Origin of the sequence: Ideonella sp., assembly GCF_041914305.1 — a bacterium.
In the GTDB taxonomy this organism is placed as follows: domain Bacteria; phylum Pseudomonadota; class Gammaproteobacteria; order Burkholderiales; family Burkholderiaceae_C; genus Ideonella.
In genome coordinates this window covers 1-113,293 of record NZ_JAYSDQ010000017.1, presented here as the reverse complement: position 1 = coordinate 113,293, position 113,293 = coordinate 1, and the positions used below count along the sequence as shown (strand labels likewise).

General features: G+C 68.8%; 102 protein-coding genes, 1 tRNA gene and 1 riboswitch (1 of these 104 cut by a window edge). Of the genes, 50 read left to right on the top strand and 53 right to left on the bottom strand.

What is annotated here, in order from left to right; translation table 11 throughout:
* Positions 1-5,136: the 3' portion of an Ig-like domain-containing protein gene (locus tag ACE3SG_RS21340; protein ID WP_374568230.1), read on the top strand. The gene continues 9,750 nt to the left of window position 1, outside the view; only the last 5,136 of its 14,886 coding nucleotides appear in the window; its start codon lies off the left edge, out of view; its stop codon occupies positions 5,134-5,136.
* Between the two features lie 78 nt (positions 5,137-5,214).
* Here ACE3SG_RS21340 and ACE3SG_RS21335 read toward each other — a convergent pair whose 3' ends face one another.
* The gene (locus ACE3SG_RS21335) at positions 5,215-6,174 is read right to left on the bottom strand and encodes an alpha/beta fold hydrolase (protein ID WP_374568229.1); all 960 of its coding nucleotides are present in this window, start codon (positions 6,172-6,174) and stop codon (positions 5,215-5,217) included.
* 123 nt (positions 6,175-6,297) lie between these two features.
* On the opposite strand from ACE3SG_RS21335, the gene ACE3SG_RS21330 reads away from it, so the two are divergent.
* Complete coding sequence (locus ACE3SG_RS21330; protein ID WP_374568228.1) at positions 6,298-7,158, top strand: cupin domain-containing protein; 861 nt, start codon at positions 6,298-6,300, stop codon at positions 7,156-7,158.
* Between the two features lie 32 nt (positions 7,159-7,190).
* Here the strand turns inward: ACE3SG_RS21330 and ACE3SG_RS21325 are convergent, their stop codons facing one another.
* Both ACE3SG_RS21325 and ACE3SG_RS21320 read right to left on the bottom strand, forming a co-directional pair.
* Entirely contained in the window at positions 7,191-9,095 is a 1,905-nt protein-coding gene (locus tag ACE3SG_RS21325; protein ID WP_374568227.1) for a LapD/MoxY N-terminal periplasmic domain-containing protein, read from the bottom strand.
* A 43-nt stretch (positions 9,096-9,138) separates the two neighbouring features.
* Complete coding sequence (locus tag ACE3SG_RS21320) at positions 9,139-9,879, bottom strand: transglutaminase-like cysteine peptidase (RefSeq protein WP_374568226.1); 741 nt, start codon at positions 9,877-9,879, stop codon at positions 9,139-9,141.
* A gap of 231 nt (positions 9,880-10,110) precedes the next feature.
* On the opposite strand from ACE3SG_RS21320, the gene ACE3SG_RS21315 reads away from it, so the two are divergent.
* The 4 genes from ACE3SG_RS21315 to ACE3SG_RS21300 all read left to right on the top strand — a co-directional run bounded on the left by ACE3SG_RS21315 (position 10,111) and on the right by ACE3SG_RS21300 (position 15,362).
* Positions 10,111-11,976: a TolC family outer membrane protein gene (locus tag ACE3SG_RS21315; RefSeq protein ID WP_374568225.1), complete on the top strand. Its 1,866-nt coding sequence runs from the start codon at positions 10,111-10,113 to the stop codon at positions 11,974-11,976.
* 144 nt (positions 11,977-12,120) lie between these two features.
* Positions 12,121-13,365 (top strand): tetratricopeptide repeat protein, encoded by a 1,245-nt coding sequence (locus ACE3SG_RS21310; protein ID WP_374568224.1) that lies wholly within the window; start codon positions 12,121-12,123, stop codon positions 13,363-13,365.
* Positions 13,365-14,705, top strand: coding sequence for a murein L,D-transpeptidase family protein (locus ACE3SG_RS21305; RefSeq protein WP_374568223.1), 1,341 nt, complete (start codon positions 13,365-13,367; stop codon positions 14,703-14,705). Before ACE3SG_RS21310 ends, ACE3SG_RS21305 begins: the two co-directional genes overlap by 1 nt.
* Positions 14,706-14,810: 105 nt before the next feature.
* Entirely contained in the window at positions 14,811-15,362 is a 552-nt protein-coding gene (locus ACE3SG_RS21300; protein WP_374568222.1) for a LuxR C-terminal-related transcriptional regulator, read from the top strand.
* A 41-nt stretch (positions 15,363-15,403) separates the two neighbouring features.
* Here ACE3SG_RS21300 and ACE3SG_RS21295 read toward each other — a convergent pair whose 3' ends face one another.
* The 7 genes from ACE3SG_RS21295 to aceE all read right to left on the bottom strand — a co-directional run bounded on the left by ACE3SG_RS21295 (position 15,404) and on the right by aceE (position 27,820).
* Positions 15,404-17,614 (bottom strand): 3-hydroxybutyrate oligomer hydrolase family protein, encoded by a 2,211-nt coding sequence (locus ACE3SG_RS21295; protein ID WP_374568221.1) that lies wholly within the window; start codon positions 17,612-17,614, stop codon positions 15,404-15,406.
* Positions 17,615-17,752: 138 nt separating this feature from the next.
* Positions 17,753-18,565: an SDR family NAD(P)-dependent oxidoreductase gene (locus ACE3SG_RS21290; protein ID WP_374568220.1), complete on the bottom strand. Its 813-nt coding sequence runs from the start codon at positions 18,563-18,565 to the stop codon at positions 17,753-17,755.
* Between the two features lie 18 nt (positions 18,566-18,583).
* Positions 18,584-20,128: an AMP-binding protein gene (locus ACE3SG_RS21285; RefSeq protein WP_374568219.1), complete on the bottom strand. Its 1,545-nt coding sequence runs from the start codon at positions 20,126-20,128 to the stop codon at positions 18,584-18,586.
* 70 nt (positions 20,129-20,198) lie between these two features.
* On the bottom strand, positions 20,199-21,368 hold the full coding sequence (locus tag ACE3SG_RS21280) for an acetyl-CoA acetyltransferase (RefSeq protein WP_374568218.1): 1,170 nt from the start codon (positions 21,366-21,368) through the stop codon (positions 20,199-20,201).
* 123 nt (positions 21,369-21,491) lie between these two features.
* Complete coding sequence (gene lpdA / locus ACE3SG_RS21275) at positions 21,492-23,288, bottom strand: dihydrolipoyl dehydrogenase (RefSeq protein ID WP_374568217.1); 1,797 nt, start codon at positions 23,286-23,288, stop codon at positions 21,492-21,494.
* 115 nt (positions 23,289-23,403) lie between these two features.
* The gene (gene aceF, locus ACE3SG_RS21270; protein ID WP_374568216.1) at positions 23,404-25,095 is read right to left on the bottom strand and encodes a dihydrolipoyllysine-residue acetyltransferase; all 1,692 of its coding nucleotides are present in this window, start codon (positions 25,093-25,095) and stop codon (positions 23,404-23,406) included.
* A gap of 19 nt (positions 25,096-25,114) precedes the next feature.
* Positions 25,115-27,820, bottom strand: coding sequence for a pyruvate dehydrogenase (acetyl-transferring), homodimeric type (gene aceE / locus ACE3SG_RS21265; protein WP_374568215.1), 2,706 nt, complete (start codon positions 27,818-27,820; stop codon positions 25,115-25,117).
* Positions 27,821-28,017: 197 nt separating this feature from the next.
* Between aceE and ACE3SG_RS21260 the strand changes: the two genes are divergently transcribed.
* The 5 genes from ACE3SG_RS21260 (at position 28,018) to ACE3SG_RS21240 (ending at position 34,891) form a co-directional block, all read left to right on the top strand.
* Entirely contained in the window at positions 28,018-30,588 is a 2,571-nt protein-coding gene (locus ACE3SG_RS21260) for a PAS domain S-box protein (RefSeq protein ID WP_374568214.1), read from the top strand.
* Positions 30,585-31,208, top strand: a complete 624-nt coding sequence (locus ACE3SG_RS21255) for a response regulator transcription factor (protein ID WP_329716619.1) — start codon at positions 30,585-30,587, stop codon at positions 31,206-31,208. Before ACE3SG_RS21260 ends, ACE3SG_RS21255 begins: the two co-directional genes overlap by 4 nt.
* An 82-nt stretch (positions 31,209-31,290) precedes the next feature.
* The gene (folD, locus tag ACE3SG_RS21250; RefSeq protein WP_374568213.1) at positions 31,291-32,145 is read left to right on the top strand and encodes a bifunctional methylenetetrahydrofolate dehydrogenase/methenyltetrahydrofolate cyclohydrolase FolD; all 855 of its coding nucleotides are present in this window, start codon (positions 31,291-31,293) and stop codon (positions 32,143-32,145) included.
* Between the two features lie 37 nt (positions 32,146-32,182).
* The gene (locus ACE3SG_RS21245; protein ID WP_374568276.1) at positions 32,183-34,207 is read left to right on the top strand and encodes a M3 family metallopeptidase; all 2,025 of its coding nucleotides are present in this window, start codon (positions 32,183-32,185) and stop codon (positions 34,205-34,207) included.
* A gap of 45 nt (positions 34,208-34,252) precedes the next feature.
* Positions 34,253-34,891 (top strand): glutaredoxin domain-containing protein, encoded by a 639-nt coding sequence (locus tag ACE3SG_RS21240; protein ID WP_374568212.1) that lies wholly within the window; start codon positions 34,253-34,255, stop codon positions 34,889-34,891.
* A gap of 11 nt (positions 34,892-34,902) precedes the next feature.
* Here the strand turns inward: ACE3SG_RS21240 and ACE3SG_RS21235 are convergent, their stop codons facing one another.
* The 7 genes from ACE3SG_RS21235 to ACE3SG_RS21205 form a co-directional block, all read right to left on the bottom strand.
* A complete protein-coding gene (locus ACE3SG_RS21235; protein ID WP_374568211.1) occupies positions 34,903-36,096 on the bottom strand; it encodes an MFS transporter in 1,194 nt (397 codons plus the stop codon).
* Positions 36,093-37,454: a DNA recombination protein RmuC gene (gene rmuC / locus ACE3SG_RS21230; RefSeq protein ID WP_374568210.1), complete on the bottom strand. Its 1,362-nt coding sequence runs from the start codon at positions 37,452-37,454 to the stop codon at positions 36,093-36,095. Before rmuC ends, ACE3SG_RS21235 begins: the two co-directional genes overlap by 4 nt.
* 40 nt (positions 37,455-37,494) lie before the next feature.
* The gene (locus ACE3SG_RS21225; protein ID WP_374568209.1) at positions 37,495-39,513 is read right to left on the bottom strand and encodes a methyl-accepting chemotaxis protein; all 2,019 of its coding nucleotides are present in this window, start codon (positions 39,511-39,513) and stop codon (positions 37,495-37,497) included.
* Between the two features lie 72 nt (positions 39,514-39,585).
* Positions 39,586-40,572 carry a 2-hydroxyacid dehydrogenase gene (locus ACE3SG_RS21220; protein WP_374568208.1) on the bottom strand — a complete coding sequence of 329 codons (987 nt, stop codon included), beginning with the start codon at positions 40,570-40,572 and terminating at the stop codon, positions 39,586-39,588.
* 161 nt (positions 40,573-40,733) lie between these two features.
* The gene (locus ACE3SG_RS21215) at positions 40,734-41,435 is read right to left on the bottom strand and encodes a nitroreductase (RefSeq protein ID WP_374568207.1); all 702 of its coding nucleotides are present in this window, start codon (positions 41,433-41,435) and stop codon (positions 40,734-40,736) included.
* A 5-nt stretch (positions 41,436-41,440) separates the two neighbouring features.
* Complete coding sequence (locus ACE3SG_RS21210; protein ID WP_374568206.1) at positions 41,441-41,896, bottom strand: acyl-CoA thioesterase; 456 nt, start codon at positions 41,894-41,896, stop codon at positions 41,441-41,443.
* A complete protein-coding gene (locus ACE3SG_RS21205) occupies positions 41,893-42,858 on the bottom strand; it encodes a histone deacetylase (protein ID WP_374568205.1) in 966 nt (321 codons plus the stop codon). Before ACE3SG_RS21205 ends, ACE3SG_RS21210 begins: the two co-directional genes overlap by 4 nt.
* A 253-nt stretch (positions 42,859-43,111) precedes the next feature.
* Here ACE3SG_RS21205 and ACE3SG_RS21200 point away from each other — a divergent pair, with 253 nt between their 5' ends.
* A complete protein-coding gene (locus ACE3SG_RS21200) occupies positions 43,112-43,672 on the top strand; it encodes a phasin family protein (RefSeq protein ID WP_374568204.1) in 561 nt (186 codons plus the stop codon).
* Between the two features lie 276 nt (positions 43,673-43,948).
* Here ACE3SG_RS21200 and ACE3SG_RS21195 read toward each other — a convergent pair whose 3' ends face one another.
* Positions 43,949-44,848, bottom strand: a complete 900-nt coding sequence (locus ACE3SG_RS21195; protein ID WP_374568203.1) for a patatin-like phospholipase family protein — start codon at positions 44,846-44,848, stop codon at positions 43,949-43,951.
* 161 nt (positions 44,849-45,009) lie between these two features.
* On the opposite strand from ACE3SG_RS21195, the gene ACE3SG_RS21190 reads away from it, so the two are divergent.
* The 7 genes from ACE3SG_RS21190 (at position 45,010) to ACE3SG_RS21160 (ending at position 51,815) form a co-directional block, all read left to right on the top strand.
* Positions 45,010-46,755, top strand: coding sequence for a nitrite/sulfite reductase (locus ACE3SG_RS21190; RefSeq protein WP_374568202.1), 1,746 nt, complete (start codon positions 45,010-45,012; stop codon positions 46,753-46,755).
* Complete coding sequence (locus tag ACE3SG_RS21185; RefSeq protein ID WP_374568201.1) at positions 46,755-47,261, top strand: DUF934 domain-containing protein; 507 nt, start codon at positions 46,755-46,757, stop codon at positions 47,259-47,261. The genes ACE3SG_RS21190 and ACE3SG_RS21185 overlap by 1 nt, the downstream gene beginning before the upstream one ends.
* Positions 47,258-48,079 (top strand): phosphoadenylyl-sulfate reductase, encoded by an 822-nt coding sequence (locus ACE3SG_RS21180; protein WP_374568200.1) that lies wholly within the window; start codon positions 47,258-47,260, stop codon positions 48,077-48,079. The genes ACE3SG_RS21185 and ACE3SG_RS21180 overlap by 4 nt, the downstream gene beginning before the upstream one ends.
* A gap of 2 nt (positions 48,080-48,081) precedes the next feature.
* The gene (gene cobA / locus ACE3SG_RS21175; RefSeq protein ID WP_374568199.1) at positions 48,082-48,858 is read left to right on the top strand and encodes a uroporphyrinogen-III C-methyltransferase; all 777 of its coding nucleotides are present in this window, start codon (positions 48,082-48,084) and stop codon (positions 48,856-48,858) included.
* Between the two features lie 117 nt (positions 48,859-48,975).
* Positions 48,976-49,299 (top strand): ferredoxin FdxA, encoded by a 324-nt coding sequence (fdxA, locus tag ACE3SG_RS21170; RefSeq protein ID WP_374568198.1) that lies wholly within the window; start codon positions 48,976-48,978, stop codon positions 49,297-49,299.
* A 117-nt stretch (positions 49,300-49,416) separates the two neighbouring features.
* A riboswitch (TPP riboswitch) is annotated at positions 49,417-49,524 on the top strand.
* Between the two features lie 63 nt (positions 49,525-49,587).
* Positions 49,588-51,702 carry a TonB-dependent siderophore receptor gene (locus ACE3SG_RS21165; protein ID WP_374568197.1) on the top strand — a complete coding sequence of 705 codons (2,115 nt, stop codon included), beginning with the start codon at positions 49,588-49,590 and terminating at the stop codon, positions 51,700-51,702.
* A gap of 37 nt (positions 51,703-51,739) precedes the next feature.
* Positions 51,740-51,815 (top strand) — tRNA-Asn (locus ACE3SG_RS21160).
* 122 nt (positions 51,816-51,937) lie between these two features.
* On the opposite strand, the gene ACE3SG_RS21155 is transcribed toward ACE3SG_RS21160, so the two are convergent.
* Positions 51,938-52,576 (bottom strand): hypothetical protein, encoded by a 639-nt coding sequence (locus ACE3SG_RS21155; protein ID WP_374568196.1) that lies wholly within the window; start codon positions 52,574-52,576, stop codon positions 51,938-51,940.
* A 278-nt stretch (positions 52,577-52,854) separates the two neighbouring features.
* On the opposite strand from ACE3SG_RS21155, the gene ACE3SG_RS21150 reads away from it, so the two are divergent.
* Positions 52,855-53,412 carry a hypothetical protein gene (locus tag ACE3SG_RS21150; RefSeq protein WP_374568195.1) on the top strand — a complete coding sequence of 186 codons (558 nt, stop codon included), beginning with the start codon at positions 52,855-52,857 and terminating at the stop codon, positions 53,410-53,412.
* Positions 53,413-53,463: 51 nt separating this feature from the next.
* Here ACE3SG_RS21150 and ACE3SG_RS21145 read toward each other — a convergent pair whose 3' ends face one another.
* Together ACE3SG_RS21145 and ACE3SG_RS21140 are read right to left on the bottom strand one after the other, a co-directional pair.
* Entirely contained in the window at positions 53,464-54,150 is a 687-nt protein-coding gene (locus ACE3SG_RS21145) for a hypothetical protein (protein ID WP_374568194.1), read from the bottom strand.
* A 24-nt stretch (positions 54,151-54,174) separates the two neighbouring features.
* On the bottom strand, positions 54,175-55,632 hold the full coding sequence (locus ACE3SG_RS21140; RefSeq protein WP_374568193.1) for a helix-turn-helix transcriptional regulator: 1,458 nt from the start codon (positions 55,630-55,632) through the stop codon (positions 54,175-54,177).
* A 237-nt stretch (positions 55,633-55,869) separates the two neighbouring features.
* Between ACE3SG_RS21140 and sctU the strand changes: the two genes are divergently transcribed.
* Genes sctU through ACE3SG_RS21100 form a run of 8 tightly spaced genes read left to right on the top strand, consistent with a single transcriptional unit; the run spans position 55,870 to position 62,858 of the window.
* Positions 55,870-56,952 carry a type III secretion system export apparatus subunit SctU gene (gene sctU / locus ACE3SG_RS21135; protein ID WP_374568192.1) on the top strand — a complete coding sequence of 361 codons (1,083 nt, stop codon included), beginning with the start codon at positions 55,870-55,872 and terminating at the stop codon, positions 56,950-56,952.
* A 13-nt stretch (positions 56,953-56,965) separates the two neighbouring features.
* Positions 56,966-59,029 (top strand): type III secretion system export apparatus subunit SctV, encoded by a 2,064-nt coding sequence (gene sctV, locus ACE3SG_RS21130; RefSeq protein WP_374568191.1) that lies wholly within the window; start codon positions 56,966-56,968, stop codon positions 59,027-59,029.
* Between the two features lie 13 nt (positions 59,030-59,042).
* On the top strand, positions 59,043-59,681 hold the full coding sequence (locus tag ACE3SG_RS21125; protein WP_374568190.1) for a type III secretion HpaP family protein: 639 nt from the start codon (positions 59,043-59,045) through the stop codon (positions 59,679-59,681).
* A complete protein-coding gene (locus ACE3SG_RS21120; RefSeq protein WP_374568189.1) occupies positions 59,678-60,676 on the top strand; it encodes a FliM/FliN family flagellar motor switch protein in 999 nt (332 codons plus the stop codon). The genes ACE3SG_RS21125 and ACE3SG_RS21120 overlap by 4 nt, the downstream gene beginning before the upstream one ends.
* Entirely contained in the window at positions 60,654-61,307 is a 654-nt protein-coding gene (gene sctR / locus ACE3SG_RS21115) for a type III secretion system export apparatus subunit SctR (protein ID WP_374568188.1), read from the top strand. The genes ACE3SG_RS21120 and sctR overlap by 23 nt, the downstream gene beginning before the upstream one ends.
* An 11-nt stretch (positions 61,308-61,318) precedes the next feature.
* A complete protein-coding gene (gene sctS / locus ACE3SG_RS21110) occupies positions 61,319-61,582 on the top strand; it encodes a type III secretion system export apparatus subunit SctS (RefSeq protein ID WP_374568187.1) in 264 nt (87 codons plus the stop codon).
* Entirely contained in the window at positions 61,579-62,406 is an 828-nt protein-coding gene (locus tag ACE3SG_RS21105) for a hypothetical protein (protein WP_374568186.1), read from the top strand. Before sctS ends, ACE3SG_RS21105 begins: the two co-directional genes overlap by 4 nt.
* Positions 62,403-62,858 carry a CesT family type III secretion system chaperone gene (locus ACE3SG_RS21100; protein ID WP_374568185.1) on the top strand — a complete coding sequence of 152 codons (456 nt, stop codon included), beginning with the start codon at positions 62,403-62,405 and terminating at the stop codon, positions 62,856-62,858. Before ACE3SG_RS21105 ends, ACE3SG_RS21100 begins: the two co-directional genes overlap by 4 nt.
* A gap of 61 nt (positions 62,859-62,919) precedes the next feature.
* On the opposite strand, the gene sctT is transcribed toward ACE3SG_RS21100, so the two are convergent.
* The 16 genes from sctT to ACE3SG_RS21020 form a co-directional block, all read right to left on the bottom strand.
* Positions 62,920-63,798 carry a type III secretion system export apparatus subunit SctT gene (gene sctT, locus ACE3SG_RS21095; protein ID WP_374568184.1) on the bottom strand — a complete coding sequence of 293 codons (879 nt, stop codon included), beginning with the start codon at positions 63,796-63,798 and terminating at the stop codon, positions 62,920-62,922.
* Positions 63,799-63,802: 4 nt separating this feature from the next.
* Positions 63,803-64,309 carry a hypothetical protein gene (locus tag ACE3SG_RS21090; RefSeq protein WP_374568183.1) on the bottom strand — a complete coding sequence of 169 codons (507 nt, stop codon included), beginning with the start codon at positions 64,307-64,309 and terminating at the stop codon, positions 63,803-63,805.
* Positions 64,306-65,628, bottom strand: a complete 1,323-nt coding sequence (gene sctN, locus ACE3SG_RS21085) for a type III secretion system ATPase SctN (RefSeq protein WP_374568182.1) — start codon at positions 65,626-65,628, stop codon at positions 64,306-64,308. The genes ACE3SG_RS21090 and sctN overlap by 4 nt, the downstream gene beginning before the upstream one ends.
* A complete protein-coding gene (sctL, locus tag ACE3SG_RS21080; protein ID WP_374568181.1) occupies positions 65,625-66,314 on the bottom strand; it encodes a type III secretion system stator protein SctL in 690 nt (229 codons plus the stop codon). The genes sctN and sctL overlap by 4 nt, the downstream gene beginning before the upstream one ends.
* Entirely contained in the window at positions 66,308-66,949 is a 642-nt protein-coding gene (locus ACE3SG_RS21075) for a hypothetical protein (protein ID WP_374568180.1), read from the bottom strand. The genes sctL and ACE3SG_RS21075 overlap by 7 nt, the downstream gene beginning before the upstream one ends.
* Positions 66,949-67,710: a type III secretion system inner membrane ring lipoprotein SctJ gene (gene sctJ / locus ACE3SG_RS21070; protein ID WP_374568179.1), complete on the bottom strand. Its 762-nt coding sequence runs from the start codon at positions 67,708-67,710 to the stop codon at positions 66,949-66,951. The genes ACE3SG_RS21075 and sctJ overlap by 1 nt, the downstream gene beginning before the upstream one ends.
* 1 nt (position 67,711) lies before the next feature.
* Positions 67,712-68,101, bottom strand: a complete 390-nt coding sequence (locus ACE3SG_RS21065; protein ID WP_374568178.1) for a hypothetical protein — start codon at positions 68,099-68,101, stop codon at positions 67,712-67,714.
* A 53-nt stretch (positions 68,102-68,154) separates the two neighbouring features.
* Entirely contained in the window at positions 68,155-68,610 is a 456-nt protein-coding gene (locus tag ACE3SG_RS21060) for an HrpB1 family type III secretion system apparatus protein (protein ID WP_374568177.1), read from the bottom strand.
* A gap of 71 nt (positions 68,611-68,681) precedes the next feature.
* On the bottom strand, positions 68,682-69,854 hold the full coding sequence (locus ACE3SG_RS21055) for a hypothetical protein (RefSeq protein ID WP_374568176.1): 1,173 nt from the start codon (positions 69,852-69,854) through the stop codon (positions 68,682-68,684).
* A gap of 73 nt (positions 69,855-69,927) precedes the next feature.
* Entirely contained in the window at positions 69,928-70,137 is a 210-nt protein-coding gene (locus tag ACE3SG_RS21050; protein WP_374568175.1) for a hypothetical protein, read from the bottom strand.
* An 88-nt stretch (positions 70,138-70,225) separates the two neighbouring features.
* Positions 70,226-70,432 carry a hypothetical protein gene (locus tag ACE3SG_RS21045; protein WP_374568174.1) on the bottom strand — a complete coding sequence of 69 codons (207 nt, stop codon included), beginning with the start codon at positions 70,430-70,432 and terminating at the stop codon, positions 70,226-70,228.
* Between the two features lie 105 nt (positions 70,433-70,537).
* Positions 70,538-70,939, bottom strand: coding sequence for a hypothetical protein (locus tag ACE3SG_RS21040; RefSeq protein ID WP_374568173.1), 402 nt, complete (start codon positions 70,937-70,939; stop codon positions 70,538-70,540).
* Positions 70,940-70,961: 22 nt separating this feature from the next.
* Positions 70,962-71,225: a hypothetical protein gene (locus tag ACE3SG_RS21035; RefSeq protein WP_374568172.1), complete on the bottom strand. Its 264-nt coding sequence runs from the start codon at positions 71,223-71,225 to the stop codon at positions 70,962-70,964.
* Positions 71,191-72,231 (bottom strand): hypothetical protein, encoded by a 1,041-nt coding sequence (locus ACE3SG_RS21030; protein ID WP_374568170.1) that lies wholly within the window; start codon positions 72,229-72,231, stop codon positions 71,191-71,193. The genes ACE3SG_RS21035 and ACE3SG_RS21030 overlap by 35 nt, the downstream gene beginning before the upstream one ends.
* Positions 72,232-72,241: 10 nt before the next feature.
* Entirely contained in the window at positions 72,242-74,053 is a 1,812-nt protein-coding gene (gene sctC / locus ACE3SG_RS21025; RefSeq protein WP_374568169.1) for a type III secretion system outer membrane ring subunit SctC, read from the bottom strand.
* A gap of 20 nt (positions 74,054-74,073) precedes the next feature.
* Positions 74,074-74,271 carry a hypothetical protein gene (locus ACE3SG_RS21020; protein WP_374568168.1) on the bottom strand — a complete coding sequence of 66 codons (198 nt, stop codon included), beginning with the start codon at positions 74,269-74,271 and terminating at the stop codon, positions 74,074-74,076.
* A gap of 236 nt (positions 74,272-74,507) precedes the next feature.
* On the opposite strand from ACE3SG_RS21020, the gene ACE3SG_RS21015 reads away from it, so the two are divergent.
* Together ACE3SG_RS21015 and ACE3SG_RS21010 are read left to right on the top strand one after the other, a co-directional pair.
* Positions 74,508-75,239 (top strand): lytic transglycosylase domain-containing protein, encoded by a 732-nt coding sequence (locus tag ACE3SG_RS21015; protein WP_374568167.1) that lies wholly within the window; start codon positions 74,508-74,510, stop codon positions 75,237-75,239.
* A gap of 171 nt (positions 75,240-75,410) precedes the next feature.
* Positions 75,411-76,088, top strand: a complete 678-nt coding sequence (locus tag ACE3SG_RS21010) for a winged-helix domain-containing protein (protein ID WP_374568166.1) — start codon at positions 75,411-75,413, stop codon at positions 76,086-76,088.
* Between the two features lie 15 nt (positions 76,089-76,103).
* On the opposite strand, the gene ACE3SG_RS21005 is transcribed toward ACE3SG_RS21010, so the two are convergent.
* The 4 genes from ACE3SG_RS21005 to ACE3SG_RS20990 all read right to left on the bottom strand — a co-directional run bounded on the left by ACE3SG_RS21005 (position 76,104) and on the right by ACE3SG_RS20990 (position 81,019).
* Positions 76,104-76,529: a hypothetical protein gene (locus ACE3SG_RS21005; RefSeq protein WP_374568165.1), complete on the bottom strand. Its 426-nt coding sequence runs from the start codon at positions 76,527-76,529 to the stop codon at positions 76,104-76,106.
* Positions 76,530-76,543: 14 nt separating this feature from the next.
* Entirely contained in the window at positions 76,544-77,992 is a 1,449-nt protein-coding gene (locus ACE3SG_RS21000; protein WP_374568164.1) for a hypothetical protein, read from the bottom strand.
* A gap of 91 nt (positions 77,993-78,083) precedes the next feature.
* Positions 78,084-79,757, bottom strand: coding sequence for a winged helix-turn-helix domain-containing protein (locus tag ACE3SG_RS20995; RefSeq protein ID WP_374568163.1), 1,674 nt, complete (start codon positions 79,755-79,757; stop codon positions 78,084-78,086).
* Positions 79,758-80,080: 323 nt separating this feature from the next.
* Complete coding sequence (locus ACE3SG_RS20990; protein WP_374568161.1) at positions 80,081-81,019, bottom strand: hypothetical protein; 939 nt, start codon at positions 81,017-81,019, stop codon at positions 80,081-80,083.
* Between the two features lie 504 nt (positions 81,020-81,523).
* Here ACE3SG_RS20990 and ACE3SG_RS20985 point away from each other — a divergent pair.
* Together ACE3SG_RS20985 and ACE3SG_RS20980 are read left to right on the top strand one after the other, a co-directional pair.
* Positions 81,524-81,958 (top strand): response regulator, encoded by a 435-nt coding sequence (locus ACE3SG_RS20985; protein WP_374568160.1) that lies wholly within the window; start codon positions 81,524-81,526, stop codon positions 81,956-81,958.
* Positions 81,959-82,010: 52 nt separating this feature from the next.
* Positions 82,011-82,553, top strand: coding sequence for a low affinity iron permease family protein (locus ACE3SG_RS20980; protein ID WP_374568159.1), 543 nt, complete (start codon positions 82,011-82,013; stop codon positions 82,551-82,553).
* A gap of 58 nt (positions 82,554-82,611) precedes the next feature.
* Here the strand turns inward: ACE3SG_RS20980 and ACE3SG_RS20975 are convergent, their stop codons facing one another.
* Both ACE3SG_RS20975 and ACE3SG_RS20970 read right to left on the bottom strand, forming a co-directional pair.
* Positions 82,612-84,318 (bottom strand): cation:proton antiporter, encoded by a 1,707-nt coding sequence (locus ACE3SG_RS20975; protein WP_374568158.1) that lies wholly within the window; start codon positions 84,316-84,318, stop codon positions 82,612-82,614.
* A 155-nt stretch (positions 84,319-84,473) separates the two neighbouring features.
* Positions 84,474-85,460 carry a sodium:calcium antiporter gene (locus ACE3SG_RS20970; protein WP_374568157.1) on the bottom strand — a complete coding sequence of 329 codons (987 nt, stop codon included), beginning with the start codon at positions 85,458-85,460 and terminating at the stop codon, positions 84,474-84,476.
* Between the two features lie 116 nt (positions 85,461-85,576).
* On the opposite strand from ACE3SG_RS20970, the gene ACE3SG_RS20965 reads away from it, so the two are divergent.
* The 4 genes from ACE3SG_RS20965 to otsB all read left to right on the top strand — a co-directional run bounded on the left by ACE3SG_RS20965 (position 85,577) and on the right by otsB (position 90,270).
* On the top strand, positions 85,577-86,836 hold the full coding sequence (locus ACE3SG_RS20965; protein WP_374568156.1) for a cation:proton antiporter: 1,260 nt from the start codon (positions 85,577-85,579) through the stop codon (positions 86,834-86,836).
* Between the two features lie 119 nt (positions 86,837-86,955).
* Complete coding sequence (locus ACE3SG_RS20960) at positions 86,956-87,099, top strand: hypothetical protein (RefSeq protein ID WP_374568155.1); 144 nt, start codon at positions 86,956-86,958, stop codon at positions 87,097-87,099.
* 182 nt (positions 87,100-87,281) lie between these two features.
* The gene (locus ACE3SG_RS20955) at positions 87,282-89,537 is read left to right on the top strand and encodes a trehalose-6-phosphate synthase (RefSeq protein WP_374568153.1); all 2,256 of its coding nucleotides are present in this window, start codon (positions 87,282-87,284) and stop codon (positions 89,535-89,537) included.
* Entirely contained in the window at positions 89,509-90,270 is a 762-nt protein-coding gene (gene otsB, locus ACE3SG_RS20950; protein WP_374568152.1) for a trehalose-phosphatase, read from the top strand. The genes ACE3SG_RS20955 and otsB overlap by 29 nt, the downstream gene beginning before the upstream one ends.
* Before the next feature lie 55 nt (positions 90,271-90,325).
* Here the strand turns inward: otsB and ACE3SG_RS20945 are convergent, their stop codons facing one another.
* Positions 90,326-91,678: a chloride channel protein gene (locus ACE3SG_RS20945; RefSeq protein WP_374568151.1), complete on the bottom strand. Its 1,353-nt coding sequence runs from the start codon at positions 91,676-91,678 to the stop codon at positions 90,326-90,328.
* Positions 91,679-91,716: 38 nt separating this feature from the next.
* Between ACE3SG_RS20945 and ACE3SG_RS20940 the strand changes: the two genes are divergently transcribed.
* The 4 genes from ACE3SG_RS20940 (at position 91,717) to ACE3SG_RS20925 (ending at position 93,239) form a co-directional block, all read left to right on the top strand.
* Positions 91,717-92,229, top strand: coding sequence for a MarR family winged helix-turn-helix transcriptional regulator (locus ACE3SG_RS20940; protein ID WP_374568150.1), 513 nt, complete (start codon positions 91,717-91,719; stop codon positions 92,227-92,229).
* Between the two features lie 98 nt (positions 92,230-92,327).
* Positions 92,328-92,708 (top strand): hypothetical protein, encoded by a 381-nt coding sequence (locus ACE3SG_RS20935; RefSeq protein ID WP_374568149.1) that lies wholly within the window; start codon positions 92,328-92,330, stop codon positions 92,706-92,708.
* A gap of 1 nt (position 92,709) precedes the next feature.
* Complete coding sequence (locus tag ACE3SG_RS20930; RefSeq protein ID WP_374568148.1) at positions 92,710-92,970, top strand: DUF5985 family protein; 261 nt, start codon at positions 92,710-92,712, stop codon at positions 92,968-92,970.
* Positions 92,967-93,239: a DUF5985 family protein gene (locus ACE3SG_RS20925; RefSeq protein WP_374568147.1), complete on the top strand. Its 273-nt coding sequence runs from the start codon at positions 92,967-92,969 to the stop codon at positions 93,237-93,239. The genes ACE3SG_RS20930 and ACE3SG_RS20925 overlap by 4 nt, the downstream gene beginning before the upstream one ends.
* 37 nt (positions 93,240-93,276) lie before the next feature.
* Here ACE3SG_RS20925 and ACE3SG_RS20920 read toward each other — a convergent pair whose 3' ends face one another.
* The 3 genes from ACE3SG_RS20920 to ftsH all read right to left on the bottom strand — a co-directional run bounded on the left by ACE3SG_RS20920 (position 93,277) and on the right by ftsH (position 96,983).
* On the bottom strand, positions 93,277-93,729 hold the full coding sequence (locus ACE3SG_RS20920) for a LapA family protein (RefSeq protein ID WP_374568146.1): 453 nt from the start codon (positions 93,727-93,729) through the stop codon (positions 93,277-93,279).
* 51 nt (positions 93,730-93,780) lie between these two features.
* The gene (locus ACE3SG_RS20915) at positions 93,781-94,974 is read right to left on the bottom strand and encodes an AI-2E family transporter (protein ID WP_374568145.1); all 1,194 of its coding nucleotides are present in this window, start codon (positions 94,972-94,974) and stop codon (positions 93,781-93,783) included.
* A 134-nt stretch (positions 94,975-95,108) separates the two neighbouring features.
* Positions 95,109-96,983 carry an ATP-dependent zinc metalloprotease FtsH gene (gene ftsH, locus ACE3SG_RS20910; RefSeq protein WP_374568144.1) on the bottom strand — a complete coding sequence of 625 codons (1,875 nt, stop codon included), beginning with the start codon at positions 96,981-96,983 and terminating at the stop codon, positions 95,109-95,111.
* A 113-nt stretch (positions 96,984-97,096) separates the two neighbouring features.
* Between ftsH and ACE3SG_RS20905 the strand changes: the two genes are divergently transcribed.
* Positions 97,097-98,089 (top strand): CBASS cGAMP-activated phospholipase, encoded by a 993-nt coding sequence (locus ACE3SG_RS20905; RefSeq protein WP_374568143.1) that lies wholly within the window; start codon positions 97,097-97,099, stop codon positions 98,087-98,089.
* A 13-nt stretch (positions 98,090-98,102) separates the two neighbouring features.
* On the opposite strand, the gene ACE3SG_RS20900 is transcribed toward ACE3SG_RS20905, so the two are convergent.
* Genes ACE3SG_RS20900 through ACE3SG_RS20890 form a run of 3 tightly spaced genes read right to left on the bottom strand, consistent with a single transcriptional unit; the run spans position 98,103 to position 101,892 of the window.
* Positions 98,103-99,008: a ribose-phosphate diphosphokinase gene (locus ACE3SG_RS20900; protein WP_374568142.1), complete on the bottom strand. Its 906-nt coding sequence runs from the start codon at positions 99,006-99,008 to the stop codon at positions 98,103-98,105.
* Positions 99,005-100,531 carry a thymidine phosphorylase family protein gene (locus tag ACE3SG_RS20895; RefSeq protein WP_374568141.1) on the bottom strand — a complete coding sequence of 509 codons (1,527 nt, stop codon included), beginning with the start codon at positions 100,529-100,531 and terminating at the stop codon, positions 99,005-99,007. Before ACE3SG_RS20895 ends, ACE3SG_RS20900 begins: the two co-directional genes overlap by 4 nt.
* Positions 100,532-100,536: 5 nt before the next feature.
* Positions 100,537-101,892 carry an MBL fold metallo-hydrolase RNA specificity domain-containing protein gene (locus ACE3SG_RS20890; RefSeq protein WP_374568140.1) on the bottom strand — a complete coding sequence of 452 codons (1,356 nt, stop codon included), beginning with the start codon at positions 101,890-101,892 and terminating at the stop codon, positions 100,537-100,539.
* A gap of 145 nt (positions 101,893-102,037) precedes the next feature.
* On the opposite strand from ACE3SG_RS20890, the gene ACE3SG_RS20885 reads away from it, so the two are divergent.
* The 3 genes from ACE3SG_RS20885 to arcA all read left to right on the top strand — a co-directional run bounded on the left by ACE3SG_RS20885 (position 102,038) and on the right by arcA (position 105,007).
* On the top strand, positions 102,038-102,691 hold the full coding sequence (locus ACE3SG_RS20885) for a BON domain-containing protein (protein ID WP_374568139.1): 654 nt from the start codon (positions 102,038-102,040) through the stop codon (positions 102,689-102,691).
* Positions 102,692-102,785: 94 nt separating this feature from the next.
* On the top strand, positions 102,786-103,784 hold the full coding sequence (gene argF, locus ACE3SG_RS20880) for an ornithine carbamoyltransferase (RefSeq protein ID WP_374568138.1): 999 nt from the start codon (positions 102,786-102,788) through the stop codon (positions 103,782-103,784).
* Positions 103,785-103,789: 5 nt separating this feature from the next.
* On the top strand, positions 103,790-105,007 hold the full coding sequence (gene arcA / locus ACE3SG_RS20875; protein ID WP_374568136.1) for an arginine deiminase: 1,218 nt from the start codon (positions 103,790-103,792) through the stop codon (positions 105,005-105,007).
* A 13-nt stretch (positions 105,008-105,020) separates the two neighbouring features.
* On the opposite strand, the gene ACE3SG_RS20870 is transcribed toward arcA, so the two are convergent.
* Together ACE3SG_RS20870 and ACE3SG_RS20865 are read right to left on the bottom strand one after the other, a co-directional pair.
* Positions 105,021-105,512, bottom strand: a complete 492-nt coding sequence (locus ACE3SG_RS20870; RefSeq protein WP_374568135.1) for an SRPBCC family protein — start codon at positions 105,510-105,512, stop codon at positions 105,021-105,023.
* Entirely contained in the window at positions 105,496-105,852 is a 357-nt protein-coding gene (locus ACE3SG_RS20865; protein ID WP_374568134.1) for an ArsR/SmtB family transcription factor, read from the bottom strand. Before ACE3SG_RS20865 ends, ACE3SG_RS20870 begins: the two co-directional genes overlap by 17 nt.
* Before the next feature lie 643 nt (positions 105,853-106,495).
* On the opposite strand from ACE3SG_RS20865, the gene ACE3SG_RS20860 reads away from it, so the two are divergent.
* The 3 genes from ACE3SG_RS20860 (at position 106,496) to ACE3SG_RS20850 (ending at position 109,601) form a co-directional block, all read left to right on the top strand.
* Entirely contained in the window at positions 106,496-107,005 is a 510-nt protein-coding gene (locus ACE3SG_RS20860) for a hypothetical protein (protein WP_374568133.1), read from the top strand.
* A 1,005-nt stretch (positions 107,006-108,010) separates the two neighbouring features.
* Positions 108,011-109,246, top strand: a complete 1,236-nt coding sequence (locus ACE3SG_RS20855) for a molybdopterin-dependent oxidoreductase (RefSeq protein ID WP_374568275.1) — start codon at positions 108,011-108,013, stop codon at positions 109,244-109,246.
* Positions 109,247-109,256: 10 nt separating this feature from the next.
* Entirely contained in the window at positions 109,257-109,601 is a 345-nt protein-coding gene (locus tag ACE3SG_RS20850) for a cytochrome c, class I (protein WP_374568132.1), read from the top strand.
* Between the two features lie 130 nt (positions 109,602-109,731).
* Here ACE3SG_RS20850 and ACE3SG_RS20845 read toward each other — a convergent pair whose 3' ends face one another.
* Positions 109,732-110,901 (bottom strand): rhodanese-like domain-containing protein, encoded by a 1,170-nt coding sequence (locus ACE3SG_RS20845; protein ID WP_374568130.1) that lies wholly within the window; start codon positions 110,899-110,901, stop codon positions 109,732-109,734.
* A gap of 346 nt (positions 110,902-111,247) precedes the next feature.
* Here ACE3SG_RS20845 and ACE3SG_RS20840 point away from each other — a divergent pair, with 346 nt between their 5' ends.
* Genes ACE3SG_RS20840 through ACE3SG_RS20830 form a run of 3 tightly spaced genes read left to right on the top strand, consistent with a single transcriptional unit; the run spans position 111,248 to position 113,171 of the window.
* The gene (locus ACE3SG_RS20840) at positions 111,248-111,724 is read left to right on the top strand and encodes an Lrp/AsnC family transcriptional regulator (protein ID WP_374568129.1); all 477 of its coding nucleotides are present in this window, start codon (positions 111,248-111,250) and stop codon (positions 111,722-111,724) included.
* 8 nt (positions 111,725-111,732) lie between these two features.
* Positions 111,733-112,338 (top strand): LysE family translocator, encoded by a 606-nt coding sequence (locus ACE3SG_RS20835; RefSeq protein ID WP_374568128.1) that lies wholly within the window; start codon positions 111,733-111,735, stop codon positions 112,336-112,338.
* 47 nt (positions 112,339-112,385) lie between these two features.
* The gene (locus ACE3SG_RS20830; protein WP_374568274.1) at positions 112,386-113,171 is read left to right on the top strand and encodes a hypothetical protein; all 786 of its coding nucleotides are present in this window, start codon (positions 112,386-112,388) and stop codon (positions 113,169-113,171) included.
* Positions 113,172-113,293 lie beyond the last annotated feature (122 nt).

The following is a 113,293-nucleotide window of genomic DNA, read 5'->3' as shown; positions in this document are numbered from 1 at the left end:
AACGCCGACGGCACGTTCACGTACACCCTGGCTGCGAACTACAACGGCCCGGACAGCTTCACCTACACGCTAACCGATGCGGACGGCGATGTGTCGACCGCCACCGTCACGCTGAATGTCGGCTCCGTCGACGACCTGCCGACCGCCAAGAACGACACCTTCGCCGCTACCGAAGACACCGTCCTCAACGGCTCGGTGGCTGGCAACGACACGCTGTCTGGCGACGGCGGCAATGTCTTCTCGCTGGGCACTGGTGCCGCTCACGGCACCGTCGTCGTCAATGCCGACGGTACCTTCACCTACACCCCGGCCGCCAACTACAACGGCCCCGACTCGTTCACCTACACCCTGACTGATGCAGACGGCGACGTCTCGACCGCCACGGTCACGCTGAACATCGCCTCCGTGGACGACCTGCCCGTCGCCAAGAACGACACCTTTGCCGCTACCGAAGACACCGTCCTCAACGGTTCGGTCGCCGGCAACGACACCCTGTCTGGCGACGGCGGCAATGTCTTCGCCATCGGCACGGGCGCTGCGCACGGCACCGTCGTCGTCAACGCCGACGGTACGTTCACGTACACGCCTGCCGCGAACTACAACGGTACGGATTCGTTCACCTACACACTGACCGATGCCGACGGTGATGTCTCGACGGCCACGGTCACGTTGAACGTCGGTGCTGTCGACGACCTGCCGGTTGCCAAGGCTGATACCTTTGCCGCCACCGAAGACACCGTCCTGAACGGCTCGGTCGCCGGAAACGACACGCTGTCCGGCGACGGTGGCAACGTCTTCTCTCTGGACACAGGCGCCGCGCACGGGACCGTCGTTGTCAACGCCGACGGCACTTTCACGTATACCCCGGCCGCCAACTACAACGGCCCGGACAGCTTCACCTACACGCTGACCGACGCCGACGGCGATGTGTCGACCGCAACCGTCACGCTGAACGTCGCTTCGGTCGTCGATCTGCCGACCGCCAAGAACGACACCTTCGCTGCCACGGAAGACACCGTGCTCAAAGGCTCGGTCGCTGGCAACGACACGTTGTCCGGCGACGGTGGCAACACCTTCGCCCTCGGCACCGGCGCCGCTCACGGCACTGTTGTAGTCAACGCCAACGGCACGTTCACGTACACCCCTGCCGCCAACCACAACGGCCCGGACAGCTTCACCTACACGCTGACCGACGCCGATGGCGATGTGTCTACCGCAACCGTCACGCTGAACGTCGCTTCGGTCGACGATCTGCCGACCGCCAAGAACGACACCTTCGCCGCCACGGAGGACACGGTCCTCAACGGCAACGTCGCCGCCAACGACACCCTCTCCGGCGACGGCGGCAACGTCTTTACCCTCGGCACCAACGCCGCCCACGGCACCGTCGTCGTCAACGCCGATGGCACGTTCACCTACACGCCGGCCGCAAACTACAACGGCCCGGACAGCTTCACCTACACGCTGACCGATGCCGATGGCGACGTCTCGACCGCCACCGTCACGCTGAACGTCGCTTCGGTCGACGATCTGCCGGTTGCGAAGGCCGACACGTTTGTAGCCACCGAAGACACCGTCCTCAACGGCAACGTCGCCGCCAACGACACCCTCTCCGGCGACGGCGGCAACGCCTTCGCCCTCGGCACCAACGCTGCCCACGGCACCGTCATCGTCAACGCCGACGGCACCTTCACCTACACGCCCGCTGCCAACTACAACGGCCCCGACAGCTTTACCTACACGCTGACCGACGCCGACGGCGACGTCTCTACCGCCACGGTGAATTTGAACGTCGCAGCAGTGGACGACCCCAGCGTCCTGACGCCGGACAGCAAGATCGTCGCCGAAGACACTGCCGCCACTGGCGACGTGCTGAGCAACGACTCCGATGTCGACAGCTCACTCACCGTCACCACCTTCACGGTGGCCGGTGTCGCCAGCAGCTTCAACGCCGGCCAGACGGCCAACATCGCGGGCGTGGGGACCTTCGCCGTTGCCGCCAACGGCAACTACACCTTCACGCCGGTCGCCAACTGGAACGGCGCTGTCCCGCAGCTCACCTACAACACCAACACCGGCTCGTCGTCGACGCTGAACGTCACCGTCACGGCCGTGGACGACGCGAGTGTGCTGGCCGCGGACACCAAGACCGTGGCTGAAGACACCGCAGCCACCGGCAACGTGCTGTCGAACGACACGGACATCGACAGCGCCCTCACCGTCGCCAGCTTCACCGTCACCGGTGTCGCGGGCACGTTCAACGCGGGCCAGACCGCCACCATCGCCGGTGTCGGCACCCTCGCGTTGAACGCCAACGGCGACTACACCTTCACCCCGGTGGCCGACTGGAACGGCGCCGTGCCGCAGGTCACGTACACGACCAACACCGGCTCCAGCAGCACGCTGAACGTGACGGTGACGTCGGTCAACGATGCGCCCGCGTCGGCAGGCGGCGCCGTCATCGGCACCGAAGACGCCAACCTGGTCTTCAGCTGGGCCCAGTTCAACGTCAGCGACGTCGACAGCGCCACCAGCAGCCTCGGTGTGCAGATCACCACGCTGCCCACCGACGGCACGCTGCAGTTCTTCAATGGCAGCAGCTGGGTCGCCGTCACGCTGAACCAGACGATCACGCAGGCCGCCATCGCCGCGGGCAACCTGCGCTTCGTGCCGGACGCGAACGAGAGTGGTGCCGACGCCTTCAACTCGGCCGGCACCGGCAACCTGAAGAACGACTACGCACAGTTCAACTTCAAACCGACCGACGGCGGCACCACCGGTTCGACCGCCAGCATGCGGATCGACATCAACCCGGTGGCCGACGCGCCGACGCTGACGACGAAGAACCACGACGTGACGCTCGTCACCACCAGCTTCGAAGCCGCCGACACGGGGCTGACCCAATCGCAGCTGAACCCGAACACCACCTCGACCAGCACGCTCACGCAGACCACGCTGGGCGGCTGGACGCGTGTGGACACGCCCGACGCCTACGCCGGCGGCACCAACGTGTGGGAGCTGTGGAGCAACGGCGACACGATGGCCAACCAGGCCAACACGCAGATCGGTGTGGCCGCTGGCACCGGCAACGGCCAGAACTGGCTGGAACTGAACAACGCCGACAACAACGGCGCGCTGGTGCAGACCCTGGGCCTGAGCCGCAGTGTCACCACCACGGCAGGTTATGTGTACGACCTGTCGTTCGACTATGCGGGCCGCCTGGGCTTCAGCCAGGACTTCACCAAGATCACCGTGCTGGTGGACGGCGTGAAGGTGGCCAGCTACGCGGGCACCAGCGGCCAGAACGCGCTGAACTGGGAGAACCTGCACTTCAGCTTCGTCGGCAACGGCGGTGCGCAGACCGTCACCATCATCACCGACGCGGCGCAGTTCAACACGAACGGCCGCGGCGCGATGATCGACGACATCAAGCTGACCGAGTCGCAGGGCGCGCAAGCCGGCAATGCCGGCGGGGGCAGCAAGACCGAGATCGCGCTGTCGGGCTACATCACCTCAGCCCTGACCGATGCGGACAACTCCGAATCGCTGTCGCTGACGATCGGTGGGCTGCCCGCCAACGCCACCGTGGTGACCGCCAGCCACCCGAGCGGCTACACGGTGGTCAACGGCGCAGTCACCATACCGGCCAGCGAGCTGGCCTCGGCCAAGCTGCAGCTCAGCTCGAGCTACCTCGGCAACGTGGCGCTCACGGTGACCAGCACCACCACCGAGCCCAATGGCAGCACCGCCAGCACCAACGCCTCGCTGAACTTCAAGATCGTGGTCGGCGCCGGCGACGTGGGCACCGAGGGCAGCACGCACATGCTGATGTCCAGCACCGCCGCGGTCAGCGCCACCGGCCTGCACGGCGAGTACTTCGGCTACAACGAGACGGCCAACCAGGGCCAGTTCTACAACGTGCAGACCGGCGATGGCACGGTCGGCAACCTCGACAGCATCGCCGACATCACCAGCATCATCAACCTGCGCCAGGGCAGCAGCATCGTCGGCACCTCGGCCTCGGCCAGCAATGCAGCGATGGATGCGTCGTTCAACGCCAGCAACCTGTCGTATGGCCAGTCGGTGGCAGTCACCAACAGCCTGGGCAGCAACTCGCCCACCGCGGTGGGCAACAGCATCACCACCGGCTCGCTCTACAACTTTCTCGGCGCAGCCAACGCCGGCAACAACACCGGAACGCTCAAGGCCACCAGCAGCTTCGGCCAGACGACCGACGCGATCGTGCGGATGGTCGGCTCGGCCTACTTCAGCGCCGGCACTTACGACTTCCAGGTGCGCGCCGACGACGGCTACAGCATCCGCATCGACGGCCAGGTGGTGATGCAGTACGACGCCAACCAAGCGGCCACCACCCGGGCGACGACGACGCCGGTGGCCATTGGCGAAGGCCCGCACACGGTCGAGATCGTCTACTGGGAGCAAGGCACCAACGCCGAGCTGCTGGTGCAGTACAAGCCGTCCGGCGCGGCCACCTACCAGACGCTGAGCCTGGACAACCTGGCGCTGTTCCAGACCGAAAACGCGCCGACGCTGACCGAGCTGCAGGACATCATCGAGAACCCGTCGGTCAATGGGCAGTACCTGATCCGCACCGGGCAAGAGGCCTACGGCGGCACCGGCGCCGACAGCATCACCGGCAGCGATGGCCGCGATGTGATCCACGGTGGTGCGGGCAGCGACTCGATCAACGGCGGTGGCGCGGCCGACCGCATCGAAGGGGGCGCGGGCAACGACACGCTCACCGGCGGCCTGGGCGCCGACACCTTCCGCTGGGAGCTGGCCGACCACGGCAGCAACGGCACGCCGGCGATCGACACGATCACCGATTTCGACACCCGCGGCTATACCTCGGGCGGCGACCGGCTGGACCTGCGCGACCTGCTGGTCGGCGAAAGCCAGGCCGGCGGCAACCTGGGCAGCTTCATCAGCTTCGAGAAGGTCGGCAGCAACACGGTGGTGCACATCTCCAGCTCGGGTGGTTTCGGCGGCGGGTACACGGCCTCGGCCGAAGACCAGACCATCGTGCTGCAGAACGTGGACCTGACCAACGGCTTCACAACCAACGCGCAGATCATTCAAGACCTGCTGGACAAGGGCAAGATCGTCACCGATTGATGTGGGGGGACCACCGACGCCGGCCCCCAACGATGGGGCCGGCTCGGCCGGTCGGTCTGTCAATCGCAAGACGCGCGGTCAACCCTTCAAGAACGCCAGCAGGTCGGCGTTCAGGCGGTCCTTGTGGGTCTCGGGGATGCCGTGGGGGCCGCCGGCGTACACGATCAGCTTCGCGCCTTTGACGAGCTTGACCGTGGCCTTGGCCGTGGTCTCGATCGGCACGATCTGGTCGTCACCGCCATGGATGACCAGTGTGGGCACGTCGAACTTCTTCAGGTCGTCGACGAAGTTGCTCTCGGAGAAGGCCTTGATCGAGTCGAAGGTGGCCTTGTGCCCGGCTTGCAGGCCCTGCTGCCAGAACGAGTCGATCAGCCCTTGCGACGCCTTCGCGCCCGGCCGGTTGAAGCCGAAGAACGGGCCGCTGGCGATGTCGTGGTACAGCTGGGCACGGTTGCTCTGCGACCCGCTGCGCAGGCCGTCGAACACGTCCATCGGCACGCCGTCGGGGTTGGCTGGCGTCTTGACCATGATCGGCGTAAAGGCGCCTACCAGCACCGCCTTGGCGACCCGGCCGGTGCCGTGGCGGCCGATGTAGCGCGCCACCTCGCCGCCCCCGGTCGAGAAGCCGACCAGCGTCGCGTTCTTCAGGCCCAGCGCCTCGATCACCGACGCCAGGTCGTCGGCGTATTGGTCCATGGTGTTGCCGGCCCAGGGCTGGCCCGATCGGCCGTGGCCGCGGCGGTCATGGGCGACCACGCGGTAGCCCTGGTCGGCCAGAAAAAGCATCTGCGATTCCCAGCTGTCCGAGTTGAGCGGCCAGCCGTGGCTGAAGACGACGACCTGGCCATTCTTCGGGCCCCAGTCCTTGTAGTAGAGCGGCGTTCCGTCGTTGGCCGCCACGTAGCTCGAGGCCAACGCGGCCACGCTGCGCGCGGTCTGCGTGGCCTGAATAGAGGCCGGCGCGGCGGCTTGCGCCTGAACGGCCAGCGAGGCCAGGGCCACGGAAGAGGCGGCAAGAAGCTTGGCGAAGGTGTACATGGTGAGGCTCCGGGGTTGGGGTTGAACGGCGACAGGTTGTTCTGTCGGCGAAACGAACTTTGCCCGGCAAGGCCGTACGATACGCATCATTCAGTACGCAATACTTGATCAGGAGTACAAGCCTTGCAGGACGATCCCGGAGACCGCCTGGCCGCGCTGCTGGACCATTTCTCGGTCCGCGCCCACACCTTTCACGCTGGGGCGCTGTGCGGCATCAACGCGCTGGAAGCAGAAGAGCCCTTCGGCCAGTTGCACCTGATCCAGAGCGGCGAGGTCGAGGTGCGCCACGGTGCCGTGCGCGCCCTGCGGATCACCCGGCCCAGCCTGCTGCTCTACCCGCGCCCGATGGGCCACCGGTTCATCACCGACCAGCAGCACGGCGCGCACTTCGTCTGCGCCCACGTGCAGTTCGATGGCGGCACGGCCAACCCCATTGCCGCGGCGCTGCCAGACGTGGTGTGCCTGCCGCTCGAGCGGCTGCAGAGTTGCCAGTCGGTGCTGGCGCTTCTGTTTGCCGAAGCCGAATCAAAGAACTGCGGCCGCCAGGCCATGCTCGACCGGCTGTTCGAGGTCGTGTTGATCCACATCCTGCGCGAGCTGATGGAGCAAGGCGACATCAAGGCCGGCATGCTGGCCGGCCTGGCGCACGGGCAACTGCGCCGCGCGCTGGTGGCGATGCACGAGTCGCCGCAGCGCGACTGGTCGCTCGAAGACCTGGCGCGCGAAGCCGGCATGTCGCGCACCGTGTTTGCCAACACCTTCCGCAACACCCTCGGCTGCACGCCGGGCAGTTACCTGCAAGGCTGGCGCATCGGGCTGGCGCAGAAGCTGTTGCGCCGCGGCCAGTCGTTGAAGCTGATTGCCGCCGAGGTGGGCTACGGCAGCGAAGCCGCGTTGTCGCGCGCGTTCAGCGCGCAGACCGGCGTCTCACCTCGAGATTGGAGAAAGGCGCAGGGGGCACAGGGCGCGCCGGGCCAGCCTTGATGCCGTGGGGCCGGCGCACCGGCCCCACGCACTCACACCGCCGGCACGACCGGCCCGGTCAGGCCGTCCAGCCCGCAGGTGGTCAGTGCAGTGGCATCGTCAGACGAAGCCACCCCTTCGGCATACACCTTCAGCCCGATGCCGTGCAGCATGCGCACCGCGCCGGCCACGTGCTCGCGCCGTGCATGGTCGCCCGACAGGCCTTCGACGAAGCTGGCGTCGAGCTTGACGAAATCGAGCCCCACCTCCAGCAGCCCGGTGGCCTCGGTCAGGCGCTCGCCGGCATGCTCGAGGCCCACGCGGGCACCGCAGCCGTGCATCTGCGTCACCATCTCGCGCACCAGCTCGATGTGGCGCAGCGCGCCGTCCTCGGCCACTTCGAGCCACAGGCCCGGTGCTTCGCCGGCAAAGGCCGACAGCATCGCCCGCAGGTTGGGCACGAAGCTGCTGTCCATCAATGAGCCGGGGCTGATGTTCACCGCGCGGGCCATGCCGTCGGCGGCGATCGCGGCCAGCGCGAGCTTCACCGCCAGCAGGTCGATGCGCGAGGTCAGCTGCGTGCGGCGGGCCATCGGCAGCCACTGCGCCGCCGGCACCATCTCGCCGTCCTCTTCCAGCTGCAGGCGCAGCGGGCACTCGCGGTGCACCACCGCGCCGTGCATGTCCACCAGCGGGAACTCGACGAGCTTGGCGCGCTGGTTGTTCACCGCGCCCTGCAGCCGCTCGCGCCAGGCGTCTTCGCCCAGCACCAGGCCGTCGCCGGTGTCGTCCAGCTCCACCGCGTAGGCACCGCGGCCTTCGGCGCGAGCCAGCGCCTGGTCGGCCGCGGCCAGCAGCGACGACATCGGCGCGCCGTGCCACCAGCGCACCGCGCCCACCACCGCGTTGGCGGCGGGGTCGTGGGCGCGCAGCAGGTTGCGCAGGCGCGCCGCCACGTCGACCGCCGGCTCGCGCAGCGAGCCCACGTCAGGCAGCACCATCGCGAAGTCAGAGCCGTTCAAGCGGCCCACCTCGAACGAGCCGGCGCGGCGCGCCGATTCGACGATGGCGGCGGCGGATTCTTGCAGCAGCCGGTCGGTCGTCGCGTGGCCCAGCTTGCGGTTCAGGCCCTGCAGATCGGCCAGGCGCACCAGCACGATCGCGCCGCCGGAGCTGCCGTCTTCGCTGTTCAGCATCACCTTCAACCGGCCCATGAAGTGCGAGCGGTTGGACAAGCCGGTCAGCGTGTCGCAATTGGCCTGGCGGCGCAGCTGCTCGACCTGCGCGGCCTGCTCGTCGAACATGCCTTTCAGGCGAGCGACCATCGTGTTCATCGCCCGCGTCACCTCGCGCAGCTCGGGCACCACCGGCTCGCTGATCGTGATGAAGCGACGCTCGGTCAGCGCGGTGGCCTGCTGCACCGTCGCCTGCAGCGGCAGGCGGATGCGGCGCACGGCCACGGCCGCCAGCCCCCCCAGTGCCAGCGCCAGCAGCGCCAGGATGCTGGCGGTGGACAAGGTGTTGCGCCACAGCTGGTCGTCGGCAAAGCTCGAGTGGCTGCGCACCTCGAGCCTGCCCAGCAGCTTCCAGCCGTCGCTCACCTGAGCCGTGCCGGCCGTGGGCGAGATGCCGAGCAGGCTGACGAACCAGCGCGGCGCGGCGCTGGCCTTCGGGTCGGCCCGGCGCTCTTGCACCACCTTGCCGTCGGTGCCGGTCAGGCGGATCAGCTCGTAGTAGCCGGTATCGAACTGGCTGGCGATCACCAGTTCCATCGCCGTGGCATCGCCCTTCTGCTGCGACAGCGTCAGGGCGAGAAACTGGGCGGTGTCGTTGTTCTTCAGCCCCAGCTGCGTTTCGAGGTATTGGCGCGCCGAATGCACCGTGATACCGAATGCAGCGGCAAACGCCAGCACCAGTGTCAGCGCAAGCAACAACCAAACCTGGCGAATCAGTGACATGGTCCCTCCTGGGGCATGCTTATACCTCGTTCATGCCGGTGAATTACTGGAAAAAACCGTCCTGGCGCGCCTTGGCCAGCGCGTCGCGCCAGCGCGAGAGCCGCTCGGACGGGCCGGCACCACCAACTGCCACCGGGCCCACGCCTTCCCACAAACCCTCGGCATTGAAGCTGAAGACGGGGGACAGGTCGGGCCGGCGGCTGGCATGGCGCAGCTCGGTGATCAGGTTGTCCAGCACGAAGGGGTCGGCCTCCGGGCTGGGGTAGTAGGCCAGCACCATGTGGGGCTGCACCGGCCCGCCCGGCCCGCCCATCGCGGCGCGCACATAGACCAGGCGCAGCTTGCGGTGCGGCACCCCCATCGCGGTGAGGGTGAAGTACTTGGCGATCGCGTAGTCCTCGCAGTCGGCCATGCCTTTTTGCAGTGACTCGAGCGGGCTGGCCCAGTAGTCCACCTGGCCCCAGATGTCGATGTCGTCGCGGTACTGCAGGCGCCGGTTGTAGAACTCGTTGACCGCCGCCAGCTGGCTCGGCTCGTCCTGCGACTGCACGCTGGCCATCGCCTGGCGCAGGGCCTGGGCGCCCTGCAACGCCTGTTCCCCGCGGCGGGCGGCCGCCTGCACGATGCGTTCAGGGTCCCAGGCCTGAACGCCCAGCGACAAGGTGGCCAGCAGCAACGCCGCCCAGCGCAGGCTCGCCAGGCCGCGCCGCACTGCCGCCCCCACGCCCGCCCCCCAGGGCTCGGATCGGAAGGCAGCGGCTGCAGCAGCGTTGAAGACGGGCATCGAAGGGTTGTTGTCGGCCGGCCAGGGCACGACTTGAGCGGCGCCGACAGCAGTCTGACATCAACCACCCAGGCCTGTCGCTGGCCGGCCACAGGCAACAGGGATAACTAACGCCTGCTCGAGATACTTGCCACCGGCCCGCCGGCGACCGAGGGGAAAACAAGGCCGCTCCAGTACATTGAATGGGTTTGCCAGGCTGGATGGCGAACCATTGCAAAGGGAACGGCAAGCATGAAGAAGAACACCCTGCTCGGGTTCAGCCTGGTGGCGCTGGCCTGCAGTGCCGCGCTGGCGCAAGGGGCGCAGACCGTGTCGGTCGCGGCCCAGAGGGCGATCCAGACCAACCCGGAGGTGGCCGCCAAGTTCAATGCGCTGCGCGCGGCGGTCGAAGAGGTCGATGCCGCCTCGGCCGGCTACCTGCCCCGCGTCGACCTGACCGCCGAGGCCGGCCGCACCGACGACCGCATCACCAGCCGCACGCCGGCGAACCAGAACCTGGACCGCAGCGGCGTGGCGCTGAACATCACCCAGGTCTTGTGGGACGGCTTCGCCACCCGCAGCGAGGTGAGCCGCCTGTCGCACGCCCGCATGGCGCGTTACTTCGAGTTCCTCGACGCCACCGAGCAGACCGCGCTCGAGGCCGCCCGCGCCCACCACGACGTGCTGCGCTACCGCAAGCTGGTGGCGCTGGCCGAAGACAACTATGTCCAGCACAAGTACGCGTTCGACCAGATCCAGAGCCGCGTGCGCGCCGGCGTGGCCCGCGGAGTCGACCTGGAGCAGTCCGGCGCCCGCCTGGCGCTGGCCGAATCCAACCTGGTGACCGAAAAAGCCAACCTGCACGACGTGACCGAACGCTACCGCCGCATCGTCGGCGAACTGCCGCCTGAGGCCGGCGACCCCGGCAACGCGCTGGCGCAAGGCCTGCCGACCAGCGGCGTGGACGCGCTCGAAACCACCGCGCGCCGCAGCCCGGTGATCGCCGGCGCGGTAGAAAACCTGCGCGCCGTGCGGGCCCAGTCCGAGGTCCGCCGCAGCAGCTTCCAGCCGCGTGTCGAGGCCCGCCTGCGCTCGGGTGGCGGCCACAACTTCGACGGCATCGAAGACCAGAAGCGCGACACCTCGGCCACCCTCGCACTGACCTGGAACCTGTTCAACGGCGGCGCCGACGACGCCCGCCAGCGCCAGCAGGTGCACCTGCTGAACCAGGCTGCCGACCTGCGCGACAAGGCCTGCCGCGACGTGCGCCAGACCGCGGCCATCGCCTTCAACGACGTGCGCCGCCTCGACGAGCAGCTGGTCTACCTGGACCGCAACACGATCGCGATCGAGAAGGCCCGCGACGCCTACCGGCAGCAGTTCGACATCGGCCAGCGCAGCCTGCTGGACCTGCTGAACGCCGAGAACGAGCTCTACACCGCCAAGCGCTCATACGCGCTGGCCGTGGCCGACCGCGACATCGCCGTGGTGCGCACCCATGCCGCCATGGGCACGCTGGTGGCCGCGCTGGGGCTGGCCAAGGCCGACACCCAGGCCCTGGCCCCGGACAGCGAAGGCTGGGCCGCCGGCGAAGATGCCGCCGGCCGCTGCCCGCTGGCACCCACCGAGCTGGCCAGCATGAGCAAGGCCGACCTCGACGCCAAGGCCCGCGCGATGGTGACGGCCAGTGCCCCGGTCGCGATGGCTCCGCCCACTGCCGCGATCGCACCGCCCGCCACCGCAGCGCCGGTGCCGCCGGCCTCATCGGCCGCGGCCACGGCCCCGGTCGAGCAGCGCTTGCGCGACTGGGCGGCGGCATGGATGTCGAAAGACCTTGCCCGCTACACCGCCTTCTACAGCGCCGACTTCGCCGCCTTCAAGGGCGACCAGGCCGCCAAGGCCAAATGGCAGGCCGAGCGCCAGCGCGCGCTGGGCAAGCCCGGCGAGATCAGCGTGCAGCTCAGCCATGTGCAGGCGCGGGCCTTGTCGCCCACGCGCATCGAGACCTCGTTCGAGCAGGCTTACCGCTCGTCGAACTACAGCGACACGGTGAACAAGACGCTGACCTGGGAGCTTCAGGGTGGCGTCTGGCTGATCGTTGCCGAATCGAAGCGCTGAGCGGCTCGACGACCCTCGGCTTTCTGGCCACACCCGCCCCGCCGGGAGGCCGCTTGCAGGCTGAATTTCGATAGACTGCCGGGGCCCGCAACGACGGGTGCTTTGCCGCGAAAAAAAGCCCTCCACATGCCCGTCCGCCCTTCGATGCTGCCCCTTTCCCCGCTCGGCCTGGTGGCCACCGCCCTGGTGCTGGGTTTCGGATGGGCAGGCCCGCTGGCGGCGCAGCAGCCGGCGGCACCGGTGGCGTCCGGCAGCGTCGCGTCGCCCGAGACGAGCGAGATCCAGCGCCTGACCCGCGACGGCCAGCACGCGCAGGCCCTGAAGCTCATCGACGACGCGCTGAGCAAGAACCCGAAAGACGCGCAGATGCGGTTTCGCCGGGGCGTGGCCCTGTCGATGCTGGACCGCAAGACCGAAGCGCTCGCCGTGTTCCAGAAGCTGGTCGACGACCACCCGGACATGCCGGCGCCCTACAACAACATGGCCGTGATCTACGGCGCCCAGGGCGACTACGAAAAAGCCCGCCAGGCGCTGGAACGGGCGATCCACACCAATCCGGCGTACGCCACCGCGTACCAGAACCTGGGCGACGTGTACGCCCAGCTCGCGAGTCAGGCCTACACCAAGGCCTTGCAGCTGGACAAGGCCGACGCCAGCGTGCAGCCCAAGCTCGCCCTGCTGCGAGAGCTGACCGCCAGCCCCAACACCGCGCCGCCGCCCGCCGCGCCTGCGGTGGCAGCCAAGCCGGTGGGTCGGCCCGCGGCACCGCCGCCCAACCCCGCGCCTGCTGTCGTGGCCGCAGCGCCCGCAGCCAAGCCCATCGCCCCGCCCCCTGCGCCCGCACCGGCGGCTGCCGTGGCGCCCAGCAAGCCCACGGTCGTGGCCGCCGCGCCTGTGCCCGCGCCCAAGCCCATCGCCCCGCCCCCGCCCGCGCCGGCCCCCGCCGTTGTGGCCAGCAAGCCCGCGGCGACCGCCTCGGTGCCGACGGCCACCGCCCCGCCGGCCGTCAAGCCGGTGGCACCGCCGCCGCCCGCCCCGCCCGTGGCCAGCGGCGCCAACGGCGAGGTCGAGGCGGCCGTGCGCGCCTGGGCCGCGGCCTGGGCCCAGCGCAACATGGCCGACTACTACGCCGCCTACACGCCCGACTTCAGCGGCCAAGCCGGCTCCCGCAAGGCCTGGGAACAAGACCGCCGCGACCGCATCGCGCCGCGCAAGCAGATCAAGGTCGAACTGGTCGACCTGCGTGTCAGCGTCGAGGGTGACCAGGCGACCGCCAAGTTCAAGCAGGTCTACAGCTCGGACGCGCTGTCGGCCAACAGCCGCAAGACGCTGCAGCTGGTTCGCAGCAACGGTCGCTGGTTGATCAAGCAAGAATCTGTCGGCGGCTGATGCCCGTGGGTTTGCGCATGGCCACGCCGATGAAACGCGAGTCGCCTCACAACCCCCGCAAGCGCCGTGGTGCAGTGCTGCTCGGCACCGTCGGGCTGCTGAGCGCCGGGCTGCTGTCGGCCACCGATTCGCGCGGGCTCGGCTGGTGGTCGAGCGACGCGCATGCACACGCGCTGCCGTCGGTCGCCTCGTCTTCATTGCCCATCCGGTTGGCCGATGACACGCCCGCCTTGCGCCAGCCCGACCCCGGCGCGGCGCTGCAAGGCAGCCCCGAAGCGCGGCTGATCGCGATCTACCGCCTGGTCGGCCAGCACCGGCTCGACGATGCCTTGGCCGCCAACACCGCCTTGCTGCAGCAGTTGCCCAACTTCCGCCTGGCGCTGTTGCTGCAGGCCGATTTGCTGGCCGCCCACGCCGCGCCGCTGCAAGACTGGGGCGGCGGCGTGACAGGCCATGGCGACGTGGCGCCGCTGCGCGAAGAGGCGCTGCAACGGCTGGCCGCGCTGCGCGAGCGCCCGCCGGCCGGCGCCGTGCCGGCAGAGTTCGTGCAGTTGCCGCCGACCCAGCCGTATGCGATTGCGGTCGATGCCTCACGCAGCCGGCTGTACCTGTTCGAAAACAGCGAGCAGGGCCTGAAGCTGGTCGACGATTTCTACGTGTCGGTGGGCAAACAAGGGGTCGACAAGCTGGTCGAAGGCGACCAGAAGACCCCGCTGGGCCTGTACTTCACGACCGGCCAGATCGACCGCCACGCGCTCGAAGACCGTTTCGGTGCCGGTGCGCTGCCGCTGAACTACCCCAACGCCTACGACCGCACCCGCGGCCGCACCGGCAAGGGCATCCTGCTGCACGGCGTGCCTGCGGCCACCTACTCTCGCCCGCCGCAAGACAGCGACGGCTGCGTGGTGCTCGCCAACGAAGACCTGCTGGGTTTGTCGGCCCGGCTGCCGCAGCGCGACACCCCGGTGCTGATCAGCCGGCAGATCGAATGGCGCGCCCCCGAAGCGGCCCGCGCGTCCGCCCGGCCCGAGTTCTTGCACGCCTTCGAGCGCTGGCGCGAAGCCCGCCTGGCCGCCGACGGCGACGCCATGGCCTCGTTCTACCCGAGCAGCACCGCGGCAGACGGCAGCACCCTCGCCCGCCTGCGCCAGCGCGCCGCCGTGCCGCCCGCCGGCATCGACGACACCAGCATGATCACCTGGCGCGACGACCGCGAGCTGATGGTCGTGACCTTCCGCGAACAGGCCGCGAACGACCAGCAAACCGACCACGTGATGCGCCAGTACTGGGGCCGCGACGGCGCCGATTGGCGCATCGTGGCCGAGGGCCAGGTGCACTGAGCGTCTGGCACTGCAGCGCGCTGCGCCTTCAGGGTTCACGGCGATGTGCCCCGGCGGGGCCGCGCGTAAGCTCGCGCCCCGCCCTTTGCATGGACTCGCTCTGCCTTGCTTTCCGACGACGATCTGCTGCTCGCATTCGACCTTGCGCCGGTGGGTCTGTGCGTGTCGCGCGAGCGCGTGATCCAGCGCTGCAATGAGACCTTCGCCTCGATGTTCGGCTACACCGCCGGCGAGCTGACCGGGCGTTCGTTGTCGATGCTGTATCCGTCAAGCGACGAGTTCGAGCACATCGGCGAGCGCGGCCTGGTCATCATGCGCGACAGCGGCCGCTACACCGACGAACGCATCATGAGACATCGCGACGGTCATCTGTTCTGGTGCCACGTCGCCGGCCGCTCGCTAGACCGTGACAACCCCTTCGGTTGCGCGGTGTGCATGTTCGAGGACATCTCCGCCCGCCGTCCAGTGACCACGCCGCTGACCACACGCGAGCGCGAGATCGCGCAATTGCTGGTCGACGGCAAAACCAGCAAGCAGGTCGCCCGCCTGCTGGGCATCAGCCCGCGCACGGTGGATGCCCACCGCGCGCGGTTGCTGCGCAAGCTCAAGGTCAATACCCCCACCGAGCTGGTTGCTCGCCTGGCCGGGTTGACCTGAAGGGCCGCGGGCTCACCCCGCGGCCTCTGCCCCGGCCCCCGTCAGTTCGGCACAGCCAGCGTGTTGCCGCCAACGATGTCGATGCGGTCACCGGCGGCCGGCGTGGCCGCGAAAGCGGGCACGTTGGCCGCGCTGATCGCCGGCGCGGCGCCCGGTGTGCCCCCGCGCGGCGTGGTGCGCACCACCTGGCTTGGCGGCAGCGCGGTGCCGCCCTTCAGCCTGGCCCACATCGCATCCATCGCCCGGTTGTAGTACGGGTGCAGCGGCACGAAGCGGGTGTCGAAGCCCGACAGCGGCAGGAAAGTGTCGAAGTGCTGGGCGTTGAACACCTCGATGTAGCTCAACTGGCTGGCCGCCCCCTCGACACGGCGATTGACGGCGACGTAGGCGCGCTCGGAGTGGTTGACCGGTATCACGTTGTCGCTGCGGCCGGCGACGATCAGCGTCGGCTTGGCCCGCAGGTTGCCTGTCAGCTGCACTTCACCGATGCCGGCGCGTACCGCCTCGCTCTGCGCCGAGGTGGGCCAGCTGGCCGCGGTGAGCGCCGCGCCGGTGACGCTGTCCACACCGGTGACCAAGGCGCGCTGGCACAACGCCGCGTCGAGCGCGAAGTCGGCCAGGCCGGTGGACGGCGATACGGCCCACTGCCAGGACCTGGCACCGCCCACCGAGTCGTTGTAGACCGGTGTTGCGGGCACGCCGTTGGCGGTGCCATTGCCCGAAGCGAAGCTTTGCGCCTTCACCGTCGCCGACACCGGGACCACGCTGCCGCTCGCGTCCACTTGCGCCAGGCTCATACCGCACACGTTGTCGATCATCGAGAAGCGGCCATAGCCGGTGGGGTACATCATCGCGATCACGGGCGACGCGAGCGCGAAGTGGCTGTTGTGCATCGTGTCGTTGTCGGCGGTGTAGCCGTAGGCCCGCAGCTTGGCCAGCGCGTCGGCGGCCTGCTCGGCGGTGGTCGCGCCGCTGACCAGCCCCTTGGCGGCCAGCGCGGTGCAGCGGTTGACGCCGCGCGAGTTCATGCCGGTCAGGCCCATGTAGTTGTAGACCGACACCTCGGCCAGTGCCGCGCCAGCGGCCTGCGCCGCACAGGGCTGGTAGAGGTTGGCATAGGTGAAATAGTCCGCCAAGGGCTTGCCGAACGTGTTCACCGCGGTGCCGCCGACAGTGATGCCGACTCCGCTCGCATCGGCAGGCTGGGCACTGGGCTCGGTTGCCACCACGCCGTCGATCAGTCCGACGCTGTCTTGCTCGGCCGCTTGCAGCACCGCAGCGCCACCGTTGGAGACCGAGCCGGCAATGACCAGGGTGTTGTCGGCGGTGAAGCTGATGCCGTGGCTGGTGCCGGAGTTGATCGGCGCGTACTCCTCGTTGAGCGCGTACATCGCGTACTCGATCGCCTTCAGCGTGTCGCTGCCGAAGTCCTTCTCGGGGTTCATCTGCGAGTGCACCTGCTTGAGCGCCAGCCGGTTGGGGAAAGCGACGTTGAACAGGGTGCGCACGTTGTCGGCGATGTTGGCCGCGAAGTGCGACAGCGCACCCGCCACGGTGCGGGTGGTGCGCGTGCCGTCGATCTGGTTCACGCTGTCGTCCATCGGGTCGTACAGGCCCATGCCCTTGCCGGCATCGGTCAACGCGACGGCGCAGCCGTGCTTCAGGCCCCATTCGCCGGCAGTGGAGATGGCACCGTAGACGCCGCGCGAGCCCGACGAGGGACCGGCGATGACGCAGGGCTCATCGGGGTCGAAGCTGGACGGGATCTGCACCGCGACAACGACCCTCTTGTTGCCGCTGCCGTCATCGATCGAGCCGATGTATTCCTTGCCCGGGATCAGGCCCTCGCCCAGCGTGTCGCCGCCGTCGACGTCGATGTTGGGGCCGTACAGGCGCCCGTAGCCGCCGTTGGCGCTGTAGTCGAGGATGCCGCGGTAGTTGCCGTACAGCGCTCCGCGGCGCAGTTCGAGCGCGGTCGGGTGGTCCGGATCGGCGTAGGCTGGTGCCGCTCCGCCCAGGCCGGTCTTGCCCAGGCCGGCGGTGAGCAGGTCCTGGGTGGCTGCCGAGTCACCGGCACCTGGCGCAGTGGCGCTGTAGTCGGTAACGCTGTGGTGCGTCACGCCGGCAGGCAAGGTGTTCACAGGTGCGGGGGGTGGCGGGGGCGGCGGGTTGTCGCTGCCGCCGCAGGCCGCGAGCGCCGCGCTGGCGGTCACGGCCGAGAACAGATGCCATATGGCTTGCTTCGAGTTCACGTCTTGTCTCCTGCTGCTGTGTCGTGGACCGACCGCAATGTAGGAGCCCGCTTCGCGCGGCGTGAGTCGTGCGACTACCTCAGGACTTGCCGCTACGTAGTTCTCGCGCAGTACAAACCCGCAGGCCGCTGCAAGGTTCTATTGCGCCGTCCAGCCGCCGTCGACCGGGATGGTGATGCCGTTGATGTTGTGCGCCCAGGGCCGGCACAGCATGGCCACGACCTCGCCGATTTCGCTCGGCTTCGAGGTGCGCAGGCTGGGCTGCTTCTCGCGCAGCAGGTCGGCCACGCCGGCGACGCGGTCGCCGCCGAACTGTGCGGCGCGCGCAGCGATCTGCGGCTCGATGATCGCGGTCTCGGTCCAGCCCGGGGCGATGCAGTTGGCGGTCACGCCACCACTGTCGCGCGAGCCTGCCGCGGCGCATTCGAGCGCCGCCACGCGGGTCAGGCCCACCAAGCCGAACTTGGCCGCGACGTAGGGCCCCTTGTTGACCGACGCCACCATGCCGTGCACCGACGCAATGTTGACGATGCGGCCGTGGCCGCGCGCCAGCATGCCGGGCAGCGCGAGCCGCATCGTGTGGAAGGCCGCGCTGAGGTTGATCGCGAGGATCGCGTCCCAGCGCTCGGGCGGCATCTCGATCAGCGACGCCGTGTGCTGGATCCCGGCGTTGTTGACCAAGATGTCCAGCCCGCCGTGCCAGGCCAGCGCCCGATCCATCAGCGCCTCGGTGGCGGCCGGGTCGCGCAGGTCGTGGTCGAGGAAGAGCACGTCTGGCGCGCCGGCCCGGCGCAGCGTGGCCTCGGCTTCGGCCGCAGTGGCGGGGCTGGCCAAGCCGTGCAACACGATGGCCGCGCCGGCCTCGGCCAGCCGCTCGGCGATGGCCAGGCCGATGCCCTGCACCGAGCCGGTCACCAGCGCGGTCCGTTCGGCAAGAAAACGTTCGTTCATGGGCGTGGGCTCCTCCCGTCAGGACAGTGATTGATCCGATTCAAGCCGCTGGCGCAGTTCGGTCTTCAGCACCTTGCCGTAGTGGTTCTTCGGCAGCGCGTCGACCAGGTGGTATTCCTTGGGCCGCTTGAAGCGGGCGATCTGCTGCTGGCACAGCTCGTCGAGCATGGCTGGCTCGAGTGGCATGCCCTCGCGCGCGACGACGAAGGCGACGACTGTTTCGCCCCACTCGGGGTCGCGCCGGCCGACCACCGAGACCTCGGCCACCGCGGGATGGCGCAGCAGTGCCTCCTCGACCTCGCGCGGGTAGATGTTCGAGCCGCCGCTGATGATCACGTCCTTCGAGCGGTCGCGCAGGGTCAGGAAGCCGTCTTCGTCCAAACTGCCCAAGTCACCGGTGAACAGCCAGCCGTCGCGGATCGCGCTCGCAGTGGCACCTTCGTCGCACCAGTAGCCGGCCATCACGGTGTCGCCGCGCACGACGATCTCGCCGGTCTCTCCGGCAGGCAACTCGCGTCCGTCGGCGTCGGTCACCCGCACCTCGACGGCGGTTTGCGCCACGCCGACCGAGCCCAGGCGCTCGAGGTGGCGCGGGTGTGCCACATCGGCCAGGTGGGCCCGCGACAGCGCGGTGATCGTCATCGGGCTCTCGCCCTGGCCGTAGATCTGCGCGAAGCGCGGCCCCATGACCTGCAGCGCGCGCTGGATGTCTTCGACATACATCGGCCCGCCGCCATAGACGATGGTCTTCAGGCCGTCGCCGTTCTCGCCCTGGCTCGCGGCCCGTTCGACCAGGCGGCGCACCATGGTCGGTGCGGCGAACATCGACACGTCGCGGTGATGCTTCGCCAGGGCCAGGATCTCGGCCGGATCGAAGCCGCGCGATTCGGGTACGACGTGGCGCGCCGCCGCGGCGACGTGCGGCAGCGCATACAGCCCGGCGCCGTGCGACATCGGCGCGGCATAGAGGATCGCGTCCTGAGGCCGCACCGGGTCGACGTCGGCGAAGTAGCACAGCGTCATCGTCAGCAAGTTGCGGTGGGTGAGCATCACGCCCTTGGGGTGGCCGGTGGTGCCCGAGGTGTAGAACAACCAGGCCAGGTCACCCGGCGCACGCTGCGCCGGCGCCGGCGCATCGGCCGCTTCGAACCAGCCCGCATACGCCGCCTGTTCGACGAACACGATGTCGCGCAACGCCGGCAGTGCGAGCGCTTCGCCGCCCAGCCCGGGCCCGATGTCGTCGGTGACGAACACCAGCGACGCGCCGCTGTGGCCGAGGATGTAGCCGGCCTCGCGCGAGTGCAGCTTGGGGTTGATCGGCACCACCGCCAGCCCGGCCCACCAGCAGCCGAACAAGATCTCCAGCACCGCCGGGTGGTTGCTCATGAACAGGGCCACCCGGGCGCCGGGGTGCAGCCCGTACTGCGACTGCAGCCTGCCGGCCAGCGCGGCGGCGCGACGCGCCAGGCCGGGGTAGTCGAGCAGCGGCGTGCTGCCCAGGTAGACGGCCGGCCGCGAGCCGGCGGTGCGCGCAGCACGCACCAGGAGCTGTGCCAGGTTCATTGAAACTCCCTTCGGCCTGCGGCCCATTGCTGCAAGAGCGAATGAGCCCCTTGGGGCGGCTGGGCGAGGCTCATGCTTTCAGCGTCTCCAGGATGCTGACGTACGAGGCCACCGCCGAGCCGCCCATGTTGAACACCGCACCGAGCTCGGCGCCAGCGCACTGCAGCGCGCCGGCGCTGCCGGTCAGTTGCTTGGCGGCCATCACGTGCATCGACACGCCGGTCGCGCCGATCGGGTGGCCCTTGGCCTTCAGCCCGCCGGACAGATTCACCGGCAGACGACCGCCCGGCAACACCGTGCCATCGTCGAGCGCACGCACGCCCTGCCCGGTCGGGGCCAGGCCCATGGCCTCGTAACTCAGCAGCTCAGCGATCGTGAAGCAATCGTGCACCTCGGCGAAGTCGAGGTCCGCTACGGTGATTCCAGCCTGGGTGTAGGCCTGCGCGAAGGCCCGCGCCGGGCCCTCGAAGCACACGGCATCGCGCCGCGACAGCGGCAGGAAATCGTTGACCTGCACCGTCGCGCGCAGGCCGACGGCACGCGGGAAGCTCTGCGCTCGCTGCACGTCGGTCAGCACCACCGCCGCCGCGCCATCGGAGACCAGCGAGCAGTCGGTCTTGCGCAGCGGCGCCACGATGATCGGATTGCTGGCCGACACGGTGTTGCAGGTGTCGAAATCGAGTGCGCGCTGCAGGTGCGCCAGCGGGTTTCGCGCCCCGTTGGCGTGGTTCTTCACCGCGATGCGTGCCAGCGTGGCCGCTTGATCACCGAAGCGTGCGAAGTAGTCCTGCGCGATGCGGGCAAAGATGCCTGGGAAGCTCAGGCCCTCGGCCGCCTCTTCCTTCACATAGCTCGCCGACGCCAGCGCCGCGGTGACCGCCTCGCCGCTGACCGTCGTCATTTTCTCGGCGCCGATCACCAGCACATGGCGCGCGCGGCCCGATTCGATCAACGCCTGGCCGTGGTACAGCGCGGCCGAGCCCGAGGCGCATGCGTTCTCGAGCCGGGTGGCCGGCACGAAGCGCAGCGCCGGGTCGGCCTGCAGCGCCAGCGAGCTGCAGAACGAATCCTTGATCAGCCCACCGTTCAGGTGGCCGAGCGCGATCGCATCGATGTCGCGAAATTCGAGCCCGGCATGCTCGACCGCCTCGCGCGCAACAGCGACGATCAGCGATTCGAGGTCATGTTCATCGAGCCGGCCGAACCGGGTGTGGCCCCAGCCCACGATGGCAGTCTTCACAGCACGCTCCCAGAAAGAAGTTCCGGTCAAGCGTACGGTTCGCACCACCACGCCGGCAAGGCGAAGGATTACCCTAGGGTTGACCCTGAGTGACCCTCCGATCCTCGCCGGCGCGTGCGCCGGTCAGCGCTTCTGGGGTGGCAGGTCGGTGCAGCTACCGTGGGCGACTTCGGCAGCCATGCCGATCGACTCACCGAGCGTCGGGTGCGGGTGGATCGTCTTGCCGATGTCGACCGCGTCGGCCCCCATCTCGATCGCCAGCGCGATCTCGCCGATCATGTCGCCCGCATGCGTGCCGACGATGCCTCCGCCGACGATGCGGTGGGTGGCTTCGTCGAACAGCAGCTTGGTGAAGCCCTCGTCGCGGCCGTTGGCGATGGCGCGGCCAGAGGCCGTCCACGGGAACAGGCCCTTCTTGACCTTCACGCCCTGCGCCTTGGCCTGGTCTTCGGTCAGGCCGACCCAGGCCACCTCGGGGTCGGTGTAGGCCACGCTCGGGATCACGCGCGCGTCGAAGCGCGCCTTGGTGTCACCCGACGCGACCTCGGCCGCCACGTGCGCCTCGTGCACCGCCTTGTGGGCCAGCATCGGCTGGCCGACGATGTCGCCGATCGCGAAGATGTGCGGCACGTTGGTGCGCATCTGCACGTCGACCGGGATGTAGCCGCGGTCACCGACGATGACGCCGGCCTTGTCGGCGCCGATCTTCTTGCCGTTGGGCGTGCGGCCCACGGCCTGCAACACCAGGTCGTAGGTGGCTTCGCTGGTCTTGCCTTCGCTGTCTTCGAACCTGACCTTGATGCCTTCGGGCGTGGCCTCGGCCCCCACCGTCTTGGTCTTCAGCATGATCTTGTCGAAGCGCGGGGCGTTCATCTTCTGCCAGACCTTGACCAGGTCACGGTCGGCGCCCTGCATCAGGCCGTCGAGCATTTCGACCACATCCAGGCGCGCGCCGAGCGTGGAGTACACCGTGCCCATTTCGAGGCCGATGATGCCGCCGCCGACGATCAGCATCTTCTTCGGCGTGCCACGCAGCTGCAGCGCGCCGGTCGAGTCGACGATGCGCGGGTCGTCCGGCAAGAACGGCAGGCGCACCGCCTGCGAGCCGGCCGCGATGATCGCGTTCTTGAACTTGATCGTCTTGGTGGTGCCGGTCTTGTCCTGCGCGTCGCCGGCGGTCTCTTCGACCACCACATGGTGCGGGTCGATGAAGGCGCCATAGCCGCGCACGACCGTGACCTTGCGCATCTTGGCCATCGCCTGCAGGCCACCGGTCAGCTTGCCGACCACCTTGCTCTTGTGGGCGCGCAGCTTGTCGATGTCGACCTTGGGTGCGCCGAAGTCGATGCCCAGGTCGGCCATGTGGCTGACCTCGTCCATCACCGCGGCCACGTGCAGCAGCGCCTTGGACGGGATGCAGCCCACGTTCAGGCACACGCCACCCAAGCTGGCATAACGCTCGACCAGCACGACCTTCATGCCGAGGTCGGCCGCGCGGAAGGCGGCCGAGTAGCCGCCCGGGCCGGCGCCCAGCACCAGCATGTCGCATTCGAGGTCGGCACCGCCGGCGTAGCTGGCGGCGGCCGGCGCAGGCGCAGCCGATGCCACAGCAGCTGCCGGTGCGGCTGTTGCTGCTGCGGCGGCGGGCGCGGGCGATGCCGCGGCGGCTGAAGCTGCCGCACCGTCAGCCTCCAGCATCAGGACCGTGCTGCCCTGGCTGACCTTGTCGCCCAACTTGATCTTGAGCTCCTTCACCACGCCGGCGTGGGTGGACGGGATCTCCATCGACGCCTTGTCGCTCTCGACCGTCATCAGGCTCTGGTCGACCTTCACCGTGTCACCGGCCTTGACCAGCAGCTCGATGACCGCCACGTCCTTGAAATCGCCGATGTCCGGCACCTTCACTTCAATCGTTGCCATTCTTTGAATCTCACTCGAGTTTGAACGAAGCTGGCTCAATCGGCGCCGGGCCGCTCCCAAGGCGATTGAGCACCCGCTTGGCGGGTGGTGGCGGTACCCCCGCCACCGGGTGCCGTCACAACACGATGCGGCGGAAGTCCGCCAGCAGCGATGCGAAGTAGACGTTGAAGCGTGCAGCCGAGGCACCGTCGATCACCCGGTGGTCCCACGACAGCGACAGCGGCAGGATCAATCGCGGCTGGAAGGCCTTGCCGTCCCAGCGCGGCTCCATCGAGCTCTTGCACACGCCCATGATCGCGACCTCGGGTGCGTTGATGATCGGCGTGAAGTAACGGCCGCCGATGCCACCCAGCGAGCTGATGCTGAAGCAGCCACCGCTCATGTCGGCCGGGCCCATCTTGCCGTCGCGGGCCTTCTTGGCCAGCTCGCTCATCTCTTGGCTGATCTGGAAGATGCCCTTCTTGTCGCAATCGCGGATCACCGGCACGACCAGGCCGTTCGGTGTGTCTGCCGCGAAGCCGATGTGGAAGTAGTTCTTCAGCACCAGCGTGTCGCCATCGAGGCTGGCGTTGAACTCGGGGAACTTCTTCAGCGCCGCGACCGCGGCCTTGATCATGAAGGCCAGCATGGTCACCTTCACGCCGCTCTTCTCGTTCTCCTTGTTCAGCTGAACGCGGAAGGCTTCGAGCTCGGTGATGTCGGCATCGTCGTGGTTGGTGACGTGCGGGATCACCACCCAGTTGCGGTGCAGGTTCGCGCCGCTGATCTTCTTGATGCGGCTGAGCTCCTTGCGCTCGACCTCGCCGAACTTCGTGAAGTCGACCTGCGGCCAGGGCAGCAGGCCCGGGAAGGCTCCGCCGCCGGCAGCGGCAGCCGTTGCAGCAGGCGCCTTGGCCTTTTGTGCCGTGGTCTGCTGGTCACCGGCCATCACCTGCTTGACGAAGCTCTGCACGTCGTCTTGCGTGATGCGGCCCTTGGGGCCCGAGCCCTTCACTTCGGCCAGCGGCACGCCGAGCTCGCGGGCAAAACGGCGGATCGACGGCGACGCATGCGGCAACGTGCCCTGCGGCGCGGTGGGCTCGTGAGCCGGCAACGCGGCGGTCGGCGCGGTGCGCTCGACCGGGGCGCTGGTCAGCGTGCCCGGCGCGTGGCCGGCGGCGGTCACCGTCTGGGCCGTGGCGGGTGCGGCGGCGGCCGCCGAGGCGGTGCCGCCGCCTGCGCCTTCGAGCACCACCAGCGGCGAGCCCTGGCTGACCTTGTCGCCCAAGGCGACCTTGATTTCCTTGACGACCCCGGCGTGCGAAGACGGGATCTCCATCGAGGCCTTGTCGCTCTCGACCGTGATCAGGCTCTGCTCGGCCTTGACCGTGTCGCCGACCTTGACCAGCAGCTCGATGACGGCCACGTCCTTGAAGTCACCGATGTCGGGCACGGCCACGTCGATGCGGCCCACCGCGGCGGCGGAGGCGGCAGGGGCCGCAGCAGACGGCGCCGGTGCGGGCGGCGGCGGCGCCACGACCGGGGCCGGCGCAGACGCTGCGCTGGCCGCCGGAGCGGCTGCCGCGCCTGCGGCCTCTTCCAGCATCAGCAGCAACGAGCCCTGGCTGACCTTGTCGCCCAGGCCGACCTTCAGCTCCTTGACGACGCCACCGTGGGTCGACGGGATCTCCATCGACGCCTTGTCACTCTCCACCGTGACCAGGCTCTGTTCGGGCTTCACCGTGTCGCCGGGCTTGACCAGCAACTCGATGACGGCCACGTCCTTGAAGTCCCCGATGTCGGGGACCTTCACTTCAACCAATGCCATGTGCGTTGTCTCCTGCCGCTCAGGCGTAGAGCGGGTTGATCTTGTTCGCGTTGATGCCGTACTTGGCAATCGCTTCGGCCACCTTGGCGGCCGGCAGGCTGCCTTCGTCGGCCAGCGTCTTCAACGCGGCGACCACAATGTAATGGCGGTTGACCTCGAAATGCTCGCGCAGCTTCGAGCGGAAGTCGCTGCGGCCGAAGCCGTCGGTGCCCAGCACCTTGTAGGCCCGCCCCTTCGGCATGAACGCGCGGATCTGCTCGGCGTAGTTCTTCATGTAGTCGGTCGACGCGATCACCGGCCCGGCGTGTGGGCTCAGCTGCTCGGTCACGAAGGGCACGCGCGGCTTGTCGGTTGGGTGCAGCAGGTTCCAGCGTTCGCAGTCCTGGCCGTCGCGGGTCAGCTCGTTGAAGCTCGGGCAGCTCCACACGTTGGCGGCCACACCCCAGTCGGCTTCGAGCAGCTTCTTGGCGGCGATCGACTCGCGCAGGATCGTGCCCGAGCCCAGCAGGTTGACGCGCGGCGTCTTCTTGGCACCCTCTTCCAGCAGGTACATGCCCTTGATGATCTGCTCTTCGGTGCCGGGCTTGAGGCCGGGCATGGGGTAGTTCTCGTTCAGCAGGGTGATGTAGTAGAAGACGTTCTCTTGCCGCTCGACCATGCGCTTCAGGCCGTGGTGCATGATCACCCCCACCTCGTGCGCGAAGGTCGGGTCGTAGCTGACGCAGTTGGGGATCGTGCCGGCCAGGATGTGGCTGTGGCCGTCTTCGTGCTGCAGGCCTTCGCCGTTCAGCGTGGTGCGGCCCGAGGTGCCGCCGAGCAGGAAGCCGCGGGCCTGCATGTCGCCCGCCGCCCAGGCCATGTCGCCGATGCGCTGGAAGCCGAACATCGAGTAGTAGACGTAGAACGGGATCATGATCCGGTTGTTCGTCGAGTACGACGTGGCCGCCGCGATCCACGAGCCCATGCCGCCGGCTTCGTTGATGCCCTCTTGCAGGATCTGGCCGGCCACGTCTTCCTTGTAGTAGGAGACCTGGTCGCGGTCCTGCGGCGTGTACTTCTGGCCTTCGGGGTTATAGATGCCGATCTGGCGGAACAAGCCCTCCATGCCGAAGGTGCGCGCCTCGTCGACGAGGATCGGCACGGTGCGCGGGCCCAGCTGCTTGTCACGCAGCAGCGCGGTCAGGAAGCGCACATAGGCCTGCGTGGTCGAGATCTCGCGGCCTTCGGCCGTGGGGTCGAGCACCGACTGGAAAGTGGCCAGCTCGGGCACCGGCAGGCTCTCTTCGGCCTTGCTGCGGCGCTGCGGCAGGTAGCCGCCCAGCGCCTTGCGGCGCTCGTGCAGGTAGCGCATTTCCGGCGTGTCTTCGGCCGGCTTGTAGAACGGGATCTTCGACAGCTCGCTGTCGGGGATGGGGATGTTGAAGCGGTCGCGGAAGGCCTTGATGTCTTCGTCGGTCAGCTTCTTGGCCTGGTGGGCGATGTTCTTGCCCTCGCCGGCCTTGCCCATGCCGAAGCCCTTGACGGTCTTGATCAGCATCACCGTCGGCTGGCCCTTGGTGTTGACGGCGCGGTGGTAGGCCGCATAGACCTTCTTCGGGTCGTGACCGCCGCGGTTCAGGCGCCAGATGTCGTCGTCCGACATCTTCGACACCATCTCGAGCAGCTTGGGGTGGCGGCCGAAGAAGTTCTTGCGCACGAAGGCCCCGTCGTTGGCCTTCATGGCCTGGTAGTCGCCGTCCAGCGTCTCCAGCATGACCTTCTTCAGCAGGCCGTCCTTGTCCCGCGCCAGCAGCGGGTCCCAGTACGAGCCCCAGATCAGCTTGATGACGTTCCAACCGGCACCGCGGAACTCGCCTTCGAGCTCCTGGATGATCTTGCCGTTGCCGCGCACCGGGCCATCCAGGCGCTGCAGGTTGCAGTTGACGATGAAGATCAGGTTGTCGAGCTTCTCGCGTGCGGCCAGGCCGATCGCGCCCAGGCTTTCGGGCTCGTCCATCTCGCCGTCGCCGCAGAAGACCCAGACCTTGCGCTTGCTGGTGTCGGCAATGCCGCGGGCGTGCAGGTACTTGAGGAACCGCGCCTGGTAGATCGCCATCAAGGGCCCCAGGCCCATCGAGACGGTGGGGAACTGCCAGAAGTCCGGCATCAGCTTCGGGTGCGGGTAGCTCGACAGGCCCTTGCCGTCGACCTCTTGCCGGAAGTTCAGCAACTGCTCTTCGCTGATGCGGCCTTCCATGAAGGCGCGGGCATAGATGCCGGGCGCCGAATGGCCTTGGATGTAGAGCAGGTCGCCGCCATGGTCGGGCGTGTCGGCGTGCCAGAAATGGTTGAAGCCGGCGCCGAACATCGTGGCGACCGACGCAAACGAGGAGATGTGGCCGCCCAGATCACCGCCGTCTTCGGGGTGCAGGCGGTTGGCCTTGACGACCATCGCCATCGCGTTCCAGCGCATATACGCGCGCAGGCGCTCTTCGATCTCGACGTTGCCCAGACACTGGGCTTCGTCTTCCGGCTCGATCGTGTTGACGTAGCCGGTGGTGGCCGAGAACGGCTGGTCTACGCCGTGCTGGCGGGCGTGCTCGAGCAGTTGCTCAAGCAGGAAATGGCCACGGTCGCGGCCCTCGGTGTCGATGACGGCCGACAGGGCGTCGAGCCATTCGCGGGTCTCCTGTGCATCCGCATCGTTGGCGGCGGCGCCCAGGAAAGGTTCAGGCAGGGCGGACATCTTTGTCTCCTCGTGAATGGCCAAAAACAGGCAGGCTTCGTGGTCGGCGCGAAGTTTCGCACAGCCCGTTTTGATTTTCAAATGGTGGCTAATGATTTCATATTGTGGTGTCTACGTAGCCTCCGGCCCGCGGCCGTTGGCACGCTTGGCGGCGCCGCGTTTCGCCAGGGGAAATGCCGCCGCCGATAATCGCGCCAATGGCTCTGGCACGCGAACCGCTCAAACCTTCCCCATCACGCCTGCAGCGCTTGTTTGGCCGCTGGTGGCGCCAACAATCGCCGGCGCGGCAAGACCGCTTCGCGACCATCGGCCCGCTGGTCTCGGTGCTGATGTTTCTGGCCGCGATCACCGCGGCCTTCTGGTACCTGCGCAGCGAGGAAATCGACCGCGCCACCGACGCGCTGCGGCGCGACACCGAGGTCGCGCAACAGCAGATCCGCCTGCACCTGATCGAGAACCAGGAGCAACTCGTTCGGATCGCGCGCGAGCTGGTCACCAAAGACATCGACACCGCCGAGTTCCTGGGCCAGGCCGGCGCCTTCCAGCGCGAGCGGCCCGAGGTGCGCCACTTCACCTGGGTCAACGCGCAACGCCGTGTGCGCGCCAGCCAGGCGGTGCTGAGCTTTCACCCTGAAGACGGCAGCGGCACCATCACCGCCGACCCGTCGCTGCCGGCCGAAGGCCGGCGCAGCGAGGCCGAGTACGCCTTCATCGCCGCGCGCGACACGCGCCAGCCGGTCTATTCGCGCCCGTTCACCGATGCCAGCGGGCTGGCGGTGTTCCAGGTCCAGATCCCGCTGATCGATCGCAGCAACTTCGCGGGCACGCTGATCGTCGAGTACTCGGTCGAGGCGCTGGTGCGCTTCTTCGTGCCGACCGAGGTGACGCGCCGCCACCTGGTCAGCGTGCTGGGGCCGGACAACCGCGTGCTGGTCAGCACCGTCAGCTCGATGCCGGGCCAGCCGGCGAACCCGCCTTCGCTGCAGTACGACCTGCCGCTGGCACCGATGTCCAACGGCCTGACGCTGCGCGGCCAGGGCTACCGCACCTCGATCGGCCTGATCGGCAACACGCTGTTCTGGATGGTGGTGGCGCTGTCGGTGCTGACGGTGTGGATGCTGCTGGGCACCTGGCGCCACATGCGGCGGCGCTCGCAGATCCAGAACGCGCTGGTGCAGGAAACGAACTTCCGCCGGGCGATGGAAAACTCCATGCTCACCGGCATGCGGGCGATGGACAAAGACGGCCGCGTCACCTATGTGAACCCGGCCTTCTGCGCGATGACCGGTTTCGCCGAGGCTGACCTGATCGGCCGCTACCCGCCCTTCCCTTACTGGCCGCCCGACCGCATCGAAGAAAACACCCGCCTGCTGCAGCAGGAACTGCAGGGTCGCAGCCCGGTTGGCGGCATCGAGGTCAAGGTCATGCGCAAGGACGGCTCGCTGTTCGACGCGCGCATGTACGTGTCGCCTCTGATCGACCCCAAAGGCCAGCAGACCGGCTGGATGACCTCGATCACCAACATCACCGAGGCCAAGCGCATCCGCGACCAGCTCTCGGCCTCGCACGAGCGCTTCACCACCGTGCTCGAAGGGCTGGACGCCGCGGTGTCGGTGCTGTCTGTGCAGCACAGCGAGCTGCTGTTCGCCAACCGCTCGTACCGCCTGTGGTTCGGCGCCGACGCGCGCGGCCACGCGATCCTGGCCAACAGCTCGAACGGAGCGCCCTACCTGCCCGAGCCCGATGAAGAGGTCGACGGCCTGTCGGGCCTGCCGACGCAGCCGCTGACCGAGACCGGCGCCCAGCCGCGCGAGGTATTCGTCGAGTCGCTGCAGATGTGGTTCGACGTGCGCGCGCGCTACCTGCAGTGGACCGACGGCCGGCTGGCGCAGATGCTGATCGCAACTGACATCACCGCGCGCCGCCGTGTCGAAGAGCAGGCCCAGCAGCAGGCCGAAAAGGCGCAGGTCACGAGCCGGCTGATCACGATGGGCGAGATGGCCTCGTCCGTCGCGCATGAGCTGAACCAGCCGCTGGCCGCGATCAACAACTACTGCAACGGCATGGTCAGCCGCGTGCGCGCCGGCTCGATCGGCACCGAGGACCTGATCGCCGTGTTGCAGAAGACCGGCCGCCAGGCCGAGCGCGCCGGGCAGATCATCCACCGCATCCGCTCGTTCGTGAAACGCAGCGAGCCGCAACGCCAGCCGGCCCATGCGCGCGACATCGTCGAAGACGCGGTCGAGCTCGCCGGCATCGAGCTGCGCCGGCGCAAGGTCAACATCCACACCTACGTGGCACAGCGCTTGCCGATGCTCCACGTGGACCCGATCCTGATCGAGCAGGTGTTGCTGAACCTGTTGAAGAACGCCGCCGAGGCGATCGACAGCGCCAAGATGCAGAATTCGCGCCGCCACATCGAGCTGCGCGTCGTGCCGCGCCACACGCCCGAAGAAGGCGGCGTGATCGAGTTCAGCGTGACCGACATGGGCCCCGGCATGAGGGAGGATGTGCTGGCCCGCCTGTATGAGGCTTTCTTCTCGACCAAGGCCGAAGGCATGGGCATTGGCCTGTCGCTTTGTCGTTCAATCGTTGAGTCTCACCGGGGCCGGATACGAGCCCAGAACCTCTACAATGCGGGGTCCGTTACGGGGTGCCGCTTCGCGTTTACCCTGCCGGTTGATCTGACCCAACGCGCTGAAGCCCACCCCGTGCCCGATGTGCCGGATGTGGCTGCAGCGTCGAACCCGAACGCATCCGCCTCATGAGCCTGATTCCGAAAAAGGGTACCGTCTACGTGGTCGACGACGACGAGGCGGTTCGAGACTCCCTCCAGTGGCTGCTCGAGGGCAAGGATTACCGGGTCAAGTGTTTTGATTCCGCCGAATCATTTCTCTCGCGCTTCGATCCGCGCGAGGTGGCCTGCCTGATCGCCGACATCCGCATGGACGGCATGAGCGGCCTCGAACTGCAAGACCGCCTGCTCGAGCGCAAGAGCCCCCTGCCGGTCGTCTTCATCACCGGCCACGGCGACGTGCCGATGGCCGTCACGACGATGAAGAAGGGCGCGATGGACTTCATCGAGAAGCCCTTCAAGGAAGAAGAGCTGGTGGTGCTGGTCGAACGCATGCTCGACCAAGCCCGCGTCGCCTTCTCGCAGTATCAAGAGCAGGCGAGCCGCGACGCCCTGCTGTCGCGCCTGACCACGCGCGAAGCTCAGGTGCTCGAGCGCATCGTCGCCGGCCGCCTGAACAAGCAGATCGCCGACGACCTGGGCATCAGCATCAAGACGGTGGAGGCGCACCGCGCCAACATCATGGAAAAGCTCAATGCCAACACAGTGGCCGACCTGCTGAAAATTGCACTCGGCGCCACGCACAAGGCCTGAACTTCTTCAAGCCGACACCAACTCAAATGACGGGGCCCCAGGGCCCCGTTTGCGCTTCTGCTTCTCGTCGAGGACCCCTCCCATGACCGCTCAACTGATCGATGGCAACGCCCTGTCCAAGCAACTCCGTGCGCAGGTGGCCCAGCGCGCCGCCGCCCTCACCGCCCGCGGCATGACGCCGGGCCTCGCGGTCGTGCTGGTCGGCGACAACCCCGCCAGCGCCGTCTACGTGCGTAACAAGGTCAAGGCCTGCGCCGACAACGGTTTGCATTCGGTGCTCGAGAAGTACGACGCCACTTTGACCGAGGCCGAATTGCTGGCGCGCATCGACGCCTTGAACGAAGACCCGGCCATCCACGGCATCCTGGTCCAGTTGCCGCTGCCCGCCCACATCGACGCGCACAAGGTCATCGAAGCCATCTCGCCGGAGAAAGACGTGGACGGCTTTCACGTCGCCTCGGCCGGCGCCTTGATGGTCGGCCAGCCCGGCTTCAAGCCCTGCACGCCCTACGGCTGCATGAAGATGCTGGAGTCGATCGGCGTCAACCTGCGCGGCAAGCATGCGGTGGTGATCGGGCGCTCGAACATCGTCGGCAAGCCGATGGCGATGCTGCTGCTGGCCGCCAACGCCACCGTCACCATCTGCCACAGCGCCACGCCCGACTTGGGCGCCCACACCCGCCAGGCCGACATCGTCGTGGCTGCGGTCGGCATGCGCAACGTGCTGACCGCCGACATGGTCAAGCCCGGCGCGGTGGTGATCGACGTGGGCATGAACCGCAACGACGAAGGCAAGCTCTGCGGCGACGTGGACTTTGCCGGCGTCAGTGAAGTGGCCAGCTGGATCACCCCGGTGCCCGGCGGCGTGGGCCCGATGACCATCACCATGCTGCTGGTGAATACCATCGAGGCTGCGGAACGCCGCGCCGGCATTTGAGTCTCTCCCGCATCAGCCTCAGGACCTGCCCATGACCATGACCAACCCGCTGCTGCAGTTCGACCGCCCGATCGCGTTCGACGCGATCCGCCCTGAGCACGTGACCCCCGCGATCGACGAGCTGCTGGCCGCGGCCAACGCGGCGCTCGAGCGCGTGGTGGGGCCCGAGGTGCCGGCCGACTTCGACGCGATGTCCGCCGTGCTGGCGGTGGCCACCGAGCGGCTGGCGCGAGCGTGGGGCGCTGTCGGCCACCTGAGCCACGTGGCCGACACGCCCGAGCTGCGCGCCGCCCACGCCGAAAACCTGCCGCGGGTGACCGAGTTCTACACCCGACAAGGCAGCGACGAGCGCCTGTACGCGAAGTACAAGGCCGTTGCCGTCAGCCCCGGCGCCGCGACCTTGAGCGCCCCGCGCCGCCAGGCACTGAGCCACTGGCTGCGCGACTTCAAGCTCGGCGGCGCCGACCTGAAGGGCGAGGCCAAGGCGCGCTTCGCGCAGATCCAGGACCGCATGGCCGAGCTGTCGCAGGCCTATTCGAACCACGTGCTCGACGCGACCGACGCCTTTGCCCACTACGCGACGGAAGCCGAGCTCGCCGGCGTGCCCGCCGACGTGCTGGAGGGCATGCGCGCCGCGGCCGAGAAAGACGGCCAGGCCGGCTACAAGATCACGCTGCATTTCCCCAGCTACTTCCCGGTGCTGCAGTACGGCAGCCACCGGCCGCTGCGCGAGAAGCTCTACACGGCCTACGTGACCCGCGCCAGCGAGCAAGGCCCGGCCGAGCTGGACAACTCGCCGGTGATGGCCGAGCTGCTGACGCTGCGGCAAGAAGAGGCTCATCTGCTCGGTTATGCCAACTACGCCGAGGTGTCGCTGGCCCCCAAGATGGCCCGCACGCCGGCTGAGGTGATGGCCTTTCTGCGCGACCTGGCCACCAAGGCGCGGGCCAGCGCCGAACACGATCTGGCCGAGCTGCGCGAGTTCGCCGCCCGCGAGCTGGGGCTGGCCGACCTGCAGTCCTGGGACATCGCCTACGCCAGCGAGAAGCTGAAAGAAGCCCGCTACGCCTTCAGCGACCAGGAGGTCAAGGCCTACTTCCCGTTGCCCAAGGTGCTGCAAGGCCTGTTCGGCATCATCGAGACACTATTCGAGGTCGCCATCCGCCCGGCCGATGCCCCCGTGTGGAACGAGTCGGTGCGTTTTTTCCGCATCGAGCGCGCCGGCACACTGGTCGGCGAGTTCTACCTCGACCCCCACGCCCGCGCCGGCAAGCGCCCGGGCGCCTGGATGGACGACGCGCGCGAACGCTGGCTGCGCCCGGACACCGGCCACCTGCAGACGCCGATCGCGCACCTGGTGTGCAACTTCGCGGCGCCCATCGGCGACAAGCCCGCGCTGCTGACGCACGACGACGTCATCACCCTCTTCCACGAATTCGGCCACGGCCTGCACCACCTGCTGACGCGGGTCGACGACCTGGGCGTCTCGGGCATCGCCGGCGTCGAGTGGGACGCGGTCGAGTTGCCCAGCCAGTTCATGGAGAACTTCTGCTGGGAGTGGGACGTCGCCAAGCACCTGACCGCCCATGTCGACACCGGCGAGCCGATGCCGCGTGAGTTGTTCGACAAGATGCTGGCAGCGAAGAACTTCCAGAGTGGGCTGCAGACGCTGCGCCAGGTCGAGTTCGGCCTGTTCGACATGCGGCTGCACACCGAGGCCGATGCGCCGCAGCGCATCCAGGCCATTGCCGGCGAGGTGCGCGACGAGGTGGCGGTGATCAAGCCGCCGGCGTTCTCTCGCACCGCCCACACCTTCTCGCACATCTTCGCGGGTGGCTATTCCGCGGGGTATTACTCATACAAGTGGGCCGAGGTGTTGTCCGCCGACGCCTTCAGTGCGTTTGAGGAAGAAGGCGTGCTCAGTGCCGCCACCGGCCGCCGCTACCGCAGCGAGATCCTCGAAGTGGGCGGCAGCCGGCCGGCGCTGGAAAGCTTCAAGGCCTTCCGCGGCCGCGAGCCCACCATTGACGCTTTGTTGCGTCATCAGGGCATCGCGGCTTAAGTTCTTCCGCTAGATTGCTGGCTGTATCACAAGGGTTCGACCGCCATGACCACCACTCGCTTCCCGCTCGCCCGTTCGCTGGGGCTGGTTGCCGCCGCGCTGACGCTGGCTTCGCTGACCTTGCCGGCCCACGCGGTCTACAAGATCGTCGGGCCGGACGGCAAGGTGACCTACTCCGACACGCCACCGCCCGCGGGTGGGCCGGCGAAGGTGCATGCGGTGGCGGTGGGTTCGGGTGGCGGCGCGCCGAACCTGAGTGGCTTGCCCGTCGAGCTTCGCCAGGCGGCGTCCAAGTACCCGGTCACGCTCTACGCCGCCGCCGGCTGCCGCCCGTGCGACGCCGGCCGCCAACTGCTGCAACAGCGCGGGGTGCCGTTTGCCGAGAAGACGGTGGGCACCACCTCGGCCGACACGACGGCGTTGCAAAACCTGACTGGCGCCACCACGTTGCCGGTGCTGACCGTGGGCCAACAACAGCTCAAGGGGCTGACCACGAGTGAATGGACCAGCTACCTCGACGCCGCGGGCTACCCGAGCGAATCGAAGCTGCCCCCTAGCTACCGGGCGCCGGCGTCCACGCCGCTGGTCCAGCCGGCGGCTGCCCCTGCCACCGCAGACGCCACCGCGCCCGCCACGGCCGAGACCCCTGCCCGCGCCGCCAGCGGCCCGAACATCCGCTTCTGAGCGCCTGAGCGTCAGTCCTGCGGCCGCGCGATGCGCGCCGCGGGCATCTGCGCGGCCAGCACCAGCGAGCCCATCAGCCACAACGGCGCCGCCGGCACGGTGGCCGCCGCCAGGGCGCCGAAGCTGACCGGCATCACGATCGTCGCCGCGTTGGTGGCCAGCATGCGCAGCCCCAGCGCCTGGCCGTGGCGATCACCCGGCGTCACCTGGTGCAGCATCGCCAGGATCATCGGCTGCACCGAGCCCAGCGCCAGCCCCAGCAGGGCCGAGCCGAGCATCATGCCGGCAGCACCCGGCAGCCAGAAGTAGACCGCGCAGGTCACCGTGGCCAGCGCCATCGCGCCGCGCAGCGCCCGCTTCTCGTCCAGGTGGTCGGCCCAGCGCGAGATCGCCAGGCGCACCACGGTGGCCGCCACCGCGAACGAGCCCAGGATCAGGCCGATGCTCGATGCGCTCAGGCCGCGCGTGTGCCCCAGCACCGGCACCGCAAAGCTGTGCGCGTCCCAGCAAGACGACAGCGCCAGGTTCACCAGCAACAGGTGGCGCAACGGTGCCAGCCGCAGCAGGCTCAGCGCGCCGCGTGGGCGGCCGCGGCTGTCCTCGGCGGGGCTGCGCGCCGGGCCCGACAGCCCCCTCGGCACCCGCTGCCCCAGCCACCACGCCAACAGCGGCAACAGCGCGGCAAAGACGAAGCCCGCACGGAACCCGACGTGGTCGATCAGCAGACCGACGACCACCGGCGCCAGCGCGTTCGACAGCGCGGGCCCCAGCGCGATCCAGCTGAACACCCGTTTCAGGTCGCTGGCGTCGCGTGCCATCAGGCCCGCCTCGCGCTGGATGCCGACGGCGGCCACCGCCACGGCACCGCCGGTCGCCAGCGCGGCCACCGCCAACGCTGCCGGGTGCTGGGTGAGCACCGCCACCAGCGCCCCGGCCAGGCCCATCGCCACGCCCACGCTCAACGGGCGGTGCAGGCCATGGCGATCGGCCAGCCGGCCCGCCCACAGCGACAAGCCGATCGGCGCCACCGCGAACAGCGACAGCAGCACACCGACGATCCACTCCGGGTAGCCCCGCTCCAGCACCAGCAGGCTGGCGGTGACGCGCGTGGCGGCCATGCTGGCGTGCACGCAGATCAGCGAGCCGATCACCGCCGGCAACGCGGCGCGCAGGTTGGGCGCCGGTGGCGCGCCCGCCGCGCTCAAGCCTCGCCCTCGGCGCCTTCGTCGAACAGGTCGGGGCTGCTGCGCTGGCCCAGCAGCGCCTTGGCATGCGCGTCGGGCAGCGTCTCGACGCTCTTGAGTTTGCGGGCCATCTGCCGCGTGCGCACCTCGGCGTCATCGATGGTCCGGCTCGCCTCGTCCAGCTTCTTCTTGGTCTTGGCCAGCACATCGCCGAACTTCTGGAACTCGCTCTTCACCGCGCCCAGCACCTCCCACACCTCGGCGCTTCGGCGCTCCAGGGCCAACGTGCGAAAGCCCATCTGCAGGCTGTTCAGCGTGGCCAGCAGCGTGGTCGGGCCGGCCAGCGTGATGCGGTGTTCGCGCTGCAGCGCCTCGACCAGGCCCGGGCGGCGCAAGGCCTCGGCATACAGGCCCTCGGTCGGCACGAAGAGGATGCCGAAGTCGGTGGTGTGCGGCGCCGCGATGTACTTCTCGCGGATCGTCTTGGCCTCGAGCCGCAGGCGGCTTTCGATCGCCTTGGCTGCGGATTCGGCGGCCACCGGGTCGGCGCGGTCCTGCGCGTCGAGCAGGCGCTCGTAGTCCTCGCGCGGAAACTTGGCGTCGATCGGCAGCCACAGCGGCGCGCCATCGTCGCGCCGCCCCGGCAACCGGATCGCGAACTCCACCCGTGCGCCACTGCCCGGCACGGTTTCGACGTTGGCACCGTACTGCTCGGGCGTGAACACCTGCTCGAGCAGGCCGCCCAGCTGGTATTCGCCGATCAGGCCGCGCGTCTTCACGTTGGTCAGCACACGATTGAGCGAGCCCACGTCGCGCGCCATGTTGCGCATGTCGCCCAGCCCCTGGTGCACCGCCTCCAGCCGCTCGGCCACCTGCTTGAAGCTTTCGCCCAGGCGCTGCTCCAGCGTCGCGTGCAGCTTCTCGTCGACCGTGGCGCGCATCTGCTCAAGCTTGCGTTCGTTGCCCTCTTGCAGCGCGGCGAGCTGGGTCTGCACGGTGCTGCGCACTTCGGCCAACCTGTTCGTGTTGGCCTCGCCGAGCGCGCGCAGCTGGTCGGCGATCAGCTGCTGCATCGCGCCCAGCTGCGTACGGAAGGAGTCGATCTGCTCGTTCTGCGTGCGGGCCACGTCACCCGACTGGTTGAGCAGCATCTGCTGAAAGTTGCCGAGGTCGGCCCGGGCCGCCTGGGCGTTGCGGCCCAGCTCGTCGCGCAGTTCGCGTTCGAGCCGGTCGCTGTCGGCGCGGGCGGCGTCGCGCAGTGTCGTGACCAGCGCCTGGGCTTGGCTGCCATCGTCTTCGCGCTGGCGTGACGACAGGCCGATGAAAATCAAAATCAGCAGGTTCAGCGCGGCCAGCGCCAACAGGATCCAGTCGGTCATGGGCCGATTGTCTCAGCCCATGATCAGCCCCTCGTAACGCTCAGGCAGCCGCGTGCAGCCTGACCCGCTCTGCCGGCAAGGCCGCCGCCGCATTGCCCCCTGATTCGGCCGGGCCGCTGCTCGCCGCATCGGCCCCACCCAGCCTGAACGCACGCATCAGCTCGAGCAACCGGCTCGCCTGGTCTTGCAGGCTCGCACCGGCAGCCGCCGCCTGCTCGACCAGCGCGGCGTTCTGCTGCGTCAGGTGGTCCATCTGCACCACGGCATCGTTGATCTGCGCCAGCCCGTGGCTCTGCTGCGACGAGGCCTCGCTGATCTGCGCGATCGTCTCGGCCACCTGGCGAATCGCGATGCTGGCCTGCTGCATCGTCGTGCCCGCCGTTTCGACCAGCTTGCCGCCGGCCTCCACCTGCTCGACGCTGGCGCCGATCAAGGTCTTGATCTCCTTGGCCGCCTCGGCGCTGCGCTGCGCCAGCGCCCGCACCTCGCCCGCCACCACCGCGAAGCCGCGGCCCTGCTCGCCCGCCCGCGCGGCCTCGACCGCCGCGTTCAACGCGAGGATGTTGGTTTGGAAAGCGATGTCGTCGATCACGCCGATGATGTCGCCCACCTTGCGGCTGCTAGCCTCGATGCCGTGCATCGTGTGAACGACCTGGCCCACCACTTCGCCACCTCTTTCTGCCACGCTGCAGGCCGATTGCGCCTGCTGATTGGCCATGCGCGCATTTTCGGCATTGGCCGACACCGTGGCGGTGAGCTGCTCCATCGAGCTGGCGGTGCGTTGCAGCGAGGCCGCCTGCTGCTCGGTGCGCTGCGACAGGTCGGCATTGCCCTGGGCGATCTCGCGCGCGGCAGTGGCCACGCTGTCGGCATTGCCGCGCACCTGGCCCACCATGCGGGCGAGGCCCGATTTCATCGTCGCCAATGCGCGCATCAACTGGCCGATCTCGTCGCGGCCGCTCGCCTGCACGTCGCCGCTCAGGTCGCCCTCGGCGATGCGCTCGGCCAGGCCGACGGCCCGCTGCAGCGGCACGGTCATGCTGCGCGACAGCAACTGCACCAGCAGGCCGATGATCAGCAACAGGCCGCCGGCCAGCGCGGCCTGGATCAGGTTGCCGCGCTGCAAGCCGTTGACCCGCTCCTCCAGCTGTGAATTCAGCAGGTCGAGCGCCACGCCGTCGACCACGAACAGCGCGTCGATGGTCTTGGTGAAGGTCGACACATAGTCGACCGGCGAATAGCTCGGCGTCTCCGGCTGCAGCAGCTCGCGCCGCGCCAGGTCCAGCGTGGCCTGCACCTGCGTCTTCAACGCGCCGACCTTTTCGGCCAGCGCCTGCTGGATCGCCGGGTTGGCGGCAAAGCTCTTGTCGAATGCGGTCACCATCGTCGAGTAGTGGTCCTCGGCCAGCTGGATCACGCCGCTCAGCAGCACCTTGCCTTCCGGCCCGATCTTGGCCTCGGCCAGGAAGCCGGCGCCGCGGGCCCGCGTCTGCCCCAGGGCCTCGGTGGCAAAGGGCAGCTTGATCAGCGAGGCCGTCATCAGGTAGTAGGTATCGGCCTGCGGATCGAGGATCAGGCCGGAGTCGTCCAGCAGCACGTCCAGCACCTTGAAGTAGCGGGCGATCAGCTGCGCGTGGCGTGTGCTGCTGTCGGCGGCCGGCAGGCGCTTGGCGCTCACGTCGGCCTCGAGCGCACGCCAGGCGTCGGTGCCCTCTTTCCAGGCGCTCAGCAGCTTGGCGCTGAAGCCGGCTTCAGGCAATTGCTTGTCGAGGTCGGCCAGGGCCTTGTCGACCTCGGCCTTCTTGGCGTCGCGGGGCGCCTGCATCTCGGCCTTGCCGCCCAGCATGCCGGCCGACAGGCCCCGGTGCTGCTGCGTCAGCTGCACCAGCCGCACCAGTTGCCTGGCCGGTGAGATGCCGTTGATCTCACCTTGCGCTGCACCCACCAGCTCTTGCGATTGGCGCCACTGGAACACCAACGGCACGCTGACCGCCAACAGCACCAGCACACCCAACAGCAACAGCTTGCGCCGGATCGACAGAGCCTGGATGAAGTCCACTGCACACCTCCTCGCGGCCGCGATGCCCAGCCAGTCTAGGCCGACCCAGGGTGCAGCGCCAGCGGAGATTGCTCAGGCCACCACTTCGGGGTTCAGCGGGGTCGGTGGCCGCCCGCCGGTCAAGGCGGCGATCAGGTTGCTGGCGGCCAGATCGGCCATCGCTCGGCGCGTGGGCAGGCTGGCGCTGGCGATGTGCGGCGTGAGCACGACGTTGGGCACGGCCAGCAGCCCGGGGTGCACGCGGGGCTCGCCTTCGAACACGTCCAGCCCTGCTGCGGCGATGCGGCGCTCGTGCAGGGCCTGTGCCAACGCGGCATCGTCGACCACGCCGCCCCGTGCGATGTTGGTCAAGGTCGCCGTCGGCTTCATCAGTGCCAATTCGGCCGCGCCGATCAAATGGTGGGTTTGCGGCGTGTACGGCACCACGATCACCAGGTGGTCGGCCACGCGCAGCAGATCGTGCAGGGCAAGGTACTGGGCACCGACCACCGCCTCGTCGGCACCAGAGAGGCGACTTCTGTTGTGGTACGCGACCTTCATGTCGAAGCCGAGCGCGCCGCGCCTGGCGATCGCCTGGCCGATGCGGCCCATGCCGACGATGCCCAGCGTCGCGCCGTACACGTCCGAGCCGGCGAACAGGTCGTAGGACCACTGCTTCCACTGGCCGGCACGCAACCAGTGCTCGCTCTCGCTGATGCGCCGGGCGGCGGCCATCATCAGCGCAAAGCCGAAGTCGGCCGTCGTCTCGGTCAGCACGCCGGGCGCGTTGGTGGCCAGCACACGCCGCGCGGTGCAGGCGGACACGTCGATGTTGTTGTAGCCGACCGCCATGCTGCACACCGCCCGCAGTTGCGGGCAGGCGGCCAGCAGCGCGGCGTCGATGCGCTCGGTGCCGGTGATCAGCACGCCGGCGCAGCCCTGCAGGCGCTCGGCCAGCGCCTCGGGCGCCAGCGGTTCGGGCTCCTGGTAGGCGTCCACCTCGAAGTGCTGGGCCAGGCGCTGCGAAATCTCGGGGAACAGCCGGCGCGCCACCAGCACACGTTGTCGCTCCTGGGTCATGTCTGTCGTTGCCTTTGCTTGAACCTTGCGTCAACCGCCATGCAAGGCGCTGCCCGGATGAAACCCGATCAACGCCAGCATCACCAAGAATCCGAGCACATCGTGCGCTGTCAGGGCCTGGGAGGCTGCCAGGCAGGCATGTGCGAAAGCCTCTCGGGCCCTCAGCCGTGAAAGCGCGCGAAACCCGCCACCGGCTCGCGCTCGGTCACGAGCGTGTTCTCGATCGCGTTCGGGTCGGCATGGCCGAGCGCCATGCCACAGACCACCATCTCGTCGAGGCCAAGGCCCAGCTCGGCGGCGATCACCCGGTGGAACTGCGTGAACGCCGCTTGCGGGCAGGTGTCGAGCCCACGCGCGCGGGCCGCGACCATCACGTTCTGCAAGAACATGCCGTAGTCCAGCCAGCTGCCTTGCTGCATCACGCGCTCGATCGTGAAGATCAGGCCGACCGGCGCGTCGAAGAACTCGTAGTTGCGCCGGTGCTGGCTGTGCATGCGGTCCTTGTCGGCCTTGCCGATGCCGAGCAGGCCGTACAGGTCCCAGCCGACCTTGCGGCGGCGGTCGATGTAGGGCGCCCGCCACTCGGTCGGGTAGTAGGCGTATTCCTCGGTGTGCTGCGAGCGCACGGCCGGGTCGTCGTAGACGGCGCGCAGCCGCTGCGACAGGCGCTGCCGCGCCTCGCCCATCAGCACATGCACGCGCCAGGGCTGGGTGTTGGTGCCCGACGGCGCACGCGAGGCCACGGCCAGGATCTCTTCGACCACGTTGCGCGGCACGGGCGTGGGCAAGAAGGCACGGATCGAACGGCGCGAGGTGATGGCCGCATCGACGGCGGCGGTGGATTCGGTGGAGATGGCAGTCATGGTGCTCAAGCCTTCAAAGGCGCCAGCGCCGCCAGCAACGCCGGCGGCAATGCGGTGGGCCGGCGCGTGGCGCGATCCACGTAGACATGGACGAAATGGCCGGCCGCGGCGGTCAGCGGCTCGCCGGCACCGAACAAACCCACCTCGTAGCGCACGCTGGATCGGCCGACATGGGCCACCCGCAACCCGGCCTCCACCGCCTGCGGAAAAGCCAGCGGGGCGAAGTAGTTGCAGCGGGTCTCGATCACCAGGCCGATCACCTCGCTGGTCTCGATCTGCAGCGCGCCGGCCTCGATCAGGTAGCCGTTCACCGCGGTGTCGAAGAAGCTGTAGTAGACGACGTTGTTGATGTGGCCGTAGACGTCGTTGTCCATCCAGCGGGTGCCGATGGGGCGAAAGAGGCGGTAGGCGCTGCGCGGCTCGGCCTGTGCCCGCGCGGCCTCGGGGGTGGCACTGCTCATGCCGGTGATTGTTCCATCGGCGACGGCATCCGGTGCTGCCGCCATGCCTGCCAGCTGTCGGCCGCCAGCGCGAGGGTGGTCGCCTGCAGGGCCACCGTCTCGTGGATGTCGCGCCCATAGCCGCCGGCCATGCTCAGCGCCACCGGCACGCCGCGCTCGCGCAGCGCAGCCAGCACCCGCCGGTCGCGCTCGGCCATGCCGGCAGCGGTGAGCTTCAGCCGGCCCAGCCGGTCGTTCTCGTGCGGGTCGGCCCCGGCCAGGTAAAAGGCCAACCCCGGTGGGCGGCCCTCGTGGCGGCGCCAGACCTCGCCCAGCGCCGTGTCGAGCGCAGCCAGGTACGGCTCGTCGCCGCAGCCATCGGGCAGCTCGACATCCAGGTCGCCGGCCACCTTGCGAAACGGAAAGTTGCGCTCGCCATGCATCGAGAAGGTGAACACGGTCGGGTCGTCGGCAAAGATCGCGGCGGTGCCGTTGCCCTGGTGCACGTCGAGGTCGATCACCACCACCCGCAGCAACGCCTTGTGAAGGCGGTGCCACTCGGCCTGCATCAGGCGGGCCGCCACGGCCGTGTCATTGAAGACGCAGTAGCCCGAGCCTTTGTCGGCACTGGCGTGGTGGGTGCCGCCGGCCAGGTTGGCCGACACGCCTTCGGCCAGCGCGGTGCGCGCCGCGGCGATCGTGGCGCCCACCGAGCGCCGCGCGCGCTCGGCCATGCGCGGCGACCAGGGAAAACCGATCTCGCGCTGCGCCGCCGGGCTCAGGAAGCCCTCGGACACCGCCGTCACGTAGACGGGGTCGTGGGCCAGCGCCAGTTCGCCGTCGGTCGCCGCGGGCGCCTCTTCGAGCCGGATGCCTGGCAGCTGCGCCGCCACCCGGTCGCGCAGCAAACGGTACTTGGGCATCGGGAAGCGGTGCCCGTCCGGCAACGGCAGCACGAAATGGTCGGAGGTGTAGGCCCGCATGGTGCGCAGGCACTGTGCCACAGCGCCCGCCGGGCGGCCTCGGTCGGCCCCCATGTCCCGTCCCGGCCCCCTGCACCCGCCTGATGACAGCCGTCCTACCTAGGGCAATGACCCTACTTTGCTGCACTGCAACAAATATTGCTTGCAAAGCTCGCCGAGAACCCCAATACTTCGAACCATGTTGCAGCGCACCATTGGTTTTTGGAACGGCTGCAGTCCCTGCCCCACCCCACTGATCCGATAGGAGATTCCCATGCTGACCGCTGAACAACTGCTGGCTGTCCAAAAGTCCAACGTCGAAACCCTGTTCGACCTGACCAACAAGGCCTTCGAAGGCGTCGAGAAGCTGGTCGAGCTGAACCTGCAAGTCGCCAAGGCTTCGCTGGGTGAAGTCGCCGAAACCGCCAAGGCCACGATGTCCGTCAAGGACGCGCAAGAGCTGCTGTCGCTGCAAGCCGGCCTGCTGCAACCGGCCGCCGAGAAGGCCGCCGCCTACAGCCGCCACCTGTACGACATCGCCGCCACCACCAACGCCGAAGTGACCAAGGTCGCTGAAGTGCAACTGGCCGACGCCCAGAAGAAGTTCATGGCCACCGTCGACAGCGCCGTCAAGAACGCCCCGGCCGGCACCGAAAGCGCCGTTGCCCTGGTGAAGTCGGCCATCTCGGCCGCCAACAACGCTTACGAAAGCGCCCACAAGGCCGCCAAGCAAGCCGCTGAAGTCGCTGAAGCCAACTTCCAAGCCGTGACCAGCACGGCCGTCAAGGCTGCCCAATCGGCCCCGAAGGCCGCCCGCCGCGCCGCCACGGCCTAAGGCCCGAAGGCATGCCTGAAGTGCTCTGACAAGAGAGCCAACCGGGGGAACGACGCACCTGTGTGCGCGACCACCGCAAAGCGACGGAACTTCCGCCGCCTGCCGGTTGTCTCTCAGAACGCCACGCTGTGCCTGAGCGGCGTGGCCTTCATGGAAGGTTGTCTCCTCGGTACCTCTTGAAAGACTGGCTTTCCAGGTACCTTCCAACCCGGCTGGTCCTCGCGGACCACCGGGTTTTTTATTGCCTGGCGCGCACTTGGCGCGGTTTCTTGAAGTTCAGCGGGTCAGCGCCGCGATGCGCTGGCGCAGTTGCGGCAAGGCTGCCAGCGCGGCCTCGCGGCCCGACTGGATGACCTTCATCCGGGCCGTGAAGTCGGCGCCAGAAACCCCGTTGAGCCCCGGGCGCAGCACCACGTCGGCCTCTTTCAGCTCGAAGCGGTTGATGCTGCGACCCATGATGGCGAAGGTCTGCAGCAGCATGCGCATCGCGTCGCCGGTGGCGTTGCCGTCCGGCGGCGACGAGATGTCGACCGCGATCACCAGCTCGGCCCCCATCTGCCGGGCAAAACGCACCGGCACCGGCGACACCAGGCCGCCGTCCACATACTCACGGCTGCCGATCTTGACCGGCTGGAACACCGCCGGCACCGCGCTGGACGCGCGCACCGCCACGCCCGCGTCGCCGCGCTGGAACAGGATCGGCGCCCCATCGCCCAGGTCGGTGGCCACGATGCCCAGCGGCATCTTCATCTGCTCGATGTTCAGGCCGCCGGTCTGGCTGCGCACGTAGCGCGCCAGCGCCTCGCCGCGGATCAGCCCGCGGCCCGGGAACGACCAGTCGGTCAGCCCGGACTCGTCCATCGACTGGGCCAGCGAGCCCATCTCGACGCCGCTCTTGCCCGACGCGTACATCGCCGCCACCAGGCTGCCGGCCGAGGTGCCAACCACCAGGTCGGGCCGGATGCCCTGCTCTTCCAGCACCTGGATCACGCCGATGTGGGCGAACCCGCGCGCGGCCCCGCCGCCCAATGCCAGCCCAATCCGGGGTGGCCGCGGCGGCACCGGGGGCGCCGCAGGCGGCGGTGGCGGCGCGATCGGCTGCTCGGCCACCACCGGCGGGCGGGGCGGCGCCGTCTGGCAGGCCGCCAACGGCAGGCCGGCAGCAGCCGCCCACATCAGGCGCCAGCACAGGGCCCGGCGGCCGGCGTTTGGCGCCGCAACGGCGTCTTTAGATTCTGATGGAATATTCAAGTGAAATTTGTGTTCTTTTCAAGCATATAACGAATCCGTAGAGTGCCTCCAAGCCCTGTTTCGCCTGGGCACCCTCTACAGAACCCATGTACCAATACACCTCGTTCGACCGCCAGTTCGTGCACCAGCGCGCAGCGCAGTTCCGTGACCAGCTCACCCGCAACCTGGCTGGCGAGCTGGCCGACGACGACTTCCGCCCGCTGCGCCTGCAGAACGGTTGGTACATCCAGCGCCATGCGCCGATGCTGCGCGTGGCGGTGCCTTACGGTGAATTGTCGTCGCGCCAGTTGCGCCAGCTGGCTCGCATCGCACGCGAGTTCGACCGCGGCTTCGGCCATTTCACCACCCGCCAGAACCTGCAATACAACTGGATTCCGCTGCCGAAGTCGGCCGATGTGATGGATTTGCTGGCCGAAGTCGACATGCATGGCATCCAGACTTCGGGCAACTGCATCCGCAACATCACCAGCGACGCGTTCGCCGGCATCGCGCCGGACGAGATCGTCGACCCGCGCCCGTACTGCGAGATCCTGCGCCAGTGGAGCACGCTGCACCCCGAGTTCGCGTTCCTGCCGCGCAAGTTCAAGATCGCCGTCAGCGGCTCGGTCGAAGACCGTGCGGCCATTGCCTGGCACGACGTGGGCCTGCAACTGGTGAAGAACGACGCCGGTGAGGTCGGCTTCAAGGTGTTGGTGGGTGGCGGCATGGGCCGCACGCCGGTCATCGGCACCGTCACGAATGCGTTCGTGCCGTGGCAAGAGATCCTCGTCTACCTCGAAGCCGTCGTTCGCGTCTACAACCGCTACGGCCGCCGCGACAACGCCTACAAGGCGCGCATCAAGATCCTCGTCAAGGCCGAGGGCCAGAAGTTCGTCGACGCGGTCAACGCCGAGTTCGCCAAGATCCTCGAACAAGACGCCGACGGCCGCGAGCACATCATCCCGGTGTCCGAGCTGGAGCGCGTGTCGCGCCACTTCGAGACGCCCGGCGGCGTGCACCCGGCCACCCACGGCTTCGACCCCCACCGCACCGGCCCGGCGCCGGCCGCATTCTTGCGCTGGCTCGAACGCAACGTGCACGGCCACCGCGTGCCGGGCTATCGCGCCGTGACGCTGTCGCTCAAGCGCGCCGGGCAGGCCCCTGGCGACGCCACCGCCGAGCAGATGGAAGCCGCCGCCCAGCTGGCCGACCGCTACTCGCTGGGCGAGCTGCGCGTGTCGCACGACCAGAACCTGGTGCTGCCCTGGGTGCGCGAGGCCGACCTGTTCTCGGTCTGGCACGCCGCCAAGGACGCCGGTTTCGCCACCCCGAACATCGGCCTGCTGACCGACATGATCGCCTGCCCAGGCGGTGACTTCTGCGCGCTGGCCAACGCCCGCTCGATCCCTGTGGCTGCCGGCATCACCGAGCGTTTCGACGACCTGGACGCGCTGTACGACATCGGTGACATCGACGTGCACATGAGCGGCTGCATGAACTCCTGCGGCCACCACCACACCGGCCACATCGGCATCCTCGGCGTCGACAAGGACGGCGCCGAGTGGTACCAGATCTCGGTCGCCGGCTCGGACGGCTCCACGCTGAGCGGCGCCGCCACGCCCGGCAAGGTGATCGGCCCGTCGTTCTCGGCCGACGAAGTGCCCGACGTGGTCGAAGCGCTGATCGACGTCTACCTGCGCCAGCGCCAGGCCGGCGAGCACTTCATCGACACCGCGCGCCGCCTGGGTGTGCCGCCTTTCCGGGCCGCGGCAGATGCCGTGCGCCGCGACACCGCCGCACCGGCCGCCAAGCCGGCAGCAGTGGCGGTGGCCGAAACCGCCGAGGCCCTGTGATGAGCGCCGCCACCCAGATGAACTTCGTCCAAGCCGCCCAAGACCCGTGGCGCACGCCGGTCGGCGAATACGGCCCGCTGCCGATCCCGCCGATCGCCGCCCACAGCCTGCTGACGCTGGAGCAGTGGCAAGCCGTGCGCGGGCAATGGCCGGCCGACCTGCCGGTGGGCCTGACGCTGGCCAACACCGCCGAGGTCGAAGACCTGGCCGAAGACCTGCCCCGCCTCGCACTCGTTGCGCTGCAGTTCCCCAAGTGGGTCGACGGCCGCGCCTACAGCCAGGCCCGCGTGCTGCGCGCCCGCCTGCGCTACGCCGGCGAAGTGCGTGCCACCGGCGACGTGGTCGTCGACATGCTGCCGCTGCTGCAGCGCACCGGCTTCGATGCCGTGCAGCTGCGCGACGGCCAGAGCGAGGCCAGCGCCCGACGCACGCTGACGATCGTCTCCGAGCACTACCAGGGCGACGTGCACCAGACACGCCCGCTGTTTTCGAGGGTTCCCGCATGAGCGCCGTTTCGTCCCTGCCGCTGACCTCTGCCCTGCCCGGCGCTCACCCCGCCGCCGCGGCTGCGTCCAGCGCCATCTCGCTCTACGCCCGCCACACCGAAGGCTACGAAGAGCGCGTCGAAGCCACCATCGCCCAGCTGCGCCAGGCCGCGCTGGACCACCCCGGCAGCATCGTGCAGGCCACCAGCCTGGGTGCCGAAGACATGGTGCTGACCGACCTGATCGCCAAGCTGAACCTGCCGATCGCCATTGGCACGCTGCAGACCGGCAAGCTGCACGCCGAGACGCTGGCGCTGATCCCCGAGATCGAAAGCCGCTACCGCCTGGACGTCGAGGTCTACAGCCCGCGCGAAGAGGCCGTGGTGCATTTCGTGCGCCGCCACGGCGACGACGCGATGTACCAGAGCATCGAGCTGCGCAAAGGCTGCTGCCAGGTCCGCAAGCTAGAGCCGCTGGCCCGCATGCTGCAGAACCGCGAAGCCTGGGTCACCGGCCTGCGCCGCGAGCAGAGCGCCAACCGCGGCGCCGTGCCGCTGCGCGAGGTCGAGGCCAACGGCCGCATCAAGTTCAACCCGCTGGCCGACTGGAGCTGGGCCGACATCTGGCACTACATCGAGTCCAACGACGTGCCGTACAACGCGCTGCACGACCAGTTCATGCCCAGCATCGGCTGCGCCCCCTGCACCCGCGCGATCGCGGTGGGTGAAGAGTTCCGCGCCGGCCGCTGGTGGTGGGAAGACGAGAAGGCCAAGGAATGCGGCCTGCATGCCGTGCAGCAGCCCAGCATCACCGACCGCGGCGAAGCGGTGGCGGCCTGAGCATGCCCGGGCGCGGCCATGTCATCTTCATCGGCGCCGGCCCCGGCTCGGCCGACCTGATCACGCTGCGCGGTGCCGGTGCGCTGGCCCGCGCCGACGTGGTGCTGTTCGACGCATTGACCGACCCGGCGCTGCGCGAGTTCGCCCCCAAGGCCGAGTGGATCGACGTCGGCAAGCGCGGCTTCTCGACCACCACCGCGCAGGCGCGCATCAACGCGCTGCTGGTGCAACACGCGCAGACGGGCGCGCGGGTGGCGCGGCTGAAAGGCGGCGATCCCAGCGTTTTCGGCCGGCTCGAAGAAGAGCTGCAGGCGCTGGCCGAGGCCGGCATCACCAGCGAGGTGATCCCCGGCGTGACCGCCGCCCTGGCGGCCGCGGCCGCGTCGGCCCGCCCGCTCACGCGGCGTGGCAACGGCCGCAGCGTGTCGCTGACCACCGCGATGACGCAAGAGCGCGAGTTGCATGCCGGCCGCCGGGCCGACACCGAGGTGTTCTACATGGCCGGCCGCCAGCTCGCCAAGCTGTCGCGCTGCCTCGCCGACGCCGGCTGGCCGGCCGACACGCCGGTCAGCGTGGTTTCGCGTGCCGGCTGGCCCGACCAACTGGTCAGCGAGCATCAGGTTGGCAGCCTGGCCGCCGCCTGCGTGCTGCACGCCGGCCGGCCGGCGGTGGTCACCGTCGGCGTCGGCGCCGCTGCGCTGACGGCCCCTGGAGCGGCGTCGGGCGAAGACCCGCTCGCCGTGGACTGTGCCTTGCCCGAGGGTTATCCCGCCGGCTGAAGGCCTCAGGCCCTAAAATCGCATGCTTTGCCGCGCAGCGTTGCGCGGGCAGCGCCGGTTCCCCGCAGGGCGGAGCCAGGCGCCCGAGCCCTTCTCTTCACTTCTCACCGCCACCCCATGACCCACGTCGTCACCGAAGCCTGCATCCGCTGCAAGTACACCGACTGCGTCGACGTCTGCCCAGTCGACTGCTTCCGCGAGGGCCCGAACTTCCTGGCCATCGACCCCGACGAGTGCATCGACTGCGCGGTGTGCATCCCCGAGTGCCCGGTCAACGCGATCCTGCCCGAGGAAGACGTGCCGGCCGACCAGCAGAAGTTCATCGCCATCAACGCCGATCTGGCCAAGGGCTGGCCGAGCATCACCAAGCGCAAGGCCGCGCTGCCCGATGCCGACGAGTGGAAAGACCGCAAAGACAAGCTGGACCAGCTGATCCGCTGATCTGCTGATCCACATCAAGCCCGCCAGGCCTTCGTCGCGGCGGGCTTTTTTGCGGGTGCCGCGGGCGCCCACGAACGCGGCGATAATCCGCGCCGCTGCCAGGCACTGAGCGTGGCAGCCATTCGCTAGGGGTGTTGGCGGGCCTTCCGGGGCCGTGCCGACTGAGAAAAACCCTTTGAACCTGATTGAGGTAATCCTCGCGCAGGGAAGCAGCTCAGACGGCGCCGCGCGTTCGCGTGGTGGCCCCTCCCGAACTTGCCGACCTGCCATCGACCTGTCGAGTCCCTGATGGCACTGCCGTACCGCACCCGTTTCACCTTGCATGCGCTGGCCCTGGCCGCGCTCCACGCCACCTGCGCCGGCCAGGCCGCCGAGCAGGTCACCATCACCGGCCGCCTCGACGCGCTGCCCGCCAGCGTGGCCGGCTTCGGCGATGCACCGCTGTCGAAGTCGCCGTTCCAGGCGCTCAGCCTGAGCCGCAGCCAGCTCGAAGACGTGGGCGCCAACGCCTTGTCGGCCCTGACCCGGCTCGACGCCAGCATCGCCGACGCCTACAACGCCCCGGGCTACTGGAGCGCGCTGACCGTGCGCGGCTTCGTGCTCGACAACCACTACAACTACCTGCGCGACGGCCTGCCGATCAACGCCGAGACCGCGATCGCGCTGGAGAACAAGGAACGCATCGAGGTGCTCAAGGGCACCACCGGTGCGCAGGCCGGCACCAGCGCACCGGGCGGCCTGGCCAACCTGGTGGTCAAGCGGCCGCGCGGCAGCGACCAATCGGTGGTCTTTCTCGGCTGGTCGGAGCGCGGCAACTTCAAGGCCGCCGCCGACCTGGAGCGCCGCTTCGGCGACGGCGGTGCGCTCGGCCTGCGCCTGAACGCCGCGGTCGAATCGCTCGACCCGCAAATCCATGACGCCAAGGGTCAGCGGCATCTGCTGGCGCTGGCCGGCAGCGCGCAGCCCACGGCCGACCGCCGCTTCGACGCCGAGATCGAGATCAGCCACCAGTCGCAGCCCAGCATGGCCGGCTTCAGCATGCTGGGCGACCGCGTGCCCTCGGCGCGCAGCATCGACCCACGGCTGAATCTCAACAACCAGACCTGGTCGAAGCCGGTCGTCTTCGACGGCACCACCGCCAGCCTGCGCTGGACCGAGACCCTGGGCGCCGACTGGCAATTGCAGGCTCAAGTGATGAGCCAGCGCCTGCGCACCGACGACCGCATCGCCTTCCCCTACGGCTGCACTGCCGAAGAGAAGTGGGACCGCTACTGCAGCGACGGCAGCTTCGACCTCTACGACTACCGCAGCGAGGGCGAGCGCCGCGACACCGTGGCCGGCGCGTTGACGTTGAACGGCCGCGCCCAGTGGTGGGGCCTGGCCCACCAGCTGTCCACCGGCGTGCAGTGGAGCGACTTCCGCCTGCACCCCAACGAGCAGATCTACCAACCGGCCGGCACCGGCCAGATCGACGGCAGCGTGCAGGTCCCCGCCCCCGTGCCCGAGCCCTACACCGCCGCCGGCCGCCACGAGCGCAGCACCGAGCTGCATCTGCGCGACCACCTGGCGCTGGGCCAGGACACCGGCCTGTGGCTGGGCCTGCGCCACAGCGCCTTGCAGCGCTCGAACGACGCGAATGCCACCGACTACCGCCAATCGTTCACCACCCCGTGGGTGGCGCTCAGCCACCAGTGGACCGACGCGCTGCTGGTCTACGGCAGCTGGGGCCAGGGGGTCGAGAGCGACGTTGCGCCGAGCCTGCCCAACTACACCAACGCCGGCCAGGCGCTGCCGGCGTTGAAGAGCGAGCAGGTCGAGTTGGGCCTGAAGTTCTCTCAGGCCGAGTGGAACGCCAGCCTGACCGCGTTCGACATCCGCCGGCCGACGGCGGACGACCTGTGCGACGACGCCAGCGGCACCTGCACCCGCCGCATCGACGGCAACGCCCGCCACCGCGGCATCGAGGCCAGCGGCGAGCTGCACACTGGTCAGCTGACTTTGCAGGCCAGCGGCATGTGGCTGCGCGCGCGCCGCGAAGGCGCCAGCGACGAGGCGCTCAACGGCCGCACGCCACCGAACGTGGCCGAGCGCAACCTGCGCCTGATGGCCGGCTGGCAGTTCACCGAGATCACCGGCCTCAGCGCCCAGGCGAGCCTGAGCTACGAAGGCCCGCGCTACGTGCTGCCTGACGACAACAGCGCCCGCATCCCCGGCTGGACCACCGCCGGCCTGGCCGCCCGCTACGCCACGCGCGCCCTCGGCCACGAGTGGTTGCTGCGTGCCGGTGTCGACAACCTGTTCGACCGCCGCGCCTGGCGTGAGAGCCCCTACCAGTTCAGCCACGCCTACCTCTATCCGTTGGAGCCACGCAGCTTTCGCATCTCTTTGCAGACCAGCTTGTAGAACTCCTATTTTTCTGTCTATAATCTGAGGCTTCACTTCCCCGATAGCTCAGTTGGTAGAGCGCCGGACTGTTAATCCGTAGGTCCCTGGTTCGAGCCCAGGTCGGGGAGCCAAACAAAACAAGGCCCGCAACGCGAATCGTGTTGCGGGCCTTGTGCTTTGTGGCCTCACGCGGGCATCGGTGCTGCTGACCTCGACTCAGCGCACCGCCTCGGGCGAGGCGGGCGCCGCGCGCTCAGCCCAGCGAGCAGGTACCCGTGCCGCCGTCACGCACGTAGTAGTCCGTCGACAGTGCACCGTTGGCCGCCGAGATCACGTTCAGGCCGGCGCTCAAGAAGACCGGCGTGTGGGGCCGCTGTGCGCTCAGCTGCGTCAGCGGCACGTTGTTGACCGACACGTTCAACAGATACGCACCGTTGTCGAACAGGTTCACGAACGGCTGGGCACGGCCCGTCAGCGGGTTGAACGCGCAGCCCGGCGTCACCACGGCGTACGACTTGCCGCTTGCCGCGTACTCCAGGTCACCATTGAAGGTGTTGGCCCGCGTGTCCGGGATGCAGGCATTCGGCTGCTCGGGGTAGGTGATGCTGGCATCGAAGGTGTAGCTGTCCGCGACTTTGCCGGTGGCCACCGCCACCGTGTCGACCCCGTTGCTCAACCAGACGGTGGCGTCCGGGCTCGCGGTGGTGACGGTCGCAACGACACTGCCGTTGAGCGACACCTTGCCGGTCGCCTTTCGCTTCGGGTTGTACAAGCCTGCCTGCACGTAGGGCCCCATCCCGCTCACCGGGTGCAGGCCACATTGCCAGGCGGACGAAGCGTAGGTCTTGCCGCTGGCACCGATCTGGATCCCGGTCGCCGCGGACGCGGGCATGGCCACCAGGCCTGCGCCCACCACGAGCAAACCCCACCCCAAGTCTCTTGCGCACTTCATGAGTCACCTCCTAGGCATTGAACTCGCCGATTGGGCACGCCTAGTCTTATCGAAGGCTTAGCAAATGCGGGCCACGCAACACCCGTTGAACCAAGCTTGCGCCAGCGCAAACGGCGGCCACAAGACGCCGCCCGCAGCCTCCCCAAAGACCCATGCCCGAACCGAGGTCGCGTCGCGCAGGTGTTGCCGTCTGCCCGGGCGGCCGCCAGAATCAGCCTGTGGACAAGGCCGGCATCCCCATGCGCCGCAAGCGGCGGCTCGGCGCCTCGCTCATCGGCTGGGCCTGCTGCCTGGGTGCGGCCATCGCGGCATTCGGCGCCGCCCCGGCAGCCGACACCGACCGCGATCTCCATCGCTACTGGGACACGCGCTGCAAGGACTGTCATGGCGATGCCGGGCCGTTTGCACGCCGCACGCTGCAGGTACAAGACGGGCGCCTCATCGGCACGCACCACGAACAGAACCTGGACCTGTTCCTGCAGCACCACTACCTCACGGCGGACCTCGTCGCGCCCGTCACGCGCATGCTCGCGGCGCAGGTCGCCACGCCGCCGCTGTTTGCCCAGCACTGCAGTGCCTGCCACACCAACGCGGCAGACTTCGCCCGGAAATCGCTGACCCTGCGTGGCGACGTACCGGTCGGCTTGCGCAGCGGCCGGCCGGTCGCCGACTTCCTGAAGACGCACGGCGGCTTGGCGCCAGACGAGATCCCGATCGTCGTCGAGACCCTCAAGCGCGTGCTGCGCGAGACCCAACCCGCGCGCGACGGCAGCTGAGCGCCACGCGGCCCGGCGCGGCCTTTACCTGGCTGACGGCCCCGTCGCCGTTCAGTGATCGGCGGCCTTCTCGGGCCGCATCGTCGGCGCCTGCGGCCCGCCCCGGTCATCCGTGCGATCGCCCAGATCGAAGCCGCCCGCCACCGTCAGCAAGACGAGCGCGGCCACGGCGGCGAGCAATGCCCCCCACAGCCCCGACCTCGACAGGCCCGCACCGAAGCCGATGCCAACCACACGCCGCCCGGCAGCGCGCGGGCCCGCCCTGCGGCGGGCGGTGCGCTCGTCCGAATCGGTCTGCGCGACGGCCCAGGGCCCCTCGACGCCGTTGACGTCGGCCGACCACAGGTCGCGGTCTGCCGCTACTTCGCCGGCGCTTCGCGTCGACGAGGCCAGCGTCGCGCGTGCACCGGCGCGCGCCGTCCGCCGCGGGCGCGGGGCGACCGGGGCGATGCCGGCCGCGCTCGGCATCGCACCGGGTTCGGCCTGGCCGGCCGCTTCGTCGGCGCGCCCTTGGCCGAGTGGGGCTCCGATCGCCTCATCTTCGTCGAGCAGCGCGCGCGCCACCGCACCGAGCAGGGTCTGCACCGCCGCCGAGCGCCGCCCCGATGCGTCGACCCGGCCGCGCCGGCCGGTGTCGGGCCCGGGGGCCGCTGCCTTGGCGTCTTCTGGCGCTGCCGCCGTGGCGGTGGCTGGCGGCCCACGCGGCGGGACATTCGGCGTGCCGGGGCGCATGGTCACGCGTCGGTCAATCGGCCGAGAAGCTCAGGCCTGGATGGCGGCGAGCTGCGGCAGGTCCATCTCGCCCTCCACGCACAGCAGGTCGACAAAGCCGGACGTGGCCGTCGGCGCCTCGCCGTAGTGCTGGCGGTAGTTCTGCGCCAGCGTCGACCGGTTGCCCATGCCCCAGCGGTTCGCCACCGCGAGCACGCTGTCGCGCCCGGCCAGATGCTGCAGCTCGGTGCGGATGCGGGCCATGCGCAGGCGCCGGATCAGCTCGGCCGGCGTGAGCCCCAGGTGCGTGCGAAACGCCATCTGCAAGGCACGCTCGGTGACGTCGATGTGCGCGGCGATGCGGCGCACCGACAAGGTCTTCTCGTTCAGGTGTTCGACGATGAACTGGTACGCGCGCCGGTAGCGCAGCGGCAGCCGCAGCTGGTCCGAGTCGGTCTGGTCGGCCCGCTCCTGCAGCTCGAGAAATCGCGAGTACGGCACACGCTGAAGCTCCGTCCGCATGCGCGTCAGCGCCTGGCTGGCGTGTTGCCGAAAGCAGCGCAGCGCATCCATGTAGCGGCCCTGCAGCGCATGCAGCCTCGACACGACGAAAGCCAGCTCGATCGCGTGGCGGTGGCGCAGCATGCGCGTGTCGTCGCTGGCCAGCGCACCGAGCACGTCGCCCGCGGTGTGCGCATCACCCTGCTCGACCAGCGCCAGCGCCGCCTCGATGCGGCCCAGTTCTTCGACCGGGGCCAGGCGCCGATCGCGCCACCAGCGCAGCGCGTCGAACACACCGGCCGCGCCGCCCGGCGCGCCCAGCCCCGGCTCGCACAGCGCCGCCAGAAACACCAGGCGCTGCGACAAGATCGGCGTCTGCGCGAGTGTGCGTGCCTTGTCGAGCAACGTGGCCGGTGCCGGCGGCACGTCCATCCACGCCGCCGCCGCGTCGCCATACTGGCGCAGCCGCGCCGTCACCTTCAGCTCCAGCTCGGCCGCCTCCAGCAGCGGCTTCATGTCGGCGGCCTGGGCCGATGCGAGGTTCATCGCAAAGGCCAGCGTGCGCGCCGCCCGCCGATGCTCGCCCAGCCCATGAACCGCCAGCGCCAGCCCGGCCAGGGCCTCGACACGCAGCGGCGCCGGCGCCTCGTCGCAATCGGCCACCACGTTGAAGCATTCGGCCGCAGGCCCGGCGCGGTTCAGGTGCAGCTGCAGGTAGGCCCGGTCCATCGATGACAGCCAGCGCATCTGCGGCCGCGACATGCCCTCGTAGACGCGCAACTGCTTCTGGAACAGCTCTTCGGCCTGTTCTTCGCGGCCGGTAGCCAGCAGCAACTGCCCCATCAACTGGCCCAGCACCGCGCGCCGCGGCGTGTCGATGTCGCTCATGCGGTCCAGCCGGGCCGTGCCCATGCGCAAGGCGTCTTGCACATCGCCGCTCGATGCGGCGCCGGCCACATCGGCATCCGCCGGCAGAACACGCAGACAGGTCAATGCGACCAGCAGCATTTCAGTCTCCTTCGTAGTCGTTCACCACCACAGCTTCGGATCGATGCTAGGCAGTTCGCATCGGCGCGAGGCTCACGAGTTCACGATGGAAAGCTCATCAAACCTCACCTCGTGCAACGGCAGGTATCGCTGCACCTGCGCGTTCGCTTGGCGGCACATTGCTTCGCACCCGGTCACGGGCTTGTGGCGGCCACAGCGGAGATTGCGCAGCGAACAGAAAACAGGAGCGATCGGGCCATGGGTGAGAAGACAGAACAGCCCAGTCAGAAGAAGCTCGACGATGCGAAGAAGAAGGGCCAGTCACCCAAGAGCCAGGATCTCAACGCCGCGGCCGGCCTGCTGGTAACCACGCTGTGCCTCGGCGCCGGGGCCGCCTCTTCGTTCGAGCACCTGAACGCGCTGTTCTCGATCGCCAGCGGCCTGGGCCTGCAGACGCATACCAACGCCGAGATGCTGGCCCTGGCCTTCGACATCGCCATCGAGGGCTTGTGGATCGTGCTGCCGTTCGTGGCCGCATCGATCGCCGTGGGCCTGGTCGCGTCGTTCGCGCAGGTCGGGTTCAACATCACCTTCGAGCCGCTGACGCCCAACTTCGACAAGGTCAACCCGGGTGCGGGGCTGAAGAAGCTGATCTCGATGCGCTCGATCATCGAGTTCGTCAAGACGGTGTTCAAGGCGGTGTTCGTCGGCAGCGTCGTCGCGATGATCACCTTCGGGCTGCTGCCCTTGCTCGTGGGCGCGGCCACGCAAACCTCCACCGGCGTGGTCGCCATCGCGTGGAGCGCGATCAACAAGCTCTTCGTCGCCTCGGTCATCGTGCTGGTGGTGATCGGCCCGGTCGACATCGCGATCCAGCGCTGGCTGTTCATCCGCGACCAACGCATGGACAAGGACGAGCTCAAGCGCGAATACAAGGAGATGGAAGGCGACCCGATGATCAAGGGCCAGCGCCGGCGCCTGGCCCACGAGATCGCCAACGGCGGGCCGAAGCAGAACGTGCCCACCGCAACCGTCGTCGTCACCAACCCGACCCACTTCGCGGTGGCGCTGCGCTACCGCCCGGGCGAGACGCCGCTGCCGCTGATCGTTGCCAAGGGCGCCGACGCGGTGGCCGCGCAGATCCGCGCGATCGCCGAGACCAGCGGCGTGCCCATCGTCTCGAACCCGCCGCTGGCGCGGGCGCTGTTCAAGGTGCCGGTGAACGACGCCGTGCCCGAAGCGCTCTTCGAAGCCGTGGCCGCCGTGCTGCGCTGGGTCGACATGGTCGACCGCATGGGCCACGGCGCCGCCGGCTCGGCCGCCCCTTCCTCATCGGCTTGATCAGGACACCGCCATGGCAAAACTCAAGTTCGATTCACAAGGCACGCTCGGCAACGACGTGGCGATGGCCATGTTGGTCGTCGCGATCGTCGGCCTGATGATCCTGCCGCTGCCCACGGTGGCGATCGACTCGCTGCTGGCAGTCAACATCACCGCCAGCGTGCTGCTGCTGATGACCTCGCTGTTCATCCCGAACGCGGTGGCGTTGTCGTCGTTCCCGTCGCTGCTGCTGTTCACGACGCTCTTTCGCCTGTCGCTGAACATCGCGTCGACCAAATCCATCTTGCTGCATGCCGATGCCGGACATTTGATCGAGAGCTTCGGCGAGCTGGTGGTCGGCGGCAACCTGGTCGTCGGCATCGTCGTCTTCATCATCATCACGGTGGTGCAGTTCATCGTGATCTCCAAGGGCTCCGAACGGGTGGCCGAGGTCGGCGCGCGCTTTACGCTCGATGCGATGCCGGGCAAGCAGATGAGCATCGACGCCGACCTGCGCGCCGGCCTGATCACCGGCGACGAGGCTCGCCGCAAGCGCGCGCTGCTCGGCATGGAAAGCCAGATGCACGGCGGCATGGACGGCGCGATGAAGTTCGTCAAGGGCGACGCGATCGCCGGGCTGATCATCACGATGGTCAACATCCTGGCCGGCATCGTGGTGGGCATCATGTACCACGGCATGACGGCCGGCGAGGCGGCCAACCGCTTTGCCGTGCTGTCGATCGGCGACGCGATGGTGTCGCAGATCCCGTCGCTGTTCATCTGCGTGGCCGCCGGCGTGCTGATCACCCGCGTGGCCGACGAGCACCAGAAGAAGCCCCGCTCGCTGGGCCAGGAGATCACCGCCCAGCTCACGTCCAACGTGCGGGCGATGTACCTGGCCGCGGGCCTGGTGTTCGCCTTCGCGGCGGTGCCGGGCTTTCCGGCGTTGCAGTTCATCGCGCTGGGCGCTGGCTTGGTGGGGGCCGGCCGCTACCTGTCGCGCCAACGCAAGACGACCACCGGGCAAACCGCGTCGGCGCCGATGTCGGCGATGCAGCGCGAGGGCGCCAAGGGCGACGCGCCGTCGATCATGCGCGAGGCGCCGCATTTCTCGAAGCCGCTGGCCGTGCGCATGTCGGCCGACCTCGCAGCGCTGCTGCTGCCCGCGCAGCTCGACGCGGCGATGGAGCGCGAGCGGCTGCAGCTGCAGTCGATGCTGGGCGTGCCGTTTCCCGGCGTCTGCATGTGGGTCGCGCCCGAGCTGGCCGACCTGCGCTTCGAGGTGATGATCAATGACGTGCCGGTGCGCGCGGTGACGCTGCCCGGCCGCCTGATGTGCCTGACCTCACCCGACTCGCCGCTGGCGGCCAAGGCCAGCCGGCACGAGCCGGTGCTGGACATGGCCGAATCGCTGTGGCTGCCACCCGACCAGGTGCCCGAGGCCGAACGCCCGCATTGCCTGGACATCGAGCAGGTGGTGGCCCGCCAGGTGGTGATGCTGCTGCGGCGCAATGCCCACCTGTTCATGGGCGTGCAAGAGATCCAGTGGATCGTCGACAAGGCCACGGCCGACTACCCGGGTTTGGTCGCCGAGGTGCAGAAGATCCTGCCGATCCAGCGCATTGCCGAGGTGATGCGCCGGCTGCTCGAAGAGCAGGTGCCGATCCGCAACGTGCGCACGATCTTCGAGAGCCTGATCACCTGGGGCCCGAAAGAAAAAGACATGCTGCTGCTGACCGAGTACGTGCGCGGCGACCTCGGCCGCTACCTCGCCTTCGAGGCCAGCGCCGGCCGCAACTACATCTCGGCGATCTTGCTCGATGCCAGCGTCGAGCAGTCCATCCGGCAGTGCATCAAGCCCACGCCGGCCGGCAACTACCTCGCGATGCCGCCCGAGAGCGCAGCGGCGATCACCGAGAAGGTGCTGCGCATCTCCGGCGAACAACCCGACCGCGGCGTGGCGGTGGTCACCTCGATGGACATTCGCCGCTACGTCAAGAAGATGATCGAGTCGCGGCTGGACCAGTTGCGCGTCTACTCGTACCAAGAGCTGGGCAACCAGGTCGAGCTGCGCCCGCTCGGCCGCGTGGTGGCTTGAGCATCGCCCCGCGATGAGCGACGAAGAGATCCGCCGCCTGCGGCGCGTGATCGAAGGGGCCCCACCGGTGGCCGCCCGCCCGCCGGCCGACACACGCCAGGCCGAGCGCTTCCAGCGTGCGCTGGGCGCCCCGCGGCGGGTCGAGTTCGAGCCACGCCACGAGCCGCGCGATGAATCACCGGCCCCGGCCGACGAGCCGGCGGGCGACACCGCCACCAGCGCCCCACTGGCCGCCCTGGAGCGCCGCCCACCACCGCCCGTGCAAGCGACCACGTCGATCGTCGCCGCGCCGGACGAGCCCGAGACCACGCTGGCGCCGGTGGCCGACGCACCCGACATGCCGTGGCCCGCGGCCGTGGCCTGGCTGCCGCTGCCGCAGGGCTGGGACGCCGCGCTCGTTGACACCGTCGCCACGCTGTGCCGCCGCGCCGACCCATCGTTCCAGGGCTTCTCGGTGACCGTGCCGATGAACCCCGAGACGCTGCCGCACACCGAATTGCGGCTGACGCTTTCGCCGCACTACCTGCAGCTTCGCTTCAGCACGCAGTCGACCCGCTCGCACGATCTAGTGTTGCGACACCTGGTCACGCTGCGCGCCATGCTCGCGCAGGCCCTGCCCGACTCGCGCCACATCGACATCGAACTCACATGACCCTGCCCCGGCCGCCTCTTGCCATCGAGCCGCTGGCGGGCCACCTGCCCTCGATGACGGCGGACGAGGCCCGGCTGTCCCGCCTGGCCTTCGACGCAGACTTCGAGCGCTGGTTGCGCGACACGCTGGGCGCGCCACAGCTCGCGGTGTCGCGCCGGGCTGCTGGCGCCGGCTGGGTGGTCGTGCTCGACACCGATGCCGGCCAACTTCAGCTGGCGTTGGATGCCAACGCCTGGGCGCCGCTGCAACTGGCGCTGTCGATCGAAGACGGCCCGACGTCTGCCGCGGTGCTCACGGCGCTCTTGGAACCTTTGGGCGAGGCGTTTGCACCGGTGGTCGGGGTGCCGATCATCTCCGCCCGGCGGCGCGACGACCCACCCGGCCAGGACGCGGCCACGCTGAGCGCCAGCGGCCTGCTCATCGGCCTGCGCGGTGCCGACGAGGGCGTGCTGGACCGCCTGGCCGGCGCCTGCCGCCAATCACCCGACCTGGCCTGCCTCACCACCTTGTCACTGCGCCCTCGCCTGCGCGTGATGACGCGTCAATGGCCGCGCCAGGTGCTGCGCTCGCTCGCCCCGGGCGACGTTGCGCTGGCCGGCGAGCCACAGGCGTCGCTGCGCTGCGGCGTGGGCCGCGTGCTGAGCGCCGCCGTCTTCATTCACCCCAAGGAGTTCACCGTGCAAGTCGCCGACTACCCGCACATGACGGACGACGCCGCTGCCGGCGACGAACTGCCGCCGCCCGCCGGCACGCTCGACGAGCTGCAACTGCCCGTCGCCTTCGAGCTCGACACCGCGCGCATCAGCCTGGCCGTGCTGGCCGGCATGCGGCCGGGTTATGCGGTCGAGCTCGACGTGCCGCTGCGCGAGGCCACCGTGCGCCTGGTCTGCCACGGCCAGACGCTGGGCCAGGGGCAGCTGGTGGCCATCGGCGACCAGCTCGGCGTGCGGATCACGCGCATGGAGTACACGCATGACGCCGCTGTCCCAGGTTGACCCGATATCGCTGTTCCTCGTCCTCATCGCGCTGGCGGCCCTGCCGTTTGCCGCGATGGTGGTGACGTCGTATACCAAGATCGCGATCGTGCTGGGCCTGCTGCGCAACGCGATCGGCGTGCAGCAGGTGCCGCCGAACATGGTGCTCAACGGCGTCGCGATCATCATCTCGTGCTACATCATGGCGCCGGTGTTCATCGAAGCCTCGAAGGGCCTGGCGGTCGGTTCCGGCAGCTCGAGCGCGCAGACGCTGATGCAGGTGGCCGACGCGGCGCGCGAGCCATTTCGAAAGTTCCTCGACAAGCATGCCGACGAGCGCGAGAAGCAGTTCTTCCTCAAGTCCGCGGCGGTGATCTGGCCTGCCGACCAGGCCGCCAAGCTGCAGAAGAGCGACCTGATGGTGCTCGCCCCGTCGTTCCTGCTCACCGAGTTGACGGCCGCCTTTCGCATCGGCTTCCTGCTGTACCTGGGCTTCATCGTCGTCGACATGGTGATCGCCAACGTGCTGCTGGCCATGGGGCTGTCGCAAGTGACGCCGACCAACGTCGCGATCCCGTTCAAGCTGCTGCTGTTCGTCACGCTCGACGGCTGGTCGCGGCTGGTGCACGGCCTGGTGCTGACCTACCGCTGAAGAGAGAACCGATGACCTACGACGTGGTGATACAGCTGACCTCCGAGGCGCTGCTGATGTGCGTGATGTTGTCGCTGCCGGCGGTGGCCGCCTCGGCGCTGATCGGCCTGCTGGTGTCGTTCTTCCAGGCCATCACCTCGCTGCAAGACTCCAGTATTTCGCAAGGCATCAAGCTGCTGGCGGTGACCGGCGTGGTCGTCGTGACTGCGCCCTGGGCCGGCTCAACGCTGGTGAAGTTCACCGAGAACCTGTTTGCCGCGGTGTTCCAGACATGAGGGCCGACGCCACCCGCGGCGGCGCCCAGGTCGCGGCGCCCACCCCGGCGGCCGAGCATCGGCCGGGCGGCTCCAGCACCAAGGGGTTCGCCGGCGGCTCGCACCGCGGCACGATCTACCGCCACGCGCCGCGGCCGAACTCGCCGGCCCCGCGGCCCGGTGGCCCCCGGCCGCGCCGCCCGCCGACGGCGTCGCACGCTGCCGCGCACCACGACGAACACGCCATCCACCCCGACGACCTGCGCGCCGCGTGCGAAGAGACGGCGCGGCAGCTCGGCACCAGCACCGGTGGCGGCCGCCAGCCGTTCGGCGCGTCGACCCGTCAGCCGCCGGCGCCCCCTGTCTCGAAAGACGCGCCGCCGCCACGCGTGCGCATGCTGACCCCGGCCCCGCCGGTGACCGCGGGTGCGGCGGCACGCGGGAGCCTGGGGCCCGAGGTGGCGATGCTGTTCACCCAGCCGCCCACCCAGGGCACGCCCTGGCCGGCCCTTTTCGGTGCGTTGGCCTCGGCGTTCTTTGCCGGCGGCGCCAAGACGGCCCAGCGCGTGGACGCGGCGAAAGCCGCGCGCCATCACCTGCCGCCGCAAGCCGGGCCGGTCACGCTGGCCGCGGTGAAGGACGGCGCGATCGCGTGGATGGCTGCCCAGCAGCGACACAACCCGGCCGACACCTGCACACCACAGCAGCAGAACGACCACCTGCTGTTCCCGCTCTACATGCTCGGCAGCTTCCGCCCTCGCGATGCCCAGGCCCACGGCGGCGCCGACGCGCGTGCGCAGATGCTGCTGCGCGGCCTGGACCTGCTGCCCGGAGGCACCCGATGAGCATCCACCACTACCAAGGATTGATCCACGAGCTGTGCGAGGCCGTGGGCCTACCCGACGCCGAAGGCGCGATCGCGCGCAACGCGGTCGAGGTCGACGGTTTCGAAGTGGCGCTGGGCCATTTCGAGAGCGACCCCGAGGCGATGTACCTGAACTTCAACTTCGGCGTCGTCAGCTCGGGCCGCAGCCTGCGCGTGTTCCGTCTGATGCTCGAAGCCAACCTGACGATCTACGCGCAGGACCAGGCCCAGCTCGGGCTCGACACCGACAGCGGCGCCGTGCTGCTGATCGTGCGGGTGCCGATGGGCGACGGCGTCGACGGCACCTACCTCGCCGACACGCTGAACCACTACGCCGAGCACGGCCGCTACTGGCGCGACAACATCCTCGTCGCCGAAGACGAGATGTTCGAAAGCCTGTCCTACGGCGACTACAGCTGGCTGCGGGTTTGAGAGCCTGAGAGGCTTTCGCTCATGCCCGAAAACCTCTCAGGCTCTGAGCGCCGTGGCGCCTTCACGGCGCCGCTGATGCCGAATCGGCGGGGGCTGAAGCCGGGGCCTGCGGCGGTGCCGCCACCGGCACCTTGCTCCACCGCTCCATGTCCCTGGCCAGCGACTGCAGCGTCAGCGCCGGGCGCACCTGCTCGAAGAACACGGCCACCAGCAGCGACAGCATCGCCAGCGCCACCGCGCCCTTGACCGGCTGGGCCAGGTTGTTCGGCTCGAGCTTCTCGGCCGACTTCGACAGGATGCCGAAAGCCAGGTCGATCAGCAGCAGCACCAGCAGCGCCGGCGCGGCGATCTTCATCATCATCTCGAGGTAGCCGCCGGTCTGCACCCGCACGAAGTCTTCGAGGATCGTCGACCACGACGGCGACAGGCTGCCGATGGGCCACCACTGGAACGACTCGAACAGGATCTGCGTCAGCATGATCATGCCGCCCAGCATGTAGAAGCCGGCGATCGACAGCTGGGCCAGCAGGTTGCCCACCGGGGTGCTCTGCTCGCCGCTGAGCGGGTTGGTCTGCTGCACGTTGTTGTAGCCGGCCTGGTTGTCGATCAGCACGCCCACGCCCTCGGCCACCCAGAACACGGTCGATGCCGCAAAGCCCAGCAGCAAGCCGACGATCGCCTCCTTGCCCAGCAGGGCCAGCAAGTGCGGGATGTCGATGCCGGCCACCAGCCCGGCCGGCTGGCCCCAGGCGATGAAGATCGCCAGGCACAGGCACACGCCGTTGCGCACGTTGCCCTGCACGCTCTGGTCGGTGGTGGCCGGCAGCACCAGGAACACGGCATAGACGCGCAGCAGGCACATCGCCAGCAGCGTCACCGCGTCTTTCAGCACGCCGCCGAAACCGACGATGGCCGAGAAGCTGGAAAGCAGGTCGTTCATGCCGTCACGCCGCGATGCGCTCCTGGTCGCGTGTCTGGGCCACGCGGCGCGCCACCGCGGCCTCTTCGCTCTCTTCGTCCTGCACGTCCTCGGCCTCCTGGTCGATCTCTTTCAGGCGGCGGTCGCGGCGCTCCACCAGCTGCTCGTGCTGGCGCTCGGCCCGCTGCTGCAGCTGGCGCAGCTGGGCCAATTGCTGGCGCGCCTCGTCGACCTTCAGCGACGCCCGCGTGCAGCCCTCGGCCGCCTGGCGCGTGGCTTCGGTGAGCCCCTGCAACACGTGGCCCAGCGTGACGATCTGGTCCGGCGTGAAGCTTTCGGACGCCGACAGCGCCGCGATCTTGGCGACGCAGGCCGCCTCATCGGCCTCGCAGCCTGCGTGGTGTTCCTGCGCCTGGGCCAGCGCGGCCTGCGCGGCGGCCACCTGCGCGGCCTGGTCCTGGATGCGGCGCTCCAGCTCGTCGAGCCGGCGCTGCTTCACCCACAGCAGGGTCTTCAGCGAACGCGGGTTCATCCGTTCGCCAGCGCCTGCAGCTCTCCCAGCGTCTGCTCGAAGGGCCGCAGGTCGCTGGTGGCCTGGTTCAGGAAGCCGCGGATCGCTTCGGTCTTGCGCACCGCCTCGTCGGCCAGCGCGTCGTTGCCAGGCTTGTACTCGCCCATCTGGATCAGCATCTCCATCTCGTCGTACTTGGCCATCAGCTTGCGCAGCTTGCCGTTGGCTTGGCTGTGCGCGGCCGGCACGATCTGCGACATCACGCGGCTCAGGCTGCCCAGCACGTCGATCGCGGGGTACTGGTTGCGCGCCGCGATCTTGCGCGACAGGATCATGTGGCCATCGAGGATGCCGCGCACCTCTTCGGCGATCGGGTCACTGCCGCTGTCGTCTTCGGCCAGCACGGTGTACAGCGCCGTGATCGAGCCCGTGGCACCCATGCCGGTGCGCTCGAGCAACCGCGGGATTTCGGCGAACACCGAAGGCGGGTAGCCCCGGCGTGCCGGCGATTCACCGGCCGCCAGCCCGATCTCGCGCTGCGCCCGCGCAAAGCGGGTCAGCGAATCCATCATCAGCAGCACGCACAGGCCGCGGTCGCGAAAGTACTCGGCGATCGCCGTGGCCACGTGCGCGGCCTTGGCGCGCTCGATCGACGAGCGGTCCGACGTGGCACAGACCACCACCGAGCGGGCCATGCCCTCTTTGCCCATGATGATCTCGATGAACTCGCGCACCTCGCGGCCACGTTCGCCGATCAGCGCGATCACGCTGATGTCGCACTGCGTGCCGCGCGCCAGCATGCCCATCAGCGTGCTCTTGCCGACACCGGCTGGCGCGAAGATGCCCATGCGCTGGCCTTCGCCCAGCGTGATCATGCCGTCGATCACCTTCACGCCGGTCGGCAGCGGGTGCTCGATCATCGCCCGCTCCATCGGGCTGGGCGGCATCGCGAAGACCGGCCGCCGCTCGTCGCAGGTGATCGGCGGGCCACCGTCCACCGGCTGGCCCAGGCTGTCAACCACGCGGCCGAGCAAGGCATCGCCCACCGGGATGCTCTGGATCTCGCCCAGCCCCACCACGCGCGTGTGGCCGGCGGCCACGCCCAGGATCGAGCCGAAGGGCGACAAGATCGTCTGCCCATGCGAGAAGCCGATCACCTCGGCCACCTGCAACACCGAGCCGTCGGCGGCCAGCAGGTGGCACATCTCGCCCAGCTTGGCCGCGAGCCCGCTCGCGCGCACCAGCGTGCCGACCACCTCGGTGACCTTGCCGCTGCGCCCGACGATGTCGCTGCCCTGCAGCTCCAGCGCCATCAGGTCGCCCAGGTCGTGCAGGTTCATTCGGCCACCGCCTTGCGCACCGCGCGTGCCATCGCCGAGCGCAGCGCGTCCAACTGCGTCGACAGGCTCGCGTCGACCACGCCCATGTCCGACTCGAAGATGCAGCTGCCCACCGGCAGCGCCGCGTCGACCAGCACCTCCACCGTCATGCCCATCGCCTGCAGCTCGGCCACCTCGGCCAGGCCGGTGCGTGCCGCGTCGGCATCACCCGGGCTGACGCGCAAGGTCAGCGCGGTGGCCGAGCGCGACAGCGTCTGCACGCTCTTCAACGCGCGCTGGTACAGCGCCGAGCGGTTCTCGCTGTGCACGATGCGCTCGACCGCGGTGGTCACCACATCGGCCAGCCGCTCGTGCATGCCGCGCAAGGTCTTGGCGGTGTCGACCGCGTGGCCGGCCTGGCGCTCGTGCCACTCCAGCGCGGCCTGGCGCTCGCCCTCTTGCCGCGCAGCCTCGCGCGCTTGCTCGATGCTGGCTTGCGCCTCGGCCAGCAGCGCCTCGGCCTGGGCCTGGGCCTCGTTCATCAGCCCGGCCGCGCGGGCCTGCGCATCGGCCACCGCGGCCTCGGCGCGCGCCTGCGCTTCGGCCGCGAGTGCGCTGGCCTGCATCAGCGCAGCCACCTCGGCCGCGCGCAGCACCCCGTGCTCGGCACCGAGCTCGCCGTTCGCCCCGCGCCACCAGATCAGCATGGCCACACCACCCCGGCCTCGGCCAGCATCTCGATCGCCTGGGGCACCTGGCGCTCGGCGGGCACCCCCACCGAGCCGGCCAGGCCGTCGAGCATCCGGCGCGGCAGCGACAGGCGCACCAGCTCACGCGCCAGGCCGTCGGCTGGCGGCAACGCGGCGCACCAGTCGGCCCAGCCGATGCACGCCCACACCACCGGCGACCAGTTGGCCACCGTCGAATCCACCGGCTTGCCCAGGCGGCTGACCACCATCAGCGGCTCGAAGCTCGCGGCCAGCGCGGCCCGCAGGTGGGCCCTTGCGTCACGGTCGATGCAGCAGCGCAAAACCCCCGGCCGGCGGGCGATGGCCAGCGTGCACAGCCGGCTCAGCACCTCGGTGCGCGGCAGCAGGCACAGGCGCGGCAGCGGCTCGGCCAGACGCTCCAGCGGCGGCAGCCCACCCAGGCGCTGCGCCCACAGGCGCGGCATCAGGCGGCGCACCTGCGCCGGCGCCAGCGCGTCGGCGAAGCGCCAGGTGGGCATGATTTCGTCGCGCCATTCGGCGTCGAGATCGAGGTGCAGGCCTTCAAGCCGCGTGCCCAACGCCACGGCCCATTCGGCCAGCTGCCCGGGTGTGGCGGCGGCTCGAGCCTGCATCACGCGCCACCCTCGGCCGGCACGGCCAGGCGCCGCGCCAGCGCCGGCGGCAGCCAGGCCGGGCGCTTCCAGGCGACGAAGGCCGCCCCACCGGCCAGCAAGATCAACAGCATCAGCCCGCCGGCCACCCAGGCCCAGGGTGAGCCGGCGGCCGGCGCCGCGGCGGCCGGCGCGAGCATCGCGCCAGGCACCAGCGTGATCGTCACGTTGTCGTACGACAGCCCTTCGACGCTGCGCGCCACCATGTTCTTGATCGACGGCGCGAGCTGCGGCACATCGATCTCGGGCCGGTACTTGACGAACACCGACGCGCTCGACGGCTTGACCGCCGTGGCCATCGGGTCGTTGTAGGGCAGCACGATGTGCACCTTGGCCACGATCACGCCGTCGATCTTCGACAAGGTGTTCGACAGCTCCTGCGACACACCGTGGATGAAGCGCACCCGCTCCTCGGTCGGCGTGGAGATCAGGCCTTCTTTCTTGAACATGTCGCCCAGCGACACGTACTTGTCGTTGGGCAGGCCATTGGCCCGCAGCACCGACAGCGCGTTGACCACGTCTTTCTCGTCGACCGCCACGTTCCACGACTTGCCGCCGTCGGCCGCCTTCTTCTCGGCGTCGATACCGCGCGACAGCAGCGCGGCCACCATCTCGTTCGCCTCTGCCTCGGTGCGCTTGGTGTAGAGATCGGTCTTGCAGCCGGCCAGCACGACCAGCAGCGCCAGGCAGCACAGGCAGCGCGCCAGGGTCGAGGCGTTCATGTCACTGGTTCTTCATCAGGGTCTGCAGGCCGTTCTTGCTGCTCTGCGCCACCGAGGTGCAGGCGGTGAACTGCAGCCCCTGCGTGGCGACCTGCAGGTTCAGCTCGATCTGGCGCGTGGTCAGCGTCTGCAGGTCCATCGTCGGCGCCTCGGCGACGAAGCGCTGCATGTCGGCCACCACATGGCGCGAGGCCTCGTCGAGCGACTCGATCGTGCGTGCCATCGGCGTCTGGTGCTGCTGGGCCGGCGCTTGTGTGGCCGCCATGTCCGGCGGCGAGGTCTGCGCCATCAGCTGTTCGAAGCGCTGGGCCTGGGCGCTCAGGTCGGGCGTCGGCGTCGCGGCCTGGCGCAGCACCTCGTGCGCGGCAATCGGCTGGATCGGGTCGGTCATCACGGGCTCCTGGTTGGCGTCGCGAGGCTTGCTGAGTCAACGACAGGGCGCTCTCAGGCCCGCATGTAAACGGTGTGCGACAAGTCGATCGGCATCGACATCGGCAGTGCGTCGACGCTCGGCGTGTTGCCCTCTTCCGGGTTCAGCAGCGTGCGCACCAGGTCGAGCGCCTCCGGGCTCTTGGAGCTGTGCAGCACGTCGTTGGCGGTGTCTTTCCAGCCGGCCTCGCCGGTGACCCACTGGCAATACGCCAGGAAAGCCTTGGCCATGCTCCATTCGGGCGCGACGGTGTCCAGGTTGCGCAGCGTGCGCATCGCGTCTTCCCAGTAGCCCCGCTGCATCGCGATCCAGGCCTCGAACGTGTCGAGTTCGGCCATCTTGGGCCGCAGCGCGCGCACGCAGGTGAGCAAGGCCTCGGCATCGTCGAGGCGGCCACGGTCGATGGCCAGGCTGATCAGGCCGACGAGGCCCGACACAAATTCTTTTCGTTGCAACGAGGTTTCGATCATGGTGGCTCCGTGCGCAGGGGGTGGGATCCCACCGCGCGCCAGCGGCACGCGGTGGGTGGCAGGCGCGAGGGTCAGCGCGCCAGCGTCTTCTCCAGGTCTTTCATGCTGAACTTCTGGTCACCGCGTTGGTCCATGCGGCCCTTGGCGATCTGCTCGGCGTTGTCCGCCGCGAAGTTCAGCGCCGTGTCGGACGCGAACTTCTGGCAGGCTTGCTGCAGCTGCGGCGAAGCCGGGCTGCCGTTGGGCATCAGGCCGGTGGTGGCGACGTTCTTCACGGTGTCCAGATCGATCAGGCCATCTTTCGACAGCGCCTTGAAGTTGTCCTTCAAGGTCTGAACGGTGTTGTGCTGATCGCCGGACAGGCCCTGCTTCTGCAGCGAGGCCGAGAGGTCGCCGATACCGACGGTGCCGTCGGCCTTGCCGTGCATGCCACCGAAGCCGTGCTTCTTCAAGAAGTTGTCCGCGTCCGCGGTGTCCGGCTTCAGGTTCGGGTTGGCCTGCATCTGCCGGCATGCCTGCTGGAATTCGGGCGTGAAGTCCTTGGGGTTCATGCCCTTCGGGCAGATGCCCTTGGCCGCATCCTCGAAGTCCTGGTTGGTCATCTTGGTCATGCCCGAGTTCTGCATGCCCTTGAGCAGCGCAGACTGGCATTCGCCGGCGGTCATCGGGCCGCCGAAGCCACCCGTCGAGCCGCCGATCGAGCCGGGCTGGCCGGTCTGGCCCATCGGATTGGTCGCCAGCTGGCTGGCCGCACCCAGCGCGCCGCCGAGGCTTTCAATGGCGTTCGTCAGGCCCTGCAGCACCTGGCCGCTGGCACCTTGCGCGGCCGCCTGGCCGAGACCGCTGATGGCCTGGTTCAGGCCGGCCATGCCTTGCGCCAGGCCGCCCATCATCTGGCCGGGCATGCCCAACGGACTCATTTGACCCAGGCCACCGAGCGCCTGTTGGATGCCTTGCGTCAAACCGCCCAGGCCTTGCGCCAGGCCGCCGAGCGCCTGGGTCAGACCCGCCAGCGGAGCGCCGGGCCCTTGGCCCAGGGCGCCGAGGGCCTGGGCCACGCCCTGGCCGGCCGCGCTCAGTGCGCCGCCCAGCGGGTTCTTCATCAAGCCCTCCAGCGGCTGCAGCATCTGCTGCAGCCCTTGAAGAGCCTGTGAAATGCCTTGCAGAGCCTTCTGAATGCCGCCCAGGGGCGAGCTTTCGATGGCCTGCATGGCGAGATTCAATGGATTGATGCCAATGCTCATGATGTTCACTCTGTCGAGTTGGTGATTCGATGGCGCGACCCGCCGGGCGTGGTGATAGCCCCCGAGGCGAGGTTCACACGAGCCCCTTGACGCTGTCGCCCGCGGCCTTGAACTTCTTGCCCAAGGCTTCGGACATCGCGGCTTCCTGGCTCATGCGTCCCATCGCAAGGTTGTTTCGCATGGCCTGCTTGCTCTGCACCTCGATCTGATCCATCAGCGCCTGCGCCGAGGCAGACGCACCGGCAGATTCCGCGGTGCCAGGCGCCGCTGCCGAGTACGACATGGACTTCTCCTCGCACGGCACCCGTGTGCCAACTGGTTCGGGATCGAGCGCGCCGATCCGAAGGCCGGCGTGCTCTTGACCCGGCGTCTTAGACCAGGCCCTTGACGCTGTCGCCCGCGGCCTTGAACTTCTTGCCCAAGGCTTCGGACATCGCCGCTTCCTGGCTCATGCGGCCCATCGCCAGGTTGTTCTTCATCTGCTGCGCGTTCTGGGCTTCCATTTGGCCCATCATCGCGTCCATCGATGCCGACGAACCTGCGGATTGCGCACCGGTCGTTGCTACTGGATCTGCCATGACTCTCTCCTTGATTTGGAAGTTGCCTTCCGTTGAGAACGCCGATCAACGGCGTCTTGAAACCAGCGGGACAACCCATTCGCCCCGCCGATCTGGTGACGGTCGCTACTGCTGCAGCGTCGCCGCGTAGTCCTTCACGCCGTTCGCGGCCTCTCGCACGCGCTGGTCCGAGCTGGTGGCGAGCACTTCGTCGAGGATCGGCTTCCAGCGCTCGTCGCGCGCCAGCGCGAAGGCGGTTGCCAACGCGACCTTCGTGCCTTCGTCGTCCGGGTGGGCCTCCAGGTGCCGGCCCAGCATGTCGGCCGCGTACTGCGCATCACCGCCGATGCCCTGCGCGATCGCGCGGCAGACGCGAAACGGCGTCGGGTCGTCGAGCGTGAGCTCGACCGCCGAGCTGACCGTGTCGGCCTCTTCACGCACCCGGTAGACGGCCCCCAGCAGGCCCACGGCCATCAGGTTGCGGTAGACCAGCGGGTAGGACGGCGTGGCGTCTTGTGCGTCCATCATGAGCGCTTCCCCTTGCGAGTGGTCAGGCCGGCAGCGAGGCCGAGTGGATCGATTCCCAGACGTGGCGCACGATGCGCTGCGAGGCCCGGAACCCCTCGACCAGCTGCGAGGTCAGCTGGCGCTCGGCGTCGGGCAACGGCGTCTGCAGGTGCTTTTCGCTCGACTGGGCCGCGTCGTCGAAGTAGCCGAGCATCGCGCGCGTGCGCTCGCCGCTCAGGTCGTCGGTCAGCGTCTTCTCGATGTGGGCGAGGTCAGCGAACACCGTCTGCTCGAGGGGGTTGGTCATCAGGTTCTCCGTCGGAGGTCGGGTGAGATGGAGACAGGCCACCACCGGACGGCAGCGCGCCGTCTTCAGCAGGGGTCTGCAGCGAAAGGTGCTTCGTGCCGTCGGCCGTCTGCACGTACTGGAGATCGTCGCCATGCCACATGGCGCCGACGCGGGCATGGCCGGCGGGCAAGGCCTCGGCCACATCGACATCGATGCGCGCAACCAAGGGCCCCACGTCGGCCGCGATGCGTGCCACGTCTTCGCGCAGGCGGATCGTGTCGACGGTCTGGCCCTGCACCTTGAACACGCCCTGGCCGCTGTAGGTCACGGCCACGCCGGGGTTGTTCAACGCATCCGATATCTGGCGCGCCACGTCGCTGGCCGCGGCATAGCGGTGCAGCAGCACGTCTTCACCAAAGGGCTGCAGCGCTGCGCGCACGCGGGCAACCTGGGTGCTGTCCGGCAGCAACCCCTCGACGACGACGCGGCGGTCGACCTGGCGCGCCTGCAGCTCGGCCACGCCGGCGCTGCGCAATGCCTGCTGCACACGCTCCATCGGGCTGGGCGGGGCCATCGTGGCCGAGGTGGCCGTCTGGCCCGAGACCACGGCCGCCAGGCCGCCGACCAGCATCACCGCGGCGCCGAGCGCGCCCCAGGTGAGCCGCGCGGTCGGCCGCAGCGCGCCGCGGCCGCGGGCCGAGCCGCGCATCCAGGCGGCCATCAGGTCCACGTCGCTCGGCCAGGCGCCATCGGCCGGGCCGGCGCAGATCACCACATCGCCGAAGCGCCGGGGCACGAAGTCTTCCAGCACGCCCAAGTGCCGGTGGGGTGCCCCTTCGTCTCGGTGGTGAAGCGCCAGTTGCACGTGGGTCCCTTTGTCCTCGACCGCCAGCGTCAGCGGTGTGTCGTCCCAGTCGGTGAGTTGGATGTCGGCCTGCTCGTCGCCCGCGATGCGGTACTCGGAACGCTTCAACACTAACTGCGCCCCTGCGTGCACACCGGTGAGGATGCGAAGCTGTTTCATGGCGTGCGAATCACGGCGCCGGTGAAGAGGCCGGCACGTCCGGCGGTGCCTCGCGCGGCGCGAGCGGCACTGCGGAGGCCGGCACCGCAGACGCCGGCACCGCGGGCGCGGCCACCTGCTCACGCACCAGGCGCGGCGAGATCAGGAACAGGCGCTCGGTCTGCCCTGCCGTGTCGTTGCGGTGGCGAAACAGCGCGCCCAGCAACGGGATTCGGCCCAGGCCCTGCACCTCGTCCAGCTGCGACGACTGGGTGGTCGTGGTGATGCCGCCGATCAGCAGGCTCTCGCCCTCGCCCACGTGGGCCTCGGTCATGATCTCGGTGCGCTTGACGACCGGGATGTTGTCGACGCTGGTCTGCTCGAAGTTGCCGTCTTCGATGTAGAGCGAGAGCTTGATGCGCTCGGCCACGCCGCCGCCGGCCTCGGGCACCGAGGTGATCTGCGGGGTGACCTGCAGCAGCGTGCCGGCCTCGACCTGGAACAGGTTGGCCTCCAGGTTGCCCGCCACGCGGATGGTGGCCACACGCTTCTCGCGCATCACCGCCGGCCGGTTGGCCACGCCCAGCACCTTGGGCTTGGCGATCACCTTGGCCTTGCCCTGCGCGCCGAGCGCGTCCACACGCGCCATCAGCTCGCGCCCCGCATCGGCCCACAGCGTGCTGATGTTGAAGGTGCTGGTCGGCTTGCCCGTCGGCTGCGTCACCGAGACGCTGCCGCGCGAGCCCTTGACGCTCCAGTCGATGCCCAGCGAGTCGATGCTGTCGCTGCTGACATCGATGATCGTGGCTTCGAGCTCGACCAGCACCGGCTGCACATCGAGCCGGTGGATCAGTTCGACATATTCGGCCATGCGCTGGGGCCGGCCAAGGATCACGATCGAGTTGGTGCCTTCGTCGGCGATGAACACCGGCGCCGCGTCCTCGTCGATCGGGCTCTGCAGCCCGCGGCCGCCGCCCGGTGCCTTGGGCGCCGGCTTGGCCCCGGCCGACTCTTGCGGCTTGCGGTTCAGCACGTCGGCCAGCCGGTTGTCGGCGCCGATCACGCCCTGCAACGCGCGCAGTTTCTCGGGCTGAACGTCCGTCAGTGCCGGGGCGTCGAGCTCGGTGTTGCTGGCGTTCGCACCGGCCGCATAGAGCGAGGTCATGATCGACGCGAGGCCGCGGATGCGGGCCTGGCCCAGGCTGCGGTCGCCGGCCGAGGCAAAGCGCAGCGGCACCACGCGCACCGTCTTGCGGTTGCGCTCCATCGCGCCGACATCGAGCGACTCGATCGCCGCGCCCACCAGCTCGACATGGCGCGGCGGTCCGTAGACCAGCAAGGTGCTCTCGGCCGCGTTGAAGCGCAGCGGGTAGCGGCGGTCGCCAATCTGCAGCGAGTTCAGCAAGTCGGTGACCTGCTCGCGCCGGAAGCCCTTCAGGCGGAACAGCCGGCTCTGCACACTGCCGGCGGGGTAGAAGTACAGCGCCGTGCCGTCGTGGTACCAGATGACGCCGTAGGTGCGCGTCATCGCGTCGAGAAACTTCTCGGGCGTGGTGTCGAAGTTCGCCTGCACGCTGCCTTCGATGCCATCGGCAATCACCGCGGGCAGGCCCTGGCTCGACGCGAAATCGAGCAGCACCTCGGTCACGCGCTTGCCTTCGGCGCGGTAGACGAAGCGCGACACGCGCCACAGGGCGCCGGCCTTCGCCGCGGGCTTGGCGACCACGGTGGCCGGGCGCGGCAACGCCGCATCGTTGGACGGCTCGGCGGCATGCGCCGCGATGCCGCAGCCGGCGGCCAAAACCCAGGCGCCGATCAGGCGGGATGACGAAGCGAAAGACACGGCAACGACCTCGGCGACGCTTACTCCTCGTCCTTGACCGATTGCTTGATCGCGTCGGTCATCTTGGTCATCGACTTGCTCATCGCCTGCTGGCTCGCCTGCATGCGCATCATCATGTTCTGGCCCAGGAGCATCTCGAACTTCTGCTCGACGGCGGAGTTGTCGGCTGCGGCGGTCGGAGCAACAGGCGACGTGGACGAAGCGATCGGGGTGGTCATCGTGCGTTCCCGTGGTTGGTTGGGCTGAGTGCGGACCTTACGGAGCGCGGCCACGGCGGCCCCGGCGTGGGCCGAAGCCATCGGCGCGCATGCGAAGTGCCGATCCACACGCGATCCACACGCAGGCGAAACGGGCGCGCCGTTCGGATCGCCGTTGCGGCCTTCGCAATCGCGGCGGCAACCGCGGCCACGGCTGCCTAGAGTCGCCCGCTTCGAATCACCCTGGAGCCCATCGCATGCGAGGTCGCATCGCGGCTGCATCTGCCCGCTGGTTGGTCGGCATCGGCCTGGCGGCGGCATGGCCCACCATCGCGTTGGCCGACAGCGCGCTGCGCTTCAAGTGCACGCTGATCGACGGCAGCGTGCACCTGCTGATCGAGGACCTGGCGCTGCGCCACCCCGGCATGGTCACGGCCTGCGAGCCGGTGCAGGTGCCGATCGCGCCAACGCCTGCGCCGGCAGGCGATGCGCGCGGGCGCGCGGGCTTGTCCGAGCGGCTGGCCGCGCTGGTGACGACGGTGGTCAATGCGCGTGGCTCGAGCGCCGCGGCACCGCCCGCCTCGATGCCCAGCGCGCTGGCCGCGCTGGTGCAGGCCGCCAGCTCGCGCTACCGGCTCGACGCCGCGCTGGTCTCGGCGCTGATCTTCGTCGAGTCTCGCTACCGGCCCGATGCGCGCTCGCCCAAGGGCGCGCTCGGCCTGATGCAGCTGATGCCCGACACCGCGGCGCGCTACGGCGTCACCACCGAGCGCGAGCTGCTCGACCCGAGCACGAATGTGGATGTCGGCGTGCGCCACCTGCAGAGCCTGCACGAGCTGTACGGCGGCCGCGTGGACCTGATGCTCGCGGCCTACAACGCCGGCGAAGGCGCGGTGCGCAAACATGGCAACCGCGTGCCGCCCTACCCCGAAACCGAGGCCTATGTGCAGCAGATCATCGCGATGAGCCGAAGCCGCCGAGACCCCTGACACCCCACTGCTGGCATCGCCCGATCGCCACGCGCCGACCCACGGACCACGCCAGCCGCCGAGGTCTGCAACGCCATTCCCATAAAGGAAAATAAATGAAACGTAAAGGACTTGAAAGAGCACGTTCAGGATAGTCTGACCTGAAGAAACCGCTTTCCTAAGGCCAGAACCGTGAACATCGCTCTGCTCTGCCAATCACGCCCGCTCGAGATCTTTGCCGCCTCGGCCCTGCGCGAAGCCGGCCTCGAGATCTCGTCTTACCACCACCTGTCGGCGCTGCTGTCGTCGATGCGGCAGCAAGAGCCCGGCGCCGTGCTGCTGCAAGACGACCACGAGCACGTGCCCGACTGCCTGGCCGCGCTGCGCATGCACGGCACGCACCCGTTGCCCGTGATCGTCGTGGGCCTCGGTGACTCGGTCAGCATCTCGCGCGCGCTGCAGATGGGCGCCGACGACTATGCGGCGATCCGCGAAGGCGGCGACTCGCTGGTGCACCGAATCCGCGGTCGCATCGCCTCGCGCCAGTCGCGGCCCAACCCCACCTCGCTGCGCGCCGGCCCCTATGTGCTGCACGCGCCCACGCAAAGCATGTCGCTGCACGATGGTGAGGTGAGCCTGACCTCGCGCGAATTCGCGCTCGCCTGGGCCTTGTTCGAAAACCTCGGCCGCGTCGTCAGCATGAAGACGCTATCAACCGAGATCTGGGGCCGCTCCAGCGACATCGGCAAACGCACGATCGAGCAGCATGTCTACAAGCTGCGGCGCAAGCTCGGCAAAGACGGCCCCGGCCGCAAGAACGTGCCGAAGATCCAGACGGTCTACGGCGTGGGCTACCGCCTGCACATCTGAGTCGCCCCCGCGCGCTCAGGGCGCCGGCGGCAGCAAGGCCCGGCTGTCGGTCGCCATGCGCTGCATCGCGCGCAGCATCGTCACGGCCTGAGCCGCGCTGTCGCGCTCGACCTCGAACACATGCTGCAGCACCAGCGAGCGGCTGTCGAGATCGAGGCCGAACACCGGCATCGCCGGGCCGCACAGCAGCAGCTGCGTCTGCAGCACCGCTTCGAGCGTCGGCGCGGCCTCGCCCGGCGCACCGATCGGGCCCACGATCGCCAGCGCGGCCAGCTGCGTGTCGCCACCGGTCAAGGTGCGCATCCATGTGACCGGCACCTCGCCGATCAGCAGGCTGGCCTGGTCGATGCAGCGCTGCTGCTCGGGCGCGTTCAGGCCCAGCTCGGCGGCCACGGCGCGCAGCCACGGTTGCGCCCGATCCGGAATGCAAGACGAAGACATCGGCTGCTCCACTTTCAGGGCTGGCGTGCGCGGTGGCTGCGCACGCCGTCGTTGAGCTGGTAGCTCTTCACCGTCAGGGCCAGCAGGCTGCCCAGCAGCACCCCGGCGCACAGCGCATTGACGGTGGCCTGCACGGCGTACTGGCCGCCCGGCGGCGTGCCGGCCTCGCGCATCTTCGGCGCCAGAGCCTGCATCACGCCCATCGCCAGCAGCGACGGCAGCATCATGTTGAACACCCGCGCGTCGACGCGCTCGGCCTGGCGGCCCAGCTCGTTCGGTGCCAGCGGGTTGCGCGATTCAAGGTGGATGTGCGTCACGTGCGACGGGTCCGCCTGCTGCATGCGGCGCGCCGATGCGTTGTCGACCAGGTGGTCCTCGACCGACGAGGTCAGCATGTTGGCCACACCGGCGATCAGGCCCGCGGCCACCGCCAGGCCGCGGTCGGCGTTCCACGCGGCCTGGCCGCCCAGCACCGTCTGCTGCAGCATCTGCGCGCCGAACTCGACCGCGCCGGCGGCGGCGCCGAAGCCCAGCCGCATCGTCGGCGTGATGTCCTGGCCGCGCAGGTTGCGGCCTTCGAGCGGCTGCGGCACCGCGGGGTCGCTGTTGCCCACGTGCACCGTGTTGACGGTGGGGCGAAAGAACTCGCGCAGTTGCGACACCAGGTGCGCCCGCAGCTGGATCGCCGCCGCGGCTTGCGCCACGGGCTTGAGCTCGGGCCGCGCCATCGACAGCACGGTCAGGCTCAACGCGGCCACGTCACCGCCGGCAATGCCCAGGCTTTGCACTGCCTGCCAGCCGCGGCGCGGCAGGTTGTTGGCGGTGTCGAGGCCGTGCCCCGCGAAGGCACGGTTGGCCACCTGCGGCGCCGACTCGCTGTGAAGCTGCGACAACACACGCCGCGCCAGCGACCACGCCAGCACGCCGGCCTGCACGCCGGCGGCCACCTGCGGGTGCGTCACCACGGCGCGCGCCAGCTCAGGCGCCACGCTGCCCTGCACCACCGTGCGCACCACCGCCACCGGCCCGAAGTGGCGAGCGTTCTGCATCGCGAAGAACGCCGCCGCCGAAGCCTGCCGCGGCGCGTGTGCAAGCTGCATCGCCTCGATGTCGTGCGCGGCATACGAGGTGGCGGTGGGCGAGCCCGGCGACGGTGGCGTCTGCGGCTCGATGGCTTCGGGCTGACCCGCCGATGGAACGGGCCCGGGGCTGCCGGCGCGAACCGGCAGCGACGGCAACGACTGCCGCCGCGGCGGCGCCACCGTGTCGGCCGCCGCGCGCGGCGTGCCGGCGTCCAGGCTCATTCGCCGCGGATTCAGCGGCAGCGTGCTGTCCAGGCGCCGAGCCATGGGCGGGCTGATGGACGGGCTGGTGGGCAGCGGCGTGCCCGCCTCGGGCGTTGCCAGGCTGGCCGGGCCGCGCGCGGCGAGCGCACCGGGGGCGATGGGGGTCGTTGGGGGCATGGGTCACCTCGTGGTCGACCCACTGTCGGGCGAGGCTGTGACGAGTGCGTGACCCGGCGCGTGGCCGGCCGCGCGCGCTTCGCCTGCGTGCTCAGCGCTTCGCTGCGGCCGCGAACGCCAGGTTGGCCGGCACACCCGACGCCAACGCACCCGGCGGCCCCTGCGCGCCCAGGGTCAACGACAGCAGCTCGAACAGATCGCGCGAGAAGCCCTGCACCTGCACGCCGGCGGCCGGTGCGTCGACGAGATAGCGGTCGAGCGCTTCGCGCAGGTCGCTGATCTCGGGCGCGAATTGCTCCAGGCAACGCGCGTCGGGCTGGACCTTCAGCACCCGCGAGGCCAGCTCGAACAGCGACCGCACCGCCTCGGCATGCCGATCGTGGCCGGTGTCGAGCTCACCGGATTCTTCTTGCAGGCGCTGTGCATAGGCGCGCGTGCTTTCGAGCAGGTGGTAGCGCGGCGGCTCGCCCGGGTCGACCAGCACCAGCGACTGGTCGACCAGGCCTTCGAGCGCGTCGGCAATGCCCCAGGCTTCCAGCTGATCATCGGCCAGCATGCCGATGGCCTGCTCGAGCGTGAAACCGGCCTCGAACGACGCGAGCCGCCGAAAAACGCGCCTCTCGGTGTCGTTGAGCAGGGCGTGGCTGAGGTCCATCGACGCGCGCAGCGAGCGGTGCCGCGGCAGGCCGGCGCTCATGCCGCGCGTGAGCAGGCGAAACCGGTCACCGAGGCATTCGCACAGATGGTCGACACCGAACATCGGCAAGCGCCCGGCCGCCAGTTGAATGGCATGCGGCAGGCCGTCGAGCCGGCGGCAGATGTCGATCACCGGCCCGGCGTTGTGCGGGCCGAGCTCGAAGTGCTGGTCCTGCGCGCGGGCCTGGTCCACGAACAGGGCCACGGCGCCGTGCGCCAGGGCCTCGCGCCAATCGGCCCCCGGCGCGGGCACCGACAGCGGCGGCGGGCGAAACACCCGCTCGCCCGACACCCGCAGCACCTTGCGGCTCGTGACCAGCAGCGCGACACGCTCGGTGCTTTCGAGCACCGCGTGGGCGAAAGCCGCGACCTCGCCCGCATCGACCTCGGCGTTGTCGATCACCAGCAGGGCCTCGCGCTCGCGCAGCAGGTCGAGCACGGTCGATGGCTCGGCCGCCGTGTCGAGCCCCAGCGCTGCCGCCACCGCGGCCAGCACGTTCGTCGGCCCCTCGTCACGGCCCAGGCCGACCCACACGGCGCCGTCGCGCAGCCGCTGCCGCGCGTCGTGCGCGCAGGCCAGCGCGAGTGTCGATTTGCCGAGCCCGGGCGAGCCGGTCACCGTCACCAGGCGGTGCTCGGCCACGCGCGCCAGCAAGGCCTGCAGATCGTCGGCCCGGCCGTGCATCGGCTGCGGCACACGCGGCAGGTCGCGCGGCCGAAAGCCCGTGGGTGCTGCCACCGCCGCCGGCGGCGCGCAGGCCGGCGCAGGCTCGACCTGCACCGGCAACGCGAAGCGGTAGCCACGGCCGGCGACGGTGTCGATCGCATCGCGGCCCAACAGCCGGCGCAGCCCCGAGACATGCACCGCCACGTTGTTCTCTTCGACGTTCTGACCCGGCCAGACGCCCGTCAGCAATTCGTCCTTGCTGACCACTTCACCTTCACGCTGGACCAGCATCGCCAGCAGATCGACCTGGCGAGCGCTCAGCCGAACCGGCTGCGTGCCATTGCGCAGCACGCGGTCGACCAGATCCAGCTCATAGGCACCAAAGCCAATTCGCCCAGACACTTCATTCGCCCCAACTCAGCGGACCTCGAAAGCCCGTCAGCCCTCCTCGACGAGATCCTGTTTTCCTGCGCATCGTGGCGTTGGAAATTTCTTGTGCCGAGATATGCAGACGGCGCCAACGCACGTCGCATCTCGGTCGCGCAAGCTTATCCCTGTGCTTGCCTTGCGGGGTGAGAGTCTAGGCATCGGCCATGACAAAAGTTGAGGGGCTGCACACCACCCCACTGTCAGGCATTTGCAAGACAGTATCGATAAAGGACAGTGCCGTATCTGCCTTGCTTCGCTTGCGTGTTATTCGAAAGCGAAAGCCTCAGGCAACGCCCTCACGGCACACCTTCGCCCAGCCCGTAGTTCCAGCGCAATTCGCAGCCGGCGGCAATGTCTTCGCTGGCGCGAAAGGCGCGGATGCGCGCCTGCCAGCCATGGCGCAGCACCACGCGATAAGTGGCCGCGGTGACGTTGTAGCCGTCGGGCGGATGGCCGGTCACCTCGCCGCTCGCATCGGTCTCGAACAAGGTGTTCATCAACGACATGATGTTCTCGCCATTGATCGACACCTGGCCCAGCACATCGGACGCCGCCATCAGGTAGCGGTCGTCCTGCAGCACAAAGAGGTCGACCTCGTCGAGCAACTGGCCGCCGTAGACACCCAGGCAGGTGCCGGCCGGGATCGCCCGGCGTGCGAACAGGCCCCATTGGCCGATCAGCGCCTGCTCACCCGGGCGGCGCAGGTCAGCCTCGGTGACACGCCTGGGCACCAGCCACCGCAGGCTCGCGGCGGCGCGGGCCCGGCGGCTGGCGCGTGGGCAGGTGAACGGCTCGACATCGGCATAACCCGACGAGTCGCCGACCACCTCGACGAGGCGAACCTCGCCGTGGTCGGCATCGCGAAACGGGTACACGCCGCAGGCCTCGATGCGAAAGGCCGGCCGCGCCACGCGCGCACGCTCTCGAAAGCGAAAGCGGCGCAGCATCGACAACCAGCGGTCGGTGCCGTGGCGCACCAGCTCGAGCTGCCCCGCGCGCTCGGCCACGTTCGACGCGTCGACCTCGCCCTCGTCCATCGCCGACAGGATGCGCTGCCGGCTGTCCAGCAGGTGCGCCATCAGCGCGCGGCGGCGCGCGGCCGCATCGGCCAGGGCCTCGGCCGCGGCCCAGCCATCGTCCAAGTAGTCGTCGAGTGCGTCCCACTGCGCTGCCTGGCCCCCGCAGCGCCAGGCCGCCGCGCCCAGGCCGGCCGGCTCGCCGCCAGCGTCACGCACGGCTCGGGCGAGGCCAGGCCTCGGCAAGCAGGTGGGCGGGCGGCAATGAGGTGCGCATCGGTGGGCGGTGTGGGGTGCCCCAGACTCGCACGGCAAACGTTTCCATGCGCTCGCCCACGCGAAGGCGCCGACGGGCAACCGAACAGGCACTGACAACTGCCGCCTTCAGTGCCACCGTCAGTGCCACCTTATGTGGCAGCGTGATGACAAGCACGGCAAATCAAGCGCTTGGCGACCTTGCGCTTGGCTTGTCCACAGCCTTGTCCCCCGTCTACGGGGACAACTGCGCCGCCGGGCAAACACCGTTCCCGCGGGCTTTCGCGGCAGACCCCACCACAAGCCGATTTCCCACGCCGGCAGCGGGGTTGCCGATGCGGTCGCCATGCGAAGCGCCCAGAATTCGAGGCTCACATCGGCAGGCCCCAACGCGAGGGTCGCCACCTACATCAGCGTCGTCGGGAGTTGTGCATGAGTGTGCCTTGCAGGCCGGATTGCCGGCGTGTCTTGATCGTCAACGACAACATCGAGTGGGCCCATTCACTGGCCGATCTCGTCGAGGCCCTCGGCCATCTCTGCTGGCTGGCGAGCGACGGTTATTCGGCGATCCAGCGCACCGACGAGTTGAAGCCCGATGTCGTGCTGCTCGCGCTCGACCTGCCGATGATGTGTGGCTTCGAGGTCTGCCAACGGCTGCGCATGAAGCACTTGGGCCGGCCGATGAAGATCATCGCGATGGCCACCTGTGGCGACGACGCCGAGCGCGAAGAGGCGATCAGCTGCGGCTTCGATGCGCTGCTGGTGCAACCCATCGTCTTGCGCACGCTGGCCGAGGCGCTGCGCCCGGCCGGGGCGAGCGCGCCCGCGCTGCATGCGGTGGGCGAGCCGGGCCTCTCGGCCACCGCCCGCCTGCGCGAAGCCGAGCGCCCCGCCGGCCACTGAGCCACGCGCCGTCGGCGGCGGCCCGGGCACTGCGTTTGCCCTGAACGCCGTCATGCAACCTCCCGCAGTCAATCAGATGGCCCCGGCCGTCGGGCGGCCGGCCGGCCCCGGCCCCGGACCATCCGCCACCAGCGGCACGCCAGCGTGCGCCCCGGGCTCGGCGCCGCGCCCCCACTCGGCGATCGTCGCCACCTTCGACCGTTTCGCGTCGCAGGTGACACGCTGGGCCGGCTCGCCGGTGGCGTTTGCCATCGCCTTCCTGAGCATCGCCGTCTGGGCCAGCGTCGGCCGGCTGTTCGACTTCTCCGAGAACTGGCAGCTGGTCATCAACACCGGCACGACGATCGTCACCTTCCTGATGGTGTTCCTGATCCAGCAGAGCCAGAACAAGGACAGCGTTGCGCTGCACCTGAAGATCAACGAGCTGCTGGCGGCCAACCAGCGGGCCAGCAACCGCATGATCGGCATCGAGGGCCTGGACGAGCAGGACCTACGCGACCTCGCGGCCTTCTATCAACAGCTGGCCGAGCGGGTGGGCACGCGGCAGGACGACCGCACGGCCCACTCGATCGACGACGACGCGTCGCCAGCCTGAGGCAACGCTGACCATCAAACCAGGGCGCGCAGCCTCCCGGGACTCATTCAACGTCGCCCTAACCGGCCTGCGCGGGCGGCGCGAAACGCGCCAGCGCGTGGCTCGTCATGCCCTTGGCCAGCTCTTCTTCGCCGAAGAACACCGAGCCGATGCCCTCTTGTCGCAGCAGCGCCGACTCTTCCTCGTTGTGCGTGCGCAGCAGGATCTCGATCGTCGGGTTGAGCGCGCGGGCGGTCTCGGCCATCTGGCGGACGTTGAGCGTGTCGGGCGTGGCGACCACCAGCATCGCCGCGTCGGCAATGTGGGCCTGGATCAGCACCGCCGGGTCGGCCGCGTTGCCCGACACCGCCGCGATGCCGTTCTTGCGCAGCGCTTCGACCAGCTCGCGGTTCTCTTCTGCCACCACGTAGGGGATGCCGCGCTCGTCCAGCGCCTTGGCGATGCGCCGGCCCACGCGGCCATAGCCCACCAGCACCACCTGGCCTTCGAGGTACCGGCGCTCGGTGCTCATCGGCAGCTCGGCATACGGGTCTTCGCGCCGCTCCAGCGCGCGGGCGCGGGCCGAGTGCCGCAGCACCCAGCGGCGTACCGGCTCGACCGCGGCGAAGACGAAAGAGTTCATCGCGATCGAGATCAGCACCCCGGCCAGGATCAGGCTCATGCCCTGGGCCGGCAGCAGCCCGAGCGACAGGCCCAGGCCGGCCAGGATGATCGAGAACTCGCCCACCTGCCCCAGGCCCGCGGCCACCGACAGCGCCGTGTTCAGCGGGTAGCGCAGCGCCAGCACCAGCAGCATCGAGACCAGCGCATTGCCGCCGATGACCACCGCGATCACGCAGGCCAGGCGGCCCGGCTGCTCGACGACGATCATCGGGTCGAACACCATGCCCACCGAGACGAAGAACAGCACCGAGAAGGCGTCGCGCAGGGGCAGCGACTCTTCGGCCGCGCGGTGGCTGTACTGCGACTCGCGCATCACCGTGCCGGCAAAGAAGGCGCCGAGCGCGAACGACACGCTGAACAGCGCAGACGCGCCAAACGCGATGCCGATTGCGGTGGCGATCACCGCCAGCGTGAACAGCTCGCGCGAGCCGGTGCGCGCCACCTGCCACAGCAGCCACGGCAACAACCGGCGGCCAACGACGAGCATCAGCGCGATGAAGGCCGACACCTGCAGCAAGGTCTGCCCGATGGCCAGCCACAGCGATGGCGTGCCGGCCGCCACCGCTGTCTTGCTGCCCAGTGCGCCGGCCAGCGGCGGCAGCAGCACCAGCACCAGCACGGTGACCAGGTCCTGCACCACCAGCCAGCCCACCGCGATGCGGCCGTTCAAGGTGCTCAGCAGGTTGCGCGACTCGAGCGACTTCAGCAGCACCACCGTGCTGGCGCAGGCCAGCGCCAGGCCGAAGACCAACGCGCCGCCGGCGCTCCAGCCCCACCAGCGCCCGAGCGCGAAGCCGAGCGCGGTCGTCACGCCCATCTGCACCACCGCACCGGGCACCGCCACGCGCCGCACCGCCAGCAGGTCGGCGGGCGAGAAGTGCAGCCCGACGCCGAACATCAGCAGCATCACGCCGATTTCGGACAGCTGCGAGGCGATCTGCGTGTCGGCCACGAAGCCCGGCGTGGCCGGCCCGATCACGATGCCCGCCACCAGGTAGCCGACCAGGGCCGGCATCTTGGCCAGCTCGGCCAGAAAGCCCAGCAGCAACGCGCCGCCAAAGGCCGCTGCCACCGTGGTGATGAGGGAGATGCTGTGATCCATGGGTACCGCTGGGGAAATCTGACAAGGTCGGCGGTGGCCACGGACCGGCAGGCAGCTAACCACACCCATCCACAGACACCGAACCACCCGATGATAGGTGGCACCCTGCCACGCGCCGCGGTGTAAGCCGACGGTCCGCCTGTTGGCTCAGCCTCTCAGTGCAGATACTGCACGGCCGAGTTGAACAGGTAGAGCGCCAGCAGCGCCAGGCTCGCCCAGCTGGCCGTACGCCACACCCGGTAGATCGGCCGCTGCACCAGTGCCACGATGACCACGGCGCTCATGGCGCAGGCAATGAGCGCCGTCGCGCCATGCAGCGGCGACAAGTCGGCATAGATCGGCCCGCGAAGGTAGGCGAAGTCGTCCAGCGCGAGGATCAGCACGTCGAACAGGTTGCTGCCCAGCAAGCCGCCGAAGGCCATGTCGATGGCACCGATGCGCAGGGCGCCCCAGGTGGTCGCCATTTCGGGCACCGAGGTAGCCACAGCCATCAACAGCGTGCCGACGAACGACTTCGACCAACCCATGGTCCGGGCCAATTCGACGCCGATCAAGGGCAGCCATGTCCCCATGCCGACGATCACCGCCGTCGCGACGCTGTAGCGCATCAAGGCGCTCTTGAGCGACATCGACGGAAGGGCCTCGGCAACCGCCGCGGGGCGGCGCTGCTCGGTGAGATAGAGCCCGCGCATCCCCAGCAGGTAGATTGCGACGACCACGACGCTGGCCACGCTGAGGTGGCCGACGCTGGGCAGCATGCCCTGCTGGGTCAGCAAGATCGCCAACCCGACCGTCGACAGCAGCATCATTCCCAGCGCCGCGGACATGGCGTGGTGGATGCCGGCCGTGGCGTATATCGCTTCGCGCCGGTAGAACACATCCACGAGCGCCAGGATGGCCAGGTTGAAAACGCAGCTGCCCAAGGCGTCACCGGCGGCCAGGTCAGGCGCCTGGGCCACGGTGACCGCGCTCAGGCCGGTCACGAGCTCCGGCAGCGAAGTCACCGTGGCCACCATGATCAACCCGATCCAGTTTCGAGACAGCCCCGTATGCGCCGCGATGACGTCACCGTAACGGCACAGACGCGCGCCCGCCACGCCGATGACAGCCACGCACAAGCCAAACTGGATCCAGATGAGCAATGCAGGAGCCACGACGCGCCCTCTTCACGCCACGATCGGGCGCAGTATCGCCCGGCCCAGCCCTGCAGCCCCACCGGCGCACCGACAATGCGCGCCTCTCGATTCGACTGACCGCCATGTTCGACATCGCCGCCACCCTCTTGGTGCTGACCGCCGTCCTCACCTACCTGAACCATCGCTTCGTGCGACTGCCCACGACGATCGGCGTGATGGTCATTGCGCTCGCGTTGTCGCTGGGCATCGTGGTGCTGAACGCCTTCGGTATTGCGCAAGCGCTCAAGGACTACGAAGAATCCCTGCTGCGTTCGATCGACTTCTCGCAGGTGTTGATGCAGGGCATGTTGTCGCTGCTGCTGTTCGCCGGCGCGCTGCATGTCGACCTGAGCGAACTTCGTGAGTACCGCTGGCAGGTGGGCGGGCTGGCCATCGCGGGCACCGTGGCCTCGGCGCTGCTCGTGGGTTATGGCTTGTGGTGGCTGCTGCCGCTGGCGGGGCTGAACCTGCCGCTGATCGACTGCCTGCTGTTCGGGGCGCTGATCTCACCGACGGATCCGATCGCGGTGATGGGCATCCTGAAGTCTGCCGGGGCACCGAAGAACCTGGAACTGGTGATCGCGGGCGAATCCCTGTTCAACGACGGCGTGGGCGTGGTGCTGTTCTCGCTGCTGGTGGGGCTGTCGCTGGGCAGCGACCCGACCGCGCACACGATCTCGCACCTGGTGTTGACGGAAGTGGGCGGCGGCCTGCTGTTCGGCCTGGTGCTGGGCTATGTGACCTATGCACTGCTCAAGAGCGTGGACAACTACCAGGTCGAGGTCCTGCTGACGCTTGCGTCGGTGATGGGGGGCTACGCGCTGGCCAGCCACCTGCACGTGTCGGGCCCGCTGGCGATGGTGGTGAACGGGCTGTTCATCGGCAACCGCGGCCGTTCGCTGGCCATGTCGGACACCACGCGCCGCTACGTCGACATGTTCTGGGAACTGATCGACGAGATCCTCAACGCGGTGCTGTTCGTGCTGATCGGCATGGAGTTCGTGCTGATCGACCTGCCGCTCCAGTTGCTGTGGGCCGGCGCCATGGCAATCGGCGTCACCTTGGTGGCGCGCTGGCTGTCGGTGGGGCTGCCGGTGGTCGCCGCCGGGCGCCGCTTCCGCCTGCCCGAGGGCTCGGCGACGGTCTTGACCTGGGGCGGCCTGCGCGGCGGCATCTCGGTCGCGCTGGCCTTGTCGTTGCCGCCCGGCACCGCGCGCGACAGCCTGCTCGCCTTGACCTACTGCGTGGTCGTGTTCTCGATCCTCGCGCAAGGGACCTCGATCGGCTGGGTCAGCAAGCGGGCGATCCGGCAGCACCGCGACGCGGCCGCTCGACCGCACTGACGGCGCGACGGTCCAGTACACTGCCGCTTCGGGTGCCACCGCTGGAACAGCGCGTGGCAGGTTCACGCGATGGTCGGGCCGCCTTGCGGCTTTCTGTCGTCCGTCAACCTCGCGCACCCATGCTGACAGTCATCGTCGCCATCTTCGTGCTCGCCTATGCGGCCATCGCGGTCGAGCACCCGCTGCGCCTCCACGAGTCGGCCTCTTCGCTGACCGGCACCGGCGCCCACCTGCTGCTGTACCGCCTGGCCCCGGCCCCCTGAGCGGTCATTCGAAACCGTCTCACCATGGCCCCGCTCGACCGCCTCCACCGGCTCTGCCGTCGGGTAATACATTTGAACGAATGTAGTATTCTGATTCCCTGCCTCTCGCGCAGTGACCTTCGTCACTACTGTCACCTGCACTGCAGCTGAGTGCCATACCGCATGCCAAGCGAGCCGCCACCATGAAGACCCTTCGCCTGCAACTTCGATTCTTGGTGCCGCTGATTGCCACGCTGGTCTGCGCTGCGCTGGTCGCCGTGCCGCTGATGGACCAGCTCACCCTGCGCTGGTTCGCCCGGGATCTGAACATCCGCGGCCAACTGGTGACCAACACGTTGGCCGAGTCGATCATCGACGCGCAGAACGACGGCAAGTCCTGGCGCCTGCAGTCGATGTTCGAGCGCGCGGCGCGAGACGAGCGCCTGATCGCCATTGCACTGTGCAGTGCCGACAACATGATGTTGCGCCAGACGGCGGGCGTCCCGAAGTCGCTCGACTGCGCTCGGGCCCGCGAGATTGCCGAGTACACCAATCCGCGGCTCGATCTTGCTTCGGGTGCCGTGCACGTCGGCGTCCACTCGCTGGAACAGGGCAACCCGAAAGCCGACCTGCTGGTGCTGCTGCACGACCTGAGCTTCATCGACAAACGAAGCCAGGACACCCGCCGCTACCTGATCGCCTTCATCGTCGGCCTGGGCCTGACCATTGCGCTGATCACGGTGATCGTGGCGCAGCTGAGCTGGCGCGGCTGGGTGCGGGGCATGCAGGGCATCTTGCGTGGCGAGGGCTTGCTCCTGCCGCTGCTGCCGCCGCCCGAACTGCAGCCGTTTGCCAGCGAGGTCAGGGCACGGCTGCGCGATCTCGAGGACGAATACCGCCGCGGGCTGGAACTCGTGTCCGAATGGAACCCCGAGCGGCTGCGGTCGCTGCTGCACACGCAGTTGCGCGGCGACCAGGTGATCGTGGTCTCCAACCGCGAGCCCTACATCCACGAGCGCAACGTCGAAGGCGAAGTCATCGCCAAGCAGCCGGCCAGCGGCCTGGTCACCGCCGTCGAGCCGGTGATGCGTGCCTGCTCGGGCACGTGGATCGCGCATGGCAGCGGCAGCGCCGACCGCGATGTCGTCGACAGCCGCGACCGGGTCGCCGTGCCGCCGGGTGCCAACGACTACACGCTGCGCCGGATCTGGTTGACGCCCGAAGAGGAACAGGGCTACTACTACGGCTTCGCCAACGAAGGCCTGTGGCCGCTGTGCCACGTGGCCCACGTGCGCCCGGTGTTCCGCGAGTCCGATTGGGAGGCCTACCGGGCGATCAACCAGCGCTTCGCCGATGCGGTGGTGGCCGAAGCGCGCACCGAAGACCCGGTCGTGCTGGTGCAGGACTACCACTTTGCGCTGCTGCCGGCGATGATCCGCGCGAAGCTCCCCCGCGCGACGATCCTGACGTTCTGGCACATCCCTTGGCCCAACCCGGAGTCGTTCGGCATCTGCCCGTGGCGGCGAGAGATCCTGCAAGGCATGCTCGGAAGCACCATCCTCGGCTTTCACACGCGGTTCCACTGCAAGAACTTCATCGAGACGGTCGACCGGTACCTCGAGGCCCGCATCGAGCACGAACACTCGACCATCACCTTCCAGGACAAAGAGACACTGGTCGAGAGCTACCCCATCTCCATCGAGTGGCCCGAGTCACCCATGGCCACCCCGGTGCCGGAATGCCGGCGACGGGTCTTCGAAAAGCTTCACCTGAGCCCCTTGACCTGCCTGGCGGTGGGCGTGGACAGGTTCGACTACACCAAGGGCATCCTCGAGCGCTTGAACGCCGTCGAGCGCTTGCTCGAGAAGCGGCCCGAATGGATCGGGCGATTCGTCTTCGTTCAGGTCGCGGCACCGACCCGCAGCGCACTGGAGGAATACCGCAGCTTCCAGCAGCGCATCCACATGGTGGCCGCCCGCATCAACGAGCGCTTTGGCCGCGGGGAGTACGAGCCGGTCCGTCTGCTGGCCCACCACCACGAGCATGACGAGGTGAACGAGTTGTTCCGCGCCGCCGACATCTGCGTCGTGACCAGCCTGCATGACGGCATGAACCTGGTCTGCAAGGAATTCGTGGCCGCACGCGATGACGAGCGGGGTGTCCTGGTGTTGAGCCGGTTTGCGGGTGCGGCGCGAGAGTTGCCAGAGGCATTGATCGTCAACCCGTACCACGTCGAGGAAACCGCCGACGCCTTGTACCGCGCCGCGACGATGCCGGCGGCCGAGCAGCGTGAGCGCATGGCCAGCCTGCGCATGACGGTCAAGGAAAACAACGTCTTCCGCTGGGCTGGCCGAATGCTGGCTGACGCGGGGCGCTTCCGGCTGCGCGGGCGGATCGCCGCGCGAGTGCAACGCCACACAGCCACGAGTGATGAAGATGAAACGTCTGTTCACGCCTGACGCCGAGGCGGCGCTCGTCCGTACGATGCAAGGCGAGCCGCTGCTGGCCTTCGACTTCGACGGCACGCTGGCCCCGATCGTGCCCGTGCCGGAGGACGCCCGCATACCGACCGCGGTCATGTGGCGCCTGCAGCGGCTCGCCGAACGTTGGCCGGTGGCCATCATCACCGGCCGGACCGTCGACGACGTGCGCAAGCGGCTTCCGTTCGCCCCTTGGCGAATCGTCGGCAGCCATGGAGCCGAAGGCGGCAGCGAAGCGGCGTTGGCGCAAGCCCGGGCGGCGCTCGATGTGGCCAGGCGCCGATTGGACGATGCCAGGCTGGACCTGCACCAGCACGGCGTGCTGCTGGAAGACAAGAGCGCCTCCATCGCCCTGCACTACCGGCTCGCTTCGGATCGGCAGGCCGCCGTGCACGCGATCGCCCAGGTCCTGGCTGGCCTGCCGCCGGAACTGGCCGTCTTCGGCGGCAAGATGGTGGCCAACATCGTGCCGGCCTGGGCCCACGACAAGGGCAAGGCACTGGCCGAGATGGTCGAAGAGCGAGGCAAGCCGGGCGCCGTATTCGTCGGCGACGATGTCAACGACGAGAGCGTCTTTGCGCGTGCCGAAGACGATTGGTTCACGATCCGGGTCGGCCAGGACTACCCGAATTCGCAAGCCAAATACCTGCTCGACGGCACCGCAGACCTGCCCCGGCTGCTCGACATGATGCTGCAGGCCGCCGCCAGGTAGCGACTGGCCCGCGGCACGGGCACGGCGCCCGCGCCTTGCCGCCGTTTCGTGGCTGTCAGCCCGGCGGCATCGCAGATGCCGGCGGTGCCGGTGGTGGCAGCGCAGAGGGCAATCGCGCGAGTTGCAACGCAGCCAGCGCGCCATAGAGCGGCCGGCCCAGCACCCGCGAAACAGCGCTGGCCACGAGCGCGCAGGCCATCAGGCTCAAGACCATGCCGTGGCCGTCGACCATCTCCATCACGATGATGAACGAGGTCAGCGGCGCCTGCGTGGCGGCTGCCAGGAAGCCCACCATCCCCAGCGCGATCAATGTCGGGGCATGGCCGAAGCCCGTCAGTGCCGCGATGTCATTGCCCAGCGCGCCGCCAATGGCCAGCGATGGCGCGAAGATGCCGCCGGGCACGCCCGCCCAGGCGGTCAGCCAGGTGGCCAGGAACTTGAACAGCACGAAGACCCCGGGCGTCTCGCGGCTGCCGGCCAACATCTCGCGCGAGTGCAGGTAGCCGCTGCCGAAGGTCGCACCATCGGTCACGAAACCGATGGTGGCGATGGCCAGCCCGCAAGCGCAGGCGAATCGCACCGGGCTGGCTCGGCGCCAGCGGCTGGCCCGGTCGCCGCCTTCGCCCGCCAGGCTCACCAACAGCAGCCGGGCGAACAGCCCACCGGCCAGCCCGCTGGCAAGTGCCACGACTGTGGCCGGCCACAGCAGGTCCAGGCTCAACGCCCGCGACTGGATGACCCCGAAATAGGTCGCATTGCCGTAGACCGAGACCGCCATCAGGCCGGCCAGCACGATGGCCGCCACCAGCAGGCCGCTGCTGCGTTGCTCTGGTTTTCGCGACAGCTCTTCTATCGCAAACATGATGCCGGCAAGCGGGGTATTGAAGGCCGCGGCGATGCCGGCCGCCCCGCCGGCCACCAGCAGGCCGTGCTCCGTCACCGGAGAGCGCTCGGGCAACCAGCGGCGTGCATGGTGCATCACGCCGGCGGCCAGTTGCACCGATGGCCCCTCGCGGCCCAACGACAGGCCGCACAAGAGCCCCGCCGCCGTCAGCACGAACTTGGCGGCCGCGAGCTTGAGTGACACGAACAGCGGCCGGTCCTTGGCGGTCACGGGTGTTTCCAGCGCCGCCATCACCTGCGGAATGCCGGAGCCAGCCGCCCCCGGCGCGAAGCGGCGCGTGAGCCAGACGATCGCCGCCGTGCCGGCCGGCACCCACAGCAGCGGCAGCCACAAGGCCTGCGCCCGCAGCGCGAAGAACAGCTCCAAAGCCCGCTCAGTGACCCAGGTGAAGGCGACGACCGACAGCCCGGCCAACACGGCCGCGGCCAGCACGACCAGGCGGGCCTGCCAGCGCCGGACATCGCCGAATTCACGCCGGAGCGCCAGGTGGATGGGAAGGTGCATGGGTGTGCCGTCTCTCGTGCCCGACCTATGATCTGGCCATGACAAGGTCGAAACCAATTGCCGCCGCGAAGCACACCGCGCGGGCGGACCAGGATGAATCGGTCAAGCAGGTCCTGCGCCAGTTCCGCCAGGTCTTCAACGCCGTCAAGACCCATTTCCAGAAAGTCGAAAAACGGGCGGGCATCGGCGGCGCCCAGTTGTGGGCATTGAGCGTCATCGCCGAGCATCCTGAGCGAGGGGTCAACGATCTGGCCCGGGCGATGGACATCAAGCAATCGACCGCCAGCAATCTGGTCAAGAGCCTGGTCGAGCGGGGCCTGGTGGTGGTGTCGCGTGACGGCCCCGACCGGCGTGCCGTGCAGCTGAAGGTCCTGCCGCCCGGACGTCGCATTCTGGCCAAGGCCCCGGGGCCGTTCACAGGGGTGTTGCCGGGCGCGCTGTCGCAGCTGGATCCTCGAACGCTGCGGCGGATCGAAAAGGATCTTGCCACCCTGATAGAGGCCCTGGGTGCCGATACACGCGCCGCGACGACGCCGCTGGCAGACATGTGACCTGGCAGGCCGAGGGCTGCCGGCCGTGGGGCGGGGCAATACATTTGTAGCAATATACTCTGCCCCACTGCATCGCCAGCCCCATCGATCAGAGCAGCGTGAGCTCCAATTCTGACATTCCCGAGGGCGTCGAGCGTTTCTTGCTGACGCGGATTCCGTCGGTGCCCTGTCTCGAGGCAGCGCTGCTGTTCCACGCGATGCCGACGCTGGCGCGCACGGCGCGCGAGATCGCGCAGGCGCTGTACTTGCCGGATCACGCGGCGCTGAAGATCCTGCAGGCACTGATTGACAACGGCATCGTGACCGCCGAAGGCGACCACTACTGCTATGCCCCCGGCGAACAGTCGCACCGCATGCTCGACCAGGTGGCGCTCGCCTACAAGGACAACCTCATCGGCGTGACCCAGCTCATTCACAACAGCACACGCAAGAGCGCCCAGCGCTTTGCAGATGCTTTCAAGCTCAGGAAGGACGTGTGAGATGGACAAGGCGATCTACGCGGCCTGTGCGCTGACCGCGCTGGTTTCGGCCTGGCTGCTGCTTCGCGCCTACGCGCGTGGGCGCTCACGGCTGCTGCTATGGAGTGGGCTGTGCTTCGGCGGCCTGACGTTGAACAACCTGCTGCTCGTGCTGGACAAGACGGTCCTGAAAGACATCGACTTGTCGGTGCCGAGGTTGCTGATCGCGCTGATGTCGATGCTGCTGCTGGTCGGCGGCATGATCATGGAGCACGACCAGTGACGGCCGCAGCCGTCAACCCGTTGCTGCTGGGCGCCATCGCGGCGCTGTGCTTTGTCGCGGGGCTGTTCTTTCTGCGCTACTGGCGCAGCACCCGGGATCGCTTCTTCCTGTTCCTGATGTCGGCGTTCTGGATCGAAGGTGCCAACCGGCTGCACATCGGGTGGACCGGAAGCTGGAGCGAAGACGGCCCGACTCATTACATCGTGCGCCTGCTCGCCTACGGGCTGATCGTGCTGGCGATCCTGGACAAGAACCGGCCCGGACGCTGAAGGCCGCGGGACGAGCATCGTCTTGCGGCCCGAGCTCTCATGGCTCGCGCGGATGACCGCCCGACAGCCGATCGTCCATCTCGGCGATCGTCGCCAGCATCGAGTTGGTGGCCTCATGAAGTTCGCTTCGCACCCTGGCATCCACCTCGTCCAGGCGCCTGGCCAGCTCGGCCGTCGACTCGCGCAGTTGGTCCTGCAGCTGGGTGAGCCGGGACGCCTCCGCATCGGTCGCCAAGGCGCGCTGCTGCTGCAGCTCCTTCGTGTGGCGTCGAGATTCCGCCAGCACCTGCCCCTGCCAGACGAGCAGGTTCACGACGAACGCGGCGACCACGAGCGCCAGCAGGCACAGCATGACCAGGCCAAGTGGCGCCTCGACAGTGGTGAACAGCAGCCACAAGGTGGCCGGCACCCACAGGCTGGGCCAGTTCGCCGCGCAGAAGATCACCACGGCTCCCAGCGACAGCCAGATCAACAGGTTTCGAGCACGCATGACGATTCTCCTTCGATGGCCTCGAGGCCGATGGCGCATTGATTCTTCCACCTACCCGCCCAGCAGCTCACCTACCGGCTTGAACCCTTCGACGTGGTCGCAGGTGGCCTTGACCACCATGATGATCGGCACGCCCAGCAGCATGCCCCACACGCCCCACAGCCAGCCCCAGACCAGCACCGCCACGAACACCGCCACCGGGCTGAGCCGGCTGGCGCGGCTGGTGAGCCACGGCGCCAGCAGGTTGCCCGAGATCATGTGGATGACCAGGCACGCGCCGCCGGCCATCAAGGCCATCTCCAGCGTGCCGAACTGCATCAGCGCGCTCAGCATCGCGGCGGCCATCAACGCCAGCGAGCCGACGTAGGGCACCAGGTTCAGCACCAGGGCGGCCACGCCCCACACCACCGGGTGCTGCACCCCCAGCCACCAGAACGCCAGCCCGGTGGCCACGCCCACCGCGGCGCTGATGACCAGTTGCACCAGCAGGTAACGCTGGATCTGTTCGGTGATTTCGTCGAGCACCTGCACCGTGATCTTCTTCTGGCTCAGGGTCGGCCCGGCAATGCGCACCATCTTGCGCCGGAAGGTGCTGCCGCTGGCCAGCAGAAAGTAGGTCAGCAGGCACACCACCGAGGCCTGGCCGACCAGCGCGATCAGGCCCAGCGTGCCGCTCCACAGGTAGTCGTGGATGTTGAACTTGGGCTGCACCACCTGCACCTGCGTGATGCCCTGGCCCGACGGCAGCGCGCGGGGCGATCGTTCATCGGCCACCCGCTCGATCTCGGTCGCGGCCCGCTGCACCTTGTCGAGCGCGCCGGGCGACGTGCCCATGCGCTCGCGCAGCGAGACCCGCAGCTTCTGCGCCGCGGTCGGCAGAGCCTGAACCAGCTCGGCCGCATCGTCGCCCAGCGCATAGGTCGTCCAGCCCAACCCGATCACGATGCCGGCCACCACAACGGCCGCGCCGGCGCCGCGCGGCACGCGCCAGCGCTCGAGCCGGTCGACCAGCGGCGACAGCGCATAGCTGAACATCAGGCCCAGCAACAGCGGGATCGCGACCGCGGCCGCCCAGTGCAGCGCGTAGACGCACAGCAGAAAAGCGATCAGCGCCATCGACGCACTGCGCACGTCGACCGGCATGTGCAGCCGCAGGCGCGGCGGCTCGTCGGGCAGCGCCGGCTCGGCCCGCGCCGCTGGCGCATGCGCGGGCTCGTGCTCCGCCAGGTTGGTTGTCATGTCCATGTCGTCCCTCCACCGGCCGGGCGGGCCACCGTCTGGCGCCAGGCTGCCGGCAGTCTGGTCGACCAGCCGCTCGCGCGGCATCAGCCGGCGGTGGAAACTGCCGTAGGACGACACCGCGCCTTGCGGCGCTGTCTTCAGGGCTGACCGGCGACGGCCTCGGTGCCGGCCGCGTCAGCCACCTCGGCCGGGGGCGCCGCGGCCGATGGGCTGAGCAGGGCCGCCAGCTGCGCCTCGTCCAGCGTCTCTTGCGCGATCAGCGCCTGCACGCAGCGGTCCAGCGTCGGGCGGCGCGCCTTCAGCAAGGCGGTGGCGCGCGCCATCGCGCCTTCGAGCAGGCCCTGCACCGCGTGGTCGATGCGCTCGGCGGTGAGCGGGCTGACGCTGCCCGACGCCGCCATCACGCCCAGCTCGGCCGCCGGGGTGTGGAAGGCCGGCTGCCGGTCGGCAAAGACCACCGGCCCCAGCGTCTCGTCCATGCCCAGGCGCAGCACCATGTCGCGCGCCAGGTCGGTGGCCTTGGCCAGGTCGTCGGCGGCGCCGGTCGAGGGCTCGCCGAACACCAGCAGCTCGGCCGCCCGGCCGCCCAGCAGCACGGTGAGCTTGTCGACCAGCTCGCCGCGGCGCAGCACATGGCGGTCCTCGCTCGGCCGCTGCATCGTGTAGCCCAGCGCGCCCACGCCATGCGGCACGATCGACACCTTGTGCACCCGGTCCACGCCGGGCAGCGACAGCGCGGTCAGCGCATGGCCCAGCTCGTGGGTGGCGATCAGGCGGCGCTCGGAGTCACCGAGCAGCAGGTGCTTCTTCTCGATGCCGGTGACGATGCGCTCGATGGCCTGGGTGAAATGCTCCAGCGTCACCGCGTCGGCCTGCCGCCGCGTGGCGACCAGGGCCGCCTCGTTGACGAGGTTGGCCAGGTCGGCACCGGCGAAGCCCACGGTGATCGCCGCCACCTGGTCCAGGTCGATGCCGGCGGCCAGGCGGATCTTCTTCACATGCACCTGCAGGATCGCCAGCCGGCCGCGCCGGTCGGGCCGGTCGACCAGCACCTGGCGGTCGAAGCGGCCGGCCCGCAGCAGCGCGGGGTCGAGGATCTCGGGGCGGTTGGTGGCCGCCAGCAGCACCACGCCCACGCTGGGGTCGAAGCCATCGAGCTCGACCAGCAACTGGTTCAGCGTCTGCTCGCGCTCGTCATGGCCGCCCGACAGCGGCACCGCACCGCGGGCCTTGCCCAGCGCGTCGAGCTCGTCGATGAAGATGATCGCCGGCGCGCTGGCGCGGGCCTGCTCGAACAGGTCGCGCACCCGCGCGGCGCCCACGCCGACGAACATCTCGATGAATTCCGAGCCGCTGATCGAGAAGAAGGCCACGCCGGCCTCGCCCGCCACCGCGCGCGCCAGCAGCGTCTTGCCGGTGCCGGTGGGCCCCATCAGCAGCACCCCTTTGGGCACGCGCGCGCCGAGCCGGCCGTGCTCTTTCGGGTTGCGCAGAAAGTCGACCACCTCTTGCAGCTCAGCCTTGGCTTCGTCCACGCCAGCCACGTCGTCGAAGCGCACGCCGGTCGACTTTTCCATGTAGGCCCTGGCTTTGCTGCGGCCGATGCCCAGCAGCCCGGCCCCGCCCTGGCCGGCCAGGCGCCGGTTCATCAATGCCCACAGGCCCAGGATCAGCAGCCACGGCGTCAGCCAGGCCAGCGCGTCGGTGAACCAGTTCGATTCCTGCACGCGGCGAAACGGCACGTCGTAGCGCGACAGGCGCTCGGCCAGCGCCGGCTCCACCACCGCCGTGACGATGGTGGTCTTGCCGTTGCGCGGCTCGCGCAGGGTCGCGACCAGCGTGCGGTCGAGCACCTGCACCTCGCTGTAGCGGCCATCGCGCGCCTCGCGCTCGAACTGGCTGTAGGGCACCACCTCGACCCCGCGGCCCCTGCCCCACCAGTCGGCCACCACCCACAGCGCCAGCACCATCGCCGCCACCGAGGCCCATGTGGGCCATGCCTTCTTGTCCATCGTGCGCCGGCCTCCTGTGCAATTGCCTGGCGCCGCCATTGGCCCACGCGCCAGCCCCCGCGGCCTTGACGCGGCGCAAGCCGCACCCCGCGCGCCTGCGCGAAGCTGGCGCCATGACGCTGCCCGACCTGCCCCCGCGAGACCCGGTGCGTGTGCTGTCGCTGGCGGGTGGCGGCTTTCTCGGGCTGTACACCGCCATCGTGCTGCAGGGCCTCGAAGCCCAGGCCGGCGAGCCGCTGGCGCGCCGCTTCGACCTGATCGCCGGCACCTCGGTCGGCGGCCTGCTGGCGATGGCGCTGGCCTACGAGGTGCCGATGGAGCGCCTGGTCAACCTCTTTCTGGAGCACGGCACCAACATCTTCTCTGCCCGCGCCCTGCCCAAAGGGCCGGTGAGCCGGCTGCTCGACCTGACCCGCTCGGTCACCGGCCCCAAGTACTCGGGCCAAGCGCTGCGCGATGCGCTGAAGGCCGAGCTGGGCGACCGGCGCCTGGGCGACGCGCTGCACCGCATCGTGGTGCCCGCGGTCGACGTGGGCCAGTGCCAGACCAAGATCTTCAAGACCCCGCACGCCGAGGCCTCCACCGGCGACGGCGCCTTGCGCGCGGTGGACGTAGCGATGGCCAGCTGCGCCGCGCCGGCCTACTTTCCCAGCGTGCGCATCGGCCGCAAGCTGTTTGCCGACGGGGGGCTGTTCGCCGTCGCCCCCGACCAGATCGCGCTGCACGAGCTGGAGCATTTCATGGGCGTGGCGCCCGACCGGGTGTCGATGCTGGCCGTGGGCACCGCGACGGCGCACTACCGCCCGGCCGAAGGCGTGGCCAACCACGCCGGCGCGGTGGGCTGGCTGGCCGATGGGCGCCTGGTGCTGACGCTGATCTCGGTGCAGCAGCAGCATGTGCAGGCGATGATGGAAGACCGGCTGGGCGAGCGCTATGTGCGGCTGGACGCCGACTGGCCCACCACCGCCGGCCTGGGCATCGACGTGGCCACGCCGGCCGCGGCCGAGGTGCTGAGCGGGCTGGCCCGCAAGACCCTGCGCAGCACCGATGCCCGCACACTGGCGCCGTTCGTCGGCGCGCGGCAGGCGCTGGCCGCCGCGGGCTGAAGCCCGCCCCCTTTCAGCGGTAACGCGCCGCCTGCTGCTGGGCCCGCACCGCCTCGGCCATGGCCCCGGTCACGTCGATCGCGTTGCTCGCATGCGGCAGCGTGTTGCAGCTGACCACCTGGGCCGCGCCGGCCTCGGCCAGCAGCGCCGCCGCGTCTGCCGCGAACACCGCATGCACCCCCACGCACACGGCGGGCGCCAGGCCCGCTGCCCGCAGGCCGCGCACCGCACCGGCCATCGTATGGGCGGTGGAGATGATGTCGTCGACCAGCACCGGCGTGCGGCCCTGCAGCGCCTGCAGGTCGGGCAACGCCTGCTCGATGTCGCGGTCGCCGTGGCGCAGCTTGCGCATCACCGTGTGCGGGCAGCCGGCCAGGTCGGCCACCTCGGCCACCCACTGCAGGCTCTCTTCGTCGGGCCCGACGATGACCGGCTTCGCCACCCGCTGGTGCACCCAGGCCGCCACCGCCGGTGCACTGGGCACCACCGCGGCCGGGATCCGGTAGACCTCGTCGAGCGCCTGGTAGCGGTGCAGGTGCGGATCGACCGTGACCAGCCAGTCGAACGCCGCCGAGATCAGCCGCGCAAAGCTGCGCGAGGTGACCGCCTCGCCATCGCGAAAACGCGTGTCCTGCCGCATGTAGGGCAAATACGGCGCGACCAGCCCGACATGCGCCGCGCCCAGCTCGCGCAGCGCATCGGCCAGGAAGATCAGCCCCGGCACCTGCGGATCGGGCTCGCGCAGCTGCGCCACCACCACCACCTCGTGGCCATCGACGCCATCGGCCACGCGCAGGTAGATCTCGCCGTCGGGGAAGCGGCGGCTTTCGAGCCCGCACCGCGCGGCCTCGAGCTTCTTGGCGACCAGGCCGGCGCAGGCTTCGGCGCCGGGCAGCGAAATCACTGAACAAGTCGTCATGCGGGGTCGACTCCAACGATGGGCGGCTGGGCCTGGACATACGACAGCGCATACGACAGCTCGCCCGGCGTCTGCGCATGCAGCGTGAACAGCGGCTGCCCGGCACCGACCGTGTCGCCCAGCCGCACGTGGATCACCGCACCGGCCGCCGCATCGTGCGGCGCCCCGGCCAGCTTGGCCGCGCGCGCCAGCCGGCGGTTGTCGATCGCGCCCACCCGGCCGGCAATCGCCGCCGTGACCGGCGCGGTGTGGGCGGCGCGCGGCGGCTCGCGCAGGCCGCCCTGGGCCTGGCAGATGGCCAGGAACTTGGCGAGCGCGAGGCCGCTGTCGAGCGTCTTGGTGGCCAGCGCCAGGCCGGTGCCCGCTGCGGCGCGGCCGGCCATTTCAAGCACCGTGCCGGCCAGCACCAGCGCACGCTGGCGCAGGTCGAGCGGCGCATCGGCTGCGCGCTGCAGCACCGCCATCGCGTCGACCGCCTCGAGCGCCGGGCCGATGCCGCGGCCCACCGGCTGCAGGCCATCGGTCTCGATCACCTGCACCTGCAGTCCCACCGCCGTGCCCACGGCGATCAGCCCGGCCGCCAGCGAGCGCGCCGCCGCCGAGTTGCGCACCTTGGCGGTCGGGCCGATCGGCAGGTCGATCAGCACCCGCTCGGAGCCGGCCGCCACCTTCTTCGACAGCACCGAGGCCACCAGCTGCGCCTCGCTGTCCAGGTCGAGCGGCCGCTCGACGCGGATCAACACATCGTCGGCCGGGCTGAGCCGCGCCGCGCCGCCCCAGGCGATGCAGGCGCCCTCGCGCTCGACCACGCGGCGCATCGTCGCCATGTCCAGCGTCACCGGGGCCAGCGTCTCCATCGTGTCGGCCGTGCCGGCCGGCGAGGTGATCGCGCGCGACGAGGTCTTGGGCATCACCACGCCGCAGGCCGCGACGATCGGCACCACGATCAGCGTGGTGCGGTTGCCGGGCAGGCCGCCAACGCAGTGCTTGTCCATCACCGGCGCCATCGGCCAGCGGATGCGCTCGCCCACGTCGACCATCGCCCGCGTCAGCGCCACCGTCTCGCCCAGGTCCAGCCGGCCGCCCGAGCAGGCGGTGACGAAGGCGGCCAGGTGAAGGTCGGACACGCGCCCGCGGCTGATGTCTTCGATCAGCGCGTGCATCGATGCGTAGTCGAGCTTGGCGCCATACACCTTGGCGCGCAGAAAGCGCAGCGATTCGATCGGCGAGGCATGCCGCACCACCACGTCTTCGCCACCTTCGAGCCCGAGCAGCTCCCAGGCCGCCTCGGACAGCGCTGCTTCGTCGTGCGCCAGCCAGTCGCCCTCGACGCGGTGCAGGATGGCCGGCACCACCGTGCCGTTGACCACCACCTCGACCTGCGCCTGGGCCTCGAAGCCCTCGGCGCGGCATACGGCGCAGTCGCGGTGCATGTAGACCACCGCCTGCTGGTAGGTGTCGATGCGGGCCCGCCGCGCGCGCAGGCGGCCGGGGCTGGCGGGGGCCGGGTCGGTTGAAGTCACCGCGGTCACAGCTCGACCACGTCCCGGTACTCGGGCACCGTGCAAGGCCAATGGTGTCGCTCCTCGATCGTCTGGCGCAAGGCGTCGGCCGGCACGGGCTCGCCGTGGGTGACGAACACCTGCCGCGGCGCGGCCGGCAGCGCGGCCACCCAGGCCAGCAGCTCGTCGCGGTCGGCGTGGGCCGACAACGAATCGATCTGCTTCACCTCGGCCCGGATCGGCACATACTGGCCATGGATCTTCACCGTCGACGCGCCGGCCACGATCGTGGCGCCGCGCGTGCCCGCGGCCTGGAAGCCGGCGAACAAGATGCTGTTGCGCGGGTCTGGCGCAAAGGCCTTCAAGTGGTGCAGCACCCGCCCGCCCGACGCCATGCCGCTGGCCGAGACGATCACCGCCGGCATGCGGATCTCGTTCAATCGCTTGGACTCTTCAACCGTGTTGACGATGCGCGCCGCGCCGGACATGGCCGCGCACTGCTCGGGCGACAAGCGGTGCTCGGCCCGGTGCTTGACGTAGATGCGCGTCGCATCGGCCGCCATCGGGCTGTTCAAGAACACCGGCACGTCCGGGATGCGGTGCTGCTGCTTGAGCAGGTGCAGGCCGTAGAGCAGCGTCTGCGCCCGGCCCACCGCGAACGCCGGGATCACCACCACGCCGCCGCGGGCGGCCGTGCGGCTGATCACATCGGCCATCACCGTCAGCGGGTCGGGGCCACCGTGTGGCCGGTCACCGTAGGTCGATTCGACGACCAGCCAGTCGGCCGCCTCGGGCACCTCGGGCGGCCGCATCAGCAGGTCGTTGGCGCGGCCGAGGTCGCCTGAGAACAGGATCGAGCGCAGGTCCCACTCGACCCGCACGCTGGCCGCGCCGAGCAGGTGGCCGGCGCGCCGCAGCACCACCCGCACGCCCGGGATCGGCTCGAAACCCTCGCCGAACTGGCGCGGCGCGAAATGCTCGAGCGCGGCGACCGCGTCTTGCTCGGTGTACAGCGGCAGGGCCGGCCGGTGCTTCGAGAAGCCATGGCGGTTGGCGTACTCGGCCTCTTCTTCGAGCAGGCGGCCCGAATCGGGCAGCAGCAGGCCGCAAAGGTCGCGCGTGGCTGCGCTGCAGTAGACCGGCCCCCGAAACCCGGCCTGCACGAGGCGGGGGATGAAGCCGCTGTGGTCGAGGTGCGCGTGGCTCAGCACCACCGCGTCGATCCCCGACGCGGGTACCGGGAAATCCTCCCAGTTGCGCAGCCGCAGTTGCTTGAGCCCCTGGAACAGCCCGCAATCGACCAGCATGCGCCGGCCCTCGTGCTCCAGCAGGTACTTCGATCCGGTCACCGTGCCGGTGGCCCCAAGAAACGTCAAGCGCATGCCGGGCCTCGTCTTCCTCGTGTGTCGGGATGTCCGTGCACGATAGGCCGGCCTGCCTGAAATGGCTTGACCAGCATCAACTCGCGCGCCGCGCGAAGCTGCACGATCGCGTGCAGGGTCGATTCGACCATGAAGCGAGGCCGACATGAAGACCGACGAAGCCCTGAAGCGCGACGTGGAAGCCGAACTGGCCTGGGACCCCGCGGTCAACGCCAGCGCGGTGGGCGTGGCGGTGAACGACGGCGTGGTGACCCTGACCGGCCACCTCGACAGCTACGCCCAGAAATGGGCCGTCGACAAGGCGCTGCGCCGCCTGGCCGGCGTGAAGGCCATCGCGATGGAGCTCGACGTGCAGGTGGCACCCGACCATGTGCGCAGCGACACCGAGATCGCCCAGGCCGCCGAGACGGCACTGAAGTGGCACACGATGGTGCCCACCGATGCGATCCAGCTGCGGGTCGACAAGGGCTGGGTCACGGTCGAAGGCCGGGTCGACTGGGATTTCGAGCGCCGCGCGGTCGAGGCCACGCTGCGCCACCTGAAGGGCGTGGTCGGCCTGACCAACGACATCCAGCTGAAGCAGACCCCGACACCGGCCACGCTGGCCGAGCTGATCGAAGCCGCACTGTCGCGCCAGGCCACGCGCCAGGCCGAGCGCATGACGATCATCACCGACGCCGACGGCACCGTCACGCTGCGCGGCACGGTGCACTCGTGGTACGAGCGCGGCGCGGCGGTCGGCGCCGCGTGGGCTGCGCCGGGCGTGCGCAACGTCATCAACGAGTTGAAGATCGGCTGACGCGCGAGCGCCCTGCCCGCTTTGCGCGGGATCAAGCCACCCCGCCCGGCACGGCGTTCTACTGCGGCCGTTCAACACCACACAAGAGACCACCATGGGTTTCAACCTGGCCAACCGCAGCCTGCTGACGCTCGACGAGCTCCAGCCCCGGGGCGTGAGCTACCTGCTCGAGATTGCCCACGAACTGAAGCGGGCCAAGGCGGCCGGCACCGAGCAGCAACACCTGCGCGGCAAAGAGATCGTGCTGCTGTTCGCCAAGACCTCGACCCGCACCCGCTGCGCGTTCGAAGTGGCCGCCTTCGACCAAGGCGCCCATGTCTCGTTCATCGGCCCGCACGACTCGCAGCTGGGCGAGAAGGAAAGCGTGAAAGACACCGCCCGCGTGCTGGGCCGCATGTACGACGCGATCGAATACCGCGGCTTCGAGCAGCGCGTGGTGCGCGAGCTGGCCGCGCACTCGGGGGTGCCGGTCTACAACGGCCTGACCAATGAATACCACCCCACGCAGGTGCTGGCCGATTTCATGACGATGCAAGAGAACTGCCGCAAGCCGCTGGCCGAGATGAAACTCGCCTATGTGGGCGATGCGCGCTTCAACACCGCCGACTCGTTGCTCGAAGGCGCCGCGATGATGGGGCTGGACTTTCGCATCGGCGCCCCGCGCGAGCTGTGGCCGCCGCAAGAGGTGCAAGACAAGGCCCGCGCGATGGCCGAGCAAAGCGGCGCCAAGCTGCGCCTGACCACCTCGCCGCAAGAAGCGGTCGAGGGCGCCGATTTCATCTACACCGACGTCTGGGTCTCGATGGGCGAGCCGGCCAGCGTGTGGGCCGAGCGCATCCCGCAGCTGCTGCCCTACCAGGTCAACGCCGCGCTGATGCGCGCGGCCGGCAACCCGGGCGTGAAGTTCATGCACTGCCTGCCGGCGCTGCACAACCGCGACACCGAGGTCGGCGAGCGGATCTTCCAGCAGTTCGGACTCGATGGCGTGGAGGTCACCGAAGAGGTGTTCGAGTCGCCCGCCTCCATCGTCTGGGACCAGGCCGAGAACCGCCTGCACACGATCAAGGCCTTGCTCGTGGCCACGCTGGGGTAAACGTCATGACACACGGTGTTCATTCCGAAGCCGGCCACTTGCGCAAGGTGCTGGTGTGCCGCCCTGGCCTGGCGCAACAGCGCCTGACCCCCAACAACTGCGCCGAGCTGCTGTTCGACGATGTGATGTGGGTCTCGCAGGCCAAGACCGACCACTTCGCCTTCACCAGCGCCATGCAAGAGCGTGGTGTCGAGGTGCTGGAGCTGCACGACCTGCTGGCCGAGGTGCTGGCGCTGCCCGCCGGGCGGGCCTGGCTGCTCGACCGCAAGCTGGCGCCGCACCATGTCGGGCTCGGCCTGGCGCGCGACCTGCGCGACTGGATGAACGAGCTGCCGGCACGCGAACTGGCCGAGCGGCTGATCGGCGGCGTGGTGCGCGCCGAGCTGCCCTTTGCGCTCGCCGGTGGCCTGGCCAACTACCTGGACAACGCCGACTTCATCGTCGCACCGCTGCCCAATGCGATGTTCACCCGCGACACCAGCTGCTGGATCTACGGCGGCCTGACGCTCAACCCGATGCACTGGCCGGCGCGCCGCGCCGAGACACTGCTGATGAAGGCGATCTACCAGTTTCACCCGGCCTTCGCGCACGACGCGCGCGTGTGGTGGGGTGACCCCGAGCAAGACCACGGCGGCGCCACGCTCGAAGGCGGCGACGTGATGCCCATCGGCCACGGCACCGTGCTGGTGGGCATGGGCGAGCGCACCACGCCGCAGGCGGTGGCGCTGCTGGCGCAGGCGCTGTTCCGCGGCAGCTCGGTCGAGCGCGTGATCGCCGCCAAGCTGCCGCGCACCCGTGGCGCGATGCACCTGGACACGGTGATGACCTTCTGCGACACCGACCTGGTGACGGTCTTCCCCGAGATCGTCGACGGCATCCGCTGCACCAGCATCCGCCCCGCCGAGCAAGAAGGCGAGCTCGAATTCACCGCCGAGCAGCAGCCCTTTCTGCCGCTGCTGGCCGAAGCGCTGGGCCTGAAGAAGCTGCGCACCGTGTCGACCGGCGGCGACGCCTACGAGGCCGAGCGCGAACAATGGGACGACGGCAACAACGTGCTGGCGCTGGCCCCCGGCGTGGTCATCGCCTACAACCGCAACACCCACACCAACACCTTGCTGCGCAAGGCCGGCGTCGAGGTCATCACCATCCCCAGCGCCGAGCTCGGCCGCGGGCGCGGTGGTGGGCACTGCATGTCGTGCCCGATCGAGCGAGATTCGGTGTAGGCGCTCGCCGCTGTCAGCCCAGCGTCGGCAGCAACGCGTCCAGCTGCGCGAACTGCTCGGGCAGCCCGTCGGTGCTGCCGATGTTGCGGTCGAGCGCTTCTTTTGTCGGGTAGAGCTCGGAGAACGTCAGGTGTGTCTGGCCACCCTTCTCTTCAAACGTGACGGTGGTCACGGCGCCGTCGTCGCTTTCCTCGTTCGTCCAGGATAGGCGCGACGGGGGCGTGACCTCGATGTACTTGCCGAAGAAGGCCATCGTCTTCGAGTCGCCCAGGTCGAACACGAGACGGTAGGTGCCGCCCACGCGCACGTCCTGGTCCAGGGACAACAGCACCAGGCCGATCGACTTCGGCACCCACCACTGCCTGAACAGCTCGGGCCTCGTCCACGCCTCGAACACCAGGCGCGCGGGCGCGTCGAAGATGCGCCTGACGACCACTTCGCGGTCGGACTTGCGCTCCACCGATGTGGGATGCCTCGCGCCCGCCGGCTCACTTCTTTCGACCATCGTCTGTCTCCTTGCGTTTCAGTTCCTCGACGACCTTGTCCAGTGCATCGAAGCGCGCCGTCCACATGCGGCGGTAGCGCTCGAGCCACGTCCACTCTTCGTCCAGAGCGCCCTGCCCGAGCCGGCAGGTGCGCACGCGCCCTACCTTCTCGGTGGTGACCAACCCAGCCTGCTCCAGCACACCCACGTGCTTCTTCATGCCCGTCAGCGTCATCTGGAAACGCTCGGCCAGCTCGGTGATCGTGGCGTCCCCACGCCAGAGCTGCTCGATGACGCCGCGCCGGGTCGCGTCGGACAGCGCGGCGAAAGAGACATCGAGACGCGATGAATACTGAACCATTGAGTTCAGTATAGGGTCGAGGGTCGGCGGAAGCAAGGGGCGCGTGCTCGTCACGCGGGTCTTTGTATTTGGACCTCCAAGGGGGAGCTCGTCCGTGGCGCGTCGCGGCAGGCGGCACCCGCTGGGGGCTCAGAGTCCGCGCCCTCGGCTTGCAGCCGAGGGTGCCCTGCAGTGCTCGCGCTCGTGGCCGCGGCCGAACTCGCTGCGCTCACTGCGTTCGCTGCGCTCGACCAACGGCCGCGAGTCAGATGACGAGGCTCGCTGGCGCTCGCTGCCACGAACACTGCGCGCTTCGGCGCTCCCATTCGCCCCCAGCGGGTACCGCCTGCCGCGAAGGCAACGGTGGTGGCTGTTCGTCCTGCCTTACCGCCACGGTTCTGCAGGGGGCGTGTGGGCTGGCGGCGACGCGAGTCAGGGGGCTCGGAGAAGCGCTGACTTGACCGCGACGCCTTGTTGCTCGAATGACAGGAATCTGGAGGAATCGGGAACTGGCGGTCACGACCCGGAAGAGGCGGTCACCAACGCCCTCTTCCGGTGATTTCAGCCGGGTTCAGACCTCAGTTCTCACAAACCTTCGCCAGGGTGGATCGGCGAGCCAACTGGCGGGGAGGAGAGGGGTACGGGCTCGTCATGCGATGGAGCCGTGCACTTCGCTCACTTCCTTCTCCTTTCGAGCGCGGCCACGGTCGGTCCCGCTGCCAAAATATTCATGATGCGCAGACTCCTACTCCCTACCCTTCTTGCATTCACCGTTCTGAGCCATGCCGGCCAGACGGAGAACTCTTCCGTCAGGCATGCCAATACGTATGGCAGCGACGACAAATGGTGGAAGTGCAACGTAGACGCCTCCAAAGGTTGCGACACCGGCCCTCTTGAAACCCTGGGCCTGACCGCAGAGGAGCAAGCCTTTGCCCGAGGGACACTGGACCGGATCCCTTGGCATCCAAAGATCGCGACCACAGAAGAAGTGAGTTCCGTGTTCGGCCAAGCGCTCACCGAAAGCTTTGGGCACCAGAAGATCAAAGGCGTTGGACCCGGAACCGATCCCCAGCGGGGCGTCATGGTTCATCACTTCAAAGGGTACGTCCACAATATCAAGTGGTACCAGCCTGGGCGCTTCCTTCTGGTCAAGGACCATTTTTTTCCATTGTGAGTTCTCTCCGTCAAGGTACTTGCTCGGGAGTCAATCGCGAAGAGATCTTGACGTTGGTGCAGGCAACCTGCTACTGCAATGATCTCTATCGCGAAGCCCAACGCATGGGAATTTCGCTGACTCAAGTCGAGGTTTGAAGCCAAGGCAAAGACTGCCGAGTGGGTCTCACTGCCAGCAACATCCAGTACCCGGCCGACGTCGAGTCTTCAGCGCCTTCAGCCGAGGTCGCAGAGCTCATTCGCGAAACCCGTGAAGTGGCCAAAGCCAACAACTATTCGCTTGGGTGTTCCTGTCGTTCTCGCAACCTAAGCTGCCCCTGCGCTTCTCGGCGTCCTTGACGCGCGCCACAACCAGCCCGCACACCCTTTTGCAGAACCCGTTGCAGGCCGTTGTTCGAGCGCAGCGAGTTCGGCCACGGCCACGAACGCGAGCACTGCAGGGAACCCTCGGCGAAGCCGAGGGCGCGGACGAATGAGCGCCTGCCGGGTACCGCCTGCCGCGACTCGCCAACAGAGGCACGGCATCTGGCCGCTACGGGCCGTGCGCTCCGGTTCGCTCGTTGAAGACCCTCCAAGGGATCATGAGTCACACCTGATCGCCTCCGCCTCTCGGTCGACCTCGATCGGCCTCGGTCGGTGCGCCGGCGTCAGAACTGAGCACAGACCTGCCGCGGTCTTCTGCCGCGCATGGGCGTCGACCCCTGCCAACGACCGAAGCAAAGACTGCCATCAGCGTAAAGCGCAGGTGCTGAAAATCGCCAAGGCCGATATGCTGTCGCGTTAGGTACGCGCATCGATGGGGGAGCCTGCGCTGGACAGGATCGCCATCAATCGTGAGCAACGTGCCTGACGGCGCCCGCCGGAAAGCGAACTGGCGGGCCACGCGCTTGCGAGAGAGTCACCCGTTGGTGATGGTCTCGCAGCAATAGAAGGCGTTGGCCGTGGCCGGCCACGCTTGACAACGAAGCCATCGGCTGCTTGAACCCCGGGCAGCCCCCTTGAGGAGATAAGTGTGAACGAGTCCCCCAACCGCCTGCGCCGCAGGCTTGTCGCCGGCAGTGCCGGATTGATCGCCGGTGCCGGGCTGGCCGGTGTCAGCCGCACGGCCCTGGCTGCGGCCGCAACGTTCAATCATCGCTTCGACAACGGCGGGCGCCTGCTCCAGGCCTTCCCCGAGAAGCGGCCGCTGATCGTGCTGAGCACGCGCCCGCCGCAGCTCGAGACGCCGTTCGAGGTTTTCAACGAGAGCCTGATCACGCCCAACGACGCCTTCTTCGTGCGTTACCACAACAACGGCCTGCCGGCCGAGATCGACGGCGACAAGCACGTGATCAAGATCGGCGGCAATGCCGTGGCCAAGCCCTTCGTGCTGACGATGGAGGCGCTGCGCACGCAGTTCGAGCCGGTGGAGCTGACGGCCGTCAACCAGTGCTCGGGCAACAGCCGTGCGTTGTTCGAGCCGCGCGTCACCGGTGGGCAGCTGGGCCACGGTGCGATGGGCAACGCGCGCTGGCGCGGCGTGCCGCTGAAGGCGGTGCTGGCGCGTGCCGAGCCCACCAACGCGGCGCGCCAGGTCACGTTCAACGGCCTGGACTTGGCGCTGATGGGCGGCGGCGATTTCGTCAAGGCGCTCGGGTTCGGCCACGCGATGGATGGCGAAGTCATGATCGCCTACCAGATGAATGGCACTGACATCCCGTACCTCAACGGCTTCCCCGTCAAGCTCATCGTTCCTGGCTACTACGGAACCTACTGGGTCAAGCACCTTTCGGAAATCGAGGTCATCGACCACGAGTTCGAAGGCTTCTGGATGAACCCCGCCTACCGCATCCCGGACAACGCATGCAACTGCGTCGAGCCGGGCAGCGGGCCTGTGGCCACCCGGCCGATCGGCCGATTCGATGTGCGCTCGTTCATCACTTCGCTGCAGCCCGGTGCCACGGTGCCGGCGGGCCGCGCCACCGAAGTGCGCGGCATCGCCTTCGATGGCGGAGCCGGTGTCAGCGAAGTGGCCTTCTCAACCGACGGCGGGCAGAGCTGGCGCGAAGCCGTGCTGGGCGCCGACAACGGGCGCTACGCCTTCCGTGAATTCCGCTTCGGCTTCACGCCGGGCAAGGGCACCCACGACCTGCGCGTGCGGGCGTGGAACCGGGCCGGCCAGAGCCAGGCCATGCAGGCCACGTGGAACGCGTCCGGCTACATGCGCAACGTTGTCGAAAGCGTGGTCGTCAATGCGGTTTGAGAAACACCCCATGAGCAAACGTATGCCTCTCGTCCCGGCACTTGTCGTCGCCGCGGCCACCCTGCTCGGCGGCATCGGCAACGCCTTCGCGGTCGTCAAGACCATGGCAGGGCCGCCCGACACCGTCGTGCTGCAGCCCAGCCCCCTGCCGGGCTACCAGAAGGCGATGACGTCCTGCACCTCTTGCCATTCGGCCGAGTACATGCAGTACCAGCCGCCGACGGCACCGCGCAAGTATTGGGATGCCATGGTCCACCGCATGAAGACCGTCTTCAAGGCGCCGATCGATGACGCCGATATGCCGGCGATCGTCGACTACCTGACCAAGACTTACGGAGCGGAACGGCCGAAGTGACGTGCCGCCGGGCCGCGCGGTCGCGCGGCCCCGCTTTTCAGTCGGGCGGCCGGCGGTGCGGCGGAAGGGTGTGGTGGCTTGTCGCCGAGATCAGCCTGCAGCCTTCAGCCGCGAGCCTTCGAGCAGCGCGTCACCGCTTAGCAACCTGCACCTTCCCCTCGGTCGGAAACCCGGCCGCCTCCCATGCCGGAAGCCCGCCCCGAAACCAATAGACCTTGGTGAAGCCTTTGGCCAGCGCCGCCCGGCTGGCCTTGTATGACTTCCAGCACTCGGGGCCGTTGCAGTGAAAGATCGTCGGCTTGTTGGCATCGAGGCGGGCAACGCCAGAGAAGTCGTCCGCCGAGACCTCATAGACGACGTCCTTCAAGCTATTCTCGTGGTACGGAATGAACAACGCGCCCGGAATGTGCTTGCTCTCGTACTCGCGCTCGTTGCGGGTGTCCACGACGATGGCTCCCTTGGCCAGAAGCTGGTCGACCTCCGCGGCCGTGACCACCGTGGCGCCGGGCAGCTGCGTGGGCGTGAACGTTCCCAGCTGGGCAACGGCTTGATACTGCGTCAGAGCGGCTTGATGGGCCACCGGCTTCAATCCACAGTCCCCAGGGGGCGCAGAGAACCATTTGGTGAGCTTGGCACGCACGTCCGCCGGCAGGTCCTTCTTCAAGGCCACCGACAACCCGCCCGGGACCGACCCGGAACTGGCAAGCACCCTGCCCGCTTGCGGGTTCTCGCTCTGCCAGGTCTCCCAATCCTGGCGGCGCACCACCGTCACATCCGAAAGGTTCAGGCTCACGGCCGTCAGGCCAGCGCCAGGGTACCTTGCGTATTGCACTGACCGCAGGTCACGAAGCGACAGGCCGTTGGCCGTCAGCATGCCGCGCGCCATGTAGGTGTAGATCGAATCCTGCTGTGGCAGGTAGATGCGGCCCAAGCGCGCATCTGCCGCCGAGGCCAGCGCTGCGCGGCCCACCATCACGTACTGCTCGTTCGGGTCGGTCGAGCCGACCAGCTCATAGCCGTGCGCCAGCGCCGAAGCGGCCACCTGCGCCGGCGCGATGAAGACGTCGAAGCCGCCGCTGCGCGTTGCACGCATGACGTCGGTCAGATCGTCCGATGTCACGACCTTGACCGCTTGCCCCAGCAACTTGCCGAGCTGCGCCTCGGTCGTGGCACGCGAAAGAATGAACCCCATCTTGCGCGCGGTCGGCTCCATCGCCAGCACCGCCGAGATCTCTGCCCATGATCGCGCAGGCGCGAGCAAAACCACCGCGCACGACAACGCGCAAGTCAGCATCTTCATCGGAGCAATTCCCTGTTCGAGCTCGCGGCACAACGTGGCGACGATCAGGGCGCGATCCTGCCGCAGCATCCATCGCCGGGTTGTAACGACCCACTACAAACCAACGTTACTTTCGGCCAAGGCGAGCGGCCGTCTTGTGTGGCAGGGCCGGCCCAGGGCGGCTGCCCGTCTCGACACCTTGTTGCTCGAGTGGCAAGGGCCGGGCGTTCGAACGTGGTCCACCTGCTGCCATGGCGTTCTCCGAGAACGGAATGGTGGGCGTCGCGGTGCAGCCGCTTTCCTTCTTTGGGTCGAAGACGACTGCAAATTTTCTCGGCTTGACTTCAAACTATCGGTCGTGAGCGCCATGAATCTTGACCGAATCGACGAAGCGATCCTGGCCGAGTTGCAGGCCGATGCCACGGTGCAGAACCAGGTGCTGGCCGAACGGGTCAACCTGTCTCCGTCCGCCTGCCTCAAGCGGGTGCGGCGCCTGCGTGACGGTGGACCGATCCGCCAAGAGGTGGCCATCCTGGAACCAGAGAAGGTCGGGTGGCCGGTGCTCGTCATTTCGCGGGTCGCGTTGCGTAGCACGAGCCGTGAGGCGGTGCAGGCGTTCGAGCGAAAGATCAGGGCTCTGCCCGAGGTGCAGCAGTGCCACTGCGTCGCCGGCGATACCGACTTCGTGCTGGTGATCTGTGCGCGTTCGCTGCCTGAATACCAAGACTTCGCACAGCGGCAGCTCGGCGAGGCGCTGGAGCTGAAGTCCTACTCCAGTGACATCGTGCTTTCGACCACGAAGTTCACGACACAGCTGCCCCTCGACCTGAAGCGCAAAGCCTGACGCCGCCCATGCATCTTCAAACCTGGTTGCTCTTCCTGCTGACGTCCATCGGCATGTCGCTCTCGCCCGGGCCGAACGCCTTGCTGGCGCTCACGCATGGGGCGCTGCACGGCAGCAAGCGGACCTTGTTCACCATCGCGGGCAGCCTGCTGGGCTTCGTCCTCATCATCGCCGGGTGCCTGTTCGGGATCGGCGCACTGCTGGAATCCTCTGCCCATTGGCTGACAGCGTTGAAGTGGCTGGGCGGCGCCTACCTGGTCTGGCTGGGCATCAAGCTGTTCAGCGCACCGGCGATCTCGATGGATCTCGCTGTCTCTGCCCGGGGCGACGCCTGGTCGCTCTTCCGCCAAGGCCTCGCCACTGGCGTGACGAACCCCAAAGGTGTCTTGTTCTTCACCGCGTTGCTGCCCCAGTTCCTGGACCCGGAACGGAGCTTGGTGACGCAGTTCGTCTTCATCGCGGCCACCTACTCGGCCACGGAATTCGCCGTTGAATGCGGCATCGCGGTGGGGGCGACCCGACTCCGCCCGTGGCTCGCACGAAGCGGGCGCCGCTTCAACCGAGCTTGCGGTGCCGTGCTCGTGGCCATTGGTGCGGGCTTGCCGGCCCACTGAACATCAGCGCGGCCGATGGGCACCACGTCGCGAGGGCGTTGATGGACATGTTCTTGTTCAAGCTGATCTCGGCGCCGCTGTTGTTGCTGGCGGCCACCCTGGCTGTTCGTCGCTGGGGCGAGAGCGTGGGGGGCTTTCTGGTCGGGTTGCCTCTGACTTCCGGGCCCATCTCTCTATTCCTGGCGCTCGACCACGGCGCGCCGTTCGCCCAACAGGCAAGCTCTGGCTCGCTGATCGCGACGGGGGCCCAGGCTGTCTTCTGTGTTGCCTACTGCCAGTTGGCCGCTTTCGGCTGGCCTGCCGCTTTGGTCGGCGGGACTGCGGCGTTCTCGGTCGTCGCGGCACTGCTGAGATGGATGGCGCCGGCTCCCACTGCGTTGGCCATCGTGGCCCTCGCGACCATGGGGCTGGCCTTGCGACTGATGCCGAAGACCCAGACGAGGGCCGCGACGGTGCACCTGCCCTGGTGGGATCTGCCCGCACGCATGGCCCTCATCGTGTGCCTGGTCGCGGCCCTGACGTTTGTCGCACCGCGCCTGGGGCCGTCGCTCAGCGGTGTGCTGGCGTCCTTTCCCTTGATTGGCACCATCCTGGCGATCTTCGCCCACCGCTCGGTGGGCGCGCCGGCCGCCCAGCAGGTGCTCCGCGGGATGACGGCCGGCCTCTATGGCTTCGTCGCATTTTTCTTCGTGCTCAGCCAAGCGCTGGAACGAACGGGGCTGCCTGCGGCCTACGGTTTCGCCGTCCTCTCGGCCTTGCTCACACAAGGTGCATGGTGGAGCTGGACCCGCAGGAGTCATCGCCACCTGCAAACGCAAGCACGTGCGCGCTGACGCGCGTGCCCACTGTAGGAACCGCTGCAGTACGGCAGCCGAAAAGCTCCCACCGTTGCCATCGCGGCAGGCGGTACCCGCTGGGGGCTCAGAGTCCGCGCCCTCGGCCTGCAGCCGAGGGT

Coding starts and splice junctions, on each gene's coding strand:
- ACE3SG_RS21335 (WP_374568229.1), bottom strand. CDS start 6,174: ATGTACACCTTCGCCAAGCTTCTTGCCGCCTCTTCCGTGGCCCTGGCC.
- ACE3SG_RS21325 (WP_374568227.1), bottom strand. CDS start 9,095: ATGTCACTGATTCGCCAGGTTTGGTTGTTGCTTGCGCTGACACTGGTG.
- ACE3SG_RS21320 (WP_374568226.1), bottom strand. CDS start 9,879: ATGCCCGTCTTCAACGCTGCTGCAGCCGCTGCCTTCCGATCCGAGCCC.
- ACE3SG_RS21315 (WP_374568225.1), top strand. CDS start 10,111: ATGAAGAAGAACACCCTGCTCGGGTTCAGCCTGGTGGCGCTGGCCTGC.
- ACE3SG_RS21310 (WP_374568224.1), top strand. CDS start 12,121: ATGCTGCCCCTTTCCCCGCTCGGCCTGGTGGCCACCGCCCTGGTGCTG.
- ACE3SG_RS21305 (WP_374568223.1), top strand. CDS start 13,365: ATGCCCGTGGGTTTGCGCATGGCCACGCCGATGAAACGCGAGTCGCCT.
- ACE3SG_RS21290 (WP_374568220.1), bottom strand. CDS start 18,565: ATGAACGAACGTTTTCTTGCCGAACGGACCGCGCTGGTGACCGGCTCG.
- ACE3SG_RS21285 (WP_374568219.1), bottom strand. CDS start 20,128: ATGAACCTGGCACAGCTCCTGGTGCGTGCTGCGCGCACCGCCGGCTCG.
- lpdA (WP_374568217.1), bottom strand. CDS start 23,288: ATGGCAACGATTGAAGTGAAGGTGCCGGACATCGGCGATTTCAAGGAC.
- aceF (WP_374568216.1), bottom strand. CDS start 25,095: ATGGCATTGGTTGAAGTGAAGGTCCCCGACATCGGGGACTTCAAGGAC.
- aceE (WP_374568215.1), bottom strand. CDS start 27,820: ATGTCCGCCCTGCCTGAACCTTTCCTGGGCGCCGCCGCCAACGATGCG.
- ACE3SG_RS21260 (WP_374568214.1), top strand. CDS start 28,018: ATGGCTCTGGCACGCGAACCGCTCAAACCTTCCCCATCACGCCTGCAG.
- ACE3SG_RS21255 (WP_329716619.1), top strand. CDS start 30,585: ATGAGCCTGATTCCGAAAAAGGGTACCGTCTACGTGGTCGACGACGAC.
- folD (WP_374568213.1), top strand. CDS start 31,291: ATGACCGCTCAACTGATCGATGGCAACGCCCTGTCCAAGCAACTCCGT.
- ACE3SG_RS21245 (WP_374568276.1), top strand. CDS start 32,183: ATGACCAACCCGCTGCTGCAGTTCGACCGCCCGATCGCGTTCGACGCG.
- ACE3SG_RS21240 (WP_374568212.1), top strand. CDS start 34,253: ATGACCACCACTCGCTTCCCGCTCGCCCGTTCGCTGGGGCTGGTTGCC.
- rmuC (WP_374568210.1), bottom strand. CDS start 37,454: ATGACCGACTGGATCCTGTTGGCGCTGGCCGCGCTGAACCTGCTGATT.
- ACE3SG_RS21220 (WP_374568208.1), bottom strand. CDS start 40,572: ATGACCCAGGAGCGACAACGTGTGCTGGTGGCGCGCCGGCTGTTCCCC.
- ACE3SG_RS21215 (WP_374568207.1), bottom strand. CDS start 41,435: ATGACTGCCATCTCCACCGAATCCACCGCCGCCGTCGATGCGGCCATC.
- ACE3SG_RS21210 (WP_374568206.1), bottom strand. CDS start 41,896: ATGAGCAGTGCCACCCCCGAGGCCGCGCGGGCACAGGCCGAGCCGCGC.
- ACE3SG_RS21205 (WP_374568205.1), bottom strand. CDS start 42,858: ATGCGGGCCTACACCTCCGACCATTTCGTGCTGCCGTTGCCGGACGGG.
- ACE3SG_RS21200 (WP_374568204.1), top strand. CDS start 43,112: ATGCTGACCGCTGAACAACTGCTGGCTGTCCAAAAGTCCAACGTCGAA.
- ACE3SG_RS21195 (WP_374568203.1), bottom strand. CDS start 44,848: ATGTGGGCGGCTGCTGCCGGCCTGCCGTTGGCGGCCTGCCAGACGGCG.
- ACE3SG_RS21190 (WP_374568202.1), top strand. CDS start 45,010: ATGTACCAATACACCTCGTTCGACCGCCAGTTCGTGCACCAGCGCGCA.
- ACE3SG_RS21185 (WP_374568201.1), top strand. CDS start 46,755: ATGAGCGCCGCCACCCAGATGAACTTCGTCCAAGCCGCCCAAGACCCG.
- ACE3SG_RS21180 (WP_374568200.1), top strand. CDS start 47,258: ATGAGCGCCGTTTCGTCCCTGCCGCTGACCTCTGCCCTGCCCGGCGCT.
- cobA (WP_374568199.1), top strand. CDS start 48,082: ATGCCCGGGCGCGGCCATGTCATCTTCATCGGCGCCGGCCCCGGCTCG.
- fdxA (WP_374568198.1), top strand. CDS start 48,976: ATGACCCACGTCGTCACCGAAGCCTGCATCCGCTGCAAGTACACCGAC.
- ACE3SG_RS21165 (WP_374568197.1), top strand. CDS start 49,588: ATGGCACTGCCGTACCGCACCCGTTTCACCTTGCATGCGCTGGCCCTG.
- ACE3SG_RS21155 (WP_374568196.1), bottom strand. CDS start 52,576: ATGCCCGCGTCCGCGGCGACCGGGATCCAGATCGGTGCCAGCGGCAAG.
- ACE3SG_RS21140 (WP_374568193.1), bottom strand. CDS start 55,632: ATGCTGCTGGTCGCATTGACCTGTCTGCGTGTTCTGCCGGCGGATGCC.
- sctU (WP_374568192.1), top strand. CDS start 55,870: ATGGGTGAGAAGACAGAACAGCCCAGTCAGAAGAAGCTCGACGATGCG.
- sctV (WP_374568191.1), top strand. CDS start 56,966: ATGGCAAAACTCAAGTTCGATTCACAAGGCACGCTCGGCAACGACGTG.
- ACE3SG_RS21125 (WP_374568190.1), top strand. CDS start 59,043: ATGAGCGACGAAGAGATCCGCCGCCTGCGGCGCGTGATCGAAGGGGCC.
- ACE3SG_RS21120 (WP_374568189.1), top strand. CDS start 59,678: ATGACCCTGCCCCGGCCGCCTCTTGCCATCGAGCCGCTGGCGGGCCAC.
- sctR (WP_374568188.1), top strand. CDS start 60,654: ATGACGCCGCTGTCCCAGGTTGACCCGATATCGCTGTTCCTCGTCCTC.
- sctS (WP_374568187.1), top strand. CDS start 61,319: ATGACCTACGACGTGGTGATACAGCTGACCTCCGAGGCGCTGCTGATG.
- ACE3SG_RS21105 (WP_374568186.1), top strand. CDS start 61,579: ATGAGGGCCGACGCCACCCGCGGCGGCGCCCAGGTCGCGGCGCCCACC.
- ACE3SG_RS21100 (WP_374568185.1), top strand. CDS start 62,403: ATGAGCATCCACCACTACCAAGGATTGATCCACGAGCTGTGCGAGGCC.
- sctT (WP_374568184.1), bottom strand. CDS start 63,798: ATGAACGACCTGCTTTCCAGCTTCTCGGCCATCGTCGGTTTCGGCGGC.
- ACE3SG_RS21090 (WP_374568183.1), bottom strand. CDS start 64,309: ATGAACCCGCGTTCGCTGAAGACCCTGCTGTGGGTGAAGCAGCGCCGG.
- sctN (WP_374568182.1), bottom strand. CDS start 65,628: ATGAACCTGCACGACCTGGGCGACCTGATGGCGCTGGAGCTGCAGGGC.
- sctL (WP_374568181.1), bottom strand. CDS start 66,314: ATGCTGATCTGGTGGCGCGGGGCGAACGGCGAGCTCGGTGCCGAGCAC.
- ACE3SG_RS21075 (WP_374568180.1), bottom strand. CDS start 66,949: ATGCAGGCTCGAGCCGCCGCCACACCCGGGCAGCTGGCCGAATGGGCC.
- sctJ (WP_374568179.1), bottom strand. CDS start 67,710: ATGAACGCCTCGACCCTGGCGCGCTGCCTGTGCTGCCTGGCGCTGCTG.
- ACE3SG_RS21065 (WP_374568178.1), bottom strand. CDS start 68,101: ATGACCGACCCGATCCAGCCGATTGCCGCGCACGAGGTGCTGCGCCAG.
- ACE3SG_RS21060 (WP_374568177.1), bottom strand. CDS start 68,610: ATGATCGAAACCTCGTTGCAACGAAAAGAATTTGTGTCGGGCCTCGTC.
- ACE3SG_RS21055 (WP_374568176.1), bottom strand. CDS start 69,854: ATGAGCATTGGCATCAATCCATTGAATCTCGCCATGCAGGCCATCGAA.
- ACE3SG_RS21050 (WP_374568175.1), bottom strand. CDS start 70,137: ATGTCGTACTCGGCAGCGGCGCCTGGCACCGCGGAATCTGCCGGTGCG.
- ACE3SG_RS21045 (WP_374568174.1), bottom strand. CDS start 70,432: ATGGCAGATCCAGTAGCAACGACCGGTGCGCAATCCGCAGGTTCGTCG.
- ACE3SG_RS21040 (WP_374568173.1), bottom strand. CDS start 70,939: ATGATGGACGCACAAGACGCCACGCCGTCCTACCCGCTGGTCTACCGC.
- ACE3SG_RS21035 (WP_374568172.1), bottom strand. CDS start 71,225: ATGACCAACCCCCTCGAGCAGACGGTGTTCGCTGACCTCGCCCACATC.
- ACE3SG_RS21030 (WP_374568170.1), bottom strand. CDS start 72,231: ATGAAACAGCTTCGCATCCTCACCGGTGTGCACGCAGGGGCGCAGTTA.
- ACE3SG_RS21020 (WP_374568168.1), bottom strand. CDS start 74,271: ATGACCACCCCGATCGCTTCGTCCACGTCGCCTGTTGCTCCGACCGCC.
- ACE3SG_RS21015 (WP_374568167.1), top strand. CDS start 74,508: ATGCGAGGTCGCATCGCGGCTGCATCTGCCCGCTGGTTGGTCGGCATC.
- ACE3SG_RS21005 (WP_374568165.1), bottom strand. CDS start 76,529: ATGTCTTCGTCTTGCATTCCGGATCGGGCGCAACCGTGGCTGCGCGCC.
- ACE3SG_RS21000 (WP_374568164.1), bottom strand. CDS start 77,992: ATGCCCCCAACGACCCCCATCGCCCCCGGTGCGCTCGCCGCGCGCGGC.
- ACE3SG_RS20980 (WP_374568159.1), top strand. CDS start 82,011: ATGCAACCTCCCGCAGTCAATCAGATGGCCCCGGCCGTCGGGCGGCCG.
- ACE3SG_RS20975 (WP_374568158.1), bottom strand. CDS start 84,318: ATGGATCACAGCATCTCCCTCATCACCACGGTGGCAGCGGCCTTTGGC.
- ACE3SG_RS20965 (WP_374568156.1), top strand. CDS start 85,577: ATGTTCGACATCGCCGCCACCCTCTTGGTGCTGACCGCCGTCCTCACC.
- ACE3SG_RS20960 (WP_374568155.1), top strand. CDS start 86,956: ATGCTGACAGTCATCGTCGCCATCTTCGTGCTCGCCTATGCGGCCATC.
- ACE3SG_RS20955 (WP_374568153.1), top strand. CDS start 87,282: ATGAAGACCCTTCGCCTGCAACTTCGATTCTTGGTGCCGCTGATTGCC.
- otsB (WP_374568152.1), top strand. CDS start 89,509: ATGAAGATGAAACGTCTGTTCACGCCTGACGCCGAGGCGGCGCTCGTC.
- ACE3SG_RS20945 (WP_374568151.1), bottom strand. CDS start 91,678: ATGCACCTTCCCATCCACCTGGCGCTCCGGCGTGAATTCGGCGATGTC.
- ACE3SG_RS20940 (WP_374568150.1), top strand. CDS start 91,717: ATGACAAGGTCGAAACCAATTGCCGCCGCGAAGCACACCGCGCGGGCG.
- ACE3SG_RS20930 (WP_374568148.1), top strand. CDS start 92,710: ATGGACAAGGCGATCTACGCGGCCTGTGCGCTGACCGCGCTGGTTTCG.
- ACE3SG_RS20920 (WP_374568146.1), bottom strand. CDS start 93,729: ATGCGTGCTCGAAACCTGTTGATCTGGCTGTCGCTGGGAGCCGTGGTG.
- ACE3SG_RS20915 (WP_374568145.1), bottom strand. CDS start 94,974: ATGGACATGACAACCAACCTGGCGGAGCACGAGCCCGCGCATGCGCCA.
- ftsH (WP_374568144.1), bottom strand. CDS start 96,983: ATGGACAAGAAGGCATGGCCCACATGGGCCTCGGTGGCGGCGATGGTG.
- ACE3SG_RS20905 (WP_374568143.1), top strand. CDS start 97,097: ATGACGCTGCCCGACCTGCCCCCGCGAGACCCGGTGCGTGTGCTGTCG.
- ACE3SG_RS20900 (WP_374568142.1), bottom strand. CDS start 99,008: ATGACGACTTGTTCAGTGATTTCGCTGCCCGGCGCCGAAGCCTGCGCC.
- ACE3SG_RS20890 (WP_374568140.1), bottom strand. CDS start 101,892: ATGCGCTTGACGTTTCTTGGGGCCACCGGCACGGTGACCGGATCGAAG.
- ACE3SG_RS20885 (WP_374568139.1), top strand. CDS start 102,038: ATGAAGACCGACGAAGCCCTGAAGCGCGACGTGGAAGCCGAACTGGCC.
- argF (WP_374568138.1), top strand. CDS start 102,786: ATGGGTTTCAACCTGGCCAACCGCAGCCTGCTGACGCTCGACGAGCTC.
- arcA (WP_374568136.1), top strand. CDS start 103,790: ATGACACACGGTGTTCATTCCGAAGCCGGCCACTTGCGCAAGGTGCTG.
- ACE3SG_RS20870 (WP_374568135.1), bottom strand. CDS start 105,512: ATGGTCGAAAGAAGTGAGCCGGCGGGCGCGAGGCATCCCACATCGGTG.
- ACE3SG_RS20865 (WP_374568134.1), bottom strand. CDS start 105,852: ATGGTTCAGTATTCATCGCGTCTCGATGTCTCTTTCGCCGCGCTGTCC.
- ACE3SG_RS20850 (WP_374568132.1), top strand. CDS start 109,257: ATGAGCAAACGTATGCCTCTCGTCCCGGCACTTGTCGTCGCCGCGGCC.
- ACE3SG_RS20845 (WP_374568130.1), bottom strand. CDS start 110,901: ATGAAGATGCTGACTTGCGCGTTGTCGTGCGCGGTGGTTTTGCTCGCG.
- ACE3SG_RS20840 (WP_374568129.1), top strand. CDS start 111,248: ATGAATCTTGACCGAATCGACGAAGCGATCCTGGCCGAGTTGCAGGCC.
- ACE3SG_RS20835 (WP_374568128.1), top strand. CDS start 111,733: ATGCATCTTCAAACCTGGTTGCTCTTCCTGCTGACGTCCATCGGCATG.
- ACE3SG_RS20830 (WP_374568274.1), top strand. CDS start 112,386: ATGTTCTTGTTCAAGCTGATCTCGGCGCCGCTGTTGTTGCTGGCGGCC.